The sequence below is a fragment of the Knoellia sp. Soil729 genome (assembly GCF_001427985.1).
Lineage (GTDB): Bacteria > Actinomycetota > Actinomycetes > Actinomycetales > Dermatophilaceae > Knoellia.
In genome coordinates, this window is sequence record NZ_LMSA01000002.1 from 961,673 (window position 1) to 1,075,510 (window position 113,838).

Genomic DNA, 113,838 nt, shown 5'->3' on the forward strand with positions numbered 1-113,838 from the left:
CCGCGCCGGTCTGGGGATGCTCGTCGAGCGCGTCGGCGCGAGCACCGCCACCGAGGTCAGCGCGGCCCTGCGCCGCGGGCTCCTCGAGCGCTGGCTCGCCGCACCCGTCGAGGGTCGCCCGGACGCCGAGAAGGCCTCGACGCTCGCCGTGCAGGGCGCCAGTGCCGTCGAGCCGTATGCCGCCCGCTTCCTGCCCGCCCTGGTCGCCGGTGTGGTCGTTCCGGTCCTCGCCGTGTCGGCCCTGCTCGTGGTCGACCCGCTGAGCGCGGTGGTCGTCATCGCCACGCTGCCCCTGCTGCCGCTGTTCGCCGCACTCATCGGGCGCACGACCGAGGACGACACGATGCGGCGCTGGCGGGCGCTCGAGCAGCTGGCCGGACACTTCGGCGACGTGATGCGCGGCCTGCCGACCCTCGTCGCGTTCGGACGCGCCCGGCGCCAGGTCGAGGTCGTGCGCGCGGTGTCGGAGCAGGACCGGCTCGCGACGATGCGTACCCTGCGCCTGGCCTTCCTGTCGTCGGCGGCGCTGGAGCTGCTCGCCACCATCTCGGTGGCCATCGTCGCGGTGTGCGTCGGTCTGCGCCTCACTCACGGCTCCATGACCCTCCACGCCGGGCTGCTCGCGATCCTGCTTGCGCCAGAGGCGTACTGGCCGATCCGCAAGGTCGGCGCCGAGTTCCACGCAGCCGCCGACGGCGCCACCGCCATCAGCAGGCTGCTCGAGCACTCCGTCGACGGCGCGCACTCTGGGGGCACGCCGTCCGGGTCAGGGGTGCCGGCTGTCGTGGTCGAGGGCCTGGGCTATGCCTACCCCGGGTCGCAGGCGCGCGTGATCGACGACCTGTCGCTCACCGCCGGGCTCGGGCTGACCGTCGTCACCGGGGAGTCCGGGAGCGGCAAGTCGACCCTGCTCGACCTCGTCGCCGGGCTGCGCCTGCCCTGCTCGGGAACCGTGGAGGCAGGACGCGTGCACTACGTGACGCAGCGGCCGTTCCTGCCCGACGGCACGATCACCGAGGCGCTGCGGATGGGCAACGCCCCCGAGCTCACCGCGCAGGAGCTGTGGTCAGCCCTTCGCCAGGTCGGGCTCGACGAGCTGGTTGCGCGGCTGCCCGACGGGCTCGACACCTCGCTGGGCGATGACGGCTTCGGCCTGTCCGCGGGTCAGCGCCTGCGTCTCGGGCTCGCCCGGGCCGTGCTCTCCGACGCGCCCGTCCTGCTGCTCGACGAGCCCACCGCCCACCTCGATCGCGAGGGCAGCGCCCTCGTGACGGGCCTGCTGCGCAACCTCGCCGCCGAGCGCTGCATCGTCGCGGCCACCCACGCGAGCGAGCTCGTCGCGACCGCCGAGCAGCACGTCCACCTCGGTCGGACCCTCGCGGAGGTGACGGCATGACGACCATCGGACCGGCGCTCGCGCGCCGGGACGGAGCGGTGGCCGGGGTGTGGGGTGGGCTGGCGCTGACCTCGGGCGTCGCCCTCACCGCGACCTCGGGCTGGCTCATCGTGCGCGCCGCCGAGCGGCCGGTGATCCTCACCCTGCTCACCGCCATCGTCGGGGTGCGGGCTTTCGGGATGGCCCGCCCCTTCTTCCGCCACCTCGAGCGGCTCCGCTCCCACGACTCGGCCCTCGCGGACCTCGCCTCCGCCCGCACCGAGGTGTATGCCGCCCTCGTGCCGCTCACCCCCGCTCGCCTCGGCCGTCGGTCACGGTCGGCGGTGCTCACCGGTGTCGTCGATGACCTCACCGACGTCGTCGAGGCGCACGTCCGCGTCCGGGTGCCGGTGCTGTCGGCTGCCGTTGCCGCCTTCTTCGCGATCGTGCTGACCGGGGCGCTCGAGCCGCGCGCCGGCCTCGTGGTCGCTGTGGAGATGGTGCTCGTGGCGCTCACTGCTCGGGTCGGCCTGGTCCGTGAGCGTGAGGCGCAGCCGCTGCTGGGTGCGGCACGCGCGGAGGTGGGCCGGGCAGCCGAGCTGGTGGCCCGGCACACACTCGAGGTCCAGGCGATCGGCGCGGCCGCAGACGTCCTCGGCCGGCTCGACCGGGCACACGCCGACCTCGCCGACGCCCTGCGACGCCAGAGCCGCGGACGGGCTCTCGTCACGGGTGGGGTGCTCGCCCTCACCGGTGCCGCCACCATCGTCATGGCCGCCGTCGCCACAGGGTCGGACCTCTCGGCGGGGGTGACCGCCCTGCTCGTCGTCGTCCCCGCCGCCCTCGCGGACGCCGTCCTCCCGCTCGCTGACTCCGTGCGGGCCCAGGCACGTGCGGAGCAGAGCCGGTTGCGGGTCGACGCCCTGCTCGACCAGGCACCCGCGATCGCGGACGCCGGCACTGCACAGCCCCCCTCGCGCGCACCCCACCTCGTGCTCGAGGACGTCACCGCCGGGTGGAGCGCCGACCACGTCGACGTCGGGCCGGTCGACCTCGACCTCCCGCCCGGGAGGCGGGTCGGCATCGTCGGAGCCAACGGGTCCGGCAAGTCCACCCTGCTCGCCGTGCTCGCACGCGCCCTCGACCCGCTCGCGGGCACCTACCGCGTGGGCGGGCGTGACGCCACCGAGCTGGACACCGAGGCGGTGCGTGACCTCGTCGCCGTGGTCGACGACGAGCCACACCTGTTCGCGAGCGACGTGCGCGCCAACCTCCTCCTGGCCCGGCCTGATGCGCAGGACGAGGACCTGCGCGGGGGGTTGCGCGTGGCCGGGCTCGGCAGCTGGTTCGACGGCCTGCCCGACGGCCTCGACACCCGGCTCGGTGCAGGAGGCCGTGGCGTCTCCGGCGGTGAGCGCGCACGGCTCGCCCTGGCCCGCGCCGTGCTCTCGCGCCGACCGGTGGTCCTCCTCGACGAGCCGGTCGCGCACCTCGACCACGCGACCGCGACCCAGGTCATGAGTGACGTCTGGAATGCCACGTCCGGGCGTAGCGTTGTCGTCGTCAGCCACCGTCAGGAGGGGCTCGACATGGTCGACACCATCCTCGACCTGACCCCCACCCGGAAGGACTGAGCCGCATGCCGCACACGTCCTCCGCTCCCCGCCTCGGCGACCTGGAGCGCACCCTGATGGAGCAGCTGTGGGACTCTGCCGCGCACCGTCCCGACGGTGCCAGCGTCCGCGAGGTGCTCGAGGCCCTGCCCGCCGAGCGCGGACTGGCCTACACGACGGTGATGACCGTCCTCGACCGCCTCTCCAAGAAGGGCCTGGTCACGCGCGAGCGCGACGGGCGGGCCTGGCGCTACACCCCCGCTGGCACCCGCGAGTCCCTGACCGCCGAGACGATGCGCGCCACCCTCGATGACGCGAGCGACCGGCGCGCCACCCTCCTGCACTTCCTCGACGGGGCCACGCCCGAGGAGCTCGACGACCTGCGCGCTGCACTGTCCGAGGTCGAGCAGCGACGCGGCTGAGCCCGGGACGCCGCCGTGCTCGCCCTCCTGCTCGTACTGCTCGCGGCGGTCCTCGCCGGGGTGGCGCCACGTCTCATGGCCCGGCTCGTGAGCTTCCGCCGCGCCCCGCGCGCCGCGCTCGTGGCATGGCAGGCGGTGTCCCTGGCGGCAGTGCTCGCGGCCCTGAGCGCCGCACCCGCAGCCCTCTCCTACCTCACCGAGCTCCAGACCGGGCGGTGGGTCGTCCTGGGTCTTGCCGCGGCCGTGACCCTGCTCGTGCTCGGCCGGCTGCTCCTGTCCGGGCACCGCATCGGCACGAGACTGCGGGCCGCCCGCACCCGCCACCGCGAACTCGTCGACGTCCTGGCCACCCCGGAACCGGTGACGCAGGGCGAGAGGCGGGCGGACGGCATACGGGTTCTCGACCATGCGACGCCGACGGCGTACTGCCTGCCCGGCCGGCGGTCGCGCGTCGTGCTCACCCAGGGCGCCCTCGCAGCGTTGCCGAGTGACCAGCTCGACGCAGTCCTGGCCCACGAGCGGGCGCACCTGCGGGGGCGGCACGACCTGCTCATCGAGTACTTCACCGTCCTGCACCACTCCGTGCCCGGGCCGGTCCGCTCTCCGGAGGCACTGCGGGAGGTGCGCCTGCTCGTCGAGGCGCTCGCCGACCGGGCGGCGGTGCGGGCCTCGAGTCCGCTCGCCACGGCGCGCGCCCTCATGGCGCTGGCGCAGGGGCAGGCGCCACTCGCCACGCTCGGAGCGGGTGGCGACGGCACGACGGCAGCCCGGATGCGCCTGCTGGCCGCCGACCCGATGCCACCGGTGGTGGTTGCCGGCATGTACGCGTATGCCGGTGCCGTCCTCGTCCTCCCGCTCGCCCTGCTCTGGCTCGCCTGGCGCTGATCCGGTCGGGAGCCCAGCAATGGGACAATGACGCCCATGGGCTCTCTCGCTGACGTCACTCCCTCCATCGCGCTCGGCGCCCTCGACGGCCGCTACCGCGGCGCCGTGGCTCCGCTGGTCGACCACCTCTCGGAGCCCGCGCTCAACCGACAGCGGATCCACGTCGAGATCGAGTGGCTCATCCACCTCACCGACCGCCAGGTCGTGCCGGGCGTCCGTCAGCTCACCGACGACGAGAAGGCAGCGCTGCGCGCCATCGTCGACGACTTCGGGCAAGACGAGATCACCGAGATGGGCGAGACCGAGAAGGTCACGCAGCACGACGTCAAGGCGGTCGAGTACTTCCTCAAGAAGCGCCTCGCCCGCATTGCGCCCGCCGACCAGGACAAGGGCCTCGCCGAGCTCATCCACTTCTGCTGCACGAGCGAGGACATCAACAACCTCTCCTACGCCCTGATGGTGCAGGGGGCGATCGAGGACGTCTGGCTGCCCCGGGCCAACGCGCTCGTCGAGGCCCTGTCGACCATGGCGTCCGACCTGCGTGAGGTCCCGCTGCTCTCACACACCCACGGCCAGCCGGCGACGCCGTCGACGATGGGCAAGGAGCTGGCAGTGCTGGCCTGGCGCCTGCAGCGCCAGCTGCGCCGGATCGAGGACGCGGAGTTCCTCGGCAAGCTCAACGGGGCCACCGGAACCTATGGCGCACACCTGGCCGCCGTGCCCGAGGCCGACTGGGAGGACATCAGCGAAAGCTTCGTCGAGGGCCTCGGGCTCACGTGGAACCCGCTCACCACCCAGATCGAGAGCCACGACTGGCAGGCCGAGCTCTATGCCGACGTCGCGCGCTTCAACCGCGTCCTGCACAACCTGTGCACCGACGTCTGGACCTACATCTCGCTGGGCTACTTCGCGCAGGTCCGCGGCCAGGGCACGGTCGGTTCCTCGACGATGCCGCACAAGGTCAACCCGATCCGCTTCGAGAACGCCGAGGCCAACCTCGAGGTCTCCAACGCGCTGCTCGACGTGCTGGCCTCGACCCTCGTGCAGTCGCGCCTCCAGCGCGACCTCACCGACTCGAGCATGCAGCGCAACATCGGCGTCGCCCTGGGACACTCGCTCCTCGCGCTCGACAACGCCGCCCGCGGCCTCGCCGGTCTCGACGCCGTGCCGGCCGCGATGGAGCGCGACCTCGACGGCAACTGGGAGGTCCTCGGCGAGCCGATCCAGTCCGCGATGCGCGCCCTCGGAGCCCAGGGCGTGCCCGGCATGGAGGAGCCCTACGAGCGGCTCAAGGAGCTCACCCGCGGCCGGCGCATCGGCCAGCCCGAGCTCGTCGAGTTCGTGCGCGGACTGGGGCTGCCGGCCGAGGTCGAGGAGCGCTTGGCCGCGATGACGCCCCAGACCTACGTCGGCCTCGCGCCGGCCCTGGTCGACCACCTGGCCTGAGCGGAGCGACCGCGGCACGACTTCGGCCCGCAAACGCAATGTTCCGCCCGGAACAGTTCCGGGCGGAACATTCCGTTTCCCGGACCAGCCGGAAAACGGGAGGTGTGCGGGGAGCCGGGTCAGAGGGTGACCGGACCGCCGGGGGTCTCGAAGGTCACCGACATGAGGCCGGGCGTGCCCTTGGGCGAGACGAAGGTGAAGTCGATGCCCTCGGGGACGAAGTCGTGGTCCAGGCCCACCCACTCGCGCACGCGGTCGGGGTCACCGGCGATCTCCAGCGACTTCAGGCCGACCTGCGTCGGGCCGCCGGACGAGGGGTGCGGAACGCCGGCGTCCCACTCGACGAAGAAGGGCAGCTGCGGGTCGGACTGCAGGCCCTTGATGCCGAGCTGCTTCCAGCGCAGCTCGACGCCGTCGGGACGGTGGCGGTTGCCGGCCACCGACTGACGACCGAGCCGTCGCTCCTGCTCGGTGATGTCGTCGACGGCCAGGACCCAGCCGAGCCAGCCTCCGCCGCACTCGGAGCGGGCGCGCACGACCTGGCCGAAGGGGGCCTTGTCGGACGCGGGGTGGTCGAGCACCTCGACGACTTCGAGATAACGCTCACCGAGCAGAGGAAGGATGACGTTGCGCGTCCCGAAGCGCGGGTGCACACCCCCGTCGACGGCGGCGACGCCGAGCTGTGTGGCCAGACGTTCGGCCGTGGCTCGGGCACCGTCGTTCTCTGCGGCATAGACAACATGGTCGACTCGCATGCGCCCAATCGTGACACATCTTCAGGGGTGCTCTTGACACGGGTGCGCAGACTCGGCCGGGAGGGGTTTGCGCAGGTCAGGCGTTCCGCTGGCGCACGGCCTCGTAGACCACGATGGCCGCGGCCGCCGAGGCGTTGAGCGAGTTCACCTGACCGTGCATGGGAATGCGCACGCGCACGTCAGCCGAACGCAGTGCCTCGTCGGTGAGGCCGAACTTCTCGGTGCCCACGGCGATCGCGACACCGCCGGTCAGGTCGGCGTCGGTGTGCAGCGTCTCGGTGTCCGGGGTGGTCGCCACGAGGCGTATGCCGCCCTCCCGCAGCCAGTCGAGCGCCTCACCCAGCGTGGCGCTCGCCACCGGGACGGAGAACACCGTGCCCTTGGAGCCGCGCACGACGTTGGGGTTGCCCCAGTCCGTCACCGGGTCGACGGCGATGACGGCGTGGACCCCGGCCGCGTCGGCGGTGCGCAGCATGGCGCCGAGGTTGCCCGGCTTCTCCAGCCCCTCGCACACCAGGAGCAGCGGCTGCGGCGGGAGCTCGAGCTCCGCGAGCTCCCCTCGCACCGAGGGCACGAGGGCAAGGAACCCGTCCGGGCCCTCGCGGTAGGCGACCTTCTCGAACGCCGAGCGCGACACGTGGACCGTCTCGACGCCCGAGGCGCGCACGTCGTCGACGACCCGGAGCTGCGCCTGCGGGTCGAGCATGAGCTCGGGCGAGTAGAACAGCGTCCTCGGCCGCACTCCTGCGGCCAGCGCCAGCCCGAGCTCCTCGAACCCCTCGACGACCGTGACCCCGGCCTCGTCGCGAGCCCGGCGCCGGCGCAGGCCGACGAGCTGCTTCAGCCGCGGGTTGGCCGGTGAGGTGATCTCGAGATCGGGACGCGACGGCATGGGCACCATTGTCCGTGACGTGCGGTCAGAGCTTGGCGTGACGGGCGCGGGCGAACGAGTAGACGCCGAAGGCCGCGATCCCGAGGGCGACGACGGTGAGCAGGTAGGGGCCGAAGGGCCGGTCCCTCAGCTCCTTGAGCGAGGCGTCGAGTCCACCCGCCTTGGACGCGTTGTCCGACAACGCCGCACCGACGAAGAGCAGCCCGGCGATGGCGAGCGCGACGCCCTTGGCGATGAAGCCGGCCCGACCCGAGGTCACCACCCAGGTGCCCGGATTACCGCCCAGGTCGTCGACGAAGTGCTTGGTCCAGCCGTTCCACACGTGGTAGCCCGCCACGGCGATGATCGCGAGCCCGACGATGCCGACGAGCACGCGTCCACCGGGGTTGGACATGAGCGTGCCCGTCAAGGAGTCCGTCTTCTGCTCGTCGCTGCCACCCGCCCCGCGCACCACCTTGAACGCCGACCAGGCGAAGACGAGATAGAGCACGGCCATCCCGGCGGCCTTGAGGCGGTCGAGCACCTCGCCGCCCTGCCCTCCGACCACCGCCTGGCTGAGGTGCCACAGGGCGAGCATGAGGAACCCGGCGATGGCCAGCCACAACAGGAACGGACCGGTGGTACCACCGGCGACCGCCTCGAGCGCGCCGGACTTGTCCGCACTGCTGGACCCCCCGCCGAGGCCCCAGGCGATCTTGAGTGCGATCCATCCGATGAGGAGGTGGATGAGCCCGCTCATTGCGTAGCCCAGCCGGGCCCCCTTCTCGACGACGTCACTGTTGCCGATGTGCTGGGCGCCCTTGCGCGCGGAGTTGGTCACAGAAGTGATTGGAGCACAGGCACGAGCCCGTCGTCGTCGACATCGAGGGTCGTCTCGTCGGCCGCTGCCTTGACCTCGTCCGGCGCGTTGCCCATCGCGACCCCGCGCGCGGCCCAACGGAGCATCTCGAGGTCGTTGCGCTGGTCGCCGACCGCGACCGTGTTGGCCGGTTCGACGCCGAGGTGGCGACGGACCAGCTCCAGCGCCGAGCCCTTGCTCACGCCTTCGGGGTTGATGTCGAGCCAGGCGGTGAAGCCGACGGCGTAGTTGACGCCGTGCAGTCCGATGCGCTCGGTGAGCTCGGTGAAGTCCTCGCTCGTCCCACCCGGCGAGCGGAAGGTGACACGGGTGACCGGGTCGGCGAGGAGCTCCTCCCACGGGACGACGGTGATCTGCCCCTCGAGCTCGCCCTCGGGGAACGGCGCGCTCACCTTGAACCCCACGCCGAGCTCCTCGACGGCCACGACGGCGTCGGGCCACTCGCCGCGCAGCAGCTCCAGCGCGGGCCGCGGGTCGAAGGTCACGGCGTCGATGACCTCGTAGCCGTCCTTGGCGCTCGGGTCGAGACGCAGGGTGACCGCGCCGTTGGAGCACACGGCATACCCGGTCGTGATCCCGAGCTTCGCGAGGATCGGCAGGGTCGCGAGGATCGCGCGCCCGGTCGCGATGGTCACGTGGTGCCCGGCCTCGGCCACGGCCTGCACGGCGTCGAGCACCGGCGCCGACATCTCGCCGGCGTGGTTGATCGTCGTCCCGTCGACGTCGAGGGCAACGAGGTGGGGGGTGGTGGTCATGCGGCCAAACCTATCCATCCTCACTGCCGGACCCGTCACCAGACGGATTCGACTACTCCGGGGTGGCCCACGCCTGCCGCAGGCTGAGCCGGCCCTGGGTCTGGAGCAGCGAGCGCTGGTAGAGGCGCGCGGCCACCTGCACGACGAGGCCGGCGGCGAGCACGAGGATGGCCAGGGCTGCGAGCGCCTGCCACCACGGAGCGGAGCCTTCGAGCACCCGGATCGGCATGAGGATCGCCGAGAACGGCGGCACGAACGAGAGCACCGTCTTGACCGTGCCGTCGACGAACAGGGCGGCGAAGAAGACTGCCATCGTCAGCGTCGTCAGCGGCATCGAGGTGGACTGCACGTCCTCGGTCCGGGTGGCGAGGGCGCCGGCCACCGCCCACAGGCACGAGAGCAGCCCGAACCCCACGACGAAGAAGACCACGAACCAGCCGACGGCCCCCGAGATCGCCGGCACGAACCGGTCGTAGTCGGTGAACGTCAGCCCGATGAGCCCCACCCCGACGAAGAGCGCCATCTGGGCGAGGGCCAGCGCGAGGTTGCCCATGACCTTGCCGGCGAGCAGCTCGCGCACCGAGATCTTCGTCGTGATGATCTCGACGATCCGGCTGGCTTTCTCCTCGACCACGCTGTTGGCGAGCGCGATGCCGAAGGTGAGCGAGGCGACGTAGAAGAGCATGGCAAGCGCGAAACCGACGGCCTTGGCCACCCCGGCCCTCTCGGCGTCACCGTCGAGAATGCTTGTGCTGACTGCTGATCCGCGCTGGAGCAGCTCGACCGAGGTGCCCGCCGCCGCAGCGTTGGTCCGCAGGACGGCGTCACGGATCGCGGTCGTGGCCGCGATGGTCAGGCCGGAGTCGACATTGTCCTTGCCGGTGAGCACCCAGCCGCCGTCGCCCTCGTGGAGCCACACGTCCGCGTCGCCGTCCTTGACCACCTGGGAGGCGGCCGCGTCGCCCGGGGCCTCGCTGAGGGAGACCGTGGTCTTGTCGTCCTCCGCCTCGGCCACCGTCCTGACCTGCTCGCCGATCTGGTACCCCGCGCTGGAGCTGGTGACGACGGCATACTCGGTCGCCTGGTTGGCGAAGAAGGCCTGCACGCCGAGCGCACCGGCGAGGATGACGACGAGACCGAGGGTTCCGAAGAGGAACGCACGGTCGGTGATCTTGGTGATGATCTCGCGGCGGGCCACGGTCAGCCAGGCGGTGCTCTTCATGCCGTCACCTCACGGTAGATCTCGGACAGGGCAGGAACCTGGCGGGCGAAGTCGAGGACGTCGCCCCGGTCGAGCGCGGCACGCAGCAGTGCCTGCCGCGCGGCGGAGTCGGGAAATTCCAGGAGCGCCGTGCTCCCGTCGACGTCATGGACATGTATGCCGGGCTGGTCGCGTACCCATCCCGCGTCACCTCCGACCGTGATCCGGTAGCGCTCGGGCCCGGCGCCGCGCAGCTCGTCGACCGCACCGGAGGCCACGACCCGGCCCTTGGACAGGACGACGAGCCGGTCGCACAGGCGCTCGACGAGCTCGAGCTGGTGGGAGCTGAAGAGGACGGGCACGCCGCGGGCGGTGTGCTCCCGCAGGAGGTCGACCATGGAGTCGACCGCCTGTGGGTCGAGGCCCGAGAACGGCTCATCGAGGATGAGCGCGTCGGGGCTGGTCATGAGGGCCGCGATGATCTGGACCCGCTGCTGGTTGCCCAGCGAGAGCTTCTCGACCCGCTCACCGGCCCGGTCCGCGAGCCCGAAGCGCTCGAGATGGTCGAGCACCGCCGCCTTGGCGGCCGCGGCGGTCATGCCGGACAGCTCGCCGAGGTAGACGAGCTGGTCGAGGGCCTTCTGCTTGGGATAGAGCCCGCGCTCCTCGGGCATGTAGCCGATGCGCCGGCGCCTGGCCGCGGTCATGGGCTCACCGTTCCAGCGGACCTCGCCCGCGTGGGTCGCGAGCAGGCCCATGACGAGGCGCATCGTCGTGGTCTTGCCGGCACCGTTGCCCCCGACGAAGCCGGTCATCTGCCCGCCAGGGACGGTGAAGCTCACGTCGTCGACGGCCCTGAGATCGCCGAACGAGCGGCTCAGCCCGTCGAGCTCGAGAAGGGATCCGTGCCCGCTGTCGTCCATGGCCGCAACGCTAGGCGGAGGCGGCATCCGCCGGATCAGCCGCGCGGATGAGCCGGGCTTTCCGCTGGCCGGATGAGGCCGACCTCGTAGGCGAAGACGACGGCCTGCACGCGGTCGCGCAGGTGCAGCTTCGCGAGGCAGTTGGACACGTGGGTCTTGACCGTGGCCTCGCCGAGGAACAGCTCCTTGGCGATCTCGGCGTTGGACCGGCCGCGGGCCATGAGGGTGAGGACCTCGAGCTCGCGCTCGGTGAGGCGTGAGAGCTGGTCGGGCGATCCGAGGGAGTTCGGCCCGTTCGCGGACCGCCCTGCGGCACTGCGGCGTTGACCGATCATCGCTGCGATGACCCTGGTCGTGACCTCCGGTGCCAGGAGGGCATGCCCACCGGCGACGGACCGGATGGCGTCGACGAGCTGCTCGGGTTCGCAGTTCTTGAGCAGGAAGCCGCTCGCGCCGGCCCTGAGGGCGTCGAAGAGGTAGTCGTCGCGGTCGAAGGTCGTGAGGATGACGACCCGTCCGAGGTCGGCCTCGACGATGGCCCGGGTGGCCTCGATACCGTCCATCACCGGCATCTGGACGTCCATGAGGACGACGTCGGGTCTGAGCTCACGGGCCGCTGCCACCCCCAGCTCACCGTTGGCGACGTCACCGACGACCTCGATGTCGTCCTCGACGGACAGCATCATCGTGAAGCCGGAACGCACGAGGTGTTGGTCGTCGACGATGAGGACGCGGATCGGACTCTGGAACTCAGCCACCGGCGACACCACTCTCCCCCAACGGAATTCGCACCCGCACACGATAGCCGCCCGTCGTCCGCGGACCGATCTCGACGGTCCCCTTGTGCGAGGCGGCACGCTCGCGCATGCCCAGCTGCCCCAGACCGGTGCCCGAGGTGCCGTGGCGTGGGCGTCCGTTGTCGAGCACCTCGACCTCGGCGTAGGCACCGGCGGGCGCCTCGTCAACGACGCGCAGCACGACGTCCGAGGTCGTCGCCGTCGAGTGCCGGGTGATGTTGGCCAGCGCCTCCTGGGTGATGCGATAGAGGGTCAGCCCGATGGACGGTGCGACGCCCGCGTGCGCGCCCTCGCGCGTCTCGACCAGCTCGTATGCCGTGTGCGCACCGTGCGCGTTGCGCTCGGCGACGAGGTCGGGCAGGTCCGCAAGCGTGGGCTCGGGGCTGCGCGAGACTGGCACACCCTCGGCGGTGGCCTCGATGTCGCGCAGGGTGCCGAGCAGGTCGCGCATCTGGGTGACGGCGTCGCGAGAGCTCTCCTCGATCTGCCCGAGCGCCCTGCTCGCCTCCTCGGGGCGCCTGTCGAGGACCCGGCGGGCGGCTCCGGCCTGGATGCCGATGACCGCCACGTGGTGACCGACGACGTCATGGAGCTCACGGGCGATGCGCAGGCGCTCGTCGACGACCGCCCTGCGCCTGAGCTCATCGGCCTGGGCGGCGATGGTCGAGGCCTGCTCCTCGAGCCGGGCGCGCTGGCGGGCTCCGCGCCACGCGATCTGGCCGACGAGGATGGCCCCGACGAAGTAGAACGCGTTGATGGCCATCGTCGTGACCACGGCCCCGACGGTGGGGCTGAACCATCCGTCGGCGCCGTCCGCGCGGGCATCCCCGGTGATCTCGGCGATCCCCCCGCCCAGGGCGAGCTGCCACCCCACCCACAGGAGCATGAAGACGGTGATGCCCGCGACGACGAGCAGGGCCGAGCGTCGATGCCGTGCGTAGGCGACGGCCGCATAGATCGCGACGAAGTAGACGGTCTGCAGGGCCAGCTGCCCCATGACCATCGGCATCGTCACACCGACGAGGAACATGTGCGCGGCCGCGAGACAGCCGACGAGGATCGGGTGCTGGCGCCGCCACACCATGAGCATCGCGCCGGAGACGATCGCCACCCACTGCATCCACAGCGGCTGGCCACCGGCGTGGATCTCGGTGACGCTGCGGGCCATCTCGAGGAAGAGCACGCCCACCACCGACAGGACGATGCCGACGAGCCAGTCGCGGCGGCCGATCGGTGGGGCCGGGCGCTCCCAGTCGTCGTCGACGGCGAAGAAGTCGCCGACGGTGGTCGACAGCGATCGGCGGGCGGACGGCATACGGCTCAGCCTAGGGACGGGGGCGCAGCCGACGGATCCGTCCCGAGACGGACCCGGTCAGGCAGGGGTGAGGACGTCGAGCCCGATGAGCGGGCGCAGGGCGGCGGGCACGACGACGGAGCCGTCGGCCTGCTGGTGGTTCTCGAGGATCGCGACGAGCCAGCGCGTCGTCGCGAGCGTGCCGTTGAGGGTCGCGGCGGTGCCGGTGCCCCCGCCGTCGACGCGGTAACGGGTCTTGAGGCGACGGGCCTGGAAGGTCGTGCAGTTGCTCGTCGAGGTCAGCTCCCGGTGCCGGCCCTGGGTCGGGACCCACGCCTCGCAGTCGTACTTGCGAGCGGCCGGTCCACCGAGGTCGCCGGCGGCGGTGTCGATGACCCGGTAGGGCAGCTCCATGAGCTCGAGCATCTGCTTCTCGAAGGCCAGGAGCTCCTGGTGCTGCGCCTCGGCGTCCTCGGGCTTGCAGTAGACGAACATCTCGATCTTGTTGAACTGGTGCACGCGGATGATGCCGCGGGTGTCCTTGCCGTAGCTTCCCGCCTCGCGGCGGTAGCAGGTCGACTGCCCGGCGTAGCGGATCGGGCCCTGGGAGAGGTCGAGAATCTCGTCGGCGTGGTAGCCGGCGAGGGCGACCTCGCTCGTGCCGGTGAGGTAGAGGTCGTCGGCCTCGAGGCGGTAGACCTCGTCGGCGTGGTGGTCGAGGAAGCCCGCGCCGGCCATGACGTCGGCCTTGACCAGGGTGGGGGTGATCATCGGGACGAAGCCGGCCTCGATGGCCTTGTTCATCGCAAGGTTGAGCATTGCCATCTCGAGGCGGGCGCCGACTCCCTTGAGGAAGTAGAAACGTGAGCCCGACACTTTGGCGCCGCGCTCCATGTCGAGGGCGTCGAGACCCTCCGCGAGGGCGAGGTGGTCCTTGGGCTCGAAGCCCTCCGCCTCGAAGTCCCTCGGCGTGCCGACCTCCTCAAGGACGACGTAGTCGTCCTCTCCGCCGACGGGCACGCCGTCCTCGATGACGTTGCCGATGCTGCGCTGGAGGGTCGCGAGCTCCTCGGCTGCCTCATCCGCCGCAGCCTGGTTGGCCTTGACCTGGGCGGCGATCTCCTTGGTGCGTGCGAGGAGCGCCTGCTTCTCGTCGCCCTGCGCCTGGGCCACCTGCTTGCCCATGGACTTCTGCTCGGCGCGCAGCTGCTCGAACGCGGTGAGGCTGGAGCGGCGCTTCTCCTCCGCGGCCAGCACGGCGTCGACGACGGACTCGTCCTCACCCCTGGCACGCTGGGAGGCGCGCACTCGGTCGGGGTTGTCGCGGAGCAGCTTGAGATCGATCACGCGGGCCAGCCTAGTCGTGCCCCTCGAGGCCTCAGGCGACCTGCAGCTCGTCGCGGGTGAGCCAGTCCTCTGGCGGGTCGGGTATCCAGCCGTCCCACGGGTCGTTCGGTAGCGGCAGGTCCTGGAGGTGGACGTCGGGAACGGGTTCGAGCCAGCCCTCACCCAGGATCGGTGGTGCGGTGGAGTCGTGGATACGCCCGGACGGGGTCTGTAGGCGTATGCCGTGTGCCCCGGTCCCGTCGAGGCCGGTGGACTGCACCCGTACGTGCCAGCCGGTGAGCTCCTTGACGAGGTTGTGGCGTTGGCACAGCCCGGCGCCGTTGGCGGCGTCGGTGGGGCCGCCGTCGGCGTGGGCCTGGGTGTGGTCGGCCTGGACCGCTGGTGCGTCGCACCAGGGGACTCGGCAGGTTGGGTCCCGCAGCTCGAGGAAGCGCCGCAACCCACCCTCGAACCGGCGACGCACCGAGTCCAGGGCCACGAGGTTGCGCCCGGACGGGTCGGTGAACAGGCGCCGCAACCACACGAACGCCGCCGTGTCAGCGGCGCCAGAGGAAGCGTCAAGCAAGTCAGCGATGTGGGCGCGGGCGTCTGCCCCCGGGATGACACCCCAGCCGGGGATGACCGCGACGTCATCGGCCGGGGCCTTGCCACCGAACGCGGCCGGCAGCAGCACCCGGTCGGTCATCACCAGGTTCACTTCCACCGGTTGCGGTTGGTCCTTCGCGCGGCCGCTGAGCAGCTCCATCGCCCGATCCGCGAGCCACGCACCCTTGCTCCGGGTGTCAGCACGAGCCGCCGCGGCGGCCGCCTCCCACTCCTGGCTGGGGAGGTCCGGATCGAGGACGTGGCGGCGCTTCTCCTCCGCTGTGAGGGCGACGTGGGCTCCGATGACGTCCTTGACCGGGCCCAGGATCGACAACCACGCCATCCCATCCGCNGAGGACGTGGCGGCGCTTCTCCTCCGCTGTGAGGGCGACGTGGGCTCCGATGACGTCCTTGACCGGGCCCAGGATCGACAACCACGCCATCCCATCCGCAGCCGGCCGCACACTCATCCGCCGACTTGCCACCGCCCGCCGGTTGCGCTCCGCCAGGCTCTCCGCATCCAGTGCAGCACCCGCACGCCGTGCCGCGCCCGCCAACGCCTTGTCACCCATCATCGCCAGCTTCGACGCCAACCGCTGGTCGACCTCACCGCGGTGCTCGCGGCTCAGGCACGCGGTCTCGCGCACCAGGATCATCGCCCGACGCTCACTGATCTCCCCACGCGTGAGCGCGCCCATCGTCTGCGGCATCTCCGACACCAGCGTCTTCGCCACCCCCACGTGCTGGTCGGCCACCGTCGGGGGCGCGCACGCTGCGCGAGTCCTCCCCCAAAGCCTTACGGTCCACCACCGCAGCCGCCGTCAACCGGGCCTGCGCAGCCGCAGCAGCACCCTTGAGTGCTTCCAACGCCGAGACCGCCTCCAAGCGCTGCCGCTCGTCCACGCCCTCGGGTTCCACCGACGCCAACCACGACACCAAGGAGGCCACCTGCGCTGCAGGTACCCCGTCCCGGATCGCGATCTCGTCCATACCCATCAACCTATCGGCGACCACTGACAACGAGCCGCTGCAGCAAGCCGAACCAGTTGGGGCACAGGGCATGTAGCGGCGAAAGGGCGCTACGGGCGTGTGTGGAGCACGAGCCCGCCGAGGCCGCCTGCGCTGCAGGTACCCCATCCCGGATCGGCATCTCGTCCATACCCATCAACCTATCGGCGACCACTGACAACGAACCGCGCTGGCGCACCAAACCGGTTGTGAGACAGCCGAACCACCGCGGCGCAGGCGGTGGACCAGCAGCGGAGGCGACGGGCGGGTACAGCACCTGCTCTGCAGATTTCCCAGCCGGAGCCACCACCGCGTCCACAGCCTCAGGCCTCTGGCCGCCCCGGGCACGGCACATTCACGCGCCCCCGGGCGCGGGCCGGCGGTCCGGTGGCTTGGGCGGTGCGGTGCGCTACATTCCTTCTCCACGCCACTCGCGAGCGACTTGCCGGTCTCACCCTCGGAGGTACGTCGGGGGCCGCGTGCAATTCGATGCATTCCCCGCCCGGAACAGGTTGGTTACCGCCGTTAGGCTCGGAACGAACCCACTCCCGCACCCCGGACAGAGGAGTCCAGCCATGAGGCGTTCCGGCCACGTCCTTCGACTCGTCACAACCCTGGCGCTCGGATCGCTGCTCTCCGGGATCGTCCCGCAGGCTGCCGTGGCCACCCCCTCCACACTCTCCGGAAGGGGCGCGCCCGAGGTGGTCCAGCTCGGCGACTCCTACTCCGCCGGCAACGGCACGGGCTCCTACATCGAGAAGAGCTGCTGGCGCTCGACCGTGAACTATGGGCAACAGGTCGCGACAGCCCTCGGGGCGAGCTATGCCAACGCCGCCTGCAGCGGCGGAGTCGTGGCCGACATCCTCAACGCGCGCGCCCTGGGCGACCCCTCACCCCGCGCCAAGACCTACGTCATCGACCCGGCCGCGTACCCCGACCCCTGGGCTGAGTGGGAGCGGCGCGCCACGGCCGACCACCTCTGCGGAGTGCCGAACCAGCCCGACATGTACTACGCACTCACCGTGACCGGCAAGGTTGCGGTGGGCACGGCATACACCGCGACAGCGCAGTGCCAGCTCATGACCGAGCCGCAGGTCGACTCGGTCAGTCCGTCCACGGACTACGTCTTCCTCACCATCGGCGGGAACGACCTCGGCTTCTCCAGCATCGTCGTGCAGTGCATGGTGCTCAGGGATCCGGCCGGGTGCAGGTCCGTCCTCGACGCGGCCACGGCCAAGCTCCCGGAGATGCGCGCCCGGGCAGCGGAGGCGCTCGTGGCGATCCACGACCGGTCGCGAGGTCACGCACAGGTCTACCTGCTGACCTATCCGTTCCTGCTCAACACCGACAGCTACGGGATCCCCGAGGCCGCGCCGACGTTCGACGCAGCCCGTGGCCTGCGAGACCTGCAGGTGGCCGGCGATGCCACGCAGGCCGCCATCGTCGCCGACGCCAACGCCAGGACGCCGGGCAGCGACTTCCACCTCGTCGACACCGTCAAGGCGGCATGGGGCGGCCACGCGCACGGCCTCGACCCCCACACCGTCCCGGACAACAGCCAGGCGTGGCTCGTGCCCGTCGCAGCGCCGGGGCGCGAGCAGCCCGAGTGGGTCCACCCCACCCCGTCGGGCTGGAACGCGACAGCGGGAGCCCTCCGGGCAGCCGTGGCGAACTGACACACGCGCCCCGCCCGTCAACGTGCGAGCGAGGCTCGTCGCCCGGACGAGTCCAGGGTGATGATTAGTTGACGGAACAACCTTTGGCATGAGATGGTTACTTGTATCAACAACCACCCGTTCAACCACAGGAGCTCCTCATGACCAGCATCTCCATCATCGGCACCGGCAACATGGGCCAGGCCATCGCAGCGGTCGCCGCCCGCGGCGGTCACGACGTCCAGACGATCGGCCACACCGACGGTGACGTCGCCGTGACCGGCGACATCGTCGCCCTCGCGGTTCCCCACACCGCGGTCGAGGAGATCCTCGCCCAGCGCGCAGAGTCCTTCGCCGGCAAGATCATCGTCGACCTCACCAACCCGGTCGACTTCTCGACCATGGACTCGCTCGTCGTCGCCCCCGACAGCTCCAAGGCTGCCGAGATCGCCGAGGCGCTCCCCAACTCCTCCGTCCTCAAGGCCTTCAACACCAACTTCGCCAGCACCTTGGCGCAGGGCACCGTCGGCCCGCTGCCGACGACCGTCCTCATCGCCGGTGACGACGAGCAGGCCAAGGCCACCCTCGCCGAGGTGCTCACCTCCGGTGGACTCAAGGTCATCGACGCCGGTGCCCTCAAGCGGGCCCGTGAGCTCGAGGCGCTCGGCTTCCTCCAGATCAGCCTCGCCGCGCGCGAGAAGCTCGCCTGGACCGACGGCTTCGGCGTCATCGCCTGACCCTGTCGCCTCCACGCACCTCCCGCACCGACACCCAGACACCACAGACAACAACACAGACACCACAGACCTCCAGAAGGATCCCCATGACCATCGCGGCCGTTCGCCTCAACCACGCTGTCCTCTTCGTCGCTGACCTCGAGCGCAGCATCACGTTCTACGAGAAGGCTTTCGGGGTCGAGATCGTCGCCCGTGAGCCGCGCGCCAACGCCGCGTTCCTGCGGATGCCGCGCTCGGGCAACCACCACGACCTCGGCCTGTTCGGCGTCGGCGCCCAGCCGCCGCGCCCCCGCGGGGCGATCGGGCTCTACCACCTCGCGTGGCAGGTCGACACGATCGAGGACCTCGCGCAGGCCCGCGCAACCCTCATGGAGCTCGGTGCCTACGGCGGCGAGTCCAGCCACGGCGCCACCAAGAGCATCTATGCGCAGGACCCGGACGGCAACGAGTTCGAGGTCATGTGGATGCTGCCCAAGGAGAGCTGGGGCGAGTACGAGAACTCCGCCCCCATCGAGCGCCTCGACCTGTCGGCCGAGCTGAGCACGTGGGGTGGCACCCGCACCGCGTCCGAGCTCGTCCCCCTCGACGCCTGATGGACACCACCTTCGACGCCCCCGTCGTCGCGTTCCATGGTCCCGACGTCGTGGAGCAGCCGCTGGTCGTGCTGCTCCACGGCCGCGGGTCGGACGAGCGCGAGATCCTCTCACTCGCACCGCACCTCCCCCAGGGCGCGACGTACGCGGCCGTCCGTGCCCCGATCGCCGAGGGCGGTGGCTACGCGTGGTTCGCCAACCGCGGCATCGGCCGCCCGGTCGCCGAGTCGCTCGCCGCCACCATGGCGTGGTTCCGCACCTGGCTCGACGACGTCGCCCCTGCGGGTCGCCCCGTCGTCCTCATCGGCTTCAGCGGCGGGGCCGCCTTCGCCGGCGGTCTCGTCCTCTCGGACCCTGCTCGGTATGCCGGTGCCGCGATTCTCTACGGCACGCTCCCCTTTGATGCCGGTGTCCCGACCACGCCCTCGCGCTTGGCGCTCGTCCCGATGTTCGTCGCCCAAGGTGACAGTGACAGGGTCATCCCGGCCGAGCTGCTCCAGGGCACCTGGACCTACCTCCACCACGTCTCGGGCGCACCGACTCAAGGACACCGTGACCCGGGCGGGCACGGCATCACGCAGGCCGCGCTCCAGCAGCTCGTCGGCTGGCTGCACGCGCGCCTCACCTACGTCCTCACCCACGAGGCAGTGACGCCGCCCGACACCAGCACCAGCACCGGAACCGGCGTCGACTGGCCCACCCTTCCCGGCGGCCACCTCGAGGACCGCACCGGCGAACGCCCGCAGGTGTCATGGCGCATCCCGCAGCAGCAGGAGTCCGACAACTCGCCCGCCGACATCCAGGAGCAGCTCTTCGCGCGCATCTCGACCCTGCCCAACGTCTCCAGCGGGGACTCGCAGATCTCGGTCCCCGGTGCCCGCGGCCTGGTCCTCGGGAAGTCGGCCGGCCCGGACGAGGCGTTCCTCGTCCCGCAGGTGCGCGAGTTCGCCCACCTCCACCCCGCCTACGACGGCTCCCTGCACCTTGCCCTGCCAGCAGCCCACGCGGCCGACGTCGTCGCGCACGGCTGGGGCACGCCCCACCCGTGGGCCGGCAGCCGCCTCAGCCTCGGCTTCACGATGGTCTTCGGGCCTCGCGATGCCGCTGAGCTCGAGGTCGTCGCGGGGGTCGTGGCTGCGAGCCACGCCTACGCGTCAGGAGCGGGCGTCAGCGCGGCGCTGTGACTGCTCGCCGCGCTCCTGCCAAGCCATGGCAAAGGGCGCGGTGAAGCCATGGAGGTAGACCGACACGACCACGGTGAAGGCGATGATCGACCACAGCCACCGCAGCTCCGGCAGGTCGGCGTGCGTGCCGGCATACGCCAGGTAGAACAGTGAGCCGACTCCTCGCACGCCGTAGAACGCCGCGACGACGCGCTCCCGCTTGTCGAAACCGTGGACGCCTCGCTGGCGACGGTGCCCGAGGAAGGACACCATCCCCGCGAGGGGACGGATGACGAGCAGGAGCGCGAGCGACAGCGCGACCCCCTGCCAGTCGAGGTTGGCGAGGAGACCGTTGGTCAGTGCCATCCCGAGCAGGAGGAGGACGACGAGGGTCAGCAACCGCTCGAGCCGCTCGATCACCTCGTGCATGTCGTGGTGGTAGGACTGCGTGCGCTCGAAGCTGCGCACCGTCATGGCGCAGGTGAACACCGACAGGAAGCCGTAGCCGCCCACCACCTCGGCCACGCCGTAGGCCGCGAGCAGGGCGGCGATCGCGACGAGGGGTTCACCGGTCGTCGCGAACCGCACCTGCTCCGAACGGACGCTGAACGCCAGCTTGGCGACGGCCCAGCCCACGGCGATGCCGACCGCGACCCCGAGGACGACCTTGCCGACGACGTCCCACGCGGCCCACTGCACGCCCCACTGCGAGAACCCACCCACGGTCGCGAGCAGGATCGCGGCGTGGACGAAGGGGAAGGCCAAGCCGTCGTTGAGGCCCGCCTCGCTCGTGAGGGCGAACCGGACCTCGTCGGTCTCGTCGATCGAGACCTCCTCCTCGCCCTCGTCGGCCAGGTCGTCCTCGTCGAGGGCGTCGTTGGGGCCGCCGACCTGCACGTCGGAGGCGAGCACCGGATCCGTGGGCGCGAGCGCCGCTCCCAGCAGCAACGCCGCTGGCGCCGCCACCCCGAAGGCTCCCCACGCGAGCAGCCCGACCCCGGCGATGCACAGCGGCATCGCGACGCCGAGCAGCCGCCACGTCGGCGACCAGCTGCGCCACGAACCCCGGTCGCGCAGGCTCAACGGACGGTCGAGCGCGAGCCCGACACCCATGAGCGAGACGAGGACGGTGAACTCGGTGATGTGCAGGACGGCCTCACCGTGCCCGACGGGGTCCAGGTCGAGGTCACGGAAGCCCGGCATCAGCCCGAGGAGCAGGCCGAGCGTGACGAGGATGATGGGGGCGTTGATGCGGCACCGGTCGAGCACCGGTGGGAGGACGACGGCGAGGAAGAGCGCCAGCCCGAGGGCGACATAGATCCAGGCAGCCGTCACGCGCGGACGTCCCACAGGTGGTGCGCGAGGTCGTGCAGGCCGTAGCGGCCCAGGGTGAGCACGGTGAACTCGGCACCGTTGGACCGCAGGCCGCGACGCTCCCAGTCGGAGCCGGACACACCGGCATACGCCGCACTGAGACGGGCCGCAGCGACCGGGATCTCGGAGGCGACGACGGACGGTGACTGCGCGGCATACCGGCTCTCGACGGCCGTGGCGTCCTGGTCCCAGTTCGCGAAGCGCGCACCGTCCTCGTCGAGCATGAGCTGCAGACGGTCGGCAAAGAGGTCGCACACGTCACGGACGTGGCAGGCGTACTCGAGCGGGGACCAGGTCGCCGGGTCGGGTCGCGTCGCCGTCTCCGGTCGGGCGAGCACGTCCGTCCACGGCGTGGTGTATGCCGTGACAAGACTCGCGATGTCGGCTCCCTCGACCGCTCGGGCGTCGAACCCGCAGTCGGGACAGGTCCGCTCGAGGGTCCAGGTCCAGTCCTTGTCATCGGGGACGATCTCGCTCATGGCCACACACTAGGCCGATGCGCGAAGCGACGGATACGCCTTCGTGCGTGGGGTACCGTCCCTGCGTGACCGATTCTTGGCCCGCGATCGTCGCGATCGTCGCACTCCTGCTGCTCATCCTCGTCGGTGTGACACTCGCGGTGGGGCTCAGCCGGTCCAAGGGTCGCCACGCCTCGTCCAAGCGCCCGAGCCGCTCCTCGTTCCGGCCGGAGCCCGGCGAGGACACGCCCCCGCCACCCAAGAAGCGGGTCGCGGTGATCCTCAACCCGACGAAGTTCGTCGACGTCGCCGAGGCGCACGAGCTCGTGACCCGCAGCGTCCTCGCCCACGAGGGCTGGGACGCGCCGCTCATCCGGGAGACGACCATCGAGGACCCGGGCTTCGGCCAGACCCGCGAGGTCCTCGAGGAGGGCGTCGACCTCGTCTGCGCCATCGGTGGCGACGGGACGGTGCGCGCCGTCGCCCACGTTCTCACCGGGACCTCGACGCCGATGGGCCTCATCCCTGCGGGGACCGGCAACCTCCTCGGGCGCAACCTCGGGCTGCCGATCGACATCACCACGGGGCTGGACGTGGCGCTCACCGGACGCAACCGCCACATCGACGTCGGCTGGGTGACCCTCGATCCCGACCTCCAGCAGGCCTCGACCACGGAGCTGGACCCCCGGCACGACGGCCCGACCGAGCCCGACGTCGGCGCGGACGACTCGCACGGCTCCGACCCCGCGGCCAACCAGCACGCCTTCCTCGTCATGGCCGGGCTCGGCCTCGACGCGAGCATCATGCACGCCACCTCCGAGGAGGCCAAGGCCCGCATGGGGTGGGGCGCCTACGTCGCGAGTGGGGCCAAGAACCTGCTCGGCGCGCGGTTCGCCACGCGGCTGCGGATCGACGGCGGCCAGCCCATTGCGCACACCGCACGCACCATCGTCGTCGGCAACTGCGGGCGGCTCACCGGGGGCATCACGCTCATGCCGGACGCCGAGGTCGACGACGGCATCCTCGACGTCGTCGCGATCACCCCCAAGGGCATCGTCGGCTGGGCCGGCGTCGCGGTCCACGTCCTCGCCAAGCGGGGGCAGAACCACCCCAAGCTCGACCGCTACCGCTGCCAGTCGATCCTCGTCTCGCTCGACGCCGACCAGATGGTCGAGGTCGACGGTGACGTCATCGGTCACGCCCGCGACGTGCGCTTCGAGGTTCGTCCCAAGGCCCTCATCGTGCGCACCTCGACCTCCGCGACCGCGCTGACCTGACGCGGGGACGCGCCTGCTGGTTCTCGGGCTACGGTTCGCCGATCCGGCGCACCCGGCCGATGTCCTTGACGAGGGCCACCACGACGAGGAGTGGAGCGATGGCGAACGCCGTCCAGGGCAGGGACGCGTTGAGGACCCCGGCCACCGTGAGGAGGAGCCCGAGGAGGGCCAGGCCCACCCAGCACCCGTGAGCAGCTGACGACCGGCGGCGCTCTTGCCGTGGCGCAGGCCGCTGGAGATGACGGCCGCAAGCGCGAGGACGACCAGCCCGGCGGCCAGGGCGAGGAAGACGCCGACCGAGTTCTGCGCCTCCTCGTCGACCGTGGTGAGGAGGAAGATGCTCAACGCCACGAGGACAGCGCCGCCAACAGCGGCTCCCACCGCGACGGTGGTGGCCTTCTGACGGCTCATGGGCTCCTGCTCGGCCATGCGCGACAAGGGCTGGGTCAGCCGCGAGCGCCGCCCTCGGCGGGTGACTGCGGTCCGGGGTCCGGGTGCTTCTCGCGCCACTTGCGCTCGAACGGCAGGCGCCACGTGTGCGGTGCCACGAGCTGGTGGATCTGGTTGGGGCCCCACGTGCCCGGCTCGTAGGGCCGCACGACCGGCGGGTTGTCGAGCAGCGGCTGGCTGACCTCCCACAGGCGCTCGATGCCGCGCGCCGACGTGAAGAGCGTGTGGTCGCCACGCACGGCGTCATAGATGAGGCGCTCGTACGCCTCGAGCACCGCGCCCGCCCACGTCGTCTCCTGCATCGCGAACTGCATCGACAGCTTGTCGAGCTTCATCCCCGGCCCGGGTCGCTTGCCGTAGAACGACAACGACATCCGCGCACGGTCGGCGAGGTCGAACGTCAGGTGGTCGGGACCGTGGTCACCGACCCCGGAGCCGGGCGGGAACATCGACTGTGGCGGCTCGTTGAACGCAATCGAGATGATGCGCGCCCCTTCGGCCATGCGCTTGCCGGTCCGCAGGAAGAACGGCACCCCCGCCCAGCGCCAGTTGTCGATGAAGCACTTGAGCGCGATGTAGGTCTCGGTGTCGGAGTTGTGCGCGACACCGGGCTCCTCGAGGTAGCCGTTGTACTGACCGCGCACCACGTCCCTGGGCTGGATCGGCTGCATCGACTCGAAGACCTTGTTCTTCTCCCGGCTGATCGCGTTGGGCTCCAGCGAGGTCGGCGGCTCCATCGCCGTGAACGCGAGGATCTGGAAGAGGTGCGTGACGACCATGTCGCGGTAGGCACCGGTGCTCTCGTAGAAGTCGCCGCGGGTCGACAGGCCCAACGTCTCGGGCACGTCGATCTGCACGTGGGCGATGTTGTTGCGGTGCCAGATCGGCTCGAACAGCCCGTTGGCGAACCGGAACGCGAGGATGTTCTGGGCCGGCTCCTTGCCCAGGAAGTGGTCGATGCGGAAGATCTGGTCCTCCGCGAACACCTCGTGCAGGCGCCGGTTGAGCTCGACCGCCGAGGCGTAGTCCGTGCCGAACGGCTTCTCCATGACGACGCGGCTGCGTTCGACGAGTCCGGCCTCGGCGATGGTCTGGACGGCGGCCAGCGCCGCCTTGGGCGGCACCGACAGGTAGTGGAGCCGCAGCTCGGTGTCACCGGGCAGGAGCTCCTCGGAGGCCTTCACCGCCCCGGCCAGGGCCTGCGGACCGGCCGAGCTCGGCACGTACTCGAGCCGCTGAGCGAACTCGTCCCACTCCTGCCCGTCGAGCTCGCGGGTCGAGAACTCCTTGATGGCCTCGTGGGCCAGGTCGCGGAACCCGTCCCGCGAGAGGTCGTCGAGCGACGTGCCGACGACCCGCAGGTCGTCGAGGAGCCCGGACTGGAACAGGTGCAGCAGACCCGGGATCAGCTTGCGTTTGGCGAGGTCGCCCGTGGCGCCGAACAGGATGACGGTCGTCGGCGCAGTGGTCTCGCTCATGGGTCCACTGTGGCACCAAGACGGTCTCGCACGGCGGCATACACCGTCTCGTCGTGGATCAGCGCGAGGTGACTGACTCCGGGAAGGACGACGACGTCCTCGCGCGCGAACCGCCGGCTCTCGGGTGAGTGACGCCCCGATCCGCGGGCACTTGCTGCGGTCACCATGCCGTCACCGAAGAGCTGGGCCACCTTGCCGTCGATCTTCTTGCCGAGCAGACCGACGACGGCGAGATGGCGTATGCCGGGGTGCAGGGGGATGTCGAGACGGTGAGTCCGGTGGTCCGTCGGGTCCGCGTCACCCCACTCCTCCTCGACGAGGTTGCCGTGCCGCAGGTCCTGGATCCCGACGCTGCGGATGCCGAGCGCTCGGGCCACGGGCCGGATGCGGTGCAGGGCGCCGGCGGCCCGGGCGACGTGGTTGACGCCACGTTCCAGGGGAGCGCCGAGGTGGGGCGAGCCGAGGGTGACGGTGTCGCTCACCAGACCCACCCAGCTGGCGTCGACCTCGGCCTGGGCCAGCGCGCTGTGGATGACGAGCCCGCCCATGGAATGGCCGATGAGCACGAGGCGCCGGAGGGGCACCGGCCAGTGCGCGACGAGGTCGATGAGGACGTGGTTGAGGTCATGCCCGTTGTGGGAGATCCGCAGGCCGGTGTTGTAGCGCACGGTGACGGGGGTGAGGCCCAGGTCGTCGCGAAGGCCCTTGCCGAAGCCACCTGGCTGCCAGGCGGTCTCGGTGAACAGCAGACCGTGCACGAACACGGCCACGTCGCTGGTGGCGTCCGGGAACGCGTCCGCCAGCCCGCTCTCGGTGAGTGGAACGGTCCGGCCGCGCCGGCGCACGCCCATGGTGTGCGACAGGGCTGAGCCCGACGCATCGAGCCGATCACCGACGAAGGCGTTGACGAAGGCGCGCACCGCGTTGGGGGCCGGGTGGTGGATGAGCTCATCACTGACCCCGGCGACTCGGTGCACGCCGCGCATGAGCACCTGCTCGACGGCGGTCGGCTCCTGCGGCTCCTCGCTCATGCCCCGAAGAGTTGCACACCCCAGTCCTGCCCGTCGCCCAGTCCGGGCGGGCAGGCGAAAAGGGCCGAGCCGTTGTGCTCGATGTACTCGTTGAGCTTGTCGGACTTCGCGAGCGCCTGCTGCATCGGCACGAACTGCTTGTGGGCGTCGCGCACGAACGCGAGAAAGAACAGCCCGGCATCCAGGTGCCCACTGCCGTCCGTGCCGTCGGTGAAGTTGTAGCCGCGTCGCAGGATCCGTATGCCGCCCAGCTGGCTCTCGTGGGCGAGGCGGACGTGGCTCGTGAGCGGGATCCGGGGCGAGCCGTCCGCGCCCTTCGCGTGGAAGTCCAGGGGGGCGAACTCGTCGCGTTGGTCGACCGGCTGGGAGAGCGGCGCCCCGACGGCCTTGTCGCGCCCGAAGATGTCCTCCTGCTCCTGCAGCGACGTCCGGTCCCAGACCTCGATGTGCATCCGGATGCGCCGAGCCACGAGGTAGGAGCCGCCGGCCATCCAGGAGGCGCCACCCGGCACGTCGGAGGGGTCGACCCAGACGTGGGAGTCGAGGGCCTGGCCGTCCTCGGCCTTGATGTTGGCCGTGCCGTCCTTGAAGCCGAAGAGGTTGCGCGCGGTCACCTGGCTCGTCGACGTCGAGGAGGTGCGGCCGAAGCCGAGCTGGCTCCAGCGCACCGAGATGACGCCGAAGCCGATGCGGATGAGGTTGCGGATGGCGTGCACGGCCACCTGGGGGTCGTCCGCGCAGGCCTGGATGCAGAGGTCGCCACCCGTACGGGCAGGGTCCAGGTCGTCGCCCCGGAACCCGGGCAGGTCGTGCAGCGCCTCCGGCTTGCGCCCGGCCAGGCCGAAGCGGCCGTCGAAGAGCGAAGGGCCGTAGCCGATGGTGATCGTGAGGTTGGACGGAGCGAGGTCGAGGGCCTCGCCGGTGTCCTCCGGCGGCCGGTAGGGCCCGCCACCGACGACGCCGCCCGGCGACGCCTCGGCGCCGAAGGTCATGCGCTCAGCCGCCCGGGTCCACTCCTGGAGGAGGAGCTTGAGGTCGGCCGCATCCTTGCTGATGACGTCGAGGGCGACGAAGTGCATGCGGTCCTGCGCAGGCGTGACGATGCCGGCCTGGTGCTCGCCGCGGAAGGGCACCGGCTTCTGCGAGGACGGCGGTGCAGCCGGCCCTGTCGGCTGGGAAGCCGCAGCGCGAGGGGTGCCGCCGGCATACGTCAGGCCCGCGGCAGCGCCGGCCATGGCGACACCGGCTCCGGTGGCAAGGACGCTGCGCCGGGTGGCTGCCGGCTCGTTCGGGGCGCTCATGCGGCGGCGACGACCCCGGCGACCTTGGACACGTCCTCGGCCACGGCGTCGAGGGCGTCGCTCAGGGCGCGGACCTCGACGGGCGTGAGCTCGGTGTAGAGCTGGTAGCCGTCACCCTTCTGGTGCTTGGTGACGAGCGCGTCGAGGGCTGCCGCGCGCTTGTCGTAGGAGGCGACGAGCTCGGGGTTGCGCTCCTGCAGGACCGGGCGGAGCGCGGCGATGGCGCCCTTGGAGCCTTCCCAGTTGGCCGCGAAGTCCCAGAGGTCGGTGTGGCTGTAGCGCTCCTCCTCGCCGGTGATCTTGCCGGTGGCCATCTCGTCGAGCAGCGCCTTGGAGCCGTTGGCGAGCTGGAGGCCGTTGAACTCGACCTTCTTGGCCTCGGCGACGATCGTCGTCACGTCGGCGAGGAGCTGGTCGGCGATGGCGCTGCTGTCGGCCTGCAGGCCGTTGACCCAGAGGTCCTGCTCGAGGCGGTGGTAGCCGGTGAACTTCATGCCCTCGTCGACGACGTCCGCGCGGCCGTCGATCTTGGGGTCGAGCTCACCGAAGGACTCGGCGACGGGCTCGATGCGCTCCCAGTAGGAACGGGCCACCGGGTAGAGCGCCTTGGCCTCGTCGACCTTGCCGGCCTTGACGAGCCCGACGAACTCGGTCGTGCGCGCGAGCAGGGCATCGGACTGGCTCCCGACGAAGCGGGCGTAGGACGCGGTCGCTGCCCGCAGCTTGGCGTCGTCGGTCTTCGGCGCCGCACTGGCACCGGTGACGGTGAAGTCGTGGCGGATCCCCTTGCCGACCATGCCCGGCTTGCACGCCGTCTCGTAGGTGCCTGGCTCGGCGACCTCGACGTGGAACGTGCGGCTCAGGCCGGGTGCGATGTTCTCGACCTCGCCGACGATGCGGTCACCGGCGGCGTAGACGTAGAACTCGTTGACCTTGGTGCCCTTGTTGGAGACGGTGAACTCGATCGTCCCGGCGGGCGCCTGAGTCCGGTCGAGCTCGCAGCTCGTGTCGTTGGCCGTCACCGTGATCGGGCCCTTGCCGTCCGCGGTCTTGGCGTCCGACCCTCCCCCGCACGCAGTCAGCGTCAGGGCGATGGCGACGGAGGCGGGGACGAGCGCGAGGGCGCTGCGGGTCATGCGGCTTCTCCTGAGTGGGACGGGGCGAGCGAGGTGGGCTGGGGGGCGGTCGGCCTGGAAGTCTTTGCCGGGCGAAGGAAGAGCGTGAGGACGACGGCGACATAGGCCGTCCAGGCGACCGCCTGGAGCAAGGTCGTCACCGGGGTGAAGTTGAAGATGCCCTTGAGCAGGGCGGCATACCAGCTGTCCGGACGGATGACGTTGGACACGTCGAAGGCGACGGTCTGCAGGCCGGGGAGGAAGCCCGCCTCCTGCAGGTCGTGGAGGCCGTAGGCGAGGATGCCGGCGGCCACGAGGATGAGCGCGATCCCGGTCCACTTGAAGAACGAGCCGAGGTTGATCTTCACGGCGCCTCGGTAGATGAGCCAGCCGAGGGCGATCGCGCCGCCCAGGCCGAGAAGCCAGCCGAACAGCGGGGAGCTGTTGCCCTGGCCGGCCGCCTCGGTCGTGGCATAGAAGAAGATCGCGGTCTCGAGGCCCTCGCGCCCCACGCCGAGGAAGCCCACGAGGGCGACCGCGAGTGGGCCCAGGTCGAGGGCGTGGTCGAGGCGCCCCTTGAGCTCGCCGGAGATCGTGCGGGCGGCCGTCTTCATCCAGAAGACCATCGCGGTGACGAAGGCCACGGCGAGGATGCTCGCGCTCCCGCCGATGAGCTCCTGGGTCTCGAACGAGAGCTGACGCGTGCCGAAGGTCAGCGCGGCCGCCAGTCCGGCGCTCAGCACGACGGCGGTGATGACGCCGACCCAGACGTGGCGCAGGGCCCACCGTCGATCCGTCTTCACGAGGAATGCGACGAGGATGACGACCACGAGGGCGGCTTCGAGACCTTCGCGAAGGCCGATGAGGGCGTTGCTGACGAGCATGATGCCTGCGATTCGGGGAGGGCGGACTTAGGTGAGGGTTACCTCAGTCGAAGGTACGCCCCACCCCCCGGTCCTCGTCAATCTGGCCAGCTCTCGAATGCGTCACAGCGTCGCCCGGGGCCGCCCGGAGCGCGCCGAGGGCACGGCTCAGCGGTCGAGGAGACCCCGCAGGTCGTCGGCGGTCAGTGCGCTGGAGAGCAGGTTGCCGTCGTCGACGACTCGGGCGAAGAGGTCGCGCTTCTTGTCCTGCAGGGCGACGACCTTCTCCTCGATCGTGTCCGTCGAGACGAGGCGGTAGACGTTGACCGACTTCGTCTGCCCGATGCGGTGGGCCCGGTCGATAGCCTGGTTCTCGGCGGCGGGGTTCCACCACGGATCGAGCACGAAGACGTAGTCCGCCTCGGTGAGGGTCAGCCCGAAGCCGCCGGCCTTGAGCGAGATGAGGAAGACCGGGGCATCGCCCTCTCGGAAGTCCCGAACGACATCGGCGCGGTTGCGGGTGGAGCCGTCGAGGTAGGCGTGGGCGATGCCCTCCTCCTCGAGCCGCGCACGCACGATCGCGAGGAAGCCGGTGAACTGGCTGAAGACGAGGGCTCGGTGCCCCTCGGCCGCGAGCTCGGCGACCTGCTCGACGAGCGCCTCGACCTTGGCGCTCGGCGCCGCCCCGCCGTAGGCCTCGGCATCCACGAGCGAGGGGTCGAGGGCCATCTGGCGCAGCACCGTGAGGGCGCGCAGGATGGCGATCCGGTTGCCGTCGAGGTCGTCGATGAGCCCGAGGAGACGTTGGCGCTCACGCGCGAGGTGGCGGTCATAGATGGCGCGGTGCCTGGGGTGCAGCGCGACGTGGAGGACCTGCTCCTGCTTGGGCGGCAGATCGGAGGCGACGGCCTCCTTGGTGCGCCTCAGCATGAGCGGGCGGATGCGGCGGCGCAGCGTGGCGAGCAGCTCGGGTGAGGAGCCGTTCTCGATGGGCTTGGCCCACGTCTCCTTGAACAGCTGGGGGCGTGGGTGCAGGCCCGGCGCGACGAGGGAGAGCAGCGACCACAGGTCCATGAGGGAGTTCTCGAGCGGGGTGCCCGTGAGGGCGAACGTCACGCGGGCCGGGAGCCGGCGCATCGCGGCATAGGTCTTGGCCTGGTGGTTCTTGACGAACTGGGCCTCGTCGAGCACGGCCGCCGACCACCGCACGGACCGGAACGCCTCGGCGTCGATGCGCCCCACCGCATAGGTCGTGACGACGAGGTCAGCCCCGTCGATCGCCTCGTCCATGGCGACCTTGGCCTTGCCCCGGGTCCGGTCGAGGACGGCGACGGTGAGGTCGGGGGCAAACTTCGCGACCTCGTCGACCCATGTGCCGAGCACCGAGGTCGGGGCCACGATGAGCATCGGGTCGACGAGCTCCCCGCGCTCCTTGGCGCGCAGGGCCATCGCGACGACCTGCAGCGTCTTGCCCAGTCCCATGTCGTCGGCCAGCACCCCACCCAGCCCGAGGTCCCACAGCAGCGAGAGCCAGCGGAACCCCTCCTCCTGGTAGGGCCGCAGCGTCGCCTTGAGCGCACTCGGCACCTCGGCCGGTGGTGGTGTGTGCTCGGAGTCGATGCCCAGCAGTGCGTCGACCGAGCGCTTCCACAGGGCGGACTGCTCCTCGACGACGCCGATCTCGACGAGCTCGTCCCACAGCCCGGCGTGGAGCACCGACAGGCGCAGGGGGTCGGACTTCTTGTCCTGCAGGGCCCTGGCCTCCTCGACGAGGTCGCGCAGCCTGTGCAGCTCGGGGGAGCTGAGCGTGAACCAGGCGCCGTCGGGCAGGAGCAGGCGCTCCTCGCCCCGCGCGAGCGCGGTCACGAGGTCGGACAGCGGCACCTCGTGGCCACCGACGCTGACGGAGATGGAGAGGTCGAACCAGTCGTTGCCCTCGCTCGACTCCGAGGTGCCGACCGCGATCTGTGGGGGCGCGGTCACCTCGGCGTATGCCGTCCGCTCGCCGACGACGTCGACCTCCACGTCGTCATGGGCCTCGATGCTCGGCAGGAGCTCGGCGAAGGCCACGGTGTCGAAGCCGCTGAGCTCCACCAACTCTCGTGGCATCCACCCGGAGCGGGTGAGGTCCCACAGGGCGGGGAGCTCGCCACGGGTCGGGACCACGGTGAGCAGCTCTGCCTCGACCGCGGCGACTCGGAAGGCGTCGGGGTCGCGGTAGGCCGGCTGCTCGCGGCGCAGTGGAACGGTCACCGGTGCGTCCCTCGGGCCATAGCGGAAGGCCCAGGCGAGGTGGGCGGTGTGGTCCTTGTCGAACCTCACCGCGAGGTGGAGCCGCGGTGGCACGACCTCGGGCAGGCTCAGCCCGTCGTGGGTGCGCACCTTGGCACGGCGCTGCAGGACGGGGAGCTTGTCGACCGCGAAGCTCGACCAGTCCTCGCCCGGGATCGTGAAGGGTCCGCGAGAGACCACGCGTGCCGCGGCCTGGTCGACGTCGGGCCCGAACCCGCCGACGCTCAGGTCACGCTCCTCCTGCCGGAACCAGCCGGTCGGGGGGTCGCCCACGACGACCACCTCGCCCGTCCCCTCCGGCAGGTCCAGGCTCGGGACCGCACGCACGGCGCCGTCGTCCGTCGGCGAGAGGTCGAGCGTGAAGTGACCCTCGTCCGGCACGAGGTGCACCTCACCGCTGTTGGTCGGGTGGGTGAGCAGCACGACGCCGGCGTCACGGGCCCGGATGAGCAGGTCGATCCAGCCCCGGCCCATGAGGTCGAGCGGGATCGACGCTGGCGCGCGGCCGTAGCCGGACATGCGGCTGCCGCGACGGTGGGCGTCGGCGATCGCGGTGAGGGCGTCGAGCGGTGGCCCGTCGAGCCGGAACGCGTAGGACGAGTAGTAGCCGCCCGAGACCGCCTCCCACGAGATGCCGGTCTTGATCCATCGGCCCGGCACCGCGCCCGGGATCATCGGCCGGAGCTGGATGCGTCGGGTGGACGTCTGCGGCTCCCACGAGGTCGGGCGGCGCAGGGGTTCCTCGATGTCGAGGAGGAGGCCGACGACACCGGTCATGGGCTCGGGCTCCGGCACGTCGAGCAGGTCACTCAGGGCGTCGCGCCACGACGTGGCCCGCTGCGTGCCCGAGGGCTGGTCGGTGCGCCAGGGGCGTTGGGTGCGCAGGGCGATCACGAGAGCGGCGGCATGCTTGCACGCGAAGCCCACCGGGCAGGTGCAGTCACTCTCGAGGAACGGCTCCCCGTGCGGGTCGGGCGTGAGGGTGACCTCGGTGCGATAGAGGCCCGGGCCCGTGCCGATGACCCGAGCAGCGGCCCTCGTGCCCTCGTCGCCCACGATGATGCTCGTGACCCGGCCGGCCCGGGCGTAGTCGGCGCCCCTCGCGAGGGTGACCCGGTCGAACGCCCGGCTCAGCTCGCGGTCGGAGAACTCGTCGAGCGTGCCGATCCCGTGCTCGCTCACCCTGCCACCTCCGTCCCTTCGCGCAGGACGACAACGGTATGCCGTGGGGCCGACATTCCTTGCCGCTCATCCACAGGCCAGCGTGCGTCAACCTTCGTCGGGGAGCCGCCCGTTCGGGTAGGTCGCGCGCAGCTCGTCAGCGGTGGGAGCGTGCCGCTCCCGCGCCTCCGCCGGGAGGAGCTCGCTGATCGCCGACATGATGCGCTTCGTGTCGGCGGCGGGTGAGCGGTACTTCAGCTCGACCGGCTCCCCCACCCGGATCGTCACGGTCGGCGGGTTGGTGAGGTTGAGCAGGTGGGGCATGGACGAGGACCGCGGCCAGACCTTGTCGGTGCCCCACATGCCGACGGGGATGACCGGCGCCCGGCTGACGGCTGCGAGGCGGGCTGCACCGGTCTTGCCCTTGAGCACGGGGTCGAAGAACGCCGCGCCGCGCGGGATGGTCCCCTGCGGGAGCAGCCCGACCATCTCGCCTCCCTCGAGGGCGAGGGCCGCCATGTCATAGGACTCCGTCGCTCCCTCCCCCCGGTCGACCCTGATGCCACCCGCGGCCGAGATGAACGAGCCGAGCACGGGGACCTCGAACAGCTCCTTCTTGCCGAGCACGCGAGCGGTGCGCCCGGACTTGCGGACCACGTTGGCCATGGCGATGGCGTCGAAGTAGCTGCGGTGGTTGCCCACGAGGATGGCCGGACCGTGACGGGGGATGTTCTCGACACCCTGGATGTCGAAGCGGGCGCAGGGGAACCACGTCGAGCGCAGCGCCTCGAGGACGAACCTCTGCAGCTCGATCCCCACGACGGGGATCTTGAGCACGCCCGGCGACACGTCGAAGTGCACGATCGGCCAACGGCGAGCCACGGCATACATCGTCAGTCTGGGATCGGGGTTGACGGCGGCGGGCTGCCCGACGGCCTCGAGGAGTGGTGCGTCGAAGATCGAGTCCGAGTAGGCGTAGCTCTCGGCGAGGTCGATGTCGTGCTGGGCGGCGAAGTACCGCACGGCCGTGAGCTTGCCGGTCGACCAGACGAACGGGCCGCGGATCGAGCCGTCGAAGCGACCGTCCTCCTTGGTGCCGTAGCGCGTCGCGAGGACGTCGTCGAAGCCCAGCCGGTCGGCGAGCGGCTTGATGAGGTGTTCCGGCGTCGTCGTGGCCATGACCACCCGACGCCCCTCGGCCTTGTGCTGCTCGATGAGGGCGAGGGCGAAGGGGTGGACGAGCTCGGCGATGACCTCGGCGGCCCGGGCAGCCGCGTCGTCGAAGCTGTGCTGGTCCTTGCCGCGCGCGACGAGCGTCGCCTGGCGGGCGAGGAGGATCGAGGGCAGGTTCTCGCCGACGAGGTCGAAGGCCTTGAAGAGCAGCCCCTGGCCGGGCAGGGAGCGAGGCACGAGGCCGAGGTCGACCATCGCCCGGGTGAGGTGCGGTCCGGTGCCGCCCTGGAGCAGGGTGCGGTCGAGGTCGAAGAACGCGGCGCCGGGCATGGCCACACCCTAGGACCCTTTCCCTGCCGCCTAGTCTGGCCAGATGACGACGACCGCGTTCGTGCTCGGCGGCGGCGGGGTCCTCGGCACGACCCAGGTCGGGATGCTGCGGGCCCTGGCGGAGCAGGGGGTGCGCCCCGACCTCGTCCTCGGCACGAGCATCGGCGCCCTCAACGGCGCCTTCGTCGCCGCGGACCCCTCCGTCGAGGGCATTCGGACCCTCGCCGACATGTGGCAGGACGTCGGGTCCAGCGGCATCTTCCTCGACAACCCCATGAAGTCGGCCGCCCGCATCGCGCGCTTCCGCACTCACGTGCTGTCGAGCGCACCGCTGCGCACGATTCTCGACGAGCACCTGCCGGTCGACCGGTTCGAGGAGCTCGCGGTCGACTTCCAGTGCGTGGCCGCGTGCATCGAGACGGCCGACTCGCAGTGGTTCTCGACCGGCGCGCTCGTCGACCCGGTCGTCGCGTCGTGCTCCGTGCCGGGGCTCTTCCCGGCGGTCCAGATCGAGGGTCGGCACTACCTCGACGGTGGGCTGGTGCACTCGATTCCCGTCGGTCGCGCCCTGCAGCTCGGGGCCACGCGGATCTTCGTCCTCCAGGTCGGTCGCATCGAGCAGCCCCTCGTACCCCCGCGCCGGCCGTGGGAGGTCGGGGTCGTCGCCTTCGAGATCGCCCGGCGGCACCGCTTTGTCCACGAGATGGCCGACATCCCCGACGACGTCGAGGTCCACGTGCTGCCCAGCGGCGCGCCCGAGACCCCGTCGGTGTCCCTGGGCTACGGACGGACCTCGCGGCTGCGCGAGAGGGCCGACCAGGCGTATGCCGCGACGACGGCCTACCTCTCCCCACCCTGACCCCACCTTCCCCGCCTGAAGTGGGTTTCTCTCACTTCGCCTGACCGCCGCCGTCAAGCGAAGTGAGAGGTTCCGCAGCGAAGTCGGTGCGCGGACGGCATACGCTCACGCCATGGGAATGGCCGGAATCCCCACGCCGCCGCCGCTCGCGCGCCGCATCCTCCCCTTCGTGTGGCCCGTCGGCGCCGCTGCCCTCACCGGGCTGGCGACGCCGGTCATCGTGGCGGGCGCGTTCCACTCGTTCGTCGACAGGCGGGCGCGGCTGTTCCGCGTGAGTGTGCTCGGCGTCGGGCTCATCTGGGTCGACGTGCGGATGCTCATGGAGTGCTGGCGGCTCTCCCTCAAGGACCCGCACGGTCAGGGGCCCACCTGGGAGGACGACCACGAGGCGGTGTTCCTCGCCGGCCTCAACCGGGCGATGATCCTGGCCAAGAAGTGGGCCGGGTTCGAGGTGGTCCTCGACGGGCGCATGCACTTCGGCTCGGACTCGTCGCCGCTGGTGGCCTTTGCCCGGCATGCCGGCCCCGGCGACTCCGTGGCGCTTGCCTGGCTGCTCGGCCACACGGCCGGGCGGATGCCGAAGATCGTTCTCGCAGAGGCACTCCGCTGGGACCCGACCGTCGATGCGTTGCTCACCCGGATGCGGTCCTACTTCGTCCCGTCACGCACCGGCGCCGGTGACGACCGCGTGGCCGGCGTGCGCGAGCTGGCGCGCGGCCTCAAGTACGACGACGTCCTGCTGCTCTTCCCGGAGGGCCAGAACTTCTCCCCCGACCGGCGGCGCCGGCTCATCGACCGGATGCGCGACGCGGGTCAGGAGCTGCGCGTCCGGCGGGCCATCTCGTTGTGGAACACGTTGCCGCCCCGGACCCGTGGCGTCATCGCGGTCCTCGACGAACGCCCCGATGCCGACGTGATGATCGTCGGGCATGCCGGCTTCGGGCAGCTCACGTCACCCAAGGAGATCTGGGACGCGATCCCGTTCACCGGGCGCCCGTTCCTCGTGCGAACCCACACGTATGCCGCGTCGCAGGTTCCCGACGACGCTGCGGCCATCGAGGCGTGGATCGACGACGAGTGGTCGGCCATCGACGCCTGGGTCACGTCCGTCGAGGGTCAGGGCTGATCCAGAGGGGTCATGATCTGCGCCGGTCGCGCGCCCGGCGCAGAGGCTGACCAAGGGCGGTCCCATGCGGACGCCGGTCACCAACATGAGCGCCGGTCGCGCGCCCGGAGCAGAATCCGAGCACCTGGACACCCGGCATACCGGCGTGTCGTGCGCATTGCGGGGGAATTGGTGAGAAAGGTACGCGGGTCAGGGGCGGCGCAGGGAGTGCAGCCACGTCCGCGCGGCGCTGAAGTCGGCGTCGCCGGTGAGCGGCGCGACCTGGACCTGGGCGCCGTCCTCGCGGGGGTAGGACCCGAGGAAGCGCACCTCGGCGCACACCCGCTTCAGCCCCATGAGTGCCTCGCCGACGCGCTCGTCCAGCACGTGCCCCTCGAAGTCGATCGAGAAGCAGTACGACCCGAGCGTCGACTTCGTCGGGCGCGACTCGAGCCGCGTCATGTTGATGCCGCGCACCGCGAACTGCTCGAGCAGCTCGAGCAACCCACCCGCCCGGTCGTCGCGCTGGAACAGCATCACGGTGGTCTTGTCGGCGCCGGTTCGCTCCGGCAAGGAGCCGGGGCGCGCCACGAGGACGAAGCGCGTCACCGCCCCAGCCTGGTCACCGATGTCCTCGGCAAGCACCTCGAGGCCATGGTTCGCGGCCGCGATCGGAGCGCACACGGCTGCGTCATAACCCTGCTCGACCTCCCCGACCAGACCCGCAGCCGCGGCCGCTGTCGACAACGTCGGGATGTAGACCGCTGACGGAAGGTTCGCGTCCATCCAGCCGCGCACCTGCGCCCAGGCGTGCGAGTGGGTGCCGACGGAGCGGATGTCCGCGAGCGGCATACCGGCACGAGCGGCCAGCACGAACGTGATCGGCACGTTGACCTCGCCGATCACGACGAGCGGGTCACCCGAAGCCAAAGCGTCCAGCGTGGCTGATACCCCGCCCTCCACCGAGTTCTCGATCGGCACCATCGCGGCGTCGATCTCGCTGCGCCGCAACGCCTCCAGTGCCGAGTCCACCGAGCCGAACGGCACCTGCTCACCTTCGTGCGACGCCGCCCACGACAGGAGCGCCATCTGGGTGAACGTCCCCTCGGGTCCCAGGTAGCCGTAGCGGGTGGTCGGGCTCATGATTGCCTGCCTGTCCGCGCTGCACTGAGCGCCTGCTGCTCCTCGGGGGTGAGGGTCGCGTCCGAGCCGCCCTCGGTGATGCCCTTGGCATAGGTCCGGGACTCGCCGCGTGCGTGGATCGAGGAGAGCACCACGCCATCACCCCGGTCGTCGACGATGGCCGCGCTGAAGCTCAGCCTCCCACCCATGTCACCGAACGCGTCGTAGCGCACGACCGCCACGTGCCGCAGCGCCTGGCCGATGTCCGCGCGCAGCGCCTCGAGGTCACCAGCGCCGACGGGCCGCTGCCGCTCGAGGGAGTCGACGCGGGCACGCAACCGGACGATCGCGAGCACCAGCGCGACGATGACGGCCACCGGGAGCAGCACGACGACGAGGAAGACCAGCACCTCGGCGGGGTGGGGGGCGAACATGACGGCCAGCGTATGCCGTGTGCTCCCGACCCGCGGACCCGTCCACCTGGCGTCCCACCGGGCTCGTAGGCTCGGCCTCACCATGGGCTTCGACTTCACCACCATCGCCATCGTGTTCGCGACGATCTTCGTCGTCGAGCTGCCGGACAAGACCTTCATCGCGACGCTCGTCATGGCGACGCGCTTCCGCCCGCTGCTCGTCTGGATCGGCGTCGTCGCCGCGTTCTTCGTGCAGACGCTGGTGGCGGTCGCCATCGGTGGCGTGCTCTCGCAGCTGCCCAAGAGGCCGATCGAGATCTTCGCCGCGCTGATGTTCCTCATCGGCGGCGTGCTCCTGCTGCGCGGGGCAGGCAAGGCCGACGAGGAGGAGGCCGAGACCGAGGAGGAGTTCGGCGAGAAGGCCGGCGCCGGTCAGCGGGCCGGCTGGAAGGTCGTGACGTTCTGCTTCACGGTCCTGTTCCTCGCCGAGTGGGGGGACCTGTCGCAGATCCTCACCGCCTCGATGGTGCTGCGCTTCGACGAACCCGTGTCGGTGTTCCTTGGTGCGTTCCTTGCGCTCGCGGCCGTCTCGGGCCTTGCGGCGGTGCTCGGGCGCACGCTGCTCAAGCGCATCAGGCTCTCGACGATCCGTCGTGTCGGTGGCGGCGTCTGTCTCATCCTTGCCGCGGTGAGCGTCCTGCAGATCGCGGGCGCCTTCTGAGCCCGAGCCCGACGGGCCGCCCACCTTTGCGCCGGTCGCGCGACCGGCGCAGAAGTCAGGTGGTGGCGGCCGGCTCAGCCACACGTTCGACCGGGACCTGAGCGGCAACGCCGGGGTCGCGGTTGACCCACCAGAGGAGCCCGAGCGCGACCAGCCCGCCCGCGACGTCGGCGTTCTGCAGGATGCGGCCGGGCAGCTCGGGCCAGTCCGGGTGGTTGAGCCACGAGATCCCCCACCACGGCATCCGCATGAGGAACCACGCACCGACGACCAGTCCGGCGACGAGACGACGCGAGCGCCACCAGGCGTCCGCGTCCGCCCGTGAGCGCTTCCACGGCTGCGCCCCGAGGAGGGCGAGGATCACGACCACGACCCAGTGGAAGTGGTGGATCCACGCCACCGGTGACAGCAGGCAGGCCAGGAGCCCGACGACCGCGACCTCACCGATGGAGTCGTCGCGCTGCCACAGCTCGCGGGCCAGCCGGAACCCTAACACCCCGACGATGGCCACCAGCACCAGCCAGATCACCGTCCCGAGCACCCCCTCGGGCCCGACGCGCAGCAGGAAGCCACGCATCGACTGGTTCGACGTGCCGAAGTTGGGGCCGAGCCGGGCGGGGTCCTGCAGCGCCCCTCCCCAGAACGCGAACGACGCCTCGGGCAGCAGCACCCACGCCCCCAGCGTCACACCCACCGCGGTCCCGACCGCCGTCATGGCCTCACGCCAGCGCCGGCACACCAGGTAGTGGATGACGAAGACACCGGGCGTGAGCTTGATGGACATCGCGATGCCGACGAGCACCCCGGCGGGCACCCGCCGCAGCAGTCCCGGTCGTGGCCGCCGCAGGTCCATGAGGCAGGCCAGCACCATGAAGGCGTTGACCTGCCCGAAGCGGATCCCGTCCGAGACGGGGTGCAGCCACAGCATCGGCGCGGTCAGCGCCGCCAACGCCAGCGGCACCCACGGTCCGGCACGAGAGATGAGCCGCCACCCGGCATACCAGACGATCGCGGTCGTGGCCGCGACCTGGGCGGCCGTCCAGAGCCAGCCGACCACGCCGAAGGGCAGCCACGCCAACGGCATCGCGAGGATCGCCGCGAACGGCGGGTAGGTGAACGGCAGCAGCTGCGGCGCCTCGGTCATCGCCGCATAGATCGGGCGCCCCGTGAGGATCGAGACGCCGGCATCGCGATAGACCTCGACGTCGACCTGCCACTGGTCCATCGGCCAGAACACGAGGTAGCGCAGCACGGCCGGCACAGCGGCGAGAGCGATGACCGCGACAGCGAGCGGCCACTGCCAGCGCACGGAGCGCCGGGGCGCCGGTTTCGTCGTGGTCACGCGCCCATTGTGTCGGTATGCCGTCCGCCCCCCATCTCCAGATCCCCTCCAGATGCTGGGCAGGGAGCCTCCACAGGCGCCCCCGTAGGATCCCTGAGGTGTCCCGACGATCACTCGCCGCCCTCTTTGCCACCCTCGCGACGATGATCGGTCTCAGCGTGACGGCGTTTCCCCCGTCGGCACAGGCGGCCTCGACGGACCCGTTCGGCGCGACGGTGCTCATCGGCACCGGCGGCATCACGTGGACCGACGTCTCCAAGGAGGCGACCCCCAACCTCTGGATGCTCCTGCGTGACGGCTCCAGCGCCGCGATGTCGATCCGCTCCGTCGACACCAACACCTGCCCGGCCGACGGCTGGCTCGGGCTCTCGGCCACGAGCCGGGCGGCCGCCCCTCGCCCCGGCACGGGCGCGGTTCAGCAGCGTCCGTGCGCCCCGCTCGAGGAGCCGACCGGTGGCATGGTCCCGCGCTGGGGCGAGTACCTCCGGGCGACGGCGGACCGCAAGTTCGACAGCGAGCTCGGGCTCCTGGGCAAGGCGGCCGCCGCCTCCGACGTCTGCATCAAGCCGGTCGGACCGGGCGCCGCCATCGCCGCCGCCATGCCGGACGGCACGGTCGACCGCTACTCCTCCTACGACGAGGCCAACCTTCTCGTCGACATGAACACCTGCCCGCTCACCATCGTCGACGTCGGCAGCGTGCGTGACCCGGACGACGTCGCCGAGGGCGAGGAAGCGCCCGACGCCAGTCGCGCCGAGCAGGTCAAGGCCGTCGACGAGCGCATCGGCGAGGTCATCACCGCGGCGCCCGGCGGTGCCGACTTCATCGTGGCGAGCCTGTCCGACGCCGGCATGACCGAGCGGCTGCGCCTCGCCGTCGCCCGCGGGCCGCACTACGGCCCCGGCGTGCTCAACTCGCAGTCGACCCGCCAACCCGGCCTCGTCCAGGCCCAGGACCTTCCCGTCACGCTCATGTCGATCACCGGGGTCAAGGCCCCCAGCGGCCTGGGCGGTACGACGCTGACCAGCGACCCGGCGCCCGACAACTCCGAGAAGCGCGCCAGCGACCGCCTCCAGAACCTCGTCGACTACGACCTCGCCAGTCACGAGGTGCACAGCCTCGTCCCGCCGTTCTTCAACACCTTCGCGTACGGGCAGCTGGTCATCTATCTCTTCGTGCTCCTCGTCTGGAAGGGCAAGATCGGTGGCCCGGACACGCGCCGTCGCGTCCTGCGCATCGTGCGCATCATCGCGGTCGCCGCCGCCTCCGTCCCGGCCTCAACCTTCCTTGCGAACCTGCTGCCGTGGTGGCGCTTCTCGGTCCCGATGGTCTCGATCGTCGCTGCCGTCGGGCTCTTCGTCGCGCTCATCGCGTATGCCGCCCTGCGGGGTCCGTGGGGACGCACCGCCCTCGGGCCGCTCGCCTTCGTCTCGGCGGTGACGGTGGCCGTCCTCGCCGGGGACATCCTCACCGGCTCACGCCTGCAGCAGTCCTCGCTCATGGGGCTGCAGCCGGTGGTCGCCGGTCGTTTCTACGGGATGGGCAACGTGACGTTCGCGCTCTTCGCGACGTCGTCCCTCCTGCTCGCCACCGCGATCTCCAGCCATCTCGTCAAGCAGGGCCGCCCGCGCGTGGCGGCGATGTTCGTCGTGGCCATCGGCGTGGCCACGGTCGTCATCGACGGCGCTCCCTTCTGGGGTGCCGACGGTGGTGGGCCGCCCGCCTACATCCCCGGTGTCGCCTACCTCATCCTGTCGATCCTCGGGCTGCGCATGACGTGGCAGCGGGTCGCCCTCATCGGCCTCGGCTCGGTGGCCCTGTTCTTCGCCGTCGCGTTCCTCGACTGGCTGCGCGCTCCTGACGACCGCAGCCACCTCGGCCGCTTCATCCAGGCGATTCTCGACGGCAACGCCCTCGACATCGTCGTGCGCAAGGGCGAGCAGAACCTCAACATCCTCCTCGGCAACGCCCCCCTGACGCTGCTCGTGCCGGCCGCGCTGCTCTTCGTCATCTATGTCCTGGCCCGGCCCACCTCGTGGGGCTCACGCGGCCTGGGCAAGGCGGCCGAGAAGGCTCCCACCCTGCGTGCCGGGCTCATCGCCGTCGTCATCACCCTGACCATCGGCTTCCTCATCAACGACTCGGGCACGGCCATCCCCGCCGTCGGTGCCACGGTGGCCGTGCCGCTCATCGTCAGCGTCGTGGTGAGGAACCTCGAGGACGACCTGCGCTCGGGGGCCGGGACCCGCCGCGCCCGGCGCTCCTGACGCTCCTGGCGCACAGCCAGACCCACACCGCGAGCAGCAGCCCGGGTGCGACCTTGGTCCGCACCGCCATCGTGACGTCCTGCACGCCCTCGGTCATGCCGAGCACCCGACCGGGGGTGTAGGCCATGGCCATGACCCACAGCCGGGCGAGCAGGACGAGGTCGACCGCTGCGGTGCTCACGGCGGGCAGCCCAGCCCAGACGACGACGTCGTACCAGGGCAGCGAGTAGGGCGCAGCCAGCGAGTAGCCACCCGCGAGCACGACGACCCAGGTGAGCGCCCGACCCCCCAGCCCCGTCGTTGCGTCTGCGGATGTGGCGGTTCTGGCGACCACATCCGCAGACGCAAGGAAGCCAGAGGTGCGGACGAGGCGCCACAGGCACCACGCGAAGGCGATGGCGGCTCCCGCCGCGAGCACCGAGATGAGGTCGCGCACGCCCGGGCCACCGCCGGTGACCTCGAGGAACCACCGCCACGGGGAGGCGAGCGACACCGCCCGCGCCGACCGCCCGATCTGGTCGTAGACGTGGTCCCCCGCCCACAGCTGCAGGCCTGCCACCACGACGACGACCGCCCCCAGGAGCGCGCCGCTGCGGGCGACCCGGCGACCCCGGAAGGCGAGCAGCAGGGCGAGGACCACGACGGCATACGTGAACTTCGACGAGATGGCCAGGGCCGCACAGGTGCCGGCAAGCGCTGCACCGCCGAGCCCGGCATACCGGTGGGCCGCCCAGATCGCACCCACCACGAGGGCGGTCGAGAGGAGGTCGACGTGGGCACCGAGGACGCCGACCGAGAAGACGACGGGGTTGGCCGTCCACACGACGTCGATGCGGGCCTCACGGCCCGGCAGCATGCGGCGCAGGCACCAGCGGACGGCGAGCCAGGACACGACGACGACGAGCTGCCACAGCCAGACGGTCTGGCGCAGGTTGTCGCCGCCGCCGTGCGAGGTGAGCCCCTGCACGATCGTGGCGAACGGGCCGTAGACGCTGGGCTCCTCGGTCCACGGCGCCTCGACGCGCGACACGACCGGGTCCAGGCCGCCATGGAACGTGTTCGGGGACTGGGTCCACGGGTTGGCGCCCAGGGCGAGGATGCGCCCGTAGGCCGCGTAGCTCACGTGGTCGCCGGACCCGAACGGTGCCGTGAGGGCGGCCGCGACGGCGAGGACGGCCACCAGCGGCGGCGGGAGCTCGCGGGCACCGCGGCCGACGATCCCGAGCACCACTGCGGCTGCGCCGAGCGTGTATGCCGTCCACAGGGCTGCCGTGACGGCCGCCGGTCCCAGCGGAAAGGGCAGGACGGTGCCCGGCGCCCAGCCACGGGGGCCGAGGTCGGGCGCCGCCGCGTTGGGAAGCGTCAGCCCGACGAGCAGGAGCAGCGTGAAGGAGGCGAGGAGCAGGCCGGGGCGGGCCCACTGGCGGGCGCCCCCGACGGGCACCGCGGCCTCAGGAGCGTTCTGCGACACCGGGTGCACGATCGGAGATGGCCTTGCGCACCCGACGGTTGCTCAGGGCCCGGGCGACGTCGCGGTACTGCTTGGCACGGTGGACCTGTCCGCGCCAGTCCCTGCCCGAGACCCGGTGCTGCAGCTCGCACGGGACCTCCTCGACGCGCAGGCCGGCGGCGAGGACGTCGATGGTCAGCCCCACCTCGACGCCCCAGCCGGGGGCCAGGGGGCTGGCGGCGACGAACGCCTCGGGGGTGAGGCAGCGCATGCCGGACAGTGGCTGCTTCGCGGTCCAGCCGGTGAGCCGGGCGATGCCGTTGCGCGCGAGCCGGACGACGAAGCCGTGGCCTCCGCCGGAGGTGGCCTGTGGCGGCAGGGTGGCGATCGTCATGTCGGCGCGGCCCTCGAGGACGGGCGGCAGCAGGACGTGCAGGTTGCCGGCCGACTCCTCCAGGTCTCCGTCGACGAAGAGCAGGTGGCGGGGCGAGTGGTCGTCGATGGCGTTGACGCTCTCGAGCTCGCGCAGCCGGCGCACCCCGGTCTCCAGGGCCGCGGCCTTGCCGAAGTTGGAGGCGTGGACGATGACGGTGGCGCCGGCCGCGGCGGCGACGGCAGCGGTGTCGTCGGAGCTCCCGTCATCGACGACGACGACCCGGTCGACACCCTCGAGACCCAGGACCGCCCGCACGGTGGCGGCGATGCGGTCGGCCTCGTCCTTGCACGGGACGATCGCCGCGACCGTCCGCACGTGCGGGCTCGGGCCGGCCTCCATCAGCGCAGGGTGACCTGGCGGCTGAGCAGACCCGAGCGGGCGCGACGCTCCTCGGGGCTGAGGGGCTCGGGAGCGGCGAGCGCGGCGGCATAGCGTTCGCCGAAGGCCTTGAGCCCGTCCTCGTGCTCGGACGCCTCGCTGTCGGCGGGCACCTCGAGCACCGGCACGAGCAGGCCGCACGCGCGGAAGGCACCGAGGAGGCGGGTGCCCTCGCCGATGCCGGACTCGCCGGCCGCGTGGAGGCGGGACAGGGCGTCGGTGGCAGTGTCCTCGTCGTCGGGCAGGACGACCCGGATGTAGGTGCGCTCGCCGATGCGCACCCAGTAGGCGGACTGGAGTGCGGCCATGCGCGTGGTGGGGACGACCGACTCGTTGGCCCGCTCGAGGGACTCACGGCCCTCGTCGTCGAGCTCGGCACCGTCGACCCAGAACTCGAAGCCCTCGTGGACCTGGACCTCGAACGGTGCGTCCAGGTCGAGCAGGTCCTGCAGCCGGGGGGTGTCGGCGGTCGCGGCGGGCACGTGCTGGACGGCACTGCCCACCTCGGCGGCGGCGCCGGCAAGGATCTGGGCGGCGAGGTCGCGGCTGGGGTCACCCGTGGAGGAGCCGGCCTGGGTGCCGACGAGGACCGTGCCGTCGGCGCGGTGCAGGGCCGGCCACGCGAGCGGCAGGACCGTGGCGATGGTCGCCTGCTCGACGCCGTCGGGGGCCTGGCCGTCGGCGAAGCTCACGACGGCCGTGGCCGCGGGGAGGATCTCGCGGATCGCCACCCACTCGGTCTCCTGCGGCAGCCCCTCGAAGGGACGGTTCACGTAGGGGACGGCCGCGCTGCGTTGCCGCTTGGCGGGTGCGCCCGAGTCGTCGGTGGTCCTGCGTCGTCGTGAAGCCTTGCCCATGGGCGTCAGCGTAGTGGTGCGCCGGCGCCTGTCCGTCGAGGGTTGGCTCAGGTGGCGCGGCGGCGGCTCGGGCCACCCATGGCGGCCCATACCGTCTGGCCACCCTTGTCCTCGCTGACGCCCCACTCGTGGGCGAGCGAGCGGATGATGCGCAGGCCACGTCCACTGGAGACCCAGACCGCCGCCGGCGCGGGCACCGGCACGCTGTCGCCGCCACCGTCGGTGACCTCGACCTCGACGACCTCGCCGCGCACCTTCCAGCGCACGCGCAGGCAGCCGTCCGCGAGCGGGCGGGCGTGGCGGATGGCGTTCGTCATGAGCTCGGAGACGACGATCTCGGACTCGTCGATCGTCTGCTCGGCGAGCTCGCGGGCGCGCAGGTCCGCCACCACGGCCTTGCGCACTCGGCTGATGGTCGACGGGCCCCACGGGGCGCGGATCGTGCGGACCTGCCCCTGGCCGATGGGGCCACCGAACTCGTCGAGCTGCGCCTGGGCCTTGGCCTTTGCGCCGCTCTTGGGCGCGGCCTTGGACGCCCCTGCGACAGCGGCTCCAGGCGTGGCTGCTGGGTCGGTCTGTGTTGAAGTCACGTCCCGGACTCTAATCCAGGAGCGCCAGGACGTCTCGAGGTCGATCACTGATGATCACATCGACGCCGAGATCGACACAGCGTTCGACGTCCTGGGGCGAGTTGACGGTCCAGACGTAGACCTGGTGCCCGCGCCGCTGATGCGCCTGCACGACTGCCGGCGAGCGACGCACGATCCGCATGTCGAGGCCGACCGTGCCGATGCCTGCAGGCAGGGACCCGTCCCAGCTCAGCCGGGGCGCGGACTCCGCGACGAGGTAGACGAGGGGGACCTGTGGGGCGAGCCCTCGCATGCGCTTGAGGGCCATGAGCGAGAAGGACATGACGCGCACGTGCGGCAGCTGCGCCAGGTCGCCCGTGGTGAGCCCGAACTCGCGCAGCACCGTCACGAGCTGGCGCTCGACCAGGCCCCCGTAGCGGGTGGGGTGCTTGGTCTCGATGAGCGTGATGAGCTCCTGGTGCTGGCTCGTGAGGGTGTCGAGCAGCCGCCGCAGGGTGAGGATGTGGCCACGCTCGGGGTCACTGTCGGCCTGCTCACCGTCCCCCGACCCGTCGTCGAGCTTCTTCCAGCTGGCCCAGTCGAGCTCCTCGAGCCGCGCCAGCTCCAGGGTGGAGATGACGCCCTTGCCGTTGCTCGTCCGGTCGGCCCGCCGGTCGTGGACGCAGACGAGGTGGTGGTCGGCCGTGAGGCGGACGTCGCACTCGATCCCGTCGACACCCACGTCGAACGCGGTCGTGTAGGCCGCCAGCGTGTGCTCAGCCTGCAGGGCGCTCGCCCCCCGGTGGGCCACGACGTACGGTCGCCCCTGGCTCTCGCGCTTCTCCCCGAGATATGGAACGGCCACACCTCCATGGTGTCAGCGCGGTGCGCCGCGGAAGGCGAACGACTCACACAACCTCACGGCATACCGTTGAACCATCGTGAGCCTGCCGCCCTTCCAGACCCTCGTCGACGCACACTGGCGTGACGTCGCCCGGCTCGCCCATGCCCTGGCAGGACCGAACCTCGGCGACGACGTCGCGCAGCAGGCGTGGGCCCAGGCGCTCGCGGCCTACCCGCGGGTGACGTCGGCGCGCAACCTGCGGGGCTGGCTGCTGACCATCACCCACCGGTGCGCCATGGATGCGCACAGAGCGGGCCGCCGGACGGTGGCACACGAGGACCCGGCCGCGCTGGCGTCGGCGCCCGCCGTGCCGGGACCGGTCGCGCCCGATGACGGCCTGTGGTCCCGCGTCGACGCCCTGCCGTCACGCCAACGCGAGGCGGTGGTGCTCAAGTACGTCGCCGACCTCGACCACCGCGCCGTCGCCTGTGCGCTGGACACGACTCCCGCGATGAGCCGCCGGCTGGTCTCGGACGCCCTCGCCGCCCTGCGTGTGGATCTGGAGGATCTGCGATGACCCTTTTCGACGACTTCGCGCCGGTCGTGCGACCCCCGGAGCTGCCACGGACCGACATCTCGTATGCCGTGGAGGACACCGCGGTCGGTCGCCTCCTGCTCTCGGTGCGTCCCGATGGCCGGCTGGTCACGTGCGCCTACGTCCGCTCGGGGGATGAGGAGGAAGCGTGGCTGCAGCGGATCTCGGACGTCGTCTCACCACGCGTGTTGCGCGCCCCGTCCCCGCTCGAGGGAGTGCGGCGCGAGCTCGACGACTACCTCGGGGGCCGGTCGACGAGGTTCACCGTGCGGCCGGACCTGGTCCTCGCGAGCGCGTTCCAGCGCTCGGTGCTCGAGGGCCTGGTCGCGTCGGTGGGCTACGGCTCGTCCACGACCTACGGCGCGCTGGCAGCGGCAATCGAGCGACCCAAGGCGTCGCGAGCGGTGGGCACGGCCCTCGGCGCCAACCCCGTGTGCGTCGTCATCCCGTGTCACCGGGTGCTGCCGGCGGGCAGCTCGGCGGACGGCCAGGTCCGCAATGTCGGAGGGTATGCCGGTGGCCCGGCTGCCAAGGAGTACCTCCTCAGGCTCGAGTCCGGTTCCTCCGGGAGATCGTCGCGCTGAGGACGGTGGCAAAACCGGTCCACACGGCATACGGGGCAAGGGCCCTGCCGGCTGCGGGACTGGAACGGGACACGCGGCGAGCGAGGTCCGCCGAGCTGGCGGTGAGCAGCGCGCTCTCGATGGCCGCCAGACCCGGACGGTGCGCCCGGAAGAAGAGCGCGCTCCAGCCGGCGTTGAGGGCGAGGTTGACCCCGAGCGCGGTCCACAGCCCCCGCCGCCCGCGGTCGTCACCCTCCTTCTCGAGCCGGTCGAGGGCGATGCCCGTCGTGGCGGCGATGTCGGCGTAGAGCAGCGTCCACACGATGGGGAACGCGGCCTTGGGTGGCTGCCACGAGGGCAGGTCGAGCGAGCGGTACCAGCTCGAGTCCGGCGAGGTGGCCACTGTCCCGGCGAGGGCGGTGGCCACCACGGCGGCGCCGGTCCGGGCGAGGGTGCGAGCCCGGCTCATGACCGGCGCTCCAGCCGCACCTGCGCCACGTCGAGGTAGCCGGTGGTGAAGCCGGCCTCGCAGTAGGCGAGGTAGAACTCCCACTTGCGCCGGAAGGTCTCGTCAAAACCGAGGGTCGAGACCCGGGGCCACTGCTCGATGAACTCCTGACGCCAGCGACGCAGGGTCTCCGCGTAGTCGGTGCCGAAGGCGTGGACCTGGGTCACCGCGAGATCGGTGTGGTCACGCACGGTCTCGTCGATCGCCTGCAGGCTCGGGATGAGGCCGCCGGGGAAGATGTGCTTCTGGATCCAGCCGAAGGAGCCACGGGTGGCGCGGTAGCGGTCGTGCGCCATGAGGATCGACTGGATGGCCACGCGGCCACCCGGTGCGAGGAGGCGGTCGAGCGAGGCGAAGTAGGTGGGCCAGAACTCCTCGCCCACCGCCTCGATCATCTCGACGGAGACGATGGCGTCGTAGTGTCCCGTCGCCTCCCGGTAGTCCTGCAGCCGGATGTCGACACGCTCGCCGAGTCCGGCTGCGTCGACCCGCTCCTGGGCGAGGTCGGCCTGCTCGCGCGAGAGCGTGAGCGTCGTGACGTGGGCGCCGCGGCGGGCGGCCTCGATGGCGAGCGTTCCCCAGCCGGTGCCGACTTCCAGCAGGCGCGTGCCGTGCCCGACCCCGGCGTCATCGAGGATCGCCGAGATCTTGCGCAGCTGGGCCTCCTCGAGCGGCTGCGCGTCCAGCGGCCGGCCGTGGTCGAAGAGCGCGGACGAGTAGGTGAGGGTCTCGTCGAGGAAGGCCGCGAAGAGGTCGTTGGACAGGTCGTAGTGCGCCTCGATGTTGCGGCGCGACCCGGTGGGCGTGTTGCGCTGCACCGTCGGCACGGCGCGGTCCACGAGCCGGCGCAGGGCCAGCAGCGGCGCGGGCACGGCCGTCGTCATCCGCTCGGCGAAGGGGACCATGACGTCGGCGAGGTCGCTGCCCGGACCCGGCTCCCAGTCCCCCGCCATGTAGGACTCGCCGATGCCGATCTTGGGGTGGCGCCCGAGTCGGGCGAAGAAGGCGTCCGGGCGCACCAACCGGATCGACGGTGCGGTGCCGCCCTCGGGCAGGGTCCGGTCGCCCAGGCGGCTGCCGTCGGGCAGGTCCACCGTGACCGGGACCCGGTCGAGCACCTGTCCGATGATGGCTCGGGCGAGGGCGGTCCGCAGTGGCGGCGGGGTGAGCAGGGCGAGCGGTGAGAGCTCGGCCCGGTGCGTGGCGGTCGTCATCGTGCGGACTCCTCGGGAAGGGCGGATCGGTGTGCTGGACGTGGCATGACGGGAAGGCGCCGCAGCCACAGGCCTACCCCGTGCCACCGGATCAACACGGGGACGCGGTAGGTCATGAGCGGGTGGCGCAGGGCGAGGGCCACGACGCTGCGGGCCGTCGCCGGTCGCGGGCTGCCGGTGGAGGCAGCCGTGAACACCGTCTCGCCGTCGCGGTCCAGGCGGATCGACACCGAGACGCGACGGTCGTCGAGACGCAGGCGGACGGCATACGAGCCGGAGAGGTCGTTGAACGGGGAGACGTAGAAGTCCTTGTCCACGTCGGCGTTACCGTCGGCGTCGGGGGCGAGGACGTAGGCGTGGCGCTCGCCGTAGGTGTTGTGCACCTCGAGCACCGCTGTGCCGAGCCGGTTGTCGGCGTCGAGGCAGTAGAAGACGGTGAGCGGGTTGAAGGTGTAGCCGAGCGAGCGGGGGGAGGTGAGCATGAGGATTCTCGTGCCCTCCGGGACGGGTCTGCCGCTGTCGGCGAGGAACCGGCGGACGTCCCCCGAGATGCCGGACCCGTGCTCGTCGACCGCCCCGGCCCCCGAGAGGTGGTCGCTCGAGTCGAAGCGAGCGAGCGCCCCGAGGGGCCACGGCAGGCGCGGCAGGTCGTCGACGTCGACGAGCCACTGGTAGTGCGTGTGGCGGAACCGGTCGGGAAGCGGCTGGCGCCTGGCGTGCGACACCTCGCCGACGACGAGGCTCGGCGCCGACGGCCTCACCACGAGGCACCGAGCCGGGCGGCGGCCTCGACCCCGGAACGGCACCCGTCCTCGTGAAAGCCCCAGCCGAGGTGGGCACCGGCGAACGCCAGTCTCGGGCCGCCGGCGGTCCGAAGGGTGTCGGCTGCCGCGACGGCGTCGGCCGTGAAGATCGGGTGGTCGTACTCCATGCGGGCGGTGACGAGGGCCGGGTCGACGCGTCCCTCAGGGTCGAGCGTGACGACGTGGTCGTCACCGTCCTGTATGCCGCTCAGCCGGTTCATCCAGTAGCTCACCATCACGCTCGGTGCCGGTGCGCTGCACGACGACATCCGGTAGTTCCACGAGGCGCGTGCTGCTGGGACCGTCGGCAGGACACTGGAGTCGCGGTGGAGCCAGACGGTGTTGCGGGAGTAGCGGATCGCGCCCAGGCTCTCCTTCTCGTCCGGGGCCGCATCGACGAGCAGCTCGAGGGCCTGGTCGGCGTGCGTCGCGACGACCGCCTTGTCGTAGGTCACGGTGGTCTGTCCCTGCGCCTGCACGTCCACGCCGTCGTCGTGTCGTGACACGGCGGTGACCCGGCTGGCCCGGCGGACGTCCTGGAGCTGGGCGGCGAGGGCGTCGACGTAGGTTGCCGACCCGCCGACGACGGTGCGCCACGTCGGTGAGCCACTCACGGTGAGCATCCCGTGGTGGTCCAGGAAGCGGAAGAGGTGTCGCGCGGGGTAGGTCTCGGCGTCGAGGTCGCCACACGACCAGACGCAGGCGACGAGAGGGATGGCGAAGTGGCGGACGAAGTACGTGCTGAAGCCCCCGTCCCGCAGGAACTCGCCCCACGTGGGTCCGGTGTCCCGCCCGTCGGCGCCGCTGGCGGTGTCGTCGGCCAGCACCTTGCGGGCCGCCCGGTGGAAGCGCGGCACCTCGGTGAGCATCCGCACGAACCGCGGGTCGGCCAACCGACGCGGCTGGGCGAGGATGCCGGCGGCACCGCGGCCGCCGGCATACGACAGCCGGCACTCCTCGCACGTGATGCTCATGCTCATCTCGGCGCTCTGCGTGCGGACCCCGAGCTCGCCGAAGAGTCGCGTGAGGTGTGGGTAGGTGCGGTCGTTGTGGACGATGAAGCCGCTGTCGATGCGCAGGTTCTCGCCACCCGCGCCCGTGACGTCGTGGGTGTGGGCGTGGCCGCCGAGGCGGGCGTCGGCCTCGTAGAGCGTCACGTCGTGGGTGCGGGCGAGGACGTGTGCCGCGGTCAGACCAGTGACTCCGGCCCCGATGACGGCGGCGGTCGGGCGGGTGTGCTCCGGCACGGCTGCTCCTTGGGTTGCGGGGATGGTCAGGGGTAGTTCGTCACCGATGGGTTCGCGGATCGGTCAGATGCAACGTAGAGTGCTTGTACAAGGTTTGTCAAAGGTTAGGAGCACGATCATGCGCATCATCCGGACCGTCACGGCGGACGTCCCGCTCTCGGCGGCGTTCGCCTTCCTCAGCGACTTCACGACGACCATGCAGTGGGATCCCGGGACGGTCCGCACGGAGCGGGTCCTGGGTGACGGCGGCGTCGGCACGACCTACCTCAACGTGTCGAGCTTCATGGGGCGGCAGTCCGAGCTGACCTACGAGGTGGTCACCGTGGAGCCCGGCCGCAGGTTCGCACTGCGCGGTGAGAACACAACGCTCGTGGCCCATGACGTCATGACCTTCGGCGGTGACGAGCACCGGACCGAGCTGACCTACGAGGCGACGTTCACCTTCAAGGGCCTGGCCCGGTTCGTCGCACCGCTCCTCACCCCGGCGTTCACAAAGCTGGGTGACGACGCGGAGCGTGGCCTGCAGACGGCACTCACGCGGCTCGGCACCTCGGGCTCGGCCTAGGCTGCGCAGACCATGTACACGATCAAACGGGTCGCCGAGCTGACCGGCATCGGCCTGTCGACCCTGCGGGCGTGGGAGCGGCGTTACGGCGTCGTCACCCCGCAACGGTCCGAGGGGCGCTACCGCCTCTACACCGATGCCGACATCCGCACCATTGCCATCATGGCCTCACTCGTGAGCGACGGCTGGAGTGCCAGCGAGGCGGCGGCGGAGACCCTGCAACGGGTCAGCGGCGGCGTGGAGCGGTTCGCCGCGGACGGCGCCCCCTCCGGCGACGGCCCGACGGAGGGTCTGGCCGAGCTCATCAAGGCGGCAGACAACCTCGACGGCCCGCAGGTCGCTGCGATCCTGCGCAACGGGCTCGACCCGGCGAAGGGGAGCTTCGAGACCTTGGCGAGCAGCTGGCTCCTGCCGGCCCTCGTCGGCGTCGGTGAGGCCTGGGCCGACGGGCGGCTGAGCATCGCCGGAGAGCACCTCGTGAGCTACTCGGTCCAACGCCGGCTGGCGGCGGCCTACGAAGCGGCCTCCGGTCACGCCACCGGCCCCTCCGTGGTCATCGGCCTGCCACCGGGCTCACGTCACGAGCTGGGCCTGCTCGCCTTCGCTGTCGCTGCACGCCGGGCGGGAATGGCCACCGCCTATGTCGGCGCCGACCTCCCGAGCGAGGAGTGGGAGTCCGCGGTGCGCAAGCGTGGGGCCCAGGCCGTGGTGATGGCGACCCCCCGCCTGACGGACGTCGTCGTCGCCCAGGCGGTGGTCGACCGCCTGCGGGCAGCACACCCCGAGCTCGTCATCGGCATGGGCGGGCGCTACCAGGACCACGTCGAGCACGTCACCGAGCTCGGGCACGACCTGGCCACCAGCGTCGCGCTGCTGGAGTCGGAGCTGGCGCGGGCCCGGCGAGCATCAGCTCGACGGGCCCGGCCAGGTGCTCAGGAGTCCAGCGATCAGCACCAGGGGTAGATGAACAGGCTCTGGTCGCCGGCGCGGTGGTCGGCGAGGACGACGCTCAGGGGCAGCGGGTCGGGCAGGCTCGCCACGTCGGTGCCGGCACGAGGCGTGACGCCGGCGCTGACGGCCAGGCTGATGGGAAGGCCGTCACGGGCGACGGTCGAGAACAGACCAAGGCCCTTGAGGACCGACATCCCCGCCTGCTGGCATGCAGTGTCCGGCTTGTGGGTCGGTGCGGCGGAGGCCGAGGGGGCCGACCCGAGCAGGGCGATGGCAGCGACCGTGGCGGCCGGGACGGCGGTGGCGAAGAGACGTCGCATGGTGAGCTCCTTGGTGGGACGGGCCCCGCTCGTCGGGGCCGCTGTGCACACACCACTGCACGTCGTGCAGCCTTGTCAAGGGTTTGTACAACGTTGGACGTCAGGCAGGCAGGTCCGGTCCGTCGATGTCGTAGCCGCCGAGCAGCTTGGCCATGGCCAGGTGCGGCTTGGCCTCCTCGTGACGGCTCTGCCGCTGCAGGGTCCGGCCGAGCATGAGCAGGGCGTAGTGGTCGTCGGGGTTGTCGACGAGCATGGCGCGCAGGATCTCCTCGGCGCGGGCGAGCTGGGCCGAGTGGTAGTAGGACCGGGCGAGATAGAGCCTCAGCTCGGTCGTGCCGTGCAGTGGCGGCTCGAGCACGCTGCGGTCGACGAGGTCGGCGAACAGTGGCGCCGCGACCGCGAACTCCCCCGCAGCGAAGCGCTCGCGGGCCGCCTCGTACTCGTCGGCGAACGATGCGTCATCACTCATGTTCTCTCCTTCGATGTGGACCGCTAGCGTCGTCTATGTCTGACCCTAGAGATGGCTAGCGGGAGAAGTTGTCGGGTCACGGCGCGTGCGTTGCCATGTCCGTCAACCTACCCGCGACCTCGACGTGCCGGCCTTCCCAAGCCGCCCCGCAGCCCTGCGCCGGTAAACGGAGGTGACGGGACGGCATACGGGCAGGGAGACTCAGCTCCCGTGGCACATCTCGAGGTCAACCAGGTCGGGTTCACGCTCCCCGACGGACGCCCCCTGCTGGACGGCGTCCAGTTCCGCGTGGGCGACGGTCAGCGCGTCGCGCTCATCGGTCCCAACGGCACGGGCAAGACGACCCTGACCCGGATCATCTCGGGCGACCTCACCGCCCACGAAGGCGCTGTCACGACGTCCGGGACACTCGCCGTGATGAACCAGTTCGTCGGCAAGGTCCGCGACGAGTCGACCGTGCGCGACCTGCTCATCTCCGTTGCGCCAGAACGCATCCGCACGGCCGCCCTGGCCGTCGACGCGGCCGAGCTGCGGATCATGGAGGTCGACGACGAGCCGGCACAGATGGCCTACGCGCAGGCGCTGGCCGACTGGGGAGACGCCGGTGGCTACGACTTCGAGACGCAGGTCTGGGACAAGGTCACGACACAGGCCTTGGGTATGCCGTTCGAGAAGGCTCAGTGGCGTGCCGTCACCTCCATGTCCGGAGGCGAGCAGAAGCGCGTGGTGCTGGAGGCCCTGCTGGACGGCCCGGCCGACCTCCTGCTCCTCGACGAGCCCGACAACTACCTCGACGTGCCGGCCAAGCGCTGGCTCGAGGACCGGCTCGTGACCTCGGGCAAGACCGTGCTCTTCATCAGCCACGACCGCGAGCTGCTGTCCCGCGTCGCCACGGCCGTCGTGACCCTGGAGCCGGGCGTCAACGGGGCGTCGTCGTGGACCCACCCGGGGTCGTTCGCGACGTGGCACGACGCGCGCGTGGAGCGCAACGACAAGCTGGAGGAGCTGCTGCGCCGCTGGGACGAGGAGCACGCCAAGCTCAAGGCGCTGGTCCTCATGTATCGCACCAAGGCGGCCTTCAACGACGGCCTCGCGTCGCGGTTGCACGCCGCCGAGACCCGACTGGCGAAGTTCGAGAAGGTTGGGCCGCCCGAGAAGGTCGCCATCGCGCAGAACGTCACGATGCGCCTCAAGGGTGGACGCACGGCCAAGCGGGCCGTCGTGTGCACGGGGGTCGAGCTCCTTGCGCCCGATCCGGACGCGGCCGGTGGGAACCTCATGAAGCCGTTCGACCTCGAGGTCTGGTTCGGCGAGCGCGTGGCCGTGCTCGGCTCCAACGGGTCGGGCAAGTCCCACTTCCTGCGGCTGCTGGCTGCCGGCGGGAGCGACCCGGACGTCCAGCACCAGCCCGTGAGCGACATCGACGTGCACGTGGTGCGGCACAACGGTGTTGCCCGCCTCGGGTCCAGGGTGCGGCCCGGCTGGTTCGCCCAGACCCACGACGCGCCGCACCTGCGAGGGCGCACCCTGCTCGAGATCCTGCACCGTGGTGACGAGCACCGGTCGGGGCGCGGACGCGAGGAGGCGTCGCGGGTGCTGGACCGCTACGAGCTCGCCCACCAGGGGGAGCAGACCTTCGAGTCGCTTTCGGGCGGGCAGCAGGCGCGCTTCCAGATCCTCCTGCTCGAGCTGTCGGGGGCGACGCTGTTGTTGCTCGATGAGCCCACCGACAACCTCGACCTGCACTCGGCAGAGGCACTGGAGCACGCGCTCACCGCGTTCGAGGGGACGGTGCTCGCCGTGACCCATGACCGGTGGTTCGCCCGCGGCTTCGACCGGTTCCTCGTGTTCGGCAGCGACGGTCGTGTCGTGGAGACGCCCGAGCCGGTGTGGGACGAGGCCCGGGTCGCCCGCGCCCGCTGAGGCCCGACTTCATTGCGGAACCTCTCACTTCGCTTGGTGGCGGCGGTCAGGCGAGGTGAGAGGAACCCACTTCAGGCGGGGAAGGTGAGGCGGGTGAGGGCACGCTTGAGCAGACTGCGGGCCTGGATCGTCGCGGAACGGGACGGCGCCGTCATCGGCTACGCCTACGCGGGCCCGTTCAAGGCGCGTGAGGCCTATCGCTACTCGTGCGAGGTGAGCGTCTACGTCGACGCCACCGCACGAGGCGGCGGGGTCGGCCGCACCCTGTATGCCGCGTTGCTCGACCGGCTCGAGGGGCTCGGCATGCGCATGGCGTGCGGGGGCGTCACCCTGCCCAATGACGCGAGCGTGGCCCTGCACGAAGCCCTGGGGTTCGAGCCGGTCGGGACCTATCGCCGGATCGGCTGGAAGCACGGACAGTGGCGCGACGTCACCTGGTTCCAGAAGGCGATCGGCGGCGACGGCCCACCCGTCGTCGGCTGAGGCAGGACTTCACCCCGGAACCTCTCACGTCGCCTGGTCGCGGCGGTCAGGCGAGGTGAGAGAAACCCACTTCAGGCGGGGAAGGTGGGACTCAGTGGGGGGCGACGAGGTCCTGGTAGGCAGGGTGGCGCTCGATCCACTTCGCGATGAACGGGCACAACGGGCGCACCTTGCGCTCACCTGCGTCGCGCACCTCGTCGAGGGCGGTCCTCGCGAGCGCCGAACCGACGCCTCGGCCCTCGAACGCGTCCTGCACCTCGGTGTGGGTGAAGGTGATGAGCCCCTGTCCCAAGGTGTACTCGGCGAAGCCGGCGAGCTCGTCACCGATCCGCGCCCCGTAGCGGTGCTCGTCCTCGTTGTTGGTCACGACCACGTCATCAGCCATGCTGGTCATCAGACCACACCTCGCGAAGCGGAGGAACACCATGCCCGATGTCCAGGTGCTGCGACCACGCGAGGTGCCGCTCGGTGGTCCTCGCTCGATGACGGTGCGTCGCACCCTCCCCCACCGTGACCGCTCCTTTATCGGGGCGTGGTGCTTCGTCGACCACTACGGTCCCGACGAGGTCGCCTCCACCGGAGGGATGGACGTGCCGCCGCACCCGCACACGGGTCTGCAGACGGTGAGCTGGCTCTTCGAGGGCGAGGTCGAGCATCGTGACAGCGCCGGGGTGCACGCCATGGTCCGCCCGGGCGAGGTCAACCTCATGACCAGCGGACACGGCATCGCCCACTCGGAGGTGTCGACGCCGGAGACCGACGAGCTGCACGGCGTCCAGCTCTGGGTGGTCCTGCCCGAGGCCGACCGGGAGCTCCAGCGTGAGTTCCAGCACCATGCGGCGCCGCTCGTGCCCCTGGCGGGAGGCGTCGACGGCCGCGTCTTCCTCGGCTCCATCGCCGGGCACACCTCACCGATCCGGACGCAGACGCCGCTTCTCGGGGTGGAGGTGACCCTCGACGAAGGTGCGACGTGGACGGTCGACGCCGACCCGGCATACGAGCACGGTCTGTTGGTCGACCAGGGGAAGGTGACGTTCGACGGAACGGTCCTCGAGCGCGGCGACCTCGGCATCGTCGATGCCGGTGCGAGCCAGCTCACCGTCACTGCGCTGGACCCGACGCGTGCGGTGCTGCTCGGGGGCACGCCCTATGAGGAGTCAATCGTCATGTGGTGGAACTTCATCGGGCGCGACCACGACGAGATCGTCGCCTTCCGTGAGCAGTGGCAGTCGCGCTCGGAGCGCTTCGGCGAGGTCGACGGGTATGCCGGCCGGCTCAGCTGGCTGCCCGCCCCCGAGCTCCCGGGTGGTCGACTGCGCAGCCGCACCCGCCACGGCCGTCACTGACGAGAGCGCCACCGACCTCGACATATACCTTGGGGGGGTATAGTATCGAGGCATGAACGAGCACGAGGGCCACCAGCACGCCTACATCGAGAGCGGCCACAAGGACGACTACCTCAAGCGCCTGCGCCGCATCGAGGGCCAGGCCCGCGGCCTCCAGCGGATGGTCGAGGAGGAGAAGTACTGCATCGACATCCTCACGCAGGTCTCCGCGATGACGAAGGCGCTGCAGTCGGTGGCACTCGGGCTGCTCGACGAGCACATGAGCCACTGCGTCGCCGACGCTGCCCGCAAGGGTGGCCCCGAGGCCGACGCCAAGCTCAAGGAGGCGAGCGAGGCCATCGCGCGCCTCGTCAAGTCCTGACCCACCACCCATCCACTCGCACCCCAAGGAGCACCCCATGAGCACCCAGACCTGGACCGTCACCGGCATGACCTGCGGCCACTGCGTCGCCTCCGTCACCGAGGAGGTCAGCGAGATCGCCGGCGTCGAGAACGTCGACGTCGACCTCGCCACCGGGGCCGTCACCGTCACGAGCACCACGCCGCTCGAGGACGACGCCGTGCGCGCCGCCGTCGAGGAAGCCGGCTACGCGCTGGCATGAGCTCCCTCAGCACGCCCGTCAGGGTGGTCGGCTTCATCGCGGCCCTCGCCGCGGTCTTCGGCCTCACCCTGGGGGTTGGGCGCCTGTTCGGACCGGTCGACACCGCGTCGGCCAGCGCCGGGCACAACACCCACTCGTCGACGAAGCCGGCCCCGGAGGGCGACGGCGCCGCCACCGAGCACGCCGCCCAGCTCCCCGGTGGGCTCCAGGTGTCGCAGGACGGCTACACGCTGCGCCTGCACCAGAACGAGCTCGCAGCCGGCACCGCCAGCCCGCTCCTCTTCGTGATCGAGGGCCCTGATGGCGCCCCGGTGACGGACTACGTCAAGCAGCACGACAAGGACCTGCACCTCATCGCCGTGCGCCGTGACTTCTCCGGCTTCCAGCACCTCCACCCCATCCGGTCGGTCGAGGGCACGTGGAGCACCACCGTCGCCCTGACGCCGGGGTCGTGGCGCCTGTTCGCCGACTTCGCGGCCCGCGGCGCGGAGCCGATGACGCTCGGTGCGGACGTCAACGTCGCGGGTGCGTTCACGCCGGCGGCCACGCCCACGGCGGACCTCAACACCGCCACGGTCGACGGCTACACCGTCTCTCTCGCGGGCGAGCTCACCCCCGGCAAGGACTCCGAGCTCACCCTCTCCGTGAGCCTGTCCGGCGAGCCGGTGACCGACCTGGACCCCTACCTCGGCGCCTACGGGCACCTCGTGGCGTTGCGCTCCGGCGACCTCGCCTACCTGCACGTCCACCCCGAGGGCACCCCCGGCGACGGCGTGACACAACCCGGCCCGGCGATCAGCTTCGGCGCCTCCGTGCCAAGTCAGGGCACCTACCACCTCTACCTCGACTTCCAGCACCACGGCGTCGTCCACACCGCAGCGTTCACGCTGACGGCTGGCTCCGGCTCCGCAACGGGAGGATCCGATGACCACCAGCATTGACCTCGACATCACCGGGATGACCTGCGCCTCGTGCGCCAACCGGATCGAGCGCAAGCTCAACAAGCTCGAGGGCGTCACGGCCACGGTGAACTACTCGACCGAGAAGGCGCGGGTCGACTTCCCCGAGACCGTCTCCCCCGAGCAGCTGCTCGAGACCGTCTCCCAGGCCGGGTATGCCGCGAGCCTGCCTCCCGCTCCCGACGCACCGGTCGAGGACGGTCCGGTCCTCGACCCCACCCGTGCCCTGCGCGACCGGCTGCTCATCTCCACGGTGCTCACGGTCCCCGTGATCGCGATGGCCATGGCGTCGGCGCTGCAGTTCACCTACTGGCAGTGGCTGTCGCTGGCCCTCGCCGCACCGGTCGTCGTGTGGGGGGCGTGGCCCTTCCACCGCGCTGCCTGGGTCAACCTGCGGCACGGCGCGACCACGATGGACACGCTCATCTCCGTGGGCACCCTCGCAGCCTTCGGGTGGTCGCTCCATGCACTCTTCTTCGGCACTGCCGGCACGCCGGGCATGACCCACCCGTTCGAGTTCACCATCGAGCGCACCGACGGCGCGGGCAACATCTACCTCGAGGCCGCCGCCGGCGTGACGACCTTCCTGCTCGCCGGGCGCTACGCGCAGGCCCGGGCCAAGCGCCAGTCGGGTGCGGCCCTGCGCGCCCTGCTCGAGATGGGCGCCAAGGACGTGGCCGTGCTGCGTCGCGGCACCGGCGGACAGCCGGACCTCGAGGAGCGCATTCCCGTCGACCAGCTCGCCGTGGGCGACGAGTTCGTCGTCCGCCCGGGCGAGAAGGTCGCCGCCGACGGCGTCGTCGTCGAGGGCTCCTCGGCCATCGACGCCTCGATGCTCACCGGCGAGTCGGTGCCCGTCGAGGTCTCCGTCGACAGCGCCGTCGTGGGCGCGACGGCGAACTCGGGCGGGCGGCTCCTGGTGCGTGCCACACGCGTCGGCAGCGACACCCAGCTCGCCCAGATGGCCCGGCTGGTGGAGGACGCCCAGAACGGCAAGGCCGAGGTCCAGCGCCTCGCCGACCGCATCTCCGGGATCTTCGTCCCCATCGTCATCGCGCTGTCCGTGGGCACACTGGGCTTCTGGCTCGGCACCGGATCGGGCTGGACACCGGCGCTCACCGCGGCGATCTCCGTCCTCATCATCGCCTGCCCCTGTGCCCTCGGACTGGCCACTCCGACCGCCCTCATGGTCGGCACCGGTCGCGGTGCCCAGCTCGGCATCCTCATCAAGGGGCCCGAGGTCCTCGAGTCCACGCGCCGAGTCGACACCGTCGTCCTCGACAAGACCGGCACCGTGACCGCCGGCCAGATGACCCTGCACGACGTCGTCGCCGCCCCCGGCGAGGACCGCGACGAGGTCCTGCGGGTGGCCGCCGCCCTCGAGCACGGCTCCGAGCACCCCATTGCCCGCGCCGTCGTCGACGGAGCCACGGGCGCGGGCCTGCCGCTCGCCGCCGTCGAAGGCTTCACCAATGTCGAGGGCCTGGGCGTCCAGGGTGTCGTCGACGGACGTGCCGTTGTCGTCGGTCGCCCACGGCTCCTGGCCAACTGGTCCCTCCCCCTCGGCCCCGACCTCGAGGCCGCACTCACCCGGGCTCGCAGCACCGGCGCGACGCCCGTGGTGGTCGGCTGGGACGGCAAGGCACGCGGCATACTCACCGTCTCCGACACCGTCAAGGCGACGTCGGCAGAGGCGATCTCACGCCTTCGCGACCTGGGACTCACTCCGTACCTGCTCACCGGCGACAACGCCGAGGCGGCGCGCACTGTGGCGGCAGCGGTCGGCATCGACCCGGACAACGTCATCGCCGACGTCATGCCCGCCGACAAGGTCGCGGTGGTCCAGCGGCTGCAGGGCGAGGGCAGGGTCGTGGCCATGATCGGTGACGGCGTCAACGACGCGGCCGCCCTGGCCACCGCGGACCTGGGCATGGCCATGGGCACGGGCACCGACGTCGCCATCGAGGCCAGCGACCTCACCCTCGTGCGCGGCGACCTGCGGGTGGCTCCGGACGCGATCCGGCTCGCACGTAGGACCTTGTCGACCATCAAGGGCAACCTCTTCTGGGCGTTCGGCTACAACGTCGCGGCCATCCCGCTGGCGGCGGCCGGCCTGCTCAACCCCATGCTCGCGGGCGCCGCGATGGCCCTCTCGTCGGTCTTCGTTGTGACGAACAGCCTGAGGCTGAGGAGCTTCCGGGCGACCACCTGAGCGCTCCCCACGACCCATTGTCGAGAGCGCTCGACGAGAGGAGCATGGGCAGATGTTCCTCAGCGAGACGGACCCGGCCACGGCCACCGGAGCCACGGCCGACTACTTCGCAGGGCAGCGGGCCGCCTGGGGCTTCCTGCCGAACTACGCGCACTGCTTCGGCCTCCGTCCCGAGGTCGGCATCGCCTGGGGCGGGCTCAACGCGGCCATCCGCGACGGCATGGACCGGCGCAGGTTCGAGATCGCGACCATCGCCGCCGCGCGGGAGCTGCGCTCCACCTACTGCACGTCCGCCCACTCGAAGTTCCTGCGCGACGTGTGCGGTGACGACGAGGCGGTCCGAGCCATCGCCGAGGACCCCACCGGTGGAGGCCTCGGCGAGGTGGACCGGGCGGTCTTCCGCTTCGCCACCAAGGTGGCCCGCGACGCGTCGAGCATCGACGCGGCTGACATCGAGGAGCTGAAGGACGTCGGCCTCGGTGAGGTCGACATCGCCGACGTCGTCTACGCGGTGGCCGCCCGCTCGTTCTTCACCAAGGTGCTCGACGGGCTCGGCGCCCAGCTGGACTCCGAGACCGCAGCCACCTTCGAGCCCGCCCTGGGCGACGCGATGGTCGTGGGCCGACTCCCCGCGGACCCGGTCCGCGGCGACACAGTGGCACGATCGGGACATGACGGCGATCCTCTGGCTACGGCGGGACCTGCGACGCGCTGACCACCCGGCGCTCCTCGCGGCTCGGGACGCCGCCGACGGTGACCTCGTCGTCGCGTTCGTGCTCGACCCTGCCCTGTGGGCCGGCGCTGGGCCGGTCCGGCGGGCCTGGCTCGCCGCGACCCTCGAGGCGACGAACGCGGAGTACGACGACGCCCTGACACTCCTGTGGGGCGACCCTCGCACGGAGATCCCAGCCCTCGCCGAGCGCGTCGGCGCGACCTCGGTCCACGTCACCCGTGAGACCACGCCCTTCGGACGCCGTCGTGACGCCGCCGTGGCTCACACCCTTGCCTCGTCCGGTGTCGACTGGGTCGAGACCGGAACCCCGTATGCCGTGGGGCCGGGTCTCGTGCGCAACGGGAGCGGCACGGCATACAAGGTCTTCACCCCGTTCGCGAAGGCGTGGCGGGCGCACGGCTGGCCCGACCCTGCCCCCCGCCCGTCGAGCCTCCCGCTGCGCGAGGCACGCGGCGACGCGGAGGCGACCGCGGCGGTGCGCGAGGCGCTTGCTGCGCCCGACCTGCCCGAGATGCCGGGAGCGGGTGAGCAGGCCGCGGCCGTGCGGTGGCAGGGCTTCCTCGACGATGCCCTCACGGCCTACACGGGCGACCGTGACCTTCCGGGCATCGACGGGACGTCGCGGATGTCGCCCTATCTCAAGCTCGGGGTCGTCCACCCGCGCACCCTGCTCGCCGACCTCACCAGCCGGCGCGGAGAGGGCAAGGAGACCTACGCGACCGAGCTCGCATGGCGCGAGTTCTATGCAGATGTGTTGTGGCACAACCCCTCCAGTGCGTGGCACGACCTGCGCGACGCCCTCAACGGGATGGCCTACGACGAGCCGGCGGACGCGATCGAGGCCTGGCAGACCGGGACGACGGGCTACCCGGTCGTCGACGCGGGGATGCGCCAGCTGCTCGGGCAGGGGTGGATGCACAACCGGGTGCGGATGATCACCGCGAGCTTCCTCACCAAGGACCTGCACGTGTGGTGGCCCGTCGGTGCCCGTCACTTCCTCGACCACCTCATCGACGGTGACGTCGCCTCCAACAACCACGGGTGGCAGTGGGTCGCGGGGACGGGCACCGACGCCTCGCCCTACTTCCGCGTCTTCAACCCCGTGACCCAGGGTGAGAAGTTCGACCCCGACGGCGACTACGTGCGGCAGTGGGTGCCCGAGCTCGCCCACCTCCCCGGCAAAGCGGTGCACCAGCCGTGGGAGCACCCTGACGGGTACGCGCACGGCTACCCCAAGCGGATCGTCGACCACGCCGAGGAGCGGCGCGAGGCCCTGCGCCGGCTGGACGGGGTCAAGGGTTCCTGAGCACTTGTGCTGCTGAGAGCCAGTGTCAACGTATGTCGATCCCGGCGCTCTGGAGGGCAGGCCTGAGCCAAGCAGCATCATCAAGCTGACGCTCAGCGCCGGACGTGTCCATGGCGGGGTCGTGGGTCCACCTGAACCGGCCGTGCAGCTTTCCGTCGTCCCGACGGGCGAAGTGCACGATCAGCAGGTTCTGGCTGCGCCCGTTCACCGGCCGTGGGCGGGCGCCCAGGACACGGATGAACCTGTCGGAGTTGGCCAGCTTCCACGGCGGTGCGTCCACCCAGAGCCTGTCGGCCAACACCTTCGATCGGCTCGCTCGCGCCGCTGCCCGCGTGTTGTCCGGCCCGACGAGCCACAGGCGGGAGAGGACCGACTGGGTACCGTTCTCGCCCTCTTTGGGCACACAGCCGGTGATGAACAGGGCGTCCTCCCACCAGGAGCGCCGTTTCAGGTGCAGGCCGACCTGCTCGGCAAAGGCCGTCAGCGCGTCGCGCTCGCGTTCAGACCACGGCGCCGTGGCGGGTGCTGAATGGACCTCGGGTGACCTTGAGAGCGGAGCGGCAACCGGTGGGGTGGCGCCCCAGCCGAAGAACCGGATACTTGCCCTGGTCACAGCCGGTGAGTTCTCGAGGGCGTTCACCTGGTGGAGGAGGCCAGTGTCGTCGATCGTCCACAACCGATCCTCCACATCATCGGGATGGTCCTGTTCAGGGTCGGGGTGGTCCTCACCGCAGAACCGTGCCAACGCCGCCAACGACGTCGGTACTCGATACGTGGTCAAGGGACCTGAGCGGTCCACCGCGCGTACCTCACCTTCTCCGAGGGACAGGATCAGGGCCAGTGGGTCACCAGTCGGCCACGGCTGGATCGCGGGCCGGTCATTCCAGAAAGCGTCGTTGTTTCGGTCCCGGTCGTACTCAGTCCCGTTGACACACATGACTTCCACGGTCGGGCTGTCCTTGTTCAGGCCGCTCACGTGCACGTTGGTTCCCTCGTCGGTGATGGTGAACCGAACGTTGACCTCCCACACATCCTCGAACGACGCTTGACCGGTCGCCGCCGCTCGGGCCGCACGCGCCATGAGATCGACCACGTCGGAGGTCGCGACAACCTCGCCCACGTCCGACTTCACCGTGCCACCCCCACCGGAAACTGCGAGATCGCCCAGTTCACCTCAGCTGAGCGACTCCGCGAGGGTCGCGAGGCGGTCGAGCGACGCACGGAGCTGAGGTTCCTGCGTGGCTCGGGCACGCGGCATACGCGCTTCGTCGGTGAGGTCGGTCCAGTCATAGGTGTGCGTCACCCGCGAACTGCCGTCCTCGAGCGGCTCGACGTCCCACCGCCACTCGTGGCCCGCCGGCGCCTTGCCCTCGCTGCCGGGGCGCCAGGCGATACGCCGTCCTTCCTCGAAGTCGACGACGAGGTTGTCGCGGTGGTTGCCCTTCGTGGTGCGCATCGCGAAGACCTCACCCACGCCGTGGATGCGGTCGCCCCTGATCACCTCGACCAGGTTGTCGTTGCCATCCCACTCGGGCTGGCGACGCGGGTTCGCGATCAGCTCGAAGATGGTCTCGGCGGGAGCAGCGATGTCGCGAGTCGAGCTGACGACACGGGTCTCGTTGTCCATGACCCCATCGAATCACGCGCGAGGCCGCTGGTCGCGTCACTCACGTCAGCCATTCGTGGGCGCTGGCATCTCCAGAGGGCAGGTCAGCGTGGCTCAGGGATGAGCGCCGGGGTTGTCGGCGGCGGGCGACGCAGGGAGCCCGAGCCGCCCGCTTCGAACGCAGAGGCAAAGCGCAGCAGCTCAAGGTCTGCGTAGGCGGCGGCCGCGAAGGTGAGGCCGACCGGCATGCCGATGTCGGACATGATCCCCATCGGCACCGTGACGGTGGGGATGCCGAGGTGGCGCAGGGCAACGTTGCCGTGGGAGAAGTGGACGCCGTTGGACCACGCGCGGTCCGCCGCGTCGCGGTCGACGTCGGCGTTGGCGGCACCCACGTCGGCGTTCGCGGGGAACACGATGCCGTCCAGGTCGCGCTCGACGAGCCAGTCCTCGAAGAGGGTCCTGCGCAAGGACTGCAGTGCGGTGAGCCCGGCTGCAAAGTCCTCCCGTCCACGGGGGTCAGGGATGCCTGCGCGAGCGAAGGCCACGGCGTCGGTGAAGCGGTCGGCCTCGTCGTCGAACCGGTCCGGCAGCGTGCCTGGAGGGCGGGGTGCGATGAGCGCCGGGTCGGCCGACGCGAGGGTCCTGCAGCCGGGGTCGCCGTTGACGCGCAGGAAGTCATCCCAGCCGAAGGGCAGGAAGTGCTCCTGCTCGGCCGAGCGCCACGTGTCCGGGAGCTGGTCGAGCACGTGCGGCACCCCGGTGTGCCTGGGCCGTTCGTACTGCTCGATGAGCGGGAAGTCGGTGACGAGGACCTCGGCGCCGAGGGACTCGAGGCGCTGACGGGCCGCCTCCCAGAGGTCGATCACGGACGAACGGGTGGCGATCGGCGTGCGTGCATCCTGGTTCACGAACATCGCGGGTACACCGAGCCGCTTGCCCTCCAGGGCTCGCGGGTCGAGCAGCTCGGGGTAGGAGCGTGGCCGGTGCTCGCTGGGCCGCGGAAGGTCCACCACGTGCTGGTGGCGCCAGAAGTCACCTCGGGTCTGCGGGTCGTCCTGCACGAGCACGTCGAGGACTCGGAGCATGTCCGCCATCGAGCGGGTGTGGGGCACCACGACGTCCCGGGCAGGGTGCAACGGCCAGTTGCCACGGATGGAGATGAGGCCCCACGAGGGGGTGTAGGCACACAGGCCGTTGTTGGATGCCGGGCTGCGACCCGACGACACGGTCTCCTCCGCCATGCCGAACATGGCGAGGTTCGCCGCGGTGGCGACGCCGGAGCCGCTGGATGATCCGGACGCGTAGGCGGCAGGCAGGAAGTCCCTGTTGTACGGGCTCTCGGGCCGTCCGTACAGGCCGCGCTGCATCCCGCCGTCCGCCATCGGCGGCATGGTGGTCTTCCCGATGAGCACGGCGCCGGCCTCACGCAGCTTCTCGACGCAGAACGCATCCTGTCGGGCGAGCAGGTGCTCGAACGCGGGTGAGCCAGCCGCGACCGTCAGCCCCTCGACGCAGTAGGAGTCCTTCACCGTGTAGGGCACTCCTTCGAGGGCCCGCGGGACGCCGGCCCGCCAGCGCCGGTCGGACTCAGCTGCCTGGACCATGACGTCCGGGTTGAGCACCGGGAGAGAGTTCAGCCCGCCGACGCCACGGTCGAAGGCCTCGACGCGGTCCAGGTAGCACTGAGCGAGCTCGACACTCGTGATGACGCCGCTGCGCAGGGCAGCCAGGACCTCTTGGACGCTGGCGTCGACCAGCTGGAACGCATGCCCGGAGTCGGCCATCCCCATCCCGTCGTCGTCACTCAGTCCTGACGAGCCCCAGCATCGCAGGTCACCTGGCCGCCGATGCTCGCCGTGGGTCAGGCCACGGCGCGCAGGAACGCTTCGAGCAGCGGGCCCGCAGTGGCCGCTCCGCCCGTGCCCTCGTCCACGAAGACCGCGACGGCGAGGTCGCCCTGGATGGCGATCATCCAGGCATGCTCCTTTAGAGCATCGGCGTCGCCGAACTCGGCGGTGCCCGTCTTGGCCACGACCGGTGCACCGGGCACGTCAAGGAGGAACGTCGCACTGCCCTGCTCGACGACACCACGCATGAGGGTCCGGATCTGCGCAGCCTCAGCAGCGGTGACGGGCTTCTCGGGAGCCTGGGGTCCGGGTGTCTTGGTGTCGACGACGAGGGTCGGCGCCACGGGCTTACCCGCAGCGATCGACGCGGCGACGGTGGCCATGCCCAGCGGTGAGGCAAGGACCTTGGCCTGGCCGATCATCGACGCAGCCTCCTCGGTGCCCGGCTTCGGCTCGGGGACCGACCCGAGGAAGGCAGGCACGCCCAGAGCGGCCTGGGCGGTGAGCCCCAGAGCCGCTGCGGCAGCCGGCAACGCGGCCGGGGCGAGCTCCTCGCCTGCCCGGATGAAGGCGGTGTTGCACGACTGCGCGAAGGCCGAGCTGAACGGCACCGACCCCAGCGCCGAGGCCGGGAAGCCGTCGACGTTCTTGAACGAGCGCCCGTCGACGGTCACGGTGGGCGAGCACTCGACCGTGGAGGTCGGCGTCAGACCGGATCGCAGCAGGGCGAGGCCCGACACGGTCTTGAAGGTCGAACCCGGCGCATAGCGGCTCTGCGTCGCGGTTGAGGTGCCCTTGCCGCCCGGGCCGCTGGCCGCGGCGAGGATGTGCCCCGTCGACGGCTGGACGGCGACGATGGCCGAGGCCGGGTCCACGTCGGCCAGGACGGTTTCGGCCTTCTCCTGCGTCGCGATGTCGAGAGTGAGGGTGACGGGGGTGCCCGGCATGGCCTCGGTGGTGAAGAGGGTGCGCTCCTGGGCTCCGCCCTTCGCGACCACGGCATACCCGGGCTCGCCCGCGAGCTGGTCGTTGAACGCGGACTGCACGCCCCCGATGCCGACCGTGTCACCGGCGAGCACCTTGCCGTCGGACTTCTCCACGATCTCGGCCGTCGCGTCACCGACGACGCCGAGTATCGGGCGGGCGAAGCTCGGCGTGGGAGCGAGCATGCGCTTCTCCGGCACGAGGAAGACCCCTGGCTCGTCGACGGCGAACGCGGCATCGGCCTGGTCGCTGTCCACCCGGACCGTGATCGCCTCGACGAAGGCGCGCGGACCAGCCTTCTGCACCGCGCTGACGAAGGTGTCGATGTCGATGTCCATCGCCGTGGCCAGCGCGCGGGCGGATGACACGGCGACCGCTCCGCTCGCCTTGGTCTTGTCGATCCCCACCCGATAGACGTCGCGCGGCTCGACGATCGCCTTGCCGCCGGCGCCGAGGATCGGAGCCCGGTCCGGCTGCTGGCGCTTGATGCTCATGACCTCGTCGACGACCAGGTCGGGAGCGACGACCGCTGGGTCCCACTCACCCCGCCACCGGTCATCGCCCCGACGGACCTCGAGGGACGTCTCGTAGGTCCACGGAGTCGGCGACCCCGGCAGGGACCACGAGTGCCTCAGCGTCGCCACGGCGAGGCCGTCCTTGGGCTCCGTCATGGACGCGACGGTGACGTCGTGCCTGGCCTTGCCCATCCCCTTGACAACGGGCGCCAGGTCGGGGGTCGTGCCGGAGTCGTCGTCCACGATGGAGCCGGGCGCGTACTGGCCCTTCGTGAGCCCCGTGGCCACGAGCTGGGCGGCGCTGTGTGCGGCCGTGGCCTGACGGTCGGGCCACCACGTCAACCCGGCCCAGACACCGACCGCCAGAAGTGCCGCCACGACCACGGCGATCCCGGCCTTGAGTCCCCGCCTCCGCGAACGCACCTGCACACACCCCTCATCGAAAGACCTCGAGCACCAGCGCCCACTCTGTCATCCTCGTCGCCGAGCCACCTGGCCGACGAAGAGGCAGAAGGGGTGGCCGGCGGGGTCGGCGAGCACATAGAGCGGTTCCTCTGGGTCGTCGGTGCGGTCGAGCCGGAGCTCGGCACCGAGCCGCAGGGCCGTGTCCTTGTGCCGTTCGAGGGCATCGAGGTCCTCGACCACGTAGTCGATGTGGGCCTGCTGAGGAACCTCGTCCTGCGGCCACGTCGTGCGCGCCAGCCGCGGGACCTGCTGGAACGCGAGCTGCCGCGTGCCGTCCGGCCGGGTGAGGACCAGCCAGTCGACCGTGTCCGGGCTGCCGTCCGTCGAGGGCTCGTCACCGGGCCGGTAGACCAGCCCCAGGAGCCGCCGGTAGAACTCGGCCAGCTCGCGGGGTCGCTCGCAGTCCAGAACCGTCTGCACGTATGCCGGGTGCTCGCCCATCGCTGTCCCCTCGCCGTCTCGTCCGGTCTCGGTGAATGACCGCGGGCCTCAACCTAGCCCGGCAAAGATCAGTGAGCCCACGGACGACGCACGGACGGCGCCGGTGTCACCGTGGGGCGTGCTCATCCAGATCACGCTCGACCACTCCAGCCCTCCGGCCGGCACCGTAGCCGTCCTGGGAGGCGTCGGTGCCACGCCGTTCCAGGGGTGGCTGGACCTCATGGGTGCGCTCGTCGAGTTCGTGGGCGCGCCGAGCGACAAAGAGGACGAGCTCGGTGCGGGAGCGCAGCCCCAGCTTGGCGAGGATGTGTGACACATGGCTCTCGATGGTCCGCCGGGAGACGAACAGGATCTCGGCCACCTCGGGGTTCGACAGTCCCGTCGCCACCTGCCGGGCAACCGTCTCCTCGGTCCGGGTGAGGGCCCCCCACCCGGTGGCCGGCCGGGCGCTGACCCGGTGGCCCTTGACCTGCACGCCCGCGGAGGCGAGGCGGGACCGGGCCCGGGCCACGTCGTGGTTCGCACCGACCTCGCCGTAGGACCGGAGCGCGTCCTCGGCCATGGCGATGGCCTCCTCGATGAGTCCGTCGCGCGCGAGGGCGGCCGCGGCGAGCTCCGCGGCGCGGGCGTGCGCCATCCGACGAGGGGTCGCGGCGAAGAGGTCAGCCCCCTTGCGTACCCGCCGGCTGTCGTGCGCGACGAGCCCGCTGACGACCTGGGCCGTGGCCGCGAGGTGCACGACGTCCGGGTTCCCCTCGGCGACCCCCGAGACGACCCGTTCGACCTGCGAGGCCCGCTCGTCCTCGCCGAGCTCCAGCGCGAGCGCGGTGAGCTGGACCGACATCTGGACACAGTCCATGAGGACCTCGCGCGCGATGCAGCGCTCCCAGCCGCGCCAGAGGACCGCGAAGGCACCGTGACGGTCGCCGATGGCCTGGGCGTGGCCGCTCGCGGGCCCGTGCACCCACGCGACTCCTCGCACGATGCCGGTGACGGCGTCGACGTCACCCAGCCGCCGCACCCACGGTTCGGCGGCGTCCGGACCGTCGCGGTGGAGCGCGACCCATGCCCGGGTCCCGAGCGTCGTGGCCTCCATCTGCAGGTCGAGCCGGCCGCGCAGGGACTCCCGGGCCTCGAGGTCGGCCTCGACGTCGCTGAGGTGACCGGTCAGCGCCCTCGAGCGGGAGCCGAGGTAGAAGGCCGAGAAGACTCCGGGCAGGTAGCCCAGTCGCTCCGCGAGACGGCGGCCGCGCTCGAACAGCGCCAGGCTCTCGTCCACCCGGTCGAGGTCGGCGAGGAGGGTGGCGGCGATCTGGTGCGGGAAGGCCTCGATCGCCGCGACCGTCTGCTCGGAGTCCGCCAGCTCGACCGCCCCGAGCAGCAGCGCCAGCGCCTCGTCGAGATCCCCGCGTGCGCCCGCGACGTGACCGCGCAGGACCAGGGCGAAGATGCGGGCCGAGGTGTTGCCCGACGCCTCGGCGGCGGCCTGCGCCTCGTGCGCCCGCGACAGCGCCTCGCGCGGCTCGCCGAGAAGGAGCCGGGGCCAGCCCGCGAAGGCCAGGTGGTCGGCCCGCTCGAACGGCGTGAGCCGGGTGCCGCCGGCTGCTCGGTCGGCCTCGGCCTGGGCCCCGAGGTAGTCGCCGCCGAAGAGGAGCGCGTGCGACAGGGTGGCCCGCAGCCCGCTCTCGAGCTCGGCCGGCGTGCCCCCACCCAGGACGGTTCGGGCGAGCTCGGCCGCCTCGGCGGTGCGACCGCCGACCATGATGGTGCGCGCGATCCCGGCCACGGCCCGGATGTGGGCGTCCTGGGTGGGCGCGGACGCCTCCACGACCCGGCGCCACAGCTCGACGGCGGTATCGGGGGAGGTCGTGCGCACCCGCTCGGCCAACCGCAGCGTCCAGGGCACGAGTTCGGCAGACCCCGGTGCCCGCAGCAGGTGCTCGGCCACGGACAGCGGTGGCGCACCGACCGCCTCGAGCCGGGTGGCCATCTCGTGGTGCAGCTCTCCACGGATGGTGGCCGGCACGTCGGCGACGAGCACCTCCTGGATGAGCGCGTGCCGGAAGGTCAGGGTGGACTCCCCGTCCTCCCCGAGGACCCCTGCCGCCATGACCTCGCTCAGCGCCGGCCGCAGCTCGGTCACGGGCTGTCCGGCGATGAGGCGGAGGTCCGAGATCGGGAACCGCGCCCCCAGCACGGAGGCGAGGACGAGCAGGTCACGTGCCGCCGGCGACAGGGAGCCGAGGTGGTTCATGATCATCAGGGCGAGCGACGGTGTTCTCGTGGGTGCGGACGCCAGGCTCGCCGTCCCGTCCGCGGCCACGCGGAGCGAGCCGTCACGCTGCATCACTCCGAGCAGCTCGATGAGGAAGAGCGGGTTGCCGCCTGCCACCTCCATCTGTCGCAGCAGCGAACCATCCGCGCGGGCGCGGGTCAGGGCCTCCGTGAGGGCGGTGCAGCTCTCGGGTGTGAGGGGACCCAGCTCGATGAGGGTGAGGACGTGGCGCGCCTCCGCCTCCGAGAGGAGGTGGGTGAGCTCGGGGCGGACGGGCAGTGGCCGGGCCGAGACCACGACGACGAGTGGCTGCTGGCGCATCGTGGCGCACAGGCGCGTGAGCACGGCGAGCGAACCGGGGTCGGCCCACTGGAGGTCCTCGAGCACGAGGGTGACGGGTCCGCGGGCGGCCAGGATCTCGATGAGGTCGAGGACCTGCTCACCGGCGGTGACGTCGGCCCGCGCGAAGTCGACCGCGGCCACCTCGCGCAACCGGTCGGTGATGCCGGCGACCCGCTCGCGGACATCGGCATCACCCGAGGCAAGCGCATCGAGAACCAGCCCATAGGGGCGGCGACGGTCCATGGCTCCTGCCGTGGCGCGCAGCACCGCTCCGGTCGCTGGGTCCATCCGAGCCAGCGCCGATGCCAGCAGCGTGGTCTTGCCGATCCCTGGTTCGCCGCGCACCACGACGAGCGACCCGTGCGAGTGAGCGTCGACCGCCAGGGCGCGAGTGAGGACCTCGACCTCGGGCTCGCGACCGACGAAAGGCCGCTCGGGAGCGGCATCCTGCACCGCAAGAGCCATCGCTACCCTTCACCCGGTCCGGCGAGCCCCGGCGCCGGCCCCAGCTGCAGGAACAGCTGATGCCAGGACCCATGCCCTCGAGCTCCCAAAGTACCGCCGGGGACACACCCGCCGAGGCCGATTGGGAAGGTCCCGCCGCCTCCCTGCTGCCCTATGCCCCCCGCCTCGCCGGCGAGTGGCTGAGAACGTCACCGGACGAGCGGCACCGGGCGATCGAGGCCACCGCGATGTTCGCCGACATCTCCGGCTTCACGGCGCTCACCGAGCGGCTCGCCCGGCTCGGTGCCGTCGGGGCGGAGCAGATGAGCGACACCCTCGACGCCACCTTCGGGAGGCTGCTGACCGTGGCGAGCGCGGACGGTGCGGACCTGCTCAAGTGGGGCGGGGACGCCGTGGTCCTCCTCTTCCGCGGTGACGAGCACGCCGCCCGCGCGGCGCGGGCGGCCCATCGCATGCGCGCGAGCCTGCGCGACCTCGTGCGGCGCCACGCCCTGCCGGTGCGGGTGAACCTGCGGATGTCGATCGGGGTCCACACCGGGGTGTTCGACCTCTTCCTCGTCGGGGATCCCGCCAGCCACCGCGAGCTCCTGCTCGCCGGGCCGGCGGCCACCGTGCTCGTCGAGATGGAGAAGCTGTCGCAGGCCGGGCAGATCGGTCTCAGCGCGACGACCGTCGCCCTGCTCCCCCGGTCCAGCCGGGGTGCCGAGCTCGTGGGCGCCTCCACCGCCGGTGCTCGGCTGCTGTCGGGCAGTCCCGTCATCCGCCGGTGGCGGGACAGTGAGTCGCAGTCCCTCGCGGAAGACGTGACCCCCTGCATCCCCCCGATGATCCGACGGCACCTCGTGCAGGCCCAGGGAGAGTCGGAGCACCGCTCCGTCGCCGTGGCCTTCGTCGAGTTCTCCGGCACCGACGTGCTGCTGGGCGAGGAAGGGCAGGCCGATGCCGTGGCCGACGCCCTCGACGACGTGGTCCGCAACGTGCAGCAGGCCTGCCTGGACCACGGCGTGACCTTCTTCGAGTCCGACCTCTCCCACGACGGCGGCAAGATCATGCTGACCGCCGGCGCCCCCACCAGCAGTGGGGAGGACAGTGAGCGCCTCCTGCGCACCGCGCGCGACATCGTCGACCGGGCCGGGGTGCTGTCGGTGCGCGTCGGGGTGAACCGCGGGTCGGTCTTCGCCGGCGATTTCGGCCCGAGCTTCCGCCGGACCTACTCGGTCAAGGGCGACGCGGTGAACCTCGCGGCGCGGATCATGGCGCGTGCCGCACCGGGCGAGGTGCTGGCCAGCGACGAGGTCGTGTCGCGCTCGTACACCCATGTGCGCACGGAGCGACTCGAGCCGTTTCTCGTCAAGGGCAAGTCGCGGCCCGTGCAGGCTCAACGCGTCCTCGGGCTGGTGGAGGGGCGCTCCGCGGCTCGCGCCGTCACGCCGTTCTTCGGTCGCGAGCTCGAGCTGCTGCTCCTGCGTGCACCGGTCCTGCGCACCCTGCAACGCACCGGCTCGGTCGTCGACATCTCGGGGGAGCCCGGGATCGGCAAGTCCCGCCTCGTCGCCGAGCTGGCGCCGCTCCCGCCCGAGATCGCGGTCCTCGTCACCGCGTGCAGCAACTACGACGCCAGCGCCTCGTACTTCGCCTTCCGCACCGTGCTGCGCGACCTGCTCGGGATCAGTGCCACGGACGACGGTGCCGGCGTGATGCGTCGCCTCACGAGGCGGTTGCAGGACAATGCCGCTCACCTCCTGCCATGGCTGCCACTGCTCGCACCCCTGCTAGGGGTCGAGCTGCCACCCTCCCGCGAGACGCAGGACCTCGACGAGCGGTTCCGACGCACCCGACTCGAGGAGGTGGCCCTGGAGCTGCTGGACGTCACGCTGCCCACCGCGACCCTCCTCGTCTTCGAGGACGCCCACCTCATCGACGAGGCGTCGGCCTCACTGCTGCAACGGCTCCTCGCGCGGGCCCACACCCGGCCGTGGTGCGTCGTCATCACCCGCCGCGAATCCGAGCCGGGCGCCACCGCCACCTTCGTGCCCGACCCGGGCCTGCCCCGCGTCATCGAGATCCCGCTCGGCCCCCTGTCCGACGAGGCCGCCACCGACCTCATCGAGGCGGCCGCCGGCGACGCCCGCCTGGGAGTGCGCGACATCGAGGCCATGGCCGGTCGCGCCGCCGGCAACCCCCTGTTCCTCAGCTCCCTGGCCAGCGTTGCCCTGCTCGAGGGTGACTCCGGCAACCTGCCCGCGTCCGTCGAGGCGGTGTACGTGCGTGAGCTCGACCGGCTTCCCCCACGGGCACGCACGCTGCTGCGGTATGCCGCCGTGATCGGGATGCGCTTCGACCCGCACCTCCTCGCGTCGCTCGTCCCCGACGCCGACGGCGCTGTGCACACCGACCTCGGCGAGGTGGCCGACTTCGTCGAGACCCTCGAGGACGGCACCGTGCAGTTCCGGCACTCACTGCTGCGCGACGTCGCCTACGACGGGCTGCCCTTCCGGCTCCGTCGCTCGATGCATGCCCGCGTCGCCCACCTGCTCGAAGGTGGAGACGAGGGCTCGGCCAACCCGGCGTCGCTGAGCCACCACTTCCACGCGGCCGGACTCCATGCGCAGACCTGGACACACTCGCTCGTCGCGGGTGAGCAGGCCGCCGCTGCCTACGCCTACAGCGAGGCGGCGGCCTACTTCGGCCGGGCCCTGGACGCCGCAGGGCACCTGCCGGACGTGTCCCGGGAAGCCCGCACCGCGGCATACGTGCGTCTGGGTGAGGCACGGGACATGGCCGGGCAGTCCACGGCAGCCATCGCCGCGTTCCGCGACGCGCGCCACCTCCTTCCCGACGACCCCGTCGGCCGGGCCCGGCTCCTGTACCGCGAGGCCCGCATCGGGCTCCGACTCGGCAGATATCCACAGTCGCTGAGGGTGCTCACCCGCGCGCTGCGCATGCTCGACGGCTCGAAGGGACCGGAGGCGGAGGCGGTGCGCGCGGAGCTGGCCACGCGCTACGGCTTCTGCCGCCATCTCCAGGGCCGGACCGAGGAGGCCATCATGTGGACGACCATGGGCGCGCGGTGGGCCGAGTCCAGCAGCGACACCACGGTGCTCGCCCATGCCTACAACGCGCTGCACCTCGCCTACGGCGCCTCCAGCAAGGAGGAGGACCAGCCGTACGGTCGGCTGGCGCTCGCGGCCTACGAGGGGCTCGAGGACCTCCACGGCCAGGCGCTGTGCACCAACAACCTGGCCATCGACGACTACCGGGCCGGGCGCTGGACCCAGGCCTCGGAGATGTTCGAGCGGGCCGGGTCGATGTTCCGCCGGCTCGGCGACGAGGCCAACGAGGGCAACGTGACCTACAACCTCGGCGACGTGCTCGTCTCCCGCGGACGCTTCGAGGAGGCGCTGCCGCCGCTGCGGCGAGCCCTGCGCCTGGCCCGTGGGGCCGACGACGAGGAGCTCGTCGCCCTGGCACTGCGTGAGGGTGCCCGGGCCCACGCCGCGCTCGGTCACCACGAGCAGGCGTGGGAGCTGTTCGCCGACGCCCGGGCCCGGTTCACCGACCTGCACCTGCGCGTCGAGCTCGCCCTGCTCGACGCCGCCCGGGCGGAGGCGCTGCTCGGCGTAGGGCGCGTCGAGGAGGGCCTGCGGCTGGTGGCACGTGCGCAGGACGATGCCCTGGCCCAGAAGCTGCCCGACGTCCTGCCGCGGCTGCACCGGATCCGCGCCTTCGCCCTCCTGGCCTCCGGCCGTCCGGCGGAGGCCGCGCAGCAGGCCAGCCGGGGGCTCGAGCAGGTCACGCCGGGCGGGGACGGCTATGAGGAGGCGCTGCTCGTCCTCGCGCGGGCCGAGGCGATGGACCCCGATGACCCCGAGGCCATATTCCTGCGGGTCCAGGGCCGTGCAGCCCTCGATCGCCTCGGGGTCGTGCACCTCGCTGGCGTCGCTGCTCAGATGCTCCCCCTCACGTCGTCGAGGAACCACACCACCAGGTGAACGTCGCCCGCGCCGTCGCGCTGGCTGGCGCGGTAGTCGGTGCAGTACTCGAGGGTGCTGTCGATGACGCCCTTGCTGGCGCAGGGCGGCACCGCCACCAGGGCGCCGACCGCACTGCGGGACCACAACGCGGTGAAGGAGGGGACGCCTGCCTTGCCGCACAGGCTCTTGTCACAGATGATCTCCATGCGGGCGGGGTTGCTGCGGTCATAGATGCGGGTGCCGGTGGCGTCGGTGAGGTTGGCGATCATCTGCGTGACGAGGGCGCCCTTGACGCAGCTCTCACCCGCCGGGCAGAGGCCCAGACTCAGGGCGACGTCGCTGGAGGCGCCCTTCGGCAGGACGACGATGCCGCACATCGGGTGGTCGCGGTCGACGACCGCGCAGCCGGCTCCGTCGGCACCTGCCGTGCCGTCGCGCAGCTTCTCGGACGCACCGGGCACGAAGCTCAGGACGCGGTTGACGTCGAAGGCGTTGCTGGTGCCGCTGACGGCCTTGTTGCCCTTGCCCGCTGACGCCTGGACCTTCACGCCCGTGGCTTCGGCGGAGTAGGAGACCGTGAACACCGTCGTCGTCGCGCCACCCGGGATCGTCCGCGTGGCCGAGGGGAGCGCGCCGGGGCCGCTCGCCGTCAGGGTCACGTCCTGGTCGTTCGGGAACGCCGCGTCCAGGGTCCCCGCCCTGAGGGTGACCGACACGAGGAACGCGTCACCCTTGCCGGCGAGGACGGTCGGAATCGCGTCAGCCGGGGCACCGGCCAGGCTGGCGCCGATGACGGCCGGGTCGCTGTAGGCCTTGACCACCATGCTCGTGGGCGCCGGTAGCGAGGACGCGGATGCGGGACCGACCACCCCTTGGGCCAGGGCCACCACGAGGCCGAAGGTTGCGGCAAGCACGAGAGCCAGCCGTGAGCGGCGTGGGCGCGATGTGGACACGGGGTACTCCTGGGACGGTGGGCGGTGCGGCGACCCTCCACTGTCGCGCCGTCCCTGCGTGCGGGCATCCGTGTCCTCACTGAACTTCACCGTATGCCGGGTGCTCACCTGCCTGCCCTGCGCAAGATCCGTGAGATCACCGATGCCCTCGAGCAGGGCTGGCCCACAGGATCGGGACATGACCTCGACCCTCGACACCGGCGGGGGCCTGCGCGCTGCCACGCCTGCACCCGCCACCCCGCGCCGAGGGCGCGTTGCGCCACGCACCGTCCTGCTCGTCGCGTCGTTCGGGGCCCTGCTCGCCTTCCTCGACGCGACGATCGTCAACGTCGCCTTCCCCAGCATCCGGGAGTCGTTCCCCGGCACGTCGATCGGGACCATCTCGTGGGTCCTCAACGCCTACAACATCGTGCTGGCCGCGTTCCTGATCGTGTGCGGTCGCCTCTGCGACCTGCTGGGCCGGCGCCGGCTCTACATCGCCGGGATCGCCCTCTTCACGCTGGCTTCGCTGTGGTGCGCGGCGGCGACGTCGATCGACGTCCTCGTCATCGCCCGCGTCTTCCAGGCGCTCGGGGCGGCGATGCTCATCCCGGCCTCGCTCGCGCTGGTCATCGAGGCCTTCCCCGGCGAGCACCGCGCCCACGCCGTCGGCTTGTGGGGCGCCGCCGCGGCCGTCGCGGCAGGGCTCGGACCGCCCATCGGCGGCGCGCTGGTCGAGGGCGGCGGGTGGAGGTGGGCCTTCCTCATCAACCTTCCCCTCGGCGCGGTGGCCCTCGTCCTCTCGCGCAAGGTCCTCGTCGAGAGCCGGGCCCCGGGTCGCCGCACCATGCCCGACCTCGTCGGCGCCCTGCTCCTCGCAGGATCCCTCGGGCTCGGCACGACCGCCCTCATCAAGGCCAACGAGTGGGGCACGGACAGCCTCACCCTGTGGGCCGTGCTGGTCGGCTGCGTCGTCCTCGGCACCGGGTTCGTCATGAGCTCACGCCGGCACCCGTCGCCGCTCATCGACGTCGAGCTGCTGCACAGCCGACCCTTCCTCGTCGCCAACATCGTCACCTTCATCGCCGGCGCGGGCTTCTTCGCCTACCTGCTCACCAACATCCTGTGGCTGCAGTACGTCTGGCAGTACTCCGTGTTCATGGCCGGTGTGGCCACCGTGCCGGGGGCGCTCACCGCGGCTGTGGTGGCGGGAGCGCTCGGGCCGATCGCCGCGCGCCGGGGATATCGCGAGGTCGTCGTCGGGGGCGCGCTCGTGTGGGTCGGGGCGTTCGTCTGGTACGACCAGATGGTCGGGGTCGAGCCGAACTTCCTCACCCAGTGGCTCCCCGGACAGGTGCTCAGCGGCCTGGGGGTCGGGGCGACCCTCCCGCTGCTCGGCAGCCTTGCCCTCGAGGCCGTGCCGGGTGGCCGCTCGGCCACTGCCTCGGCGATCATCTCCAGCGTCCGGCAGGTCGGTGGCGTCCTCGGCATCGCGATCCTCGTCATCATCCTGGGCACCCCGACGCCGCTCACCGTCGTGCGCGACATGCGCAACGGGTGGTTGTTCTGCATCATCTGCTTTGCGCTGTGTGCCGTGGCCGCACTGTTCCTCGGTCGAATCCGGGCCGCCGAGGGACCGACGCCCGCCGAGGTGGTGACCTCCCCCTCGCCGACGACAGCGGGCAGCGGGGACGCGGAGGGGGGCGGACGGCATACGGACGATGGCCTGGACGCGGGGCGGGCCAAGCCCGTGCGCGAGTCCCTCTTCTCGCAGCTGCCTGCCGAGACACAGGCGCGCATCGAGAGCTCGGCGCACCCCGCGACGGTGCGCGCGGGCTCATGGATCGTGCGTGAGGGCGAGGTCGCGACGACGCTGTTCGTGCTGAGGTCGGGCCGGGCCGAGGTCCTCGTCGGGAAGGAGTCGGTGCGTGAGCTCGGGCCCGGTGCCGTCATCGGGGAGCTGGCGCTGCTCACGGGCGGCCGACGCTCTGCCTCGGTCCGGGCCCGTCGCGACTGCCAGGTGCTGGAGGTGGACCGCGCGCTCCTCGAGGCGACGGTGTGGAGCGACCGGGGTGCACTCAGCGCCCTCGTCACGGCGCTGGCCCACCAGCTCGCCGAAGCACGGCCCCCGGCGAGCGAGGTGATGCGTCCCGGTGTGGTGGCCGTGGTTGCCGCGAGCGCCGGCGCCCCGGTCGACGACGTCGCGGAGGCCCTGCGCGCGGCTCTGGCGAAGCACCTGCGCGTCGGGGTGCTGCGCCACGGCAGTTCCGAGCACCTCGACCAGATGGAGCACGACCACGACCGGGTCCTCGTGGTGGCGTCCGGCGAGGACCCCGAGTGGAGCGCCTCGTGCCGCCGTCAGGCCGACGTCGTCGTCCTCGTCGCCCGATCCGGTGAGCAGACCCGACTGGCACCGGTCGGCCGGGCCCAACCGGACGTCGTCATCGTCGGGCCGACTCCCCTGCCGGAGGAGCTGGAGCAGTGGTCTGCCTTCGACCCGTGGCAGGTCGTCCTCACCCCCGAGGCCGACCTCAACGCGAGCCTGGTCCGCCTGGCCGCCCGCATCGCCGGGCGGTCCCTCGGACTCGTCCTCGCCGGCGGCGGAGCCCGCTCGCTGGCCCACGTGGGCGTGCTCCTCGAGCTCGAGGAGGCGGGCATCTGCATCGACCGCGTCGCGGGTGCCAGCTTCGGGGCGGTCATCGCCGCCGCCTACGCGATGGGGGTGAGCGCGACCGACGTCGAGGGCCACGTCTATGAGGAGATGGTGCGCCGCAAGCCGTTCAGCGACTACACCGTCCCGCGGTTCTCGATCGTGCGCGGCCGGCGGACCGACGAGACGATGGAACGCATCTTCGGGTCGCGCCGGATCGAGCTGCTGCCCCGCCAGTTCCGCTGCGTGAGTGTCGACCTGCTCAGCCGCAGCCTCGTCGTCTTCCGGAGCGGGTCACTCACCGACGCCGTGCGTGCCTCCGCCCGGTTGCCCGGCCTCTTCCCGCCGATCGCGACCTCCGACCAGCTGCTCGTGGACGGTGGCGTGCTCGACAACAGTCCCGTCGACGTGCTGAGTGAGCGCAACGAGGGTCCCCTCATCGTCGTCAATGTCGCGATGGGCGCCCGAGCCCACCGCCCCAAGGTCCTGGCCGAGGACGGGACGGTCGTCAGGGCGAGCCGGCCGGTGCGGATCCCCCCGTTGGGCGAGACCCTGCTGCGCACGATGATGATCGGCAGCTCCGACGCCACCCCTGCGGGGTCGTCGGACGCGTACGTCATCACGCCGGCCTCCAGGGGCGTGGGCCTGTTGGAGTTCCACCAGCTCGACACGATGATCGAGTCGGGGAGAGCGGCAGCCCGCGAGCTGCTCGACCGGTCCGGAGGAGACCTGCACGCCGCCTCCGACCGCTGACCCTCGCGCTTCTTCCTCGTCCCTCGTTCGTCGTTCCTCGTTCCTGACGGATCGCCGGTCCTGTGCAGTTTTGCGGAAGCGGTTCGTCCGCAACGGGTCCTACCGTTTCTCCATGACCACAGAACCCACGGCACACACCTTCCGGGACCAACAGCTCCTCGACGCCACCTTCGAGCACGTGGACCTCTCCGGCGCGCGGTTCCACAGGGTCGACCTCAGCCGAGCGAGGTTCCACTCGGTCGACCTAGCCGACGTCGACATCCGCGACGTGTCCTTGGCCAAGGTCCGGATGCGCGGGGTCGAGCTCATGCACGTGGAGGTGTGGGGCGAGCTCGACGACGTGCGCGTCAACGGCATCGACATCGCACCGCTGGTCAGCGCCGAGCTCGACCGGCTCCACCCGGAGCGGCTCCGGTTGCGCCCCACCGATGTCGAGGGCTTCCGCGAGGCATGGTCGGTTCTCGACGAGCTCTGGTCCGGCACCGTGGAACGTGCTCGCCGGCTCGGTGCGCGGGACCCCGGCCTGCTGCACGAGAGCGTCGACGGCGAGTGGTCGTTTCTCCAGACGTTGCGTCACCTGCCCTTTGCGACGAGCTCCTGGCTGAGCCGTGCCGTGCAGGGCGACCCCTCGCCGTGGCACCCCCTCGAGCTGCCGTGGGACGAGATGCGACCCACACCCGGGGTGCCGCAGGACCGCGACGCCAGGCCGGGCCTCGACGAGGTCCTCGAGCTGCGCCGGGACAGGTTCGAGCGGGTCCGCACTCACCTCGCGTCACTCACGGACGAGGAGCTGGCCGCCACCGCGACGGTCCCCGACGGACCCGGGTGGCCGCCGGCGGGTGAGGAGGTCCCCGTCAAACAGTGCCTGGAGACCATCATCAACGAGGAGTGGTGGCACCGTCAGTTCGCCGAGCGTGACCTGGCCCTCCTCGAGGCGGAGGCACTGGCATGACCGACTCGACACCGTGGGAGCCGCCGCTGTCCGGGACAGAGGTCGAGCAGGTGCTGGGGGCGCTGGACCGGCTGCGTTGGACCTTCCGGTTCAAGGTCGACGGCCTCGACGCCGACGGGCTGACGACGCGAGTCGGAGCGTCGTCGCTGACCCTCGGGGGCCTGCTCAAGCACCTGGCCGTTCAGGAGGACTATGCCTTCCACGTCAAGCTCGCTGGCGAGGCGATGCCGCGGGACTGGGCTGACAACGGTTGGGACCAGGACGATGACTGGGACCTCGCCTTCACGGCTGACGACGATCCGGAGCTGAACTACAGACGCTACGACGCAGCGGTCGAGCGCTCACGAGCGGCGCTCGTCCAGGCCGTGGGGCGTGGCGGGCTGGACCAGCCGATCGACCGCACGGGCCCCGAAGGTGAACCGGTGAGCCTGCGGCGGCTCGTCCTGGACCTGGTCGAGGAGTACGGGCGGCACACCGGCCACGCCGACCTGCTGCGCGAAGCCGTTGACGGCCGTGTCGGGGAGGACCCACCGGCGGGGTGGCGGCCACAGAGCTGAGGTGCGCCGCCACGCCCCGGTCAGAAGGGGATGGGTGCGGGTTCGCGGGGTGGTGGGTCCCAGGTGAGCTGGGTCCAGTGGGTATCGGTCGCTGGGATGGCGGGTTCGGGCAGGGGAAGGACACCGGCCCGTGGCCTGCGTCGGGTTCGTGGGGGCGGCGGTGCGGTGAGCAGGAGCTCGAGGTAGGTGTGGTCGAGGAGGCTGACGTTGACGTGTCGGGTCCGGCGCGCGGGGTCACCCGGTGTCGCGGCTGGGGTGGGGGTGTCGGGGTGGAGGTGGTCGACCGGCCAGGTGGTGTGGCTGCGGGTGGTGGGGTCGGTCCAGGTGAGGGTGCGGTCGGGGTGCAGGTGCACGCTCCAGCCGTCGCGTTGTTTGATGCGGTGGTGGCGCCGGCACAGGGCGATGAGGTTGCCGGGGTCGGTGGGTCCGGTGGGCCAGGGGCGGACGTGGTCGAGGTCGCACTGGCGTGCCGGGACGGCGCAGCCGGGGAAGCGGCATCCGCCGTCGCGCAACCGCACGAACCTCGCCATCGCGGCGGGGATGCGGTAGGCGGGGGTGATCGCGGTGCTGGCGCCCTTGAGGTCGCGCCCCACGGCGAGGCCGGCGGGGACGTCACCGCCCAGGAGGGCACCGGTGGTGGGGTGGCAGGTCAGCTCCCCACCGTGGGTGGCACCGGACTGCTCTTGCGGTGGCGAGGTGGGGGTGTCGGTGGCGGGACGGGTGGCGTGGACCACCACACGCACGTCGCTGTGCTCGAGGATCAGGCGCATCAGGGCGTCGACGCGGGCCTGGGTGAGGTTGTCGGCGTCACCGGCGCGCACGAGCTGGCGGGCGCGTTCGGTGACGGCGGCCCAGGCACGGCTGGACTGCTCGGCCAGGACGTCGGCGCGCCACTGGTCCAGTCCGTGCTCGCCGTGGCGGCGGGTCAGTCCGCGGCGTTGGTTGGCCCGGTCGGCTTCGGCGGCCACGGCCTGGGGTGCGACGCGGGCGGCGGTGGCGGCCACGAGGCGGCGCAGCGGCCCGATCGTCAGCTCTTGCCAGTGCGGTGCCACGTCGGCCACCACGATCGCGGCGTCCTGGGCGGTGAGGAACTCGGTTTCCTCGGTGATGACGGCGGCGCGTCGTTGGTCGAGGTCGCCCTCGGCCATGGCGTCGAGGACGGCGGGGGTGCGGGTCAGCTGGCGGATGGCGTCCAGGACCCGGTTGGCGGCGACGTGGGTGGAGACCCCGAGCCGGGGGGCGGCCAGCTCGGGTGCGTCGAGGCGTTGGTGTCCCAGGCCGTGGTGGACCTCGGCGGTGGTGCCGTCCTCCTGGCGCACGGGGTCGATCGCGGCCAGGTGGNGCCAGCTCGGGTGCGTCGAGGCGTTGGTGTCCCAGGCCGTGGTGGACCTCGGCGGTGGTGCCGTCCTCCTGGCGCACGGGGTCGATCGCGGCCAGGTGGGCCAGCGCCACTGCTTGCCGTGCCGTGGCGGCGTTGATCTCGGCCTGGGCCTGTTCCACGACGTCGAGGAGGTCGTCGGTGGTGAGGTGTGCAGCGGCACCCAGCAGCGCGGCATACCGGCCCGCAAGGGCGGCGGTCGCGGTGTCCGGGTTCATGTCTCCATCATAGCCGAACGCATGTTCGAGTGGAAGGAGAAACGACGCGAATTGTGTTCTGCCGCAGGCGAACACGCACGCCGTCGCGGTCATGATCCTAAGGTGGTCACGTGCCGGACGTGATCATCGTGGGTGCCGGTCCGACCGGCGTGATGTTGGCGAGCGAGCTGCGGCTCCACGGGGTCGAGGTCCTGCTCCTCGAGCGGGAGCTCGAGCCCTCACCCATGGTGCGCGCCCAAGGGATCCACGCCCGCACGATCGAGATCATGGAGCAGCGGGGGATGCTGGACCGTCTGCTTCCGCAGGGACAGGTGCATCCGACCGACCGCTTCTTCGCCGGCATCCAGCCAAGCGAACCGGTGCGGCTCGACACCACGCACCCCTACGTCCTCGGCATCCCCCAACCCGAGGTGGAAAAGGTGCTCATGGAGCGCGCCGTCGAGCTCGGCGTCGAGGTCCGGCGCGGCTGTGAGGTGGTCGGCGTGCACGAGGGTCGCGACGGTGCGGGCGTCGAGCTGGTCGGCGGCGAGCGGCTGCAGGCACGCTTCGTCGTGGGCTGCGACGGCGGCCGGAGCACGGTGCGCAAGGCCCTGGGCATCGAGTTCGCCGGTGAGCCGGCGACCTCGGGCTGGATCCTCGGGGAGGTCGAGCTGACCGCCACCACGGAGGAGGTCAGCGCGATCACGAAGCGGGTGCGCGAGACCCACAAGGGCTTCGGCATCGTCCCGCGCGACGGTGGGGTCTTCAGCGTCGTCACTCCTGCCGACCCGCCTTCGGACGACACTCCCCCGCCCACGATCGACGAGCTGCGAGCCCAGCTCACGGCATACGCGGGCAGTGATCTCGGTGCACACTCACCGCGGTGGCTCTCACGCTTCGGTGACGCAACGCGTCTGGCCGAGCACTACCGCAGGGGCAGCGTCCTCATCGCGGGCGACGCCGCCCACGTGCATCCTCCGCAGGGTGGCCAAGGTCTCAACCTCGGCATCCAGGATGCCTTCAACCTCGGCTGGAAGCTCGCGGCGGCCGTGCGCGGCTGGTCTCCCCGAGGCCTGCTCGACACCTACGAGAGCGAGCGCCGACCGGTCGCGGCCGAGGTCCTGACGCTGACGCGGGCGCAGGCTCTGTTGCAGTCCGCCGAGCCCGGGCCGCGGGCCGTGCGGTCGCTCCTGGCCGAGCTCATGGAGCTCCCGGGCGTGCACCGTCACCTCATCGACAAGGTCACGTCCCTCGGAATCTGGTATGCCGTGGGCGAGGGCGAGCTTCTCGGTCAGCGTTCGCGAGACATCGCCTTCACGGGTGGGAGGCGCCTGTATCCGTTGCTGCGCAGCGGTCGTGGCGTTCTGGTCGACCAGACGGGCAGCCTCACGGTCAGCGGGTGGCACGACCGGGTCGACGTGCTCGCCGAGCGCTCCGACGAGCTCGACCCGCCGGCCGTGCTGCTGCGACCGGACGGGCACATCGTGTGGGTCGGCGACGACGAGAGCGACCTGGAGGAGGCGCTGCTCCGTTGGTTCGGAGCCTCGCTCAGCGGCCCTGCTGCGGCGAATGGGGCTTGAGCGATGGGTCCTCGGGGCGGGCCAAAGTGATGATGGCCTCCTCGACCTGGTCGTGGTCTCGGATGGAGTCGGACAGCCGGTGGAGCCGCTCGGCCAGCCGTGACTCGCTGTCGTCGCCGACGAGGTCGACGGCCGCGATGAGGAGGATGCGGCCCGGCCCGACGAACTCGAGGTGCAGGAAGGTCAGCCGCTCGATCTCCGGGCGTTCGAGCAGGTCCGCGAGGGCGCGTTGGCGCAGCTCGGCGGACACCGACTGGCCGACGAGGAAGTCACGGTTGCGCGAGATGAGAAAGACGGCGATGGCGAGCAGGAGCAGGCCGACCGCGATCGACCCGACCGCGTCCCAGCGGGCGTCCCCCGTCACCTGGTGCAGCACGATTCCGATCGCCGCGAGGACGATGCCGATGAGGGCGGCGGCGTCCTCGAAGTAGACGGCCCGCAGCGTGGGGTTGGAGGTCCGGAGGATGAACGGCAGCGCCTCGAGACCCAACCGCCCGGCCTGTGCCTTGGTCTGCCGGCGCGCCTGTAGGAAGGACACGCCTTCGAGGACGAACGCGAGGGCGAGAACGGCATAGGCCCAGCGGTAGTCGACCTCCACCTCACCGCCGGTGCCCTCGCGCCAGCTCTGGACACCGTGCCAGATCGACACGACGGCGCCCGCGCTGAAGAGCCCGAACGCTGCGAACATCGACCAGACGTAGGCCTCGCGGCCGTGGCCGTAGGGGTGGGCCGCGTCCTTCGGGCGACCTGCTCGCTTCTCCGCGACGACGAGGAAGACCTCGTTGCCGGCGTCCGCCCACGAGTGGGCGGCCTCGGCGACCATGGACGCCGACCCGGTGACGAAGGCGACGACGGACTTGGCGATGGCGATGAGCACGTTGGCGCCCAATGCCACGAGGACGGTGAAGAGACTCTCACCGCCACCGGGCTCGTCGATCTGCTCCATGGGGTCGGTCTGGTCGGTCTGGTCGGGCGCGTCGGTCACCTGTTCACTCTGGCACGGCGATGGGCTCCCGGCGGAGCTCAGGGGGACGCCTGGTGCTCCGAGGGCAGGGTGAGGATCTCGGCACCGTCGTCGGTGATGGCGATGGTGTGCTCGCTGTGGGCGGTGCGGGAGCCGGTGGCGCTGCGCAGCGTCCAGCCGTCCGGATCCGTGACGAGCTCGTCCGTGTCGGCCATGATCCAGGGCTCCAGGGCGAGCAGCAGTCCGGGGCGCAGCGTGTAGCCGCGGCCGGGCCGGCCGGTGTTGGAGACGTGTGGGTCCTGATGCATGGTCGAGCCGATGCCGTGGCCGCCGAACTGGGTGTTGATCGGGTAGCCCGCGTCGGTGAGCACGGAGCCGATGGCGTGCGAGATGTCGCCCATGCGCGCTCCCGGGCCGGCTGCGGCGATCCCGGCCGCGAGCGCGCGCTCGGTTGCGGCGATCAGGGACACGCTCTGCGCCGGTCGGGAGCTGCCCACGATGAAGCTGATGGCCGAGTCGGCCGCTATGCCCTTGAGGGAGACGGCGAGGTCCAGCGTGAGCAGGTCACCGTCGACCAGTGCGTAGTCGTGCGGGAGGCCGTGGAGCACGGCGTCGTTGACGGAGGTGCAGATGTAGTGGCCGAAGGGACCGCTGCCGAACGGGGGTGCGTAGTCGACGTAGCAGGACTGTGCCCCCGCCTCGTCGATCATGGCCCGCACCCAGCCGTCGATGTCGAGCAGGTTCGTGCCGACTCCACTGCGGCGCTTGACACTCTGCAGGATGTCGGCGACCAACCGGCCGCTGTTTCGGGCGCGCTCGATCTCGGTGGGGCTGAGGATCTCGATCATGTGGTGCGGTGTCACTTCCCTGCGTCTGGGTGCTGTTCGTCGGGCGCGCTCTCGCGGATCTGTTCGGCCAGGGACACGATGAGGCCCTCGGGACCACGGACGTAGGCCATCCGCCAGACGTTCTCATACTCGCCGATGCCACCGACCAGCCCGTAGCCCTCACCGGCCAGCCGGTCGACGATGCCCCGCAGGTCCTCGACCTCGAAGCACACGTTGCGCAGGCCCAGCTCGGTGGACATCGCCATGGGTGAACCGGGCTCGTGGCCGGGCCGGACGAACCTCGCGAGCTCCAGCTTGGTGCCTTCCCCAGGGGTCTGCATCATGAGGATCTCGGTGCGCGCGTTGGGGATGCCGCAGACGGTGTCCAGAAACTCTCCGTCGACGAACATCCGGGGCCCCTCGGCCTCCAGGCCGATGCTCACGAAGAACCTCTCCACGAGGTCGAGGTCCGCGACGGTGACGCCGATGTGGTCGAAGCGGGGTAGCTGTGCCATGTGGCCATCCTGCTGCAGGTGAGCGGTGGTGCCCAGAGCCGTGGGCGGTCAGCCCTTGCGTGCGGCCGACATGTCCGCGCAGATGACTCCTCGGTTGCCGTCCTGGTCGGCAATCACCGTGAGCGAGGGTGCGTCGCTGTCGTCGACGACCGTCCCTCCCGCGGCGACGGCGGCAGCGACCCGCTGCTCGAGGACCTCTGGCGCCACATAGACCTCGACGTGGAAGCGCTGGCGGGTGGCATCCTCACCGGGAGAGTCGCCGAACCACAGGTTGGGCACCCGACCGGTGGCATCCCGGACCTCGTCGCCCGGCGAGCCATGGCCCTGGGCCTCGGCGTTCCCGGTCAGCAGTGCGGCCCAGACGGGGGCGATCGTTGCGGAGTCGCCCGTGTCCAGGCCGAGCTCGACCATGCTCACCGAGGCGGGGTCGGCGGTCAGACCCTGCTCGCCCGCGATCTCCGTGATGCGTCGGGCAAGGTCGACGTCCTGCTGGGTCGGCCACTCGACGACGTACTCGGTGCCTTCGTCATCGCGGTAGATCGCGTCGTCGGTGATCAGTTTGAGGTCGACATGGCGCGGGCCCATGAACACGCGCGGATGGTGCTCGAGCTCGTCCCCAGCCTCACCCACCGCAGCCACGAACCGGGCACCGGCGCCGAAGTCGTCCACGAGGTAGCGCGCGTGCAGGCCCTGAGCCAGCTTGCGCCACTCCGCGAGGTCGGCCGCAGCGATCTGCTCACCCCTCAACATGTCCATGCCCGCCAACCCTAGTGCGCGGCCCGGCGGACATGCAGTGCTCACCAGTGGCGCGATGCCATTGGTCGGCCCGAGCACCTCCGTCCTCCATTCGCCACCGGGGCACGTCAGGAGTGCATGTCCGTTGGCCCGGGACTCAGTCTGGGACGGAGTCCCCTGTCCCGGCCGACATCTCGTGGCTCAGGTACCGAACTGGCTTGCCCAGCGACTGCGCGTAGGCGATCTCCCGCCGCGTCGACTCGCCCACGTAGCCGCCCGGTTCCACGATGTAGACCTCGTCGGCCATGCGGATCTTCTGCAGGTGCACGTCGCGGAGCCGGCCCTCCAGCTGCGAGCTGTCGGCCGTCCAGTCGCCGTCCGCCAGATCCGGAAGGCTGAACATCTCGAGGCTGATCACGACGCAGCCTTCCAGCGTGAGCCGCTGGTTGACCTCGGCGAACTCAGCCTCGAACCTCGTCGAGCCGCAGAGCGTGATGACCTTCGCATCGCCCACGAGTGCGTCAGGCCGTCTGCTCGCGCAGGTACCGCCCGAAGTGGGGCACCGTGAACGCGATCCGGCCCCGCTCGCCCGAATAGATGAGCCCCTTCTTGAGCAACGCATCCCGCGCTGGCGACAACGACTGCGGCTTGCGGCCCAGGTGGGTCGCCACGTCGGACGTCGGGACCGACTCGATGTCGTCAAGCTGCTCCTCGCCACGCTCACTGATCGCCACCGCCACGTCGGCCATGGCGCGCAGGTACTCGCGCTCGCCCGGCGTCGCCCGCTCGAACCGCGAGCCGAAGAACCCGACGGCCAGCTCCGACTCGGCCTCCGGTGCCGCAACCCGGACGTCGTCCGCCGTCACGGGAGAGCGAGGCGCCCGGTCCCACGCCGCCTTGCCGTAGGCCTGGATGAAGTAGGGGTAGCCACCCGTGGCGGCATACATCGCGTCGAGCGCCTGGGAGTCGTAGGCCGCGCCCTCCTCCTGGGCGGGCACCACCAGCGCCGCGTCCGCAGCCGCGCGGGGCAGACGGCCGATGCGGGAGTAGCGGAACAGCCTCTCCGAGTAGGACTTCGACGCCGACAGCACGGCCGGCAGGTGCGGCAGGCCGGCACCGACGACGATGACGGGCAGCCCCGACTGCGAGATCTCGTGGCAGGCAGCGCACAACGCCGACACGTCGTCGGGGCCGAGGTCCTGCATCTCGTCGATGAAGACGGCGATCCCCCGCCCCGTGTCGGACGCCAGCCCACCCACGTCGGTCAGGAGCTCGACGAGGTCGATCTCGATGTCGCCCGAGTCGGCCCGCCCGGAGACCGCCGGTGCGTCGATCCCGGGGTTCCACCTCTCGCGCAGCTTCGCGCCGGCAGGGGCATCACGCTGGGCGAAGGCCTTGATGACCCCGAGGACGTGCTGAACCTCCTCGTCGCTCGGGTGGCCGAGCTCTCGCACGGCCTGGTGCAGGGCCGAGGACAGCGGTCGCCGCAGCGACTGGTCGGGTCGCGCCTCGAGCTTGCCGGTCCCCCACTTGGCGCGAACGGCCGTTGACCGCAACGCATTGAGCAGCACCGTCTTGCCGACTCCGCGCAGGCCGGTGAGCACGATCGAACGCTCCGGACGTCCACGCGAGATCCGTTCGAGGACGACCTCGAAGGCGTCGAGCTGCTCGTCACGACCCGCGAGCTCGGGCGGGCGCTGACCGGCGCCGGGGGCATAGGGGTTCCGAATGGGGTCCACGATGGCACCGTATCCGCATGTCTAGGGCGGACGGCATACATCCGAATAAGCGGGTATGCCGTGTCGTGGTCGACCGGGTCAGGGCACCTGGGGCTCGCTGCCGTCCGCGGTCTCCATCGGCTTGCCCGCTGCGTGCCAGGCACGCATGCCGCCGTCGAGGTTCGCGACGTCGTAGCCCTGCTGCTCCAGCCACGGCAGGGTGCGGGCCACGCGGCCACCGCTGCGGCAGGTGACGACGAGCGGCTGGTCCTGGTCGAGGAAGGGGGCGAGCTCGTCGACGCGAGCAGGGAGCTCACTCATTGGGATGTGCACGGCGCCCGGCGCGTGGCCGCGGTCCCACTCGTCCTGCTCGCGGATGTCGAGGAAGACGGCGTCGTCGGGGAGGTCGGCCACCGGGATCTGGGGGAATTCGCTCATGACGTCGACGCTACGCGATGAGGTTGGTGACGAGGCCGACCGGAGGGAACCTGCGGGGTCCGGAGGGAAATGAACCATCCGGACCCCCCAGGTTCCCGCATGGGGAGCGAAAGTTGGGGCGCGTGGGAGGGCGGGGGTGGGCTACTTGAGGAACTTGCTCGTGCGGCGGTCGGCCAGGGGCTTGCCGCCGGTCTGGCAGGTCGCGCAGTACTGCAGCGAGGAGTCCGCGAACGAGACCTCACGCACGACGTCGCCGCACTCGGGGCAGATCTCGCCGGTGCGACCGTGGACCCGCATCCCCTGGCGCTTGGCGTCCTTGAGCTCGGCGGCCGGCTTGCCCGACGCCGCGAGGACCGCAGCCGACAGCGTCTCCCGCAGTGCGGCATACAGGCGTTTGCTCTGCTCGTCGTCGAGCTTCGCGGCCATCGCGAAGGGTGACAGCTTGGCGACGTGCAGGATCTCGTCGGAGTAGGCGTTGCCGACGCCAGCGAGAATCTTCTGGTCGCGCAGGACACCCTTGACCTGGGCGTTGCGCGACGACAGGATCTCGCGGAAGGCCTCGAGCGAGAACGCGTCCGCGAGCGGGTCGGGCCCAAGTGCGGCGATCCCCGGCACATCGCCTGGGTCCGAGACGATGTAGGCCGCGAGCGACTTCTTGGTCCCGGCCTCCGTGAGGTCGAAGCCGGACCCGTCGGACAGGCGCACGCGCAGGGCGATCGGCGACTTGCCCGGCCGCAGCGTCGTCGGCGAGATCGAGTCCGACCAGCGCAGCCACCCTGCCCGGGCGAGGTGGAAGACGAGATGCGTTCCGCCACAGTCGAGGTCGAGGAACTTGCCGTGCCGCGTCACCGACTCCACGGGCGCACCCACGAGCGCTTCGGGCGGCGGGTTGAACGTCTTGAGCACCGAGAACGAGCCGAGCTCGACGCCGGTGACGGCCAGGTCGGCCGTGCGCTCAGTCAGGAAGTCGACCAGCGCCTGGACCTCGGGCAGCTCTGGCACCGCGTCACACTCCCCACATGTCGGAGGCCTCGAGAGCACGCGCTCCGGCCTCGGTGTCGACGACGTCGCCGTCCACGATCGGTGCGACGAGCCGGGCCAGCCCGTAGCCGTCGCTGGCGCGCACCACCGGCGCCGCGATGTCCTCGGTCGGTGCTGGTGCGAGGTCGTCGTTCGCCAGCGGGATGCCGTGCGAGAGGACCTGCTCACCAGCGGTCAGCTGGCGAATCGCGATGGCACGCACCGCGTCCGGGCGCCGGCTCGCGAACTCGGTGTACAGCTTGGGGTCGTTCTGCCCGTCGTCCCCGACCAGTAGCCACTTCACGTGCGGCAGCTCGCGGGCGAGGCGGGCAAGCGCCGAGCGCTTGTGGTCCTGGCCGGACCGGAACCACCCGGTGTGCGTGGGGCCCCAGTCGGTGAGCAGCATCGGGCCGGGCGGGTAGCCGTTGCGGCGCAGGAACCGGGTGAGCGAGGGCGCGGTGTTCCAGGCGCCGGTCGACAGGTAGATGACGGGCATGCCGGGGTGGGAGTCGGTGAGCTGGCGATAGAAGGTGGCCATGCCCGGCACCGGGCTGCGGGTGCCCTCGGCCCTGACGAACGTGTTCCAGGCGGCGATGACCGGGCGCGGGAGCGACGTCGAGAGGACCGTGTCGTCGATGTCGCTGACGAGCCCGAACGTCTGGCGGGTGCCGATGATGAGCACCGACGCCGTGCTCGGACGCGCGTGGGGTGACGAGATCTCGATCTGGTGCCATCCCGGTCCCAGGCCGTGGCCGTGGATGGTGACGTCCACGAGGCCGGAGCGGTCGGTGCGCCCGTCGATCTCGCGCTCACCGATGCGGATCACCACGGGCACGTCGATGGCCGGCGAGGTGACGAAGGCGCGCCAGCCGCGGGTCTCCTCCTCGGCCGACTTCAGCGACTGCACGCTGCCCGCCGCGTCGCCGGACGCCTGGCGCATGGGGTCGCGCGACATGAGCACCCGCGCGAGGACCCGCACGAAGCCGGAGCTGCCGTAGCCGGTGTGGGGCACGATCTTGGTCCCCCAGCCCCGCTCACGCAGCGTGTCGCTCTTGCGACGGTTCCACGCGTCCTCGAGGAGGGCAGCGAGATGGGGGCGGGCCATGCAGCGACTCTAGTGCGCCCGGTCCTCGATGAAGAGTCCCGCCAGCACCTGCCCGGCGAGGTCACGGACCTTGACGTTGCGTGCCTGCGACGTCTCCCGCATCCACTCGAAGGCTGCGTGCTCGTCGAGGCTGCGCGTCGCCATGAGCGCACCCTTGGCCTGCTCGATGACCGCCCGGCTGGCCATCGCCTGCTCGAGCTGGCCCGCCAGGCGCTGCGCGCCGTCGAGCCGGAGGACGGCCACGATCGCGTCAGCGGCGCGGCTGGCGGCGGTCCGCGCCAGGGAGGCCTCGAAGCTCTCGAACGCTTGCGCCCCACGGCCATAGAGGTTGAGTGCGCCCACGCGCTCGTCACCGCTCACGAGCGGCAGCGCCATGAGCGACTTCACCCCGTCGCGCCGCACCGCCTCCGCGAAGAGCGGCCACCGGACGTCAGCCTCATCCTCCGCCAGGCCGACGACGACCTCGATGCCCAGGCGCGCGGCGTCGAGGCAGGGGCCCTCGTCGAGCTGGTACTGGACCGCGTCGATCTCGAGCGTCGCCACGGTCGTGTAGGCCGCTGTGCTGGGACGACCGTCGACGAGCAGCGTGATGCCGACCTCGTCGCACCCGTCGACGTGCTCGCGCACCGCGTGGACGACCCTGGTGAGGTAGTCGTGCAGCTCCTCGACCGAGGCGAGGACCCCGGCGACCTCCCGGAGCAGCTGCTCGTGCGGCTGTGCGACCAGCGTGGTCTCGGTGTCGGTCATGCATTCTCCTTGTGGCTGTGCCTACGCCCAGTATCACCCCGCCGTGGCAGTGCCACCGCTACCCCGTCCCCGAGGCCTGGCGGGCAGGCAGGAGGCAGAGCTCGTTGCCGGAGGGGTCGGTGCAGACCCGCCACGGCAGGTCGCCCCAGTCATGCTGGTGCGCCGCGCCACCCAGCGCCACAAGTCTGGCGAAGACCGCGTCCGGGTCCTCCCCCTCCTCAAGTCGGAGGTCGAGGTGGACGCGGTTCTTGCGCGCCGGGTCCTTGGGTGCCCGTTCTGGGCACAGCTCGAGCAGCGGTCCCCGGCCGCTGGGGTGGCGCAGCGCACCCGGCATGGAGCTCGTGACCAGCACCCAGCCGGAGAGCTCCGACCAGAACGCGAGGTCGCGCTCGACGTCGGCGCTGTCGAGCGGCAGGGACGAGAGCGGCCCGGACGCGGCGTACTCCGGCCGAGCCTCCATGACGCAGAACGGGTTGCCCTCGGGGTCGGCGAGCACGACCCACGGCACGTCGCGCTGGCCGATGTCGAGGTGCCGGGCACCCAGGGTGAGCGCCCGCTCGACGACCTCGGCTTGGTCGGCGGCCTCTCCGCCGGAGATCTCGAGGTGAAGCCGAGGCCGGGGCGCGGGCGCCTCCCGGACCCGCTCGAAGCACAGGTCGAGCGAGGGCCCGTCGGGCACGCTCAGCCGGGTCTCGTAGCTGCCCTCCTCGTCGGTGAGGGTCGTGGCCCCGAGGAGCTCCTCCCAGAAGCGGCCGAGCCGCCCGGGCTCCTGCGCGTCGACGACGACGTTCTCGAGATACATGCGTACTGCCTACCGGTTGTCGGTGCGCGGGTCTAGCGTCGGCACATGGCAACCACACTGAATCCCTACATCCAGTTCCCGGACAACGCCCGCGAGGCCATGGAGTTCTACAAGGACGTCTTCGGTGGCGAGCTCACCGTGTCCACCTTCGGCGAGTTCCAGGGCGGTGACCCGGAGCACGCGGCGCCCGCCGACGGGGTCATGCACGCCCAGCTCGTCACTCCCGGCGGCCTCACCCTGATGGCGGCCGACACCCCGCCGGGCATGCAGGGCAGCACGGGCTCCTCCATCTCGATCAGCCTCTCGGGCGACGACGCCGACGAGCTGCGTGGCTACTGGGCCAAGCTCTCCGACGGCGGCCAGGTCCAGGTGCCGCTCGAGAAGCAGATGTGGGGCGACGAGTTCGGCATGTGCTCCGACCGGTTCGGCATCGACTGGATGATCAACATCGCCGGCGAGCAGCCCGCGGGCGAGTGAGCGGCGACCGACCCGTGGGTGCCGTGCCCGACGCCCAACCACCACCCGCGCGTATGCCGTTGGCCCGCCTTGTCGAGGCGGCCGACGCCCTCGTGGCGACCCGGTCGCGGACGGCCAAGACCGACGTCCTGGCCGGGGTGCTGGGCGACCTGTTCCCCGACGAGGCCGAGGCTGCCGTGGGGCTCCTGCTCGGCAGGCTGCGACAGGGGTCGATCGGCCTCGGTTACCGCACCGTGCTGTCGGCGCGTGAGGGTGCGCCCGCGGCGTCCGAGCCGACGCTCACCGTCGCCGACGTCGACGCCGTGCTCGACACCATCGCGGCCCTGGGTGGCTCCGGCTCTGCCGGTGCTCGCAACGCCGCCCTGACCGCGCTGTTCGAGCGGGCGACCGCCCCCGAGCAGGAGCACCTCGTGCGCGCCATGACCGGCGAGATGCGCACCGGTGCCCTCGAGGGCGTGCTCACCGATGGCCTCGCCAAGGCCGTGGGGCTGCCGCTGGCCGAGGTGCGGCGAGCTGTCATGCTCAGCGGTTCGCTGCCCGGGACGGTGCGGCTGGCGCTCGAGCACCCCGAGGCCCTCACCGACGTGGGGCTGGCGGTGCTCACCCCCGTGCAGCCGATGCTGGCCTCCACCGCGACCGACGTCGCCGCCGCGCTCGCGGTGACGGGCGAGGCGTCCGTGGAGCACAAGCTCGACGGCGCCCGGATCCAGGTGCATCGCAGCGGATCCGACGTGCGCGTGTTCACCCGCTCGCTCGCCGACATCACCGCACGCGTCCCGGAGATCGTCGAGGTCGCGCTGACGCTTCCGGCCGAGTCGATCATCCTCGACGGCGAGACGCTCATGCTCGACGACAGCGGCTCGCCGCGGCCGTTCCAGGACACCATGAGCCGCTTCGGTGCCGACGCCGCGCGTGAGCAGGTGCTGGCCCCACGGTTCTTCGACGTCCTGCACGTCGACGGCGAGGACCTCATCGACCGGCCGCTCTCGCAGCGGCTCGCGGCGCTCGAACGCATCGCGCCGGCATACCGGATCGCTGGTGAGGTGACCACGGACCCAGCCGTCGCCGAGCGCGTCGCCGACGAGGCACTCGCCGCCGGTCACGAGGGGGTCATGGTCAAGGGCATCGACACGGCCTACGCCGCGGGGCGCCGGGGCAAGCATTGGGTCAAGGTCAAGCCGGTGCACACCTACGACCTCGTCGTGCTCGGCGTCGAGCGTGGGTCGGGCCGGCGCAAGGGCTGGCTTTCCAACCTGCACCTCGGCGCCCGCGACCCCGAGGGCGAGTTCGGGCCGGCGGGGGGCTTCGTCATGGTCGGCAAGACGTTCAAGGGGCTCACCGACGAGCTGCTGCGCTGGCAGACCGAGACCTTTCCCCAGCATGCCGTCGACGACAACGGGTGGGTGCTCACGATGCGACCCGACGTCGTCGTCGAGGTGGCCATCGACGGGGTGCAGCGTTCGTCGCGCTACCCCGGCGGGGTCGCCCTGCGGTTCGCGCGGGTCAAGCGCTACCGCGTCGAGGACGCACCGGGTGGGGAGTCCGCCCTCCAGGCCAAGGCCCCCGCCGAGGCCGACACCATCCAGTCACTGCGCGCGCTGCTGCGCTGACGTGCGCTCCGCGTCGGTGGACCACCCATCCGCCGACGCGCTCAGCTGCGAAGAGGACGTGTGGCCACTGCTGAACCATCGTTGACGCGTCTCGACGCCCCGAACCTGCCCAACCCGATCATCCTCATGCTCCACGGCGGCAAGCCGAGCTCGCGCGACGAGGTCGGGGAGCGGAGTGCGTCGTGGCTACGGTCGTCCTGGATGGCGCGCGCGATCTCGGGGCGGGCCAACGCCGCGGGTGCCAGCGTGTGGCTGCTGCGCTATCGCGAGCGCGGGTGGAACGGCGGGTCAGGGCCCGTCGCCGATGCACGCTGGGCCCTCGACTGCGTGCGGGCGACGCGTGGGGACGTGCCGGTCGTCCTGCTGGGCCACTCGATGGGCGGCCGGGTCGCCGTGCACGTCGCCGACGACCCGTCGGTGGTGGGAGTCGTCGCTCTCGCCCCGTGGTGGTCGAGCGCCGAGCCCGTGCGCACGCTCACCGGACGCTCGCTCGTCGCCGCGCACGGGCGACGGGACCGGCTGACCTCTTTTGCCCAGACCCAACGCTTTGTGGAGCGGGCACGGGCGGTCGCCACCGACGCGGAGCTCGTCGACATGGGGCCTCGCGGGCACTACCTCATCGCCGGGGCGAACGAGTGGAACGACGTGGCGCTCGAGTCCTCGCTGCGGATGCTCGACGCGGACCGCCCGTAGCCACCCGGAGAGGGCCATCAGGGACGGGGCTGCTCAGGACACGAGGATCGACGCGGGGGTGGTCGTCGCGGCGGTGAGGACGTCGGCCTCAGGGAGACCGGCGACCTCCACGGCCCACCGGACGCAGTCGGCCAGCGTGGACGTCGACCCGGCGATCGAGCCGCGCCCGGAGCCACCGTCCGCGAGGCGCGCCACCCCACTGGCCACCTCCACCTCGAGCGTGCCGATCGTGTAGTCGCCGTCGCCCAGGCCGGTCGCCGCCATGGCGTCCGACACGAGAGCGATGTGCTCGGGACCGACGGTCTCGAAGACCATGCGCACGACCTCGGGCGCGACGTGCACCCCGTCGGTGATGAGCTCGACGATGCAGTCGCCGCGCGCCCCGGCGGCGAGCGCGGCAGCGACGGGACCGCCGGCGCGGTGGTGGAAGGGCGGCATACCGTTGAAGAGGTGAGTCACCAGCGGCGGGCGCCCGCAGGTGTCGGCGATCGAGGCGAGCATCGCCGTGACGACCCCGGCGGACGCGTCCGTGTGGCCCACGGCCGGCAGGATGCCGTGCCGTGCCAAGGCCTTGACGAGCCCCGCGGAGCCGACGCGCTCGGGCGCAAAGGTCCACTGCACCAACGCGTCCCGCACGCCTGCCTCGGCGCAGGTCGACACGAGCGACTCGACGAGGGCCAGGTCGGGGTCGGTGAGCACCGACGGGTCGTGCGCCCCCCGGCGCTCCTCGGACAGGAACGGTCCCTCGAGGTGGATCCCGGCGAGTTCCCCCGACGCCACGAGCGGCGCCAGGGTCGCGACCTGGGCGATGAGGGTGTCGGGGCGACCGGAGACGAGCGAGCCGACGAGCGTCGTGACGCCGGCCGCGTGGTGGTGCTCGGCGGCCTCCGCCGACCCCTGGGTGTCCTGGCCGAACTCGTGCCCGAGAGCTCCGTGGCAGTGCAGGTCGACGAGGTCGGTGGCGTTCGGGAAGCTCACCTCAACACCCTATTCCCCCCTGCCTTGTGTGCCTGAGCGCGAGCCAGGACTCGCGCTCAGGCACACAAGGCGGGTCATTTGAGGGTTCCCTGGGACAGGGACCCCTGGAGCTGGCGCTGCGAGAAGATGTAGACCGCGAGGACGGGGACGATCGTGATGACGACCGCAGCGAAGAGCTGGCCGAAGTCCACGGCATACCCGGCCTGTGAGGCGAAGCGCGCCATGCCCTGCGACAGGACGTAGTTGTCCTCGGTGGTGTTGAGGGCCACGGGAAGGAGGAACTGGTTCCACATGCCGAGGAAGTTGAAGATCGAGATCGCGACGATGCCCGGGCGGGCCATCGGCAGCATCACCTGGAAGAACGTGCGCCACTCCCCTGCCCCGTCGAGCTCGGCCGCTTCGGCGATCTCGTGCGGCAGCCCCCGGAAGAACGGGAAGAGGAAGAACACGGTGAAGGGGAACGCGAACGCCACGTAGGTCGCAATGAGGCCCGGGAGGGTGTTGAGGAGTCCCGTGTTCTTGAGGACGAAGAACAGCGGCACGATCGCGAGGAAGACGGGGAAGGTCAGGCCCGCGAGGATCAGGTAGTAGACGAGTCCGCTGCCGGGGAACGGGTAGCGCGCCAGCGAGTAGGCCGCCATGGAGCCCAGGATCATCACGAGGACGAGCGAGACGGTCACGACGATGACGGAGTTGAGCATGTAGCGGCCGATGTGGGAGTCGGTCCACGCCCCGATGTAGTTGTCGAAGCTCCAGCTCTGCGGCAGCGACAGCGGTGACTGGAAGATCTCGCCGGTCGTCTTCCACGAGGACAGGAAGACCCACAGCAGAGGCAGGACGACGATGATCGTCCAGATCGTGAGGACGACGTGGGACACCACGGTGACCTTGCGGTCGCCCTTGGCCTTGGGACTCGGGGCGTCACGGTCGGGGGTGCCCGTCGTGACGCCGGTGTCGATGTCGGTCGCCATCAGCTGTCCTTCCCGCCGGTGAAGCGGTTCACGGCGAAGACGATCCCGGCGAAGGCGAGGGTCAGCAGCGCCAGGACGACGCCCATGGCGCTCGCGAGGCCGAACTGGCCCTTCTTGAACGCGGTGTTGAAGAGGTCCTGCGTGATCGTCAGCGTGGAGTTCTGCGGGCCGCCACTGGCGTTGAGGGCTGCCATGTAGACGAACGCGTCGAGGGCGAGGATCCCGAGGTAGACGTAGGCCGTCTGGATCGTGTCGCGCACCATCGGGATGGTGACCATCATCGTCATCCGCAACCGTCCGGCGCCGTCGACGCGAGCCGCGTCGTAGAGCTCGGCGGGGATGCCCTTGATCGCCGCGATGAACAGGACCATGTAGAAGCCGACGAAGCCCCAGATGATGACGAACATCGTCGCGGGCATGGCCGTGGAGACCTCGCCGAGCCAGGCGAAGCTCTTGAACTGGTCCAGCCCGATGCCGGTGAGCAGGGCGTTGACCAGGCCGGCCGACGGGTCGAACATCTGAGCCCACACGAGGCCGATGACGATCGCCGGGATCGTGTAGGGGAAGAACGAGACGATGCGGTAGACCGACGAACGCGCGAGACCGCGGACCGCACCGGTGCTCTCACCACCCACGGTCACCATGGTCGCCAGCGCCAGCGACAGCACGATGGTGACGATGGGCACCACCAGGGCGAGCAGCAGGTTGTTGCGCAGCGCCTTGAGGAAGATGTCGTCGTGCAGCAGGGCGGTGTAGTTCTTCAGGCCGATGAAGTCGAACGTGTCGGTGAACCCGCTCCAGTTCGTCAGCGAGTAGATGAACGCCTGGACGAACGGCCAGAGCACGAACACCGAGTAGAAGGCGAACGGCAGACCGAGCGTGACGAGGAGGAACCCCCTGCGGGCCCACGTCATGCGCTGACGGGGCCGACGCCGGAAGCGGTTCGAGCCCTGGCCCGAGGGTGCGACGTCCGTGATGGGTGGCACGACAACCGTCATCGGGTGCCTTCCTGTCCGCCGGTGAGGGCGAAGGGTGAGGTGGCTGGTGGTGAGGTGACTGGTGGTGAGGTGACTGGGACTGGGGCCACCGAGGTGATGGTGCGGACATGACGGCGCCCGGCCCGGCAGAGCTGCCGGACCGGGCGCAGGGTCACTTGACCTCGACCTTCTTGACGGACGAGTCGTTGGCCACCTTGTCGGTGATCTTCTGCAGCTGGTCGGTCAGCTTGGCTGCGTCGATCTGGCCCGAGAGGAAGGCGTTCCACGGCACCAACATGTCCTGGTTGGTGCCGTAGATGTCGACGAAGTTCCAGGTGAAGACGTTGTCGCCGGCGTCCTTGAGCATCTTGCCCTGCGACTGCAGCGCCGTGGAGCCGAAGCCGTCCTCGGGGACGGTGTCCTTGACGATGGTCGGCGACAGCTTCGTCTTGGCGAAGTTCGTCGCGGCCTCCTTGGAGAGCATCGTGCGGAGCAGCTCCTTGCCACCGGCGGCGTTCTTGGCCTTGCTCGGGACGATGTAGGGCTCACCGGCCGCCGAGTGCAGGGCCTCGTAGGGCATCTTCGAGCCCGAGGTGAGCGTCATCTCGGGGGCGCCCATCATCTTGAAGCCCTCCTTGGTCTGCTTCTTCATCTCGTTCTCGATCCACGAGCCCGAGGGGTAGAGCAGGGCGGCCTGGTCGTTGCTCCACTGGGCCTGCGCGGCGGTGAACTGCGTCCCACCGCCACCGGGCTTCATGTAGCCCTTCTGGACGATCGTCTCGAGGGCCTTGAAAACGCCCTGGATGGCCGGCTTGGACCAGCACTTGGCCTCGAGGTTCTCGAGGGCGAGGCGCACCTCGTCGCCGCCCTCCTTGATGGCCGAGGCGATGGCCAGGGTCTGGTAGTAGGTCGCGGCCTCCTTGCCCCAGAGCATGAGGAACTTGCCCTTCTCCTTGGCCTTGGCGCCGAGCGCGATGGCCTCGTCCCAGGTCTTGGGGGGCGTCCAGCCGTTCTGCTCGAACAGCGACGCGGAGTACCAGATGGCATAGACGGTCTGGACGTAGTTGATGGCGACGAGCTTGCCGTTGATCGTGCCCGGTGCCTCGACCCCCGGGTAGAGCGTGTCGGAGATCGTCGTGCCCTCGAGGTTCTTGGCGGCGAAGACCTCCTTGAGGTCCTCGAGCTGGTCGGCGATGGTGTTGAGGCCGATCGAGTTGGCGCCCGAGTTGTCGATGAGGTCCGGCGGGTTGCCACCGACGAAGCGCGGCTGGAGCTCCTGCGCGATCTGGGTCGAGGGCTTGACGGAGAAGGTGCTGCCGGCGTGGTTCTTCTGCGCCACGTCCGCGGCGAAGGTCACGTAGTCGAAGCCGTAGCCACCGTTGAAGATGACCGCCTCGACGGTCGCCTTCTCGGCCATGCCGAACGGGTTCTTGTCGTTCTTCTCGCCACCTGCCGCGGGGCTGCTGCTCGACGTGTCGTCCGAGCCGCCACCCGTGGCGCAACCCGCGAGGGCCAGCGCCGGAATGGCGACACCCCCGGCCATCGCCAGTCGAAGAATCGAGCGCCGATCCACCTGCTTGCCTGGAGGGTTCATCCACTTCCTACTTCCGGGTCCCGGGCGCAGCACAGACCGCCCGTCATTGGGCAACACAGTGTTGATGTGTCGTGATCGCCATATCGTGCTGCGCGTGATCGATTGTGTCAAGGATCTCGACCGAAGCACTCACAATCGAGCACTATGAGGGCATGGCTCATCCCCCAACCGCCCACGCACGGCGCATCACCCTGTCCCTGATCGGCACGCTACCGGGCCAAGCGAGCCCCGTGGCGGCACTTGCGCCAGTGCGTGAAAATATCACGGCCAGAGTGAGCGATGCGGCACCTTCTGACATGAAAGTCCGGATGGCGCATGGACGGCTCTCCTCGCCCCTGCCCTACGGCGTCGTCAGCGACTACGACCGCTGTGACCGCCACCTCGAGCTGCCGGCCATCGAGCTGAGCAACGAGCACCTCAGCGCGACGATCCTGCCCTCCCACGGCGGGCGGGTGTGGTCGCTCCAGGCGCAGGAGGACGGTCGCGACCTCGTCCACCGCAACGCCCGCCTGCGCTGGGCCAACTTCGGCCTGACCGACGCCTGGTTCGCCGGGGGCATCGAGTGGAACCTGGGCTCGACCGGTCACTCGGCGATGTCCAACCTGCCCATGCACAGCGCCATCCTCGACACGCCCCTGGGGCCGGTGGTGCGCCTGTGGGAGTGGGAGCGCACCCGCGACCTCGTCCTCCAGGTCGACCTGTGGCTCAGCGGTGCACGGCTCATGGCGTCGACGCGGGTCCTCAACCCCGACCCGGAACCCAAGCCGCTGTACTACTGGACCAACGTCGCTGTGCCCGAGACCGCCGGCACGCGCGTGCTCGTGCCGGCGGACTCGGCGTGGCGCACCGACTACGAGGGCACGCTCGAACGGGTGCCCGTTCCCTTCCCGGACGGCTCGGTGGACGTCAGTGTCCCCAGCGCCAGCCGGTATGCCGCGGACTACTTCTTCGAGGTCGCGCACCAGCAGGGTCGGCTCGTCTGCGCGGTGGAGCCCGACGGCCACGGGCTGGCGCAGACCTCGACCGATGCCCTGCACGGCCGCAAGCTCTTCCTGTGGGGCAACGGTCCGGGAGGCCAGCGGTGGCAGGACTGGCTCGGCGAGCCGGGGAGCCGCTACCTCGAGATCCAGGCGGGGGTGTGCCCGACCCAGCTCGAGCACGACGTCCTCGACGCGAGCGCCGAGCGGACGTGGACCGAGGCGTTCCTGCCCCTCGACCTCGACCCGGGCGTGGTCGGAGCCGACTACGAGACCGCGACCTTGGCTGCGCGCACGTCCGTCCACGAGGCGGCATCGCCGCAGTGGCTGGCCGAGGTGCACGAGCAGTGGCGCCGAGAGGTGGCCGACCTCGCTCCCGGGGAGCTGGTCGCCACCGGGTCCGGCTGGGGGCGAGCGGAGCTCGCGCTGCGGGGGGCCGACCAGCCGCTCGCCATGCCGTTCCCGGAGGTGGAGGACGAGAGCCGGCCCCTGCTGCAGCTGGCCCTGAGCGGGAACCGCTCCGGGCTCGACGACCTGCCTGCCGACTCCCCGCTGCTGCCGGTCATCTCGGACCGGTGGACAGCCGCACTGGCCGCGTGCGAGGACGCCGAGGGTGCGGACGGCTCCGGCTCACGAGACCCCAGCCCTCGAGGCCCCGGCTCTCGAGGCCCCGGCTGGTGGGTGCCGTATGCGCTGGCCACGGCACGCCACCTCAAGGGCGACCGCGAAGGGGCGCGTGCGGCATACCGGACAAGCTGTGAACGGCACCCGAACGCCGGGTCGCTGCGTGGGCTCGCGCTGCTGGCCGAGCACCCCGCGGAGCGGGCGGAGCTCTACCGGCAGGCCTTCGCGCTCGCCCCTGACGACCGTCGCCTGGCGGTGGAGCTCCTCACGTCAGGGCGCGAGGCGGGGCATCCGGACGAGGTGGTGGCGACGGTCGGCGACCTGCCCGAGGCGGTGCGCTCCCACGGCCGCATCCAGCTGCTGCTCGCGCAGGCTCTTGCCTCCCTGGGCGAGGACGACGCGGCGCTGCAGGTCCTCACGGACCTCGAGGTGCCGGACCTGGCCGAGGGCGATCAGGCCCTGTCGGACCTCTGGACGCAGCTGCGCCCGGGCGAGCCCGTGCCGGCGCGGCTGGACTTCCGGATGGCGGTCACTCCGCAGTGACGGCCAGGGCCTTCTCGATGTCGTCGGTGAGGGACTCCGGCGTCGTCGTGGGGGCATAGCGGTCGAGAACCTTGCCGTCGCGCCCGACGAGGAACTTGGTGAAGTTCCACTTGATCTTGCTGCCGAGCATGCCGCCCTTCTCCTGGCGCAGCCACTGGAAGAGCGGGTGGGCATCGTCGCCGTTGACGTCGACCTTGTCGAACATCGGGAAGCTCACGCCGTAGTTGCGCTGGCAGAACTCACCGATCTCGGCGGCCTCACCCGGCTCCTGGCCACCGAACTGGTTGCACGGGAAGCCGAGGACGACCAGACCCTTGTCCTGGTGCTCCTGCCAGAGCTTCTCGAGGCCCTCGAACTGGGGGGTGAACCCGCACTCGGAGGCGGTGTTGACGACGAGGACGACCTTGCCGGCGTAGGCGCTCAGGTCCTGCGGCTCCCCGGCCAGGGTCGTGGCGGAGAAGTCGGACAGCGTGGTGTCAGTCATGGACGAAGCGTAGTTCGACGCGTCAGACGCAGTGGACGGTGGCTCCGGCAGCGCGCAGGTCCGCGACTCGAGGGTCGGCGTCTGCCGCCGTCGTCACGACGTGGGTCAGCTGGGAGGCCTCGCAGATCTGGGTGAACGCGCGCTCCCCCAGCTTGGGCTCGGCCGCCACGACGATGACCTCGCGGGCACGCTCCACCATCATTCGCGAGACCGCGGCCTCGTCCTCGTGGTGGCAGGTCGCGCCCTCGTGGGCGGACAGGGCGTTGACGCCGAGGATCGCGACGTCGATCCACAGCTGGCTGAGGCCGGCGGTCGCGAGGGGACCGGTCACCTCGTAGGACTCCGGTCGCGGGATCCCCCCGAGACTCACGCACCGCACGTCCCGGCGCAGCACCGCCTCGACCGCGATGTTGAGCGCACTCGTGACGAGGGTGAGGCCGCGCGAGCTGAGGTCGTCGCGGGCGGTGAGGCTGCGCGCGACGGTCGTGGTCGTCGTCCCACCGTTCATCGCGACCACGGTGCCCGGCGCGACGAGGGCCACCGTCGCGGCGGCGATGCGGTCGAGCCCCGAGTCGTTCTGGCTGGCCCGGTAGCGGTAGGGCAGCTCGTAGGCGACCGAGGTCGCGACCACCCCACCGTGGTTGCGCGTCACGAGCTGGCGGCGGGCGAGCTCGGCGAAGTCGCGCCGGATGGTCGCCTCCGAGACCTCGAGGTTCTCGGCGGCCCCGGTCACGCTGAGCCGGCCTTCGGTGGCCAGCAGGTCCAGGATCGCGGACAACCGGGCAGCGCGCTGACGCGGCGCCTCGGCGGTCGCCGGGGTGGTGGGGGGCATGGCTGGACTGTAGCGCGCACTTCACGCAAGATCGAGGGCTTGTGATGAATGACTTTGCTCACTTAGTCTTTGAGTCGGTCAGTATCAATCATCCTCCTTGCGTGCGCTGTGGCCACGCCCTTTCGAAGGACCTTCGATGACATTCCTCGAGCAGGAGATCGCCACCCAACCAGACGACTGGGCCGCCGTGGTCGAGCGTCTCCCGGAGGTCTCCGACCTCCTGCCGAGGGCGGGTGAGCGCGTCGCCACCATCGGCTGCGGCACATCGTGGTTCATGGGGCAGGCGTATGCCGGCCTGCGCGAGTCCCTGGGTCAGGGCGTCACCGACGCGTTCGCGGCGAGCGAGCACCAGCTCGCCCGGGGCTACGACCGGGTCGTCGTCATCACCCGCTCCGGCACGACGAGCGAGGTGATCGAGGTTGTCGAGCAGCTCAAGGCCGCGGGCACGCCCCACGTCGCCCTGGTCGCGACCGCGGGCACGGCCGTCCCCGAGGCCGCGGAGTCGACGATCCTGCTGCCCGAGGTCGACGAGCAGTCGGTGGTCCAGACCCGCTTCGCCACAACCGTTCTCGCGCTGCTGCGTGCCTCCCTCGGGGAGTCGATGGAGCAGGCGATCGCCGACGCACGTGAGGTGCTGGCGGAGCCGGACGACACGGCATACGCAGGCATGTTCGACGCGGAGCAGGTCACCTTCCTGGGCCGCGGATGGACCACCGGCCTGGCCAACGAGGCAGCGCTCAAGCTGCGCGAGTCGGTGCAGTTCTGGGCCGAGGCCTACCCGGCGATGGAGTACCGCCACGGCCCCATCAGCATCGCTGCGCCGGGCCGCGTCACGTGGGCGATCGGTGAGGTGCCCGAGGGACTGCCCGAGCAGGTGCGGGCCACCGGTGGGCACTTCGAGCACCGCGACATCGACCCGATGGCCGAGCTCGTGCGCCTGCATCGCTACTGCCTCGCGCGCGCCGAGGCCGCCGGCATCAACCCCGACGAGCCCCGCAACCTCACCCGCTCGATCATCCTCGACGACGCCTGATGACCCTCTCGCCGCTCGCGCCGCTCCTGGCGCAGGCGCGCTCGGCCGGCCGGGCCCTCGCCGCGTTCAACGTCATCCAGATCGAACATGCCGAGGCGTATGCCGTTGCAGCAGAACGCGCGTCGCTGCCGGTCGTCATGCAGATCAGTGAGAACTGCGTGCGCTACCACGGCAGCCTGCGGCCCATTGCTGCTGCAACGCTGGCGATCGCGCAGGCCTGCTCGCAGCCGGTCGTCGTGCACCTCGACCACGCGGAGGACGTCGCGCTCGTCGACGAGGCGGTGCGCCTCGGCCTCACCTCGGTGATGTTCGACGGGTCGAAGCTTCCCGACGACGACAACCGTGAGGCGACCCGTCGCGTCGTCGCGCAGTGCCACGCAGCGGGGATCAGCGTCGAGGCCGAGCTCGGTGAGGTCGGCGGCAAGGACGGCGTCCATGCGCCGGGGGTGCGCACGGACCCGGGCGATGCGGAGCGGTTCGTCGCCGACACCGGGGTGGACGCGCTGGCCGTGGCCGTCGGCAGCTCGCACGCGATGACCGAGCGCAGCGCCGTCCTCGACGACGACCTCATCGCCGCGATCGCGGCCCGGGTCCCGGTGCCCCTGGTGCTGCACGGCTCGAGCGGGGTCCCGGACGAGGGGCTCGTCTCCGCCGTGGCCGCGGGCATGACCAAGGTCAACATCGCGACCCACCTCAACCAGGTGTGGACGCAGGCGATGGTGCGCCGGCTCGAGGAGTCCCCGACGGTTGACACCCGCACCTACCTGGGGGCGGCACGTGGGGCCGTGGCCGACGAGGCCGAGCGGCTCCTGCGCCTCCTCGCCCCCAGCTGATCACGAGACCGACTGCGACCTCATCGGCCACAGACGGACAGGTGAGGAATGTTCCGGTGCGTGCGTTTGCGACGAAGGAGCAACTGAGCGCGCATCGGGACATTCCTCACCGGCAAGGACTCAGGCGCGATGGTGAGTGTTCCGGTGCGTGCGTTTGCGACGAAGGAGCAACTGAGCGCGCACCGGGACATTCCTCACCGGCAAGGACTCAGGCGCGATGGTGAGTGTTCCGGTGCGTGAGTTTGCGACGAAGGAGCAACTGAGCGCGCACCGGAACATTCCTCACCGGCAAGGACTCAGGCGAGCTCGGTGACGACGATGTCGTCGAAGAGGGCGTCGACATCGGTGCGGTCGATGACGCCCGCGACGGTCTGGCGCACCGCGGCCGCGGACCAGGCCACGCCGACCCTCAGCACCGCGGGCCAGTCGACCTCGTCACGCGCGACCCCGTCGAGGCCAGCCGTGATGGCTGCGGTGAGGGCGTCACCCGCTCCCGTGGCGTTGCCGACTCCCGGCGTGCCCGGCCGGGCTTCGATGACCCGGCCCGTCGCGGTGACGAGGACGATCCCCTCCGGACCCCGGGACACGATCGCGGCCCAGGCACCCTGGCCCACCAGCAGGCGTGCGGCCTCGGTCGGGTCCTCGGCACCCGTCATGGACGCAGCCTCCGAGGCGTTGGGCTTGACCAGGGCCGGGATGGCGGCGAGGACCTCGCGCACCCAGCGACCCCGGCCATCGACGACGAGCTCCGCCCCGGCATCCGCCGCAGCCCTGCACAGGGAGACGATCGCATCGGCCGGGGTGCCCGGGGGCAGGCTGCCCGAGATCGCGAGGACGTCGCCGGGGCGGGCGGTGTCACGCACGATGCCGACGATGTCGTCCCACACCTGCTGCGGCTGGGACTCACCCTGCTCGTTGAGGACCGTCGCGAGACCGTCGGTGCTGAAGACGGCCACCGACCGTCGCAGAGGCACAGGAGTGTCGACCATCCTCAGGCGGATACCGCGCTGGGCGGTGTCCTCGGCGAAGAAGGCCCGGTCCCCGTCACCCACCGGCGCGATGGCCACGTGCTCGACCTCCATGCAGGCGAGGACGCCGGCCACGTTGAGCCCCTTCCCCCCTGCGTGGGTGCCGGTGACGGACACCCGGTGGCTCTCGCCCACGTGCAGGCGCGGCACGGCATACGTGATGTCGCGTGCCGGGTTGGGGGTCAGGGTGAGGATCACGCGGTGGCCTCCAGGGCGAGAAGGGTTGCCCCCAGGGCTGCCGCTCGGTCGCCGAGCGCTGCCTGGGTGACGGTGACTCGCTCGTGGCCGATGGCGTGGACGAGTCCGTCCCGCAACGGGTCGAGCAACGTGGTGCCGGCCAAGGCGAGCCCACCGCCGATGAGGAGGAGTCGGGTGCCGGCTGCGGCGCAGACCGGGGCGATGACCTGGACGAGGTGGTCGATCGCGCCCTGCCAGATGCGGATGGCCTCGGGGTCGCCGTCCTCGACGGCACGGCACAGCGTCTCGGCGTCACCCTCGCGGCCGAGGTGGCGCCAGGCCCGGCCCAGAGCAGCCGCGCTCGCCACTGCTTCCAGGCACCCGTGACGGCCACAGCCGCACACGGGGCCGTCGCGCTCGACGATGACGTGGCCCACCTCGCCCGTCCACTCCGAACCGGCAACGACCCGGCCGCCGGCCAGGAGCGCGCTGGCGATGCCGGTGCCCAGGGCGACGAAGAGGGCGTCGGGTGCGCCCTGTGCCGCGCCATGATGGAACTCCGCGAGCAGGCCGGCGCGCACGTCGTGCCCGGTCGCCACGGGGACGTCGAATCGCTCCTGGAGGCGTTGGCGCAGTGGGAGGTCGCGCCAGCCGAGGTTCGCCGACCACGTCGCCGACCCGGTCGCCTCGTCGACGAGCCCGGGCACGACAGCGCCCACGGCGGCGAGGACACCGTCGATGCCCTCTGCGCGGGCGGACTCGAGGAGGGCGGCGACCGTGTCCGCGATGACGTCGACGACACCCGCGCCGGGGCGCGCAGGCGTGGATGCGCTGTGGGACAACAGGACTGAGCCATCGGGATCCGACAACATGGACTTGACGCGTGTTCCGCCCACGTCGATACCCGCGATCAGCGCCATTGCCACGCGACGATTCTAGGGCGAACCGCTGCACCCCCGTCGCGGCGATCCCGAGGGCTGGGTCACACGCCCCAAGCCCTCCGCGATGCAAGGGATTGAGCACGGAGGCACTAGGGTGGTGGCAGCGGTCCGCACCGTTCTGCCTCGGACCTGCTTCTCTTTCTCACTGTCGATGCCGATGCGCCGCGACCGAGAGACCTCGACGGGGACAACAGCGATGTTGGTCCACTCGTCGTCACTCGGATTCCGCGCCGGGCAGAACCGACTGCATCAGAACTCCCTGGAGTACTCCTTCGTGTCCACTGACACCCGCACCACCCCTGCCCAGAACCAGAGCTCGTCCGACGACACCGCCGGCTTCGGCCGTCTCGGTGTCCCCGAGTCCCTCGTGCGCGTCCTCGCCGAGCGCGACATCCTCTCGCCCACGCCGATCCAGGCCGCGACCCTCCCCGACAGCCTCGCCGGCCGCGACGTCCTCGGACGTGGCCGCACCGGTTCCGGCAAGACCTACGCCTTCCTCCTCCCGATGCTGGCGCGCCTGTCCGCCAACGGTGGCGGTCGCCGCCAGGCCAAGCGCCCCCGTGCGCTGATCCTCGCGCCGACCCGTGAGCTGGCCACCCAGATCGACGAGGCGCTCGCCCCGCTCGCCCAGCCGCTCGGCATCACGTCCAAGACCGTCTTCGGTGGTGTCGGCCAGGGTCCCCAGGTCAACGCGATCACCCGCGGCGTCGACGTCGTCGTCGCGTGCCCCGGTCGCCTCGAGGACCTCATGAACCAGGGTCACGTCAACCTCGACGCCGTGGAGATCACGATCCTCGACGAGGCCGACCACATGGCCGACCTCGGCTTCCTGCCCGTCGTCAAGCGCATCCTCGACAAGACGCCGCGCAACGGGCAGCGGATGCTCTTCTCCGCGACCCTCGACGCCGGCGTCAACACGCTCGTCAAGCGCTACCTGACCTCGCCGGTCACCCATGAGGCCGACTCGGCCCAGTCGCCGATCTCGACGATGAGCCACCACGTCCTCCACGTCACTGCGGACGGGCACCTCCCCGTGCTCGTCGACCTCACCGCAGCCCCGGGCCGCAAGGTCGTCTTCACCCGCACGAAGCACCGCGCGAAGAAGATCGCCCGCCAGCTCAACGCCGAGGGCATCCCCGCGGTCGAGCTGCACGGCAACCTCAGCCAGAACGCCCGCACCCGCACCATGGACGCGTTCCACGCCGGCACGGCGCACACGCTCGTCGCGACCGACATCGCCGCCCGTGGCATCCACGTCGACGACGTCAGCCTCGTCATCCACGCCGACCCGCCGGTCGAGCACAAGGCCTACCTGCACCGCTCCGGACGCACCGCTCGCGCCGGCAACTCCGGCACCGTGGTCACTCTGATGACGGATGACCAGGTGCGCGACGTGCGCGACCTCACCCGCAAGGCCGGCATCAAGCCGACCACCACCAAGGTCAACGCCACCCACCCGCTCCTCACCGAGCTCGCTCCCGGCGAGCGCACCTTCCCGGGCGCGTTCGTCGTCCCCGGTGCCGCCCCCCAGGGCAGTGGCCAGGGCGGCGGCGGCCAGCGGTCCGGCGGATCGCGTTCCGGCGGCCGCTCCGGTGGCGCACGCACGGGCGGCCCGCGCTCCGGCGCTCCCCGTGGCGCGTCCGGCTCGACTCGTGGCCAGTCCGGCCAGGGCTCGACCGGTGGACAGCGTTCCTCCGGCGGCCAGCGTTCCTCCGGTGGACAGCGTCCCGCCGGTGGCCAGCGCAGTGGCGCCCCCCGCCGCTCCGGTGGCGGTGCAGCGGCCTTCTCGTCGCAGTCCCGCGGCTACCGCGGCTGACCCAGCCCCATCGCACGGTGTGCCGGCCGCTTCCCTGAGCGGCCGGCATACCTTTTGCCCTGCGCCCGTCCACGGCTGGGAAATGGGTGAGATCGGGATGGGACCGTCTGCCAGCATGGGCGGGTGAGAGTCCCACGGGGTTCGGTGATCACTGCCCTGACCTTGATCGGGGTCCTCGTGCTCGTCGCTGGTCGCTACGGCTTCCACCGCGACGAGCTCTACTTCATCGAGGCGGGGCACCACCCGGCGTTCGGACAGCCTGACCAGCCGGTCCTCGTCCCGCTCCTGGCCGCTGCGTGGCACACCCTCGTCGGTGGACACCTCTGGGCGTTCCGCATCCTGCCGGCCCTCGCGGCTGCGCTCACGACCCTCGTCGCGTCCCTCACCTGCCGCGAGCTCGGCGGAAACCGTCGCCACCAGGTCACCGCTGCCCTCCTCACCGCCCTCACCTCGATCGTGCCCGCCACGGGTCACCTCTTCTCGACGACCACGTTCGACCTCCTCGGCACGGCCACGACGCTCTGGCTCCTCACTCGAGCAGTTCAGCGCCCGGACCCGGGTCCATGGCTGCTCGTCGGTGTCGCCGCCGGCCTCACGACCCAGGCCAAGGTGCTCGTCCTCACCGTGCTCGCGTGCTGTGCCATCGGACTCCTCACTGCCGGTCCGCGGCGCCTGCTGCTCGCGCCCGGTCCGTGGCTGGCGGCGGCCATCACGGGAGTCCTCGCCGCCCCCTTCCTGGTCTGGCAGGCCGCCCACGACTGGCCCATGCGCGACATCGCCGCCAACATCGCGACTGGCGGGTCGACCTCCTCGGCCGACCGCGCGAGCGTGGTTCCCCTGTCCTTCCTCATGATTGGGCCGCTGGTCTCCGTGGTCTTCGTCGTCGGTGTGGTCCACCTCTGGAGACAGCCGCAGCTCCGCTGGCTGACGATCGCGTATGCCGTGTTCCTCGTCTTCGTCGTCGTGTCCGGCGGGAAGGCCTACTACCCAGCCGGCTTCTTCCCCGCTGTCCTTGCAGCTGGCGCCATCCCGACGGTGGACTGGCTCGACGCCCGAGGGCGCACCCGCCTCGCCGCAGCCGTCCTCGCCGTGGGCACCATCCCGACCGCTGTCTTCTCGCTCCCGGTTGCCCCGCCCGGGTCAGCCCTGTTCACCGTGGCGACGGCAGTCAATCCGGACGGCGCAGAGACCGTCGGCTGGCCGGCATACGTCGAGACGGTCCGCGAGGTGAGTCGAGCGCTCCCCGACCGCGGACGCGCGATCGTGCTGGCGGCCAACTACGGCGAGGCGGGGATGATCACGCTCGCACGCCGCGAGAGTGACGCGGACGCGGCACTGCTGCCCCCGGCATACAGCGGACACAACGGTTTTGGTGAGTGGGGCGCGCCGCCTCCCGAGGCGACCACCGCGATCGTCATCGGGACGTGGCCGGAGACGGAGCTGGGCGCGACCTTCACGAAGTGCACCGCAGTGACTCGGCTCGAGACGCCCGACGGCGTCGACAACGATGAGGACGGCGCGGCCGTGCAGGTGTGCCGAGGGCTCGTCCGGCCCTGGGGACAGGCGTGGGCAAACCTGCGCCGTCTCGGCTGACGGCCGACTCATCACATCTGCAGTGGACACCCAGCGTCGGCGGGTAGCGTCGGCAGCCGCGGGCCTGCCAGCACGTGCCCGCCACGCCCTCGAGCACCACGCCAGGAGCCTTCCATGGAGTCGACCACCCTCGCCGTCAGCGCTGCCGACGGGACGTCGCTGCACACCTTCCGGTGGCTGCCGGACGCACCGCCGCGGGCGATCGTGCAGATCGCGCACGGGATGGCCGAGCACGCGGCCCGCTATGAACGGTTCGCCGAGGCGCTCACCGGGGCTGGCTACGCCGTCTATGCCAATGACCACCGTGGGCACGGGGGCACGGCTTCTGCTGCCGACCACGGCTACTTCGCCGACCACGACGGCTTCAACACCGTCGTGACGGACATGAGCACCGTGAGCGAGTTCGCCCAGGCCGAGCACCCTGGCGTGCCGCTCGTGCTCTTCGGACACAGCATGGGCTCCTTCCTCAGCCGGGCGTATGCCGCGCAGCACGGCGCGCGTCTCGCGGCCCTGGTCCTCAGCGGCACCGGTGGGGACCCCGGCCCCCTGGCCGCCGTCGGGAAGAGAGTGGCCGGCGTCCAGGCCCGGCTGCGCGGGCGACGTCACCGGTCCGGCCTGATGGACAAGCTGACGTTCGGTCAGTTCAACGCCACGTTCAAGCCCAACCGCACCGACTTCGACTGGCTGTCACGCGACGAGTCCGAGGTCGACAAGTACATCGCGGACCCGATGTGCGGCAACGTGTTCAGCGCCGCCTTCTACGCCGACCTCCTCGGCGGGCTGCAGCAGATCAACGGCCGTGCCGCGTTCGCCGCCGTTCCACGCGACCTGCCGATCCTCGTCCTGTCCGGATCGCTGGACCCCGTGGGAGACAGTGCCAAGGGTCCGCGCGAGGTCGCTGGCAAGTACCGCAGCGCTGGGGTGACGGACGTGACGACGACGATCTATCCCGAGGCCCGGCACGAGATCCTCAACGAGACCAACCGCGACGAGGTCACGGCGGACATCCTGGCCTGGCTCGAGGAGCGGCTGCCTACGCGCGACTGACGCGGAGGGTCCTGGCGAACAGGGCCTCGAGCTCGGTGAACGCACGCTCGGTG

The 113,838-nt window shown here is 71.1% G+C and carries 104 protein-coding genes and 1 pseudogene (2 of these 105 only partly in view); 41 read left to right on the top strand and 64 right to left on the bottom strand.

Annotated features, from left to right (window positions below; genetic code table 11):
• The 5 genes in view from cydD to purB are tightly spaced (at most 36 nt apart) and all read left to right on the top strand, a layout consistent with a single transcriptional unit that may run on beyond the window.
• Window positions 1-1,396, top strand: partial view of a thiol reductant ABC exporter subunit CydD gene (gene cydD / locus ASG74_RS09585; RefSeq protein WP_056142003.1) — the 3' portion only. Its footprint begins 197 nt before the window's first position; the window shows 1,396 of its 1,593 coding nt (coding positions 198-1,593); the start codon falls outside the window, past its left edge; its stop codon occupies window positions 1,394-1,396.
• Complete coding sequence (gene cydC / locus ASG74_RS09590) at window positions 1,393-3,009, top strand: thiol reductant ABC exporter subunit CydC (RefSeq protein ID WP_056142006.1); 1,617 nt, start codon at window positions 1,393-1,395, stop codon at window positions 3,007-3,009. Before cydD ends, cydC begins: the two co-directional genes overlap by 4 nt.
• Before the next feature lie 5 nt (window positions 3,010-3,014).
• Entirely contained in the window at window positions 3,015-3,410 is a 396-nt protein-coding gene (locus tag ASG74_RS09595) for a BlaI/MecI/CopY family transcriptional regulator (RefSeq protein WP_056142010.1), read from the top strand.
• A 15-nt stretch (window positions 3,411-3,425) separates the two neighbouring features.
• Window positions 3,426-4,295, top strand: coding sequence for a M56 family metallopeptidase (locus ASG74_RS09600; RefSeq protein ID WP_056142012.1), 870 nt, complete (start codon window positions 3,426-3,428; stop codon window positions 4,293-4,295).
• Between the two features lie 36 nt (window positions 4,296-4,331).
• Entirely contained in the window at window positions 4,332-5,741 is a 1,410-nt protein-coding gene (gene purB, locus ASG74_RS09605) for an adenylosuccinate lyase (RefSeq protein WP_056142015.1), read from the top strand.
• A 119-nt stretch (window positions 5,742-5,860) separates the two neighbouring features.
• Here the strand turns inward: purB and ASG74_RS09610 are convergent, their stop codons facing one another.
• From ASG74_RS09610 to ASG74_RS17685, 11 genes and pseudogenes are all read right to left on the bottom strand, one after another.
• Window positions 5,861-6,496, bottom strand: a complete 636-nt coding sequence (locus ASG74_RS09610; protein ID WP_056142017.1) for a VOC family protein — start codon at window positions 6,494-6,496, stop codon at window positions 5,861-5,863.
• Window positions 6,497-6,572: 76 nt separating this feature from the next.
• Window positions 6,573-7,388: an RNA methyltransferase gene (locus tag ASG74_RS09615; protein WP_056143461.1), complete on the bottom strand. Its 816-nt coding sequence runs from the start codon at window positions 7,386-7,388 to the stop codon at window positions 6,573-6,575.
• A gap of 25 nt (window positions 7,389-7,413) precedes the next feature.
• Window positions 7,414-8,208, bottom strand: coding sequence for a DUF1206 domain-containing protein (locus tag ASG74_RS09620; RefSeq protein WP_056142021.1), 795 nt, complete (start codon window positions 8,206-8,208; stop codon window positions 7,414-7,416).
• Window positions 8,205-9,002, bottom strand: a complete 798-nt coding sequence (locus ASG74_RS09625; RefSeq protein ID WP_056142026.1) for an HAD family hydrolase — start codon at window positions 9,000-9,002, stop codon at window positions 8,205-8,207. Before ASG74_RS09625 ends, ASG74_RS09620 begins: the two co-directional genes overlap by 4 nt.
• 52 nt (window positions 9,003-9,054) lie before the next feature.
• The gene (locus ASG74_RS09630; protein ID WP_056142029.1) at window positions 9,055-10,224 is read right to left on the bottom strand and encodes an ABC transporter permease; all 1,170 of its coding nucleotides are present in this window, start codon (window positions 10,222-10,224) and stop codon (window positions 9,055-9,057) included.
• Window positions 10,221-11,126: an ABC transporter ATP-binding protein gene (locus tag ASG74_RS09635; protein WP_056142031.1), complete on the bottom strand. Its 906-nt coding sequence runs from the start codon at window positions 11,124-11,126 to the stop codon at window positions 10,221-10,223. Before ASG74_RS09635 ends, ASG74_RS09630 begins: the two co-directional genes overlap by 4 nt.
• Before the next feature lie 35 nt (window positions 11,127-11,161).
• Window positions 11,162-11,884, bottom strand: a complete 723-nt coding sequence (locus tag ASG74_RS09640; protein WP_056143463.1) for a response regulator — start codon at window positions 11,882-11,884, stop codon at window positions 11,162-11,164.
• The gene (locus ASG74_RS09645; RefSeq protein WP_056142034.1) at window positions 11,877-13,238 is read right to left on the bottom strand and encodes a sensor histidine kinase; all 1,362 of its coding nucleotides are present in this window, start codon (window positions 13,236-13,238) and stop codon (window positions 11,877-11,879) included. Before ASG74_RS09645 ends, ASG74_RS09640 begins: the two co-directional genes overlap by 8 nt.
• 57 nt (window positions 13,239-13,295) lie before the next feature.
• Window positions 13,296-14,564, bottom strand: a complete 1,269-nt coding sequence (gene serS / locus ASG74_RS09650) for a serine--tRNA ligase (RefSeq protein ID WP_056142038.1) — start codon at window positions 14,562-14,564, stop codon at window positions 13,296-13,298.
• A gap of 31 nt (window positions 14,565-14,595) precedes the next feature.
• Window positions 14,596-15,501: HNH endonuclease signature motif containing protein (locus ASG74_RS17680; RefSeq protein WP_235498877.1), on the bottom strand; the 906-nt coding region annotated here is incomplete at its 5' end.
• A 1-nt stretch (window position 15,502) separates the two neighbouring features.
• Window positions 15,503-15,859 (bottom strand): annotated as a pseudogene (locus ASG74_RS17685) (HNH endonuclease); the annotation flags it as partial.
• An 873-nt stretch (window positions 15,860-16,732) separates the two neighbouring features.
• Between ASG74_RS17685 and ASG74_RS09665 the strand changes: the two are divergent.
• The 4 genes from ASG74_RS09665 (at window position 16,733) to ASG74_RS09680 (ending at window position 20,326) form a co-directional block, all read left to right on the top strand.
• Entirely contained in the window at window positions 16,733-17,833 is a 1,101-nt protein-coding gene (locus ASG74_RS09665) for an SGNH/GDSL hydrolase family protein (RefSeq protein WP_235498878.1), read from the top strand.
• A gap of 140 nt (window positions 17,834-17,973) precedes the next feature.
• Window positions 17,974-18,549 (top strand): NADPH-dependent F420 reductase, encoded by a 576-nt coding sequence (locus ASG74_RS09670; RefSeq protein WP_056142047.1) that lies wholly within the window; start codon window positions 17,974-17,976, stop codon window positions 18,547-18,549.
• A gap of 86 nt (window positions 18,550-18,635) precedes the next feature.
• Window positions 18,636-19,142: a VOC family protein gene (locus ASG74_RS09675; protein ID WP_056142050.1), complete on the top strand. Its 507-nt coding sequence runs from the start codon at window positions 18,636-18,638 to the stop codon at window positions 19,140-19,142.
• Complete coding sequence (locus tag ASG74_RS09680; protein WP_056142053.1) at window positions 19,142-20,326, top strand: alpha/beta hydrolase; 1,185 nt, start codon at window positions 19,142-19,144, stop codon at window positions 20,324-20,326. The genes ASG74_RS09675 and ASG74_RS09680 overlap by 1 nt, the downstream gene beginning before the upstream one ends.
• Here the strand turns inward: ASG74_RS09680 and ASG74_RS09685 are convergent.
• Together ASG74_RS09685 and ASG74_RS09690 are read right to left on the bottom strand one after the other, a co-directional pair.
• A complete protein-coding gene (locus ASG74_RS09685; RefSeq protein WP_056143469.1) occupies window positions 20,297-21,640 on the bottom strand; it encodes a cation:proton antiporter in 1,344 nt (447 codons plus the stop codon). The genes ASG74_RS09680 and ASG74_RS09685 overlap by 30 nt on opposite strands.
• Window positions 21,637-22,158 (bottom strand): DinB family protein, encoded by a 522-nt coding sequence (locus ASG74_RS09690; RefSeq protein ID WP_056142056.1) that lies wholly within the window; start codon window positions 22,156-22,158, stop codon window positions 21,637-21,639. The genes ASG74_RS09685 and ASG74_RS09690 overlap by 4 nt, the downstream gene beginning before the upstream one ends.
• Before the next feature lie 65 nt (window positions 22,159-22,223).
• Here ASG74_RS09690 and ASG74_RS09695 point away from each other — a divergent pair, with 65 nt between their 5' ends.
• Window positions 22,224-23,414, top strand: a complete 1,191-nt coding sequence (locus ASG74_RS09695; protein WP_056142059.1) for a diacylglycerol/lipid kinase family protein — start codon at window positions 22,224-22,226, stop codon at window positions 23,412-23,414.
• A 28-nt stretch (window positions 23,415-23,442) separates the two neighbouring features.
• Here ASG74_RS09695 and ASG74_RS17180 read toward each other — a convergent pair whose 3' ends face one another.
• The 8 genes from ASG74_RS17180 to ASG74_RS09730 form a co-directional block, all read right to left on the bottom strand.
• Window positions 23,443-23,592 (bottom strand): hypothetical protein, encoded by a 150-nt coding sequence (locus ASG74_RS17180; protein WP_156465342.1) that lies wholly within the window; start codon window positions 23,590-23,592, stop codon window positions 23,443-23,445.
• Between the two features lie 268 nt (window positions 23,593-23,860).
• Window positions 23,861-25,342: a glucose-6-phosphate dehydrogenase gene (zwf, locus tag ASG74_RS09700; RefSeq protein WP_056142061.1), complete on the bottom strand. Its 1,482-nt coding sequence runs from the start codon at window positions 25,340-25,342 to the stop codon at window positions 23,861-23,863.
• Window positions 25,339-26,373 carry a lipase family alpha/beta hydrolase gene (locus ASG74_RS09705; RefSeq protein ID WP_056142064.1) on the bottom strand — a complete coding sequence of 345 codons (1,035 nt, stop codon included), beginning with the start codon at window positions 26,371-26,373 and terminating at the stop codon, window positions 25,339-25,341. The genes zwf and ASG74_RS09705 overlap by 4 nt, the downstream gene beginning before the upstream one ends.
• Window positions 26,370-27,674, bottom strand: a complete 1,305-nt coding sequence (efeB, locus tag ASG74_RS09710) for an iron uptake transporter deferrochelatase/peroxidase subunit (RefSeq protein ID WP_056142067.1) — start codon at window positions 27,672-27,674, stop codon at window positions 26,370-26,372. The genes ASG74_RS09705 and efeB overlap by 4 nt, the downstream gene beginning before the upstream one ends.
• Window positions 27,671-28,810, bottom strand: a complete 1,140-nt coding sequence (efeO, locus tag ASG74_RS09715) for an iron uptake system protein EfeO (protein ID WP_056142070.1) — start codon at window positions 28,808-28,810, stop codon at window positions 27,671-27,673. Before efeO ends, efeB begins: the two co-directional genes overlap by 4 nt.
• A complete protein-coding gene (efeU, locus tag ASG74_RS09720; protein ID WP_056142073.1) occupies window positions 28,807-29,673 on the bottom strand; it encodes an iron uptake transporter permease EfeU in 867 nt (288 codons plus the stop codon). The genes efeO and efeU overlap by 4 nt, the downstream gene beginning before the upstream one ends.
• A 147-nt stretch (window positions 29,674-29,820) precedes the next feature.
• Entirely contained in the window at window positions 29,821-33,126 is a 3,306-nt protein-coding gene (locus ASG74_RS09725; protein ID WP_056142075.1) for a DEAD/DEAH box helicase, read from the bottom strand.
• An 87-nt stretch (window positions 33,127-33,213) separates the two neighbouring features.
• Window positions 33,214-34,608: an HAD-IB family hydrolase gene (locus tag ASG74_RS09730; protein ID WP_056142078.1), complete on the bottom strand. Its 1,395-nt coding sequence runs from the start codon at window positions 34,606-34,608 to the stop codon at window positions 33,214-33,216.
• 43 nt (window positions 34,609-34,651) lie between these two features.
• Here ASG74_RS09730 and ASG74_RS09735 point away from each other — a divergent pair, with 43 nt between their 5' ends.
• Together ASG74_RS09735 and ASG74_RS09740 are read left to right on the top strand one after the other, a co-directional pair.
• A complete protein-coding gene (locus tag ASG74_RS09735) occupies window positions 34,652-35,467 on the top strand; it encodes a patatin-like phospholipase family protein (protein WP_056142081.1) in 816 nt (271 codons plus the stop codon).
• A 112-nt stretch (window positions 35,468-35,579) separates the two neighbouring features.
• The gene (locus tag ASG74_RS09740) at window positions 35,580-36,593 is read left to right on the top strand and encodes a 1-acyl-sn-glycerol-3-phosphate acyltransferase (RefSeq protein ID WP_082569630.1); all 1,014 of its coding nucleotides are present in this window, start codon (window positions 35,580-35,582) and stop codon (window positions 36,591-36,593) included.
• A gap of 189 nt (window positions 36,594-36,782) precedes the next feature.
• Here ASG74_RS09740 and pheA read toward each other — a convergent pair whose 3' ends face one another.
• Both pheA and ASG74_RS09750 read right to left on the bottom strand, forming a co-directional pair.
• Window positions 36,783-37,715 carry a prephenate dehydratase gene (gene pheA, locus ASG74_RS09745; RefSeq protein WP_056142087.1) on the bottom strand — a complete coding sequence of 311 codons (933 nt, stop codon included), beginning with the start codon at window positions 37,713-37,715 and terminating at the stop codon, window positions 36,783-36,785.
• The gene (locus tag ASG74_RS09750; protein ID WP_056142090.1) at window positions 37,712-38,128 is read right to left on the bottom strand and encodes a DUF4446 family protein; all 417 of its coding nucleotides are present in this window, start codon (window positions 38,126-38,128) and stop codon (window positions 37,712-37,714) included. Before ASG74_RS09750 ends, pheA begins: the two co-directional genes overlap by 4 nt.
• A gap of 82 nt (window positions 38,129-38,210) precedes the next feature.
• On the opposite strand from ASG74_RS09750, the gene ASG74_RS09755 reads away from it, so the two are divergent.
• The gene (locus ASG74_RS09755) at window positions 38,211-38,828 is read left to right on the top strand and encodes a TMEM165/GDT1 family protein (RefSeq protein WP_056143473.1); all 618 of its coding nucleotides are present in this window, start codon (window positions 38,211-38,213) and stop codon (window positions 38,826-38,828) included.
• 55 nt (window positions 38,829-38,883) lie between these two features.
• Here the strand turns inward: ASG74_RS09755 and ASG74_RS09760 are convergent, their stop codons facing one another.
• On the bottom strand, window positions 38,884-40,170 hold the full coding sequence (locus tag ASG74_RS09760) for a glycosyltransferase 87 family protein (RefSeq protein ID WP_056142093.1): 1,287 nt from the start codon (window positions 40,168-40,170) through the stop codon (window positions 38,884-38,886).
• Between the two features lie 98 nt (window positions 40,171-40,268).
• Here ASG74_RS09760 and ASG74_RS09765 point away from each other — a divergent pair, with 98 nt between their 5' ends.
• Window positions 40,269-42,437 carry a hypothetical protein gene (locus ASG74_RS09765; protein ID WP_056142096.1) on the top strand — a complete coding sequence of 723 codons (2,169 nt, stop codon included), beginning with the start codon at window positions 40,269-40,271 and terminating at the stop codon, window positions 42,435-42,437.
• Here ASG74_RS09765 and ASG74_RS09770 read toward each other — a convergent pair.
• From ASG74_RS09770 to ASG74_RS09790, 5 genes are read right to left on the bottom strand one after another with little or no spacing between them, the layout of a single operon-like run.
• Window positions 42,364-43,908, bottom strand: a complete 1,545-nt coding sequence (locus tag ASG74_RS09770; protein WP_056142101.1) for a hypothetical protein — start codon at window positions 43,906-43,908, stop codon at window positions 42,364-42,366. The genes ASG74_RS09765 and ASG74_RS09770 overlap by 74 nt on opposite strands.
• Complete coding sequence (locus ASG74_RS09775) at window positions 43,889-44,662, bottom strand: glycosyltransferase (RefSeq protein WP_056142104.1); 774 nt, start codon at window positions 44,660-44,662, stop codon at window positions 43,889-43,891. Before ASG74_RS09775 ends, ASG74_RS09770 begins: the two co-directional genes overlap by 20 nt.
• Window positions 44,662-45,558 carry a DUF5926 family protein gene (locus ASG74_RS09780; RefSeq protein WP_056142106.1) on the bottom strand — a complete coding sequence of 299 codons (897 nt, stop codon included), beginning with the start codon at window positions 45,556-45,558 and terminating at the stop codon, window positions 44,662-44,664. Before ASG74_RS09780 ends, ASG74_RS09775 begins: the two co-directional genes overlap by 1 nt.
• 47 nt (window positions 45,559-45,605) lie before the next feature.
• On the bottom strand, window positions 45,606-46,148 hold the full coding sequence (locus ASG74_RS09785; RefSeq protein WP_327034783.1) for an ATP-binding protein: 543 nt from the start codon (window positions 46,146-46,148) through the stop codon (window positions 45,606-45,608).
• Between the two features lie 10 nt (window positions 46,149-46,158).
• Window positions 46,159-46,992, bottom strand: a complete 834-nt coding sequence (locus ASG74_RS09790; RefSeq protein ID WP_056142110.1) for a glycerophosphodiester phosphodiesterase family protein — start codon at window positions 46,990-46,992, stop codon at window positions 46,159-46,161.
• Between the two features lie 76 nt (window positions 46,993-47,068).
• Here ASG74_RS09790 and ASG74_RS09795 point away from each other — a divergent pair, with 76 nt between their 5' ends.
• Both ASG74_RS09795 and ASG74_RS09800 read left to right on the top strand, forming a co-directional pair.
• Entirely contained in the window at window positions 47,069-47,548 is a 480-nt protein-coding gene (locus ASG74_RS09795; protein ID WP_056142113.1) for an RNA polymerase sigma factor, read from the top strand.
• On the top strand, window positions 47,545-48,150 hold the full coding sequence (locus ASG74_RS09800) for a methylated-DNA--[protein]-cysteine S-methyltransferase (RefSeq protein WP_056142116.1): 606 nt from the start codon (window positions 47,545-47,547) through the stop codon (window positions 48,148-48,150). The genes ASG74_RS09795 and ASG74_RS09800 overlap by 4 nt, the downstream gene beginning before the upstream one ends.
• Here the strand turns inward: ASG74_RS09800 and ASG74_RS09805 are convergent.
• Genes ASG74_RS09805 through ASG74_RS09820 form a run of 4 tightly spaced genes read right to left on the bottom strand, consistent with a single transcriptional unit; the run spans window position 48,110 to window position 51,901 of the window.
• On the bottom strand, window positions 48,110-48,598 hold the full coding sequence (locus tag ASG74_RS09805) for a TspO/MBR family protein (RefSeq protein WP_056142119.1): 489 nt from the start codon (window positions 48,596-48,598) through the stop codon (window positions 48,110-48,112). The two genes, ASG74_RS09800 and ASG74_RS09805, sit on opposite strands and share 41 nt — an antisense overlap.
• Entirely contained in the window at window positions 48,595-49,851 is a 1,257-nt protein-coding gene (locus ASG74_RS09810) for an SAM-dependent methyltransferase (RefSeq protein ID WP_056142121.1), read from the bottom strand. The genes ASG74_RS09805 and ASG74_RS09810 overlap by 4 nt, the downstream gene beginning before the upstream one ends.
• On the bottom strand, window positions 49,848-50,612 hold the full coding sequence (locus ASG74_RS09815; protein WP_235498879.1) for a DUF1365 domain-containing protein: 765 nt from the start codon (window positions 50,610-50,612) through the stop codon (window positions 49,848-49,850). Before ASG74_RS09815 ends, ASG74_RS09810 begins: the two co-directional genes overlap by 4 nt.
• Complete coding sequence (locus ASG74_RS09820; RefSeq protein ID WP_056142124.1) at window positions 50,609-51,901, bottom strand: NAD(P)/FAD-dependent oxidoreductase; 1,293 nt, start codon at window positions 51,899-51,901, stop codon at window positions 50,609-50,611. Before ASG74_RS09820 ends, ASG74_RS09815 begins: the two co-directional genes overlap by 4 nt.
• Before the next feature lie 118 nt (window positions 51,902-52,019).
• Between ASG74_RS09820 and ASG74_RS09825 the strand changes: the two genes are divergently transcribed.
• Together ASG74_RS09825 and ASG74_RS09830 are read left to right on the top strand one after the other, a co-directional pair.
• Entirely contained in the window at window positions 52,020-52,466 is a 447-nt protein-coding gene (locus ASG74_RS09825; RefSeq protein ID WP_056142126.1) for an SRPBCC family protein, read from the top strand.
• Window positions 52,467-52,478: 12 nt separating this feature from the next.
• Window positions 52,479-53,429, top strand: a complete 951-nt coding sequence (locus tag ASG74_RS09830; RefSeq protein WP_056142129.1) for a MerR family transcriptional regulator — start codon at window positions 52,479-52,481, stop codon at window positions 53,427-53,429.
• On the opposite strand, the gene ASG74_RS09835 is transcribed toward ASG74_RS09830, so the two are convergent.
• Together ASG74_RS09835 and ASG74_RS09840 are read right to left on the bottom strand one after the other, a co-directional pair.
• Window positions 53,414-53,737, bottom strand: coding sequence for a hypothetical protein (locus ASG74_RS09835; protein ID WP_056142132.1), 324 nt, complete (start codon window positions 53,735-53,737; stop codon window positions 53,414-53,416). The two genes, ASG74_RS09830 and ASG74_RS09835, sit on opposite strands and share 16 nt — an antisense overlap.
• Window positions 53,738-53,837: 100 nt before the next feature.
• Entirely contained in the window at window positions 53,838-54,206 is a 369-nt protein-coding gene (locus tag ASG74_RS09840) for a tetratricopeptide repeat protein (RefSeq protein ID WP_056142135.1), read from the bottom strand.
• A gap of 210 nt (window positions 54,207-54,416) precedes the next feature.
• Here ASG74_RS09840 and ASG74_RS09845 point away from each other — a divergent pair, with 210 nt between their 5' ends.
• Window positions 54,417-56,129, top strand: coding sequence for an ABC-F family ATP-binding cassette domain-containing protein (locus tag ASG74_RS09845; protein WP_056142137.1), 1,713 nt, complete (start codon window positions 54,417-54,419; stop codon window positions 56,127-56,129).
• 93 nt (window positions 56,130-56,222) lie between these two features.
• Window positions 56,223-56,612: a GNAT family N-acetyltransferase gene (locus tag ASG74_RS09850; protein WP_235498880.1), complete on the top strand. Its 390-nt coding sequence runs from the start codon at window positions 56,223-56,225 to the stop codon at window positions 56,610-56,612.
• Between the two features lie 91 nt (window positions 56,613-56,703).
• Here ASG74_RS09850 and ASG74_RS09855 read toward each other — a convergent pair whose 3' ends face one another.
• Entirely contained in the window at window positions 56,704-56,997 is a 294-nt protein-coding gene (locus ASG74_RS09855; RefSeq protein WP_056143484.1) for a GNAT family N-acetyltransferase, read from the bottom strand.
• A 40-nt stretch (window positions 56,998-57,037) separates the two neighbouring features.
• Here ASG74_RS09855 and ASG74_RS09860 point away from each other — a divergent pair, with 40 nt between their 5' ends.
• Genes ASG74_RS09860 through ASG74_RS09890 form a run of 7 tightly spaced genes read left to right on the top strand, consistent with a single transcriptional unit; the run spans window position 57,038 to window position 63,770 of the window.
• The gene (locus ASG74_RS09860; protein ID WP_056142139.1) at window positions 57,038-57,958 is read left to right on the top strand and encodes a pirin family protein; all 921 of its coding nucleotides are present in this window, start codon (window positions 57,038-57,040) and stop codon (window positions 57,956-57,958) included.
• A gap of 52 nt (window positions 57,959-58,010) precedes the next feature.
• The gene (locus tag ASG74_RS09865) at window positions 58,011-58,319 is read left to right on the top strand and encodes a metal-sensitive transcriptional regulator (protein WP_056142143.1); all 309 of its coding nucleotides are present in this window, start codon (window positions 58,011-58,013) and stop codon (window positions 58,317-58,319) included.
• Window positions 58,320-58,356: 37 nt separating this feature from the next.
• Entirely contained in the window at window positions 58,357-58,560 is a 204-nt protein-coding gene (locus tag ASG74_RS09870; RefSeq protein WP_056142146.1) for a heavy-metal-associated domain-containing protein, read from the top strand.
• Entirely contained in the window at window positions 58,557-59,501 is a 945-nt protein-coding gene (locus tag ASG74_RS09875; protein WP_056142149.1) for a hypothetical protein, read from the top strand. Before ASG74_RS09870 ends, ASG74_RS09875 begins: the two co-directional genes overlap by 4 nt.
• Complete coding sequence (locus ASG74_RS09880; protein WP_056142151.1) at window positions 59,485-61,731, top strand: heavy metal translocating P-type ATPase; 2,247 nt, start codon at window positions 59,485-59,487, stop codon at window positions 61,729-61,731. The genes ASG74_RS09875 and ASG74_RS09880 overlap by 17 nt, the downstream gene beginning before the upstream one ends.
• Window positions 61,732-61,783: 52 nt before the next feature.
• Window positions 61,784-62,446 (top strand): carboxymuconolactone decarboxylase family protein, encoded by a 663-nt coding sequence (locus ASG74_RS09885; RefSeq protein ID WP_156465343.1) that lies wholly within the window; start codon window positions 61,784-61,786, stop codon window positions 62,444-62,446.
• Entirely contained in the window at window positions 62,403-63,770 is a 1,368-nt protein-coding gene (locus ASG74_RS09890; protein ID WP_056142154.1) for a cryptochrome/photolyase family protein, read from the top strand. Before ASG74_RS09885 ends, ASG74_RS09890 begins: the two co-directional genes overlap by 44 nt.
• 25 nt (window positions 63,771-63,795) lie before the next feature.
• Here the strand turns inward: ASG74_RS09890 and ASG74_RS09895 are convergent, their stop codons facing one another.
• From ASG74_RS09895 to ASG74_RS09920, 6 genes are all read right to left on the bottom strand, one after another.
• Entirely contained in the window at window positions 63,796-64,902 is a 1,107-nt protein-coding gene (locus ASG74_RS09895) for a hypothetical protein (RefSeq protein ID WP_056142158.1), read from the bottom strand.
• A gap of 42 nt (window positions 64,903-64,944) precedes the next feature.
• Window positions 64,945-65,397, bottom strand: a complete 453-nt coding sequence (locus ASG74_RS09900) for an SRPBCC family protein (protein WP_056142160.1) — start codon at window positions 65,395-65,397, stop codon at window positions 64,945-64,947.
• 83 nt (window positions 65,398-65,480) lie between these two features.
• A complete protein-coding gene (locus tag ASG74_RS09905; RefSeq protein WP_056143488.1) occupies window positions 65,481-67,163 on the bottom strand; it encodes an amidase in 1,683 nt (560 codons plus the stop codon).
• A 77-nt stretch (window positions 67,164-67,240) separates the two neighbouring features.
• Complete coding sequence (locus ASG74_RS09910) at window positions 67,241-69,148, bottom strand: penicillin-binding transpeptidase domain-containing protein (protein WP_235498882.1); 1,908 nt, start codon at window positions 69,146-69,148, stop codon at window positions 67,241-67,243.
• Between the two features lie 48 nt (window positions 69,149-69,196).
• Complete coding sequence (locus tag ASG74_RS09915) at window positions 69,197-69,631, bottom strand: VOC family protein (protein WP_056142166.1); 435 nt, start codon at window positions 69,629-69,631, stop codon at window positions 69,197-69,199.
• A 106-nt stretch (window positions 69,632-69,737) separates the two neighbouring features.
• The gene (locus tag ASG74_RS09920; RefSeq protein ID WP_056142169.1) at window positions 69,738-72,713 is read right to left on the bottom strand and encodes a helix-turn-helix transcriptional regulator; all 2,976 of its coding nucleotides are present in this window, start codon (window positions 72,711-72,713) and stop codon (window positions 69,738-69,740) included.
• Between the two features lie 59 nt (window positions 72,714-72,772).
• On the opposite strand from ASG74_RS09920, the gene ASG74_RS09925 reads away from it, so the two are divergent.
• Window positions 72,773-76,705: an adenylate/guanylate cyclase domain-containing protein gene (locus ASG74_RS09925; RefSeq protein ID WP_082569634.1), complete on the top strand. Its 3,933-nt coding sequence runs from the start codon at window positions 72,773-72,775 to the stop codon at window positions 76,703-76,705.
• Here the strand turns inward: ASG74_RS09925 and ASG74_RS09930 are convergent.
• Window positions 76,660-77,820: a hypothetical protein gene (locus ASG74_RS09930; RefSeq protein WP_162252796.1), complete on the bottom strand. Its 1,161-nt coding sequence runs from the start codon at window positions 77,818-77,820 to the stop codon at window positions 76,660-76,662. The genes ASG74_RS09925 and ASG74_RS09930 overlap by 46 nt on opposite strands.
• On the opposite strand from ASG74_RS09930, the gene ASG74_RS09935 reads away from it, so the two are divergent.
• The 3 genes from ASG74_RS09935 to ASG74_RS09945 all read left to right on the top strand — a co-directional run bounded on the left by ASG74_RS09935 (window position 77,819) and on the right by ASG74_RS09945 (window position 82,531).
• A complete protein-coding gene (locus ASG74_RS09935; protein ID WP_056142177.1) occupies window positions 77,819-81,022 on the top strand; it encodes an MDR family MFS transporter/patatin-like phospholipase family protein in 3,204 nt (1,067 codons plus the stop codon). The two genes, ASG74_RS09930 and ASG74_RS09935, sit on opposite strands and share 2 nt — an antisense overlap.
• Before the next feature lie 112 nt (window positions 81,023-81,134).
• Window positions 81,135-81,974: a DinB family protein gene (locus tag ASG74_RS09940; protein ID WP_056143491.1), complete on the top strand. Its 840-nt coding sequence runs from the start codon at window positions 81,135-81,137 to the stop codon at window positions 81,972-81,974.
• Entirely contained in the window at window positions 81,971-82,531 is a 561-nt protein-coding gene (locus ASG74_RS09945; RefSeq protein ID WP_056142181.1) for a mycothiol transferase, read from the top strand. The genes ASG74_RS09940 and ASG74_RS09945 overlap by 4 nt, the downstream gene beginning before the upstream one ends.
• 20 nt (window positions 82,532-82,551) lie before the next feature.
• Here ASG74_RS09945 and ASG74_RS09950 read toward each other — a convergent pair whose 3' ends face one another.
• Window positions 82,552-83,850 (bottom strand): HNH endonuclease signature motif containing protein, encoded by a 1,299-nt coding sequence (locus ASG74_RS09950; RefSeq protein WP_056142186.1) that lies wholly within the window; start codon window positions 83,848-83,850, stop codon window positions 82,552-82,554.
• A 387-nt stretch (window positions 83,851-84,237) separates the two neighbouring features.
• On the opposite strand from ASG74_RS09950, the gene ASG74_RS09960 reads away from it, so the two are divergent.
• Window positions 84,238-85,686, top strand: coding sequence for an FAD-dependent monooxygenase (locus tag ASG74_RS09960; protein WP_056142193.1), 1,449 nt, complete (start codon window positions 84,238-84,240; stop codon window positions 85,684-85,686).
• On the opposite strand, the gene ASG74_RS09965 is transcribed toward ASG74_RS09960, so the two are convergent.
• The 11 genes from ASG74_RS09965 to ASG74_RS10015 all read right to left on the bottom strand — a co-directional run bounded on the left by ASG74_RS09965 (window position 85,655) and on the right by ASG74_RS10015 (window position 94,557).
• A complete protein-coding gene (locus ASG74_RS09965) occupies window positions 85,655-86,671 on the bottom strand; it encodes a cation diffusion facilitator family transporter (RefSeq protein WP_235498883.1) in 1,017 nt (338 codons plus the stop codon). The two genes, ASG74_RS09960 and ASG74_RS09965, sit on opposite strands and share 32 nt — an antisense overlap.
• 38 nt (window positions 86,672-86,709) lie before the next feature.
• Entirely contained in the window at window positions 86,710-87,498 is a 789-nt protein-coding gene (gene map / locus ASG74_RS09970) for a type I methionyl aminopeptidase (protein WP_056142195.1), read from the bottom strand.
• Between the two features lie 11 nt (window positions 87,499-87,509).
• Window positions 87,510-87,992 carry a VOC family protein gene (locus ASG74_RS09975; RefSeq protein ID WP_056142199.1) on the bottom strand — a complete coding sequence of 161 codons (483 nt, stop codon included), beginning with the start codon at window positions 87,990-87,992 and terminating at the stop codon, window positions 87,510-87,512.
• Between the two features lie 48 nt (window positions 87,993-88,040).
• Window positions 88,041-88,748 carry a 4a-hydroxytetrahydrobiopterin dehydratase gene (locus tag ASG74_RS09980; protein ID WP_056142201.1) on the bottom strand — a complete coding sequence of 236 codons (708 nt, stop codon included), beginning with the start codon at window positions 88,746-88,748 and terminating at the stop codon, window positions 88,041-88,043.
• Window positions 88,749-88,884: 136 nt separating this feature from the next.
• Window positions 88,885-89,241, bottom strand: coding sequence for a hypothetical protein (locus ASG74_RS09985; RefSeq protein ID WP_056142204.1), 357 nt, complete (start codon window positions 89,239-89,241; stop codon window positions 88,885-88,887).
• A gap of 7 nt (window positions 89,242-89,248) precedes the next feature.
• Window positions 89,249-90,466 (bottom strand): ATP-binding protein, encoded by a 1,218-nt coding sequence (locus ASG74_RS09990; RefSeq protein WP_056142207.1) that lies wholly within the window; start codon window positions 90,464-90,466, stop codon window positions 89,249-89,251.
• A 78-nt stretch (window positions 90,467-90,544) separates the two neighbouring features.
• On the bottom strand, window positions 90,545-90,883 hold the full coding sequence (locus ASG74_RS09995) for a rhodanese-like domain-containing protein (protein ID WP_056142210.1): 339 nt from the start codon (window positions 90,881-90,883) through the stop codon (window positions 90,545-90,547).
• Between the two features lie 141 nt (window positions 90,884-91,024).
• On the bottom strand, window positions 91,025-91,885 hold the full coding sequence (locus tag ASG74_RS10000) for an Fpg/Nei family DNA glycosylase (RefSeq protein ID WP_056142212.1): 861 nt from the start codon (window positions 91,883-91,885) through the stop codon (window positions 91,025-91,027).
• A 4-nt stretch (window positions 91,886-91,889) separates the two neighbouring features.
• The gene (locus tag ASG74_RS10005; RefSeq protein WP_056142216.1) at window positions 91,890-93,008 is read right to left on the bottom strand and encodes an App1 family protein; all 1,119 of its coding nucleotides are present in this window, start codon (window positions 93,006-93,008) and stop codon (window positions 91,890-91,892) included.
• Window positions 93,009-93,017: 9 nt separating this feature from the next.
• On the bottom strand, window positions 93,018-93,755 hold the full coding sequence (locus tag ASG74_RS10010; protein WP_056142218.1) for a GAF and ANTAR domain-containing protein: 738 nt from the start codon (window positions 93,753-93,755) through the stop codon (window positions 93,018-93,020).
• 58 nt (window positions 93,756-93,813) lie between these two features.
• Window positions 93,814-94,557: a VOC family protein gene (locus ASG74_RS10015; RefSeq protein WP_056142222.1), complete on the bottom strand. Its 744-nt coding sequence runs from the start codon at window positions 94,555-94,557 to the stop codon at window positions 93,814-93,816.
• A gap of 45 nt (window positions 94,558-94,602) precedes the next feature.
• On the opposite strand from ASG74_RS10015, the gene ASG74_RS10020 reads away from it, so the two are divergent.
• From ASG74_RS10020 to ASG74_RS10030, 3 genes are read left to right on the top strand one after another with little or no spacing between them, the layout of a single operon-like run.
• The gene (locus ASG74_RS10020; protein ID WP_056142225.1) at window positions 94,603-95,034 is read left to right on the top strand and encodes a VOC family protein; all 432 of its coding nucleotides are present in this window, start codon (window positions 94,603-94,605) and stop codon (window positions 95,032-95,034) included.
• Between the two features lie 53 nt (window positions 95,035-95,087).
• A complete protein-coding gene (locus ASG74_RS10025; protein ID WP_056142228.1) occupies window positions 95,088-96,644 on the top strand; it encodes an ATP-dependent DNA ligase in 1,557 nt (518 codons plus the stop codon).
• Between the two features lie 60 nt (window positions 96,645-96,704).
• Window positions 96,705-97,337, top strand: coding sequence for an alpha/beta hydrolase (locus ASG74_RS10030; RefSeq protein ID WP_056142231.1), 633 nt, complete (start codon window positions 96,705-96,707; stop codon window positions 97,335-97,337).
• A gap of 33 nt (window positions 97,338-97,370) precedes the next feature.
• Here the strand turns inward: ASG74_RS10030 and ASG74_RS10035 are convergent, their stop codons facing one another.
• The 4 genes from ASG74_RS10035 to ngcE form a co-directional block, all read right to left on the bottom strand.
• On the bottom strand, window positions 97,371-98,315 hold the full coding sequence (locus ASG74_RS10035; protein WP_056142233.1) for an N-acetylglucosamine-6-phosphate deacetylase: 945 nt from the start codon (window positions 98,313-98,315) through the stop codon (window positions 97,371-97,373).
• 74 nt (window positions 98,316-98,389) lie between these two features.
• Window positions 98,390-99,286 (bottom strand): carbohydrate ABC transporter permease, encoded by an 897-nt coding sequence (locus ASG74_RS10040; protein ID WP_056142236.1) that lies wholly within the window; start codon window positions 99,284-99,286, stop codon window positions 98,390-98,392.
• Window positions 99,286-100,284: a carbohydrate ABC transporter permease gene (locus tag ASG74_RS10045; protein ID WP_056142237.1), complete on the bottom strand. Its 999-nt coding sequence runs from the start codon at window positions 100,282-100,284 to the stop codon at window positions 99,286-99,288. The genes ASG74_RS10040 and ASG74_RS10045 overlap by 1 nt, the downstream gene beginning before the upstream one ends.
• Window positions 100,285-100,435: 151 nt before the next feature.
• On the bottom strand, window positions 100,436-101,857 hold the full coding sequence (gene ngcE / locus ASG74_RS10050; RefSeq protein WP_056142240.1) for an N-acetylglucosamine/diacetylchitobiose ABC transporter substrate-binding protein: 1,422 nt from the start codon (window positions 101,855-101,857) through the stop codon (window positions 100,436-100,438).
• A gap of 308 nt (window positions 101,858-102,165) precedes the next feature.
• On the opposite strand from ngcE, the gene ASG74_RS10055 reads away from it, so the two are divergent.
• The gene (locus ASG74_RS10055) at window positions 102,166-104,001 is read left to right on the top strand and encodes a DUF5107 domain-containing protein (protein ID WP_056142243.1); all 1,836 of its coding nucleotides are present in this window, start codon (window positions 102,166-102,168) and stop codon (window positions 103,999-104,001) included.
• Here the strand turns inward: ASG74_RS10055 and ASG74_RS10060 are convergent.
• Complete coding sequence (locus ASG74_RS10060; protein WP_056142246.1) at window positions 103,988-104,485, bottom strand: glutathione peroxidase; 498 nt, start codon at window positions 104,483-104,485, stop codon at window positions 103,988-103,990. The two genes, ASG74_RS10055 and ASG74_RS10060, sit on opposite strands and share 14 nt — an antisense overlap.
• 22 nt (window positions 104,486-104,507) lie before the next feature.
• The gene (locus ASG74_RS10065) at window positions 104,508-105,317 is read right to left on the bottom strand and encodes a DeoR/GlpR family DNA-binding transcription regulator (protein WP_056142249.1); all 810 of its coding nucleotides are present in this window, start codon (window positions 105,315-105,317) and stop codon (window positions 104,508-104,510) included.
• Window positions 105,318-105,453: 136 nt separating this feature from the next.
• On the opposite strand from ASG74_RS10065, the gene ASG74_RS10070 reads away from it, so the two are divergent.
• Both ASG74_RS10070 and ASG74_RS10075 read left to right on the top strand, forming a co-directional pair.
• Window positions 105,454-106,350: an SIS domain-containing protein gene (locus tag ASG74_RS10070; protein WP_056142252.1), complete on the top strand. Its 897-nt coding sequence runs from the start codon at window positions 105,454-105,456 to the stop codon at window positions 106,348-106,350.
• Complete coding sequence (locus tag ASG74_RS10075) at window positions 106,350-107,183, top strand: class II fructose-bisphosphate aldolase (protein ID WP_056142256.1); 834 nt, start codon at window positions 106,350-106,352, stop codon at window positions 107,181-107,183. Before ASG74_RS10070 ends, ASG74_RS10075 begins: the two co-directional genes overlap by 1 nt.
• A 296-nt stretch (window positions 107,184-107,479) precedes the next feature.
• Here the strand turns inward: ASG74_RS10075 and ASG74_RS10080 are convergent, their stop codons facing one another.
• A complete protein-coding gene (locus ASG74_RS10080) occupies window positions 107,480-108,409 on the bottom strand; it encodes a 1-phosphofructokinase family hexose kinase (protein WP_056142258.1) in 930 nt (309 codons plus the stop codon).
• Window positions 108,406-109,308 (bottom strand): ROK family protein, encoded by a 903-nt coding sequence (locus ASG74_RS10085; RefSeq protein ID WP_056142261.1) that lies wholly within the window; start codon window positions 109,306-109,308, stop codon window positions 108,406-108,408. The genes ASG74_RS10080 and ASG74_RS10085 overlap by 4 nt, the downstream gene beginning before the upstream one ends.
• Window positions 109,309-109,603: 295 nt before the next feature.
• Between ASG74_RS10085 and ASG74_RS10090 the strand changes: the two genes are divergently transcribed.
• The 3 genes from ASG74_RS10090 to ASG74_RS10100 all read left to right on the top strand — a co-directional run bounded on the left by ASG74_RS10090 (window position 109,604) and on the right by ASG74_RS10100 (window position 113,785).
• Window positions 109,604-111,145 carry a DEAD/DEAH box helicase gene (locus tag ASG74_RS10090; RefSeq protein WP_056143495.1) on the top strand — a complete coding sequence of 514 codons (1,542 nt, stop codon included), beginning with the start codon at window positions 109,604-109,606 and terminating at the stop codon, window positions 111,143-111,145.
• A 123-nt stretch (window positions 111,146-111,268) separates the two neighbouring features.
• The gene (locus ASG74_RS10095; protein WP_082569638.1) at window positions 111,269-112,738 is read left to right on the top strand and encodes a glycosyltransferase family 39 protein; all 1,470 of its coding nucleotides are present in this window, start codon (window positions 111,269-111,271) and stop codon (window positions 112,736-112,738) included.
• 114 nt (window positions 112,739-112,852) lie between these two features.
• Window positions 112,853-113,785 (top strand): alpha/beta hydrolase, encoded by a 933-nt coding sequence (locus ASG74_RS10100; protein WP_056142266.1) that lies wholly within the window; start codon window positions 112,853-112,855, stop codon window positions 113,783-113,785.
• Here the strand turns inward: ASG74_RS10100 and ASG74_RS10105 are convergent.
• Window positions 113,772-113,838 carry the final stretch of a dienelactone hydrolase family protein gene (locus ASG74_RS10105; protein ID WP_442910084.1) on the bottom strand. 698 nt of this gene lie beyond the right edge of the window, so 67 of the gene's 765 nt are visible here — the last part of the coding sequence; the start codon falls outside the window, past its right edge; its stop codon occupies window positions 113,772-113,774. The genes ASG74_RS10100 and ASG74_RS10105 overlap by 14 nt on opposite strands.

Excerpts from the sequence above, each read along its gene's own strand:
- ASG74_RS09975 (WP_056142199.1), bottom strand. The coding sequence starts at position 87,992 with ATGGCACAGCTACCCCGCTTCGACCACATCGGCGTCACCGTCGCGGAC.
- ASG74_RS09890 (WP_056142154.1), top strand. The coding sequence starts at position 62,403 with ATGACGGCGATCCTCTGGCTACGGCGGGACCTGCGACGCGCTGACCAC.
- ASG74_RS09940 (WP_056143491.1), top strand. The coding sequence starts at position 81,135 with ATGACCACAGAACCCACGGCACACACCTTCCGGGACCAACAGCTCCTC.
- ASG74_RS09870 (WP_056142146.1), top strand. The coding sequence starts at position 58,357 with ATGAGCACCCAGACCTGGACCGTCACCGGCATGACCTGCGGCCACTGC.
- ASG74_RS09945 (WP_056142181.1), top strand. The coding sequence starts at position 81,971 with ATGACCGACTCGACACCGTGGGAGCCGCCGCTGTCCGGGACAGAGGTC.
- map (WP_056142195.1), bottom strand. The coding sequence starts at position 87,498 with ATGATCGAGATCCTCAGCCCCACCGAGATCGAGCGCGCCCGAAACAGC.
- cydC (WP_056142006.1), top strand. The coding sequence starts at position 1,393 with ATGACGACCATCGGACCGGCGCTCGCGCGCCGGGACGGAGCGGTGGCC.
- ASG74_RS09915 (WP_056142166.1), bottom strand. The coding sequence starts at position 69,631 with ATGGGCGAGCACCCGGCATACGTGCAGACGGTTCTGGACTGCGAGCGA.
- ASG74_RS09665 (WP_235498878.1), top strand. The coding sequence starts at position 16,733 with ATGAGGCGTTCCGGCCACGTCCTTCGACTCGTCACAACCCTGGCGCTC.
- ASG74_RS09690 (WP_056142056.1), bottom strand. The coding sequence starts at position 22,158 with ATGAGCGAGATCGTCCCCGATGACAAGGACTGGACCTGGACCCTCGAG.
- efeB (WP_056142067.1), bottom strand. The coding sequence starts at position 27,674 with ATGAGCGCCCCGAACGAGCCGGCAGCCACCCGGCGCAGCGTCCTTGCC.
- ASG74_RS09920 (WP_056142169.1), bottom strand. The coding sequence starts at position 72,713 with ATGGCTCTTGCGGTGCAGGATGCCGCTCCCGAGCGGCCTTTCGTCGGT.
- ASG74_RS09810 (WP_056142121.1), bottom strand. The coding sequence starts at position 49,851 with ATGACGACCGCCACGCACCGGGCCGAGCTCTCACCGCTCGCCCTGCTC.
- ASG74_RS09625 (WP_056142026.1), bottom strand. The coding sequence starts at position 9,002 with ATGACCACCACCCCCCACCTCGTTGCCCTCGACGTCGACGGGACGACG.
- efeU (WP_056142073.1), bottom strand. The coding sequence starts at position 29,673 with ATGCTCGTCAGCAACGCCCTCATCGGCCTTCGCGAAGGTCTCGAAGCC.
- ASG74_RS09680 (WP_056142053.1), top strand. The coding sequence starts at position 19,142 with ATGGACACCACCTTCGACGCCCCCGTCGTCGCGTTCCATGGTCCCGAC.
- ASG74_RS09805 (WP_056142119.1), bottom strand. The coding sequence starts at position 48,598 with ATGAGCCGGGCTCGCACCCTCGCCCGGACCGGCGCCGCCGTGGTGGCC.
- ASG74_RS09750 (WP_056142090.1), bottom strand. The coding sequence starts at position 38,128 with ATGTTCGCCCCCCACCCCGCCGAGGTGCTGGTCTTCCTCGTCGTCGTG.
- ASG74_RS10070 (WP_056142252.1), top strand. The coding sequence starts at position 105,454 with ATGACATTCCTCGAGCAGGAGATCGCCACCCAACCAGACGACTGGGCC.
- ASG74_RS09800 (WP_056142116.1), top strand. The coding sequence starts at position 47,545 with ATGACCCTTTTCGACGACTTCGCGCCGGTCGTGCGACCCCCGGAGCTG.
- ASG74_RS09670 (WP_056142047.1), top strand. The coding sequence starts at position 17,974 with ATGACCAGCATCTCCATCATCGGCACCGGCAACATGGGCCAGGCCATC.
- ASG74_RS09875 (WP_056142149.1), top strand. The coding sequence starts at position 58,557 with ATGAGCTCCCTCAGCACGCCCGTCAGGGTGGTCGGCTTCATCGCGGCC.
- ngcE (WP_056142240.1), bottom strand. The coding sequence starts at position 101,857 with ATGAACCCTCCAGGCAAGCAGGTGGATCGGCGCTCGATTCTTCGACTG.
- ASG74_RS09615 (WP_056143461.1), bottom strand. The coding sequence starts at position 7,388 with ATGCCGTCGCGTCCCGATCTCGAGATCACCTCACCGGCCAACCCGCGG.
- ASG74_RS10010 (WP_056142218.1), bottom strand. The coding sequence starts at position 93,755 with ATGACCGACACCGAGACCACGCTGGTCGCACAGCCGCACGAGCAGCTG.
- ASG74_RS09630 (WP_056142029.1), bottom strand. The coding sequence starts at position 10,224 with ATGAAGAGCACCGCCTGGCTGACCGTGGCCCGCCGCGAGATCATCACC.
- ASG74_RS09735 (WP_056142081.1), top strand. The coding sequence starts at position 34,652 with ATGACGACGACCGCGTTCGTGCTCGGCGGCGGCGGGGTCCTCGGCACG.
- ASG74_RS09980 (WP_056142201.1), bottom strand. The coding sequence starts at position 88,748 with ATGGACATGTTGAGGGGTGAGCAGATCGCTGCGGCCGACCTCGCGGAG.
- ASG74_RS09705 (WP_056142064.1), bottom strand. The coding sequence starts at position 26,373 with ATGAGCGAGGAGCCGCAGGAGCCGACCGCCGTCGAGCAGGTGCTCATG.
- ASG74_RS09905 (WP_056143488.1), bottom strand. The coding sequence starts at position 67,163 with ATGGCCGACTCCGGGCATGCGTTCCAGCTGGTCGACGCCAGCGTCCAA.
- ASG74_RS10045 (WP_056142237.1), bottom strand. The coding sequence starts at position 100,284 with ATGACGGTTGTCGTGCCACCCATCACGGACGTCGCACCCTCGGGCCAG.
- ASG74_RS09645 (WP_056142034.1), bottom strand. The coding sequence starts at position 13,238 with ATGCCGTCCGCCCGCCGATCGCTGTCGACCACCGTCGGCGACTTCTTC.
- ASG74_RS10065 (WP_056142249.1), bottom strand. The coding sequence starts at position 105,317 with ATGCCCCCCACCACCCCGGCGACCGCCGAGGCGCCGCGTCAGCGCGCT.
- ASG74_RS09935 (WP_056142177.1), top strand. The coding sequence starts at position 77,819 with ATGACCTCGACCCTCGACACCGGCGGGGGCCTGCGCGCTGCCACGCCT.
- ASG74_RS09885 (WP_156465343.1), top strand. The coding sequence starts at position 61,784 with ATGTTCCTCAGCGAGACGGACCCGGCCACGGCCACCGGAGCCACGGCC.
- ASG74_RS09835 (WP_056142132.1), bottom strand. The coding sequence starts at position 53,737 with ATGCGACGTCTCTTCGCCACCGCCGTCCCGGCCGCCACGGTCGCTGCC.
- ASG74_RS10055 (WP_056142243.1), top strand. The coding sequence starts at position 102,166 with ATGGCGCATGGACGGCTCTCCTCGCCCCTGCCCTACGGCGTCGTCAGC.
- ASG74_RS09635 (WP_056142031.1), bottom strand. The coding sequence starts at position 11,126 with ATGGACGACAGCGGGCACGGATCCCTTCTCGAGCTCGACGGGCTGAGC.
- ASG74_RS10085 (WP_056142261.1), bottom strand. The coding sequence starts at position 109,308 with ATGGCGCTGATCGCGGGTATCGACGTGGGCGGAACACGCGTCAAGTCC.
- ASG74_RS10040 (WP_056142236.1), bottom strand. The coding sequence starts at position 99,286 with ATGGCGACCGACATCGACACCGGCGTCACGACGGGCACCCCCGACCGT.
- ASG74_RS09855 (WP_056143484.1), bottom strand. The coding sequence starts at position 56,997 with ATGGCTGATGACGTGGTCGTGACCAACAACGAGGACGAGCACCGCTAC.
- ASG74_RS09730 (WP_056142078.1), bottom strand. The coding sequence starts at position 34,608 with ATGCCCGGCGCCGCGTTCTTCGACCTCGACCGCACCCTGCTCCAGGGC.
- ASG74_RS09830 (WP_056142129.1), top strand. The coding sequence starts at position 52,479 with ATGTACACGATCAAACGGGTCGCCGAGCTGACCGGCATCGGCCTGTCG.
- ASG74_RS09740 (WP_082569630.1), top strand. The coding sequence starts at position 35,580 with ATGGGAATGGCCGGAATCCCCACGCCGCCGCCGCTCGCGCGCCGCATC.
- ASG74_RS09755 (WP_056143473.1), top strand. The coding sequence starts at position 38,211 with ATGGGCTTCGACTTCACCACCATCGCCATCGTGTTCGCGACGATCTTC.
- ASG74_RS09610 (WP_056142017.1), bottom strand. The coding sequence starts at position 6,496 with ATGCGAGTCGACCATGTTGTCTATGCCGCAGAGAACGACGGTGCCCGA.
- ASG74_RS09900 (WP_056142160.1), bottom strand. The coding sequence starts at position 65,397 with ATGGACAACGAGACCCGTGTCGTCAGCTCGACTCGCGACATCGCTGCT.
- ASG74_RS10020 (WP_056142225.1), top strand. The coding sequence starts at position 94,603 with ATGGCAACCACACTGAATCCCTACATCCAGTTCCCGGACAACGCCCGC.
- ASG74_RS09865 (WP_056142143.1), top strand. The coding sequence starts at position 58,011 with ATGAACGAGCACGAGGGCCACCAGCACGCCTACATCGAGAGCGGCCAC.
- zwf (WP_056142061.1), bottom strand. The coding sequence starts at position 25,342 with ATGAGCGAGACCACTGCGCCGACGACCGTCATCCTGTTCGGCGCCACG.
- ASG74_RS09675 (WP_056142050.1), top strand. The coding sequence starts at position 18,636 with ATGACCATCGCGGCCGTTCGCCTCAACCACGCTGTCCTCTTCGTCGCT.
- ASG74_RS09775 (WP_056142104.1), bottom strand. The coding sequence starts at position 44,662 with ATGGAGGCCGGCCCGAGCCCGCACGTGCGGACGGTCGCGGCGATCGTC.
- ASG74_RS09880 (WP_056142151.1), top strand. The coding sequence starts at position 59,485 with ATGACCACCAGCATTGACCTCGACATCACCGGGATGACCTGCGCCTCG.
- ASG74_RS10025 (WP_056142228.1), top strand. The coding sequence starts at position 95,088 with ATGCCGTTGGCCCGCCTTGTCGAGGCGGCCGACGCCCTCGTGGCGACC.
- ASG74_RS10100 (WP_056142266.1), top strand. The coding sequence starts at position 112,853 with ATGGAGTCGACCACCCTCGCCGTCAGCGCTGCCGACGGGACGTCGCTG.
- ASG74_RS09860 (WP_056142139.1), top strand. The coding sequence starts at position 57,038 with ATGCCCGATGTCCAGGTGCTGCGACCACGCGAGGTGCCGCTCGGTGGT.
- ASG74_RS09930 (WP_162252796.1), bottom strand. The coding sequence starts at position 77,820 with ATGTCCCGATCCTGTGGGCCAGCCCTGCTCGAGGGCATCGGTGATCTC.
- pheA (WP_056142087.1), bottom strand. The coding sequence starts at position 37,715 with ATGAGCCCGACCACCCGCTACGGCTACCTGGGACCCGAGGGGACGTTC.
- ASG74_RS10075 (WP_056142256.1), top strand. The coding sequence starts at position 106,350 with ATGACCCTCTCGCCGCTCGCGCCGCTCCTGGCGCAGGCGCGCTCGGCC.
- ASG74_RS10005 (WP_056142216.1), bottom strand. The coding sequence starts at position 93,008 with ATGGCCCGCCCCCATCTCGCTGCCCTCCTCGAGGACGCGTGGAACCGT.
- ASG74_RS09925 (WP_082569634.1), top strand. The coding sequence starts at position 72,773 with ATGCCAGGACCCATGCCCTCGAGCTCCCAAAGTACCGCCGGGGACACA.
- ASG74_RS09595 (WP_056142010.1), top strand. The coding sequence starts at position 3,015 with ATGCCGCACACGTCCTCCGCTCCCCGCCTCGGCGACCTGGAGCGCACC.
- ASG74_RS09780 (WP_056142106.1), bottom strand. The coding sequence starts at position 45,558 with ATGGGCAAGGCTTCACGACGACGCAGGACCACCGACGACTCGGGCGCA.
- purB (WP_056142015.1), top strand. The coding sequence starts at position 4,332 with ATGGGCTCTCTCGCTGACGTCACTCCCTCCATCGCGCTCGGCGCCCTC.
- ASG74_RS09825 (WP_056142126.1), top strand. The coding sequence starts at position 52,020 with ATGCGCATCATCCGGACCGTCACGGCGGACGTCCCGCTCTCGGCGGCG.
- ASG74_RS09840 (WP_056142135.1), bottom strand. The coding sequence starts at position 54,206 with ATGAGTGATGACGCATCGTTCGCCGACGAGTACGAGGCGGCCCGCGAG.
- ASG74_RS10015 (WP_056142222.1), bottom strand. The coding sequence starts at position 94,557 with ATGTATCTCGAGAACGTCGTCGTCGACGCGCAGGAGCCCGGGCGGCTC.
- ASG74_RS09995 (WP_056142210.1), bottom strand. The coding sequence starts at position 90,883 with ATGAGCGAATTCCCCCAGATCCCGGTGGCCGACCTCCCCGACGACGCC.
- ASG74_RS10060 (WP_056142246.1), bottom strand. The coding sequence starts at position 104,485 with ATGACTGACACCACGCTGTCCGACTTCTCCGCCACGACCCTGGCCGGG.
- efeO (WP_056142070.1), bottom strand. The coding sequence starts at position 28,810 with ATGACCCGCAGCGCCCTCGCGCTCGTCCCCGCCTCCGTCGCCATCGCC.